Below are 115,343 nucleotides of genomic sequence, written 5' to 3' on the forward strand. Positions count from 1 at the left end.
CCCTTACCACCGGTGCCACCGGCGCCAGCGACGGCACCAACGGCGCCGGTGGCACCGGTGGTAAGGGCGGCAACGCCGGCCCGGCCGGCGCGGGTGGCCGCGGCGCCGACGGCACCTCGGTCTACCTCGATGGCGGCGCGGGCGGCGCCGGCGGTAACGGCGCCGCGGGCGGCAAGGGCGGCGCCGGCGGCGCCAACGGCAACGGTGTGGGCACCGGCACCGCCGGTGCGACCGGGACCGGCAGCAACGGCGCCAACGGCGGCGCCGGCGGCAACGGCGCGAATGGGGCGAACGGCACCAACGGCGTCAACGCCAACAACCCGCACGGCAGCGACGGCCAAGCCGGCGGCAAGGGCGGTGACGGCGGTGCCGGTGGCGCCAGCGGCGGCGCGGGCACCACCGGTGGTGCCGGCGGGGCCGGCGGTAAGGGTGGTGCCGGCGGCAAGGGCGGCAGCGGCATCGACGGCGCCAACGGCCAAGCCACCGACGGCATCGGCGGCGCCGGCGCGGCCGGTGGCAACGCCGGCAACGGCGGCGCCGGTGGCGGCGGCGGTAAGGGCGGTGCCGCAGGCGCCGCCAACGGTGGCACCGCAGGCGCAGTGGGCGCCGGCGGTGCGGGCGGCAACGGCGGCGGCGCGGGCACCGCGGGCGTCGGCGGCAGCGGCGCGGCCGGCGCGGACGGCGTCGCGAACGTCAACGGCGGCAACGGTTTCGCCGGCGGTGACGGCGGGGCCGGCGGCAAGGGCGGCAACGGCGGGGCCGGCGGCACCGGCGGAGCCAACGGGAACGGCGTCGGCACCGGCGCCCACGGCAACGGGGGCAACGCCAGCAACGGTGGCGCGGGCGGTGCGGCCGGCGCCGGCGGTGCCGGCATCACCGGCGCCAACGGCACGGCGGACCTCAACAAGTACGGCACTGGCATCGGCGGCGGCCAGGACGGCGGCAACGGCGGCAACGGCGGCAAGGGCGGCGCCGGCGGCGCCGGAGGAACCGGCGGACTCGCCGGCGGCGCCGGAGCCAGCAACGGCAGCAACGGCGCCGGCGGCGTGGGCGGCAAGGGCGGCAACGCCGGCACACCGGGTAACGGTGGCGACGGCGCGGCCGGCACCGCCAGCAACACCACCGGCGGCGCCGGCGGCAAGGGCGGCAACGCGGGTACGGCCGGCCTTGGCGGCGCGGGCGGCGCCAACGGCGGCGGCGTCAGCGCAGCAAGCGGCTCCAGCGGCAACGCGGTCACGGGCATCGCCGGCAGCGGCGGCAACGGCGGGGCCGGCTTCAACGCCACCACCCCGGGCGCCAGCGGGGGCGACGGCGGCGCAGGCGGGGCCGGCGGCAACATCGGCAACGGCGGCAACGGCGGCGCGGGCGGTAACGGCGCCGCGGGCGCGGCCGGCACCGACGGCGTCAACCCGGGTGCCAGCGGCACCGACGGCCAGGCCGGCGGTAAGGGCGGCAACGGCGGTGCCGGCGGTGCGGCCACCGGTGTGGGCACCACGTCGGGCAGCGGCGGCAAGGGCGGCGCAGGCGGTGCGGGCGGCGCCGGCGGTTCGGGCGTGAACGGCGCCAACGGCACGACGACGTCCGGTGCCGGCAACGCCGGCGGGGCAGGCGGCAACGCCGGCAACGGTGGCGCAGGCGGTGCGGGCGGCAAGGGCGGCAACGCGGGTTCCGCGGGCGCCGGTGTCACCGCGGGTAGCTCGGGCAGCGGCGGCGCCGGAGGCGCGGGCGGCGCGGCCGGCACCGCGGGCAACGGCGGCGCGGGCGCCGTCGGCGCGAACGGCGTCTCCGGTGTCAACAACGGCGCCGGGTTCAGCGGCGGAAGCGGCGGTAACGGCGGGACGGGCGGCAACGGCGGTGCCGGTGGCGGCGGTGGCGCCGCCGGCACCGGCACCGGCGGCGTCGCGGGCGCTAACGGAAACGGCGGCAAGGGCAGTGCCGGTGGCGTCGGCGGGGCCGGCGGCAACGGTGGGCTCGGCATCGCCGGGGCCGACGGGACAGCGGACTCCAACAACTACGGCACCGGCGTCGGCGGCGGCCAGCACGGCGGCAACGGCGGGGCGGGCGGCACCGGCGGCACCGGCGGGAACGGCGGCAAGGGCGGCGCGGCCGGCACCGGCGGTACCGGCGGCAGCGCGGGCTCCCACGGCAGCGGCGGGGTCGGCGGCGCCGGCGGTGCCGGGGCCGACGGCGGCGCCGGCGGCAACGGCGCGATCGGCAAGGACGGCATCATCGGCACCAACAACGGCGCCGGCCAGGCCGGTGGCGTCGGCGGCAACGGTGGCAACGGCGGCAACGGCGGCAACGGCGGTGCCGGCGGTAAGGCCACTGGCGGCACCGGCACTCAGGCCGCGAGCGGCGCCGGCGGCAACGCCGGCAATGCCGGCAACGGCGGTAACGGCGCGGCCGGCGGCAACGGCGCGGCCGGCGTGGCCGGCACCAACAACGGCGCGGGCGGCAACGCCGGCAACGGCGGCGCGGGCGGCGCCGGCGGTAACGGTGGAAACGGCGGCACCGGTTCATCGACCGGCAAGGCGGGTAACGCCGGCAGCGGCGGCAACGGCGCGGTCGGCGGCAACGGCGGACTCGGCGCCGACGGCACGGCGGACAACCCCAACGGTGGCGCCGGCGGTAACGGCGGCAACCCCGGCGACGGCGGCGCCGCAGGCAGCGTCGGCACCGGCTCGGGCAGCCCGGTCGCCGGGTCGAAGGGCAGCACGCCCACGTCCGGCGGCAACGGTGGCAACGGCGGCAAGGGCTACACCTACAGCACTCCGGGGGCCAACGGCGGCAACGGCGGAGCGGGCGGCAACGGCGGCTCGGTCGGCAACGGCGGCAACGGCGGAGCGGGCGGCAACGGTGTTGCCGGCGCGACGGGTACGGCAGGCATCCAGCCCGGTGACAGCGGCGGCGACGGCCAGGCCGGTGGCGCTGGCGGGCACGGCGGCCGCGGCGGCAACGCCGGCGCCAAGGGCGGCACCGCGGGCAACGGCGGGGCCGGTGGTTCCGGTGGCGACGGCGGCAACGGCGGCCTCGGGTTGAACGGCGCCGCCGGCCAGGTCGGCGTCGACGCGTACGGCAACGGCGTCGGTGGCGGCCAGGACGGCGGCAACGGCGGGAACGGCGGCAAGGGCGGCAACGGCGGCAACGGCGGAGCCGCCGGCACCGGCAAGGGCGGCACCGCAGGCGTCGGCGGCAAGGCCGGCAACGGCGGCGACGCGGGCACCCCGGGCGACGGCGGCGCCGGCGCTATCGGCACCGCGACCAACCCGACCGGCGGGGCCGGTGGCAACGGCGGCAACGCCGGCAAGGCTGCCGCCGGCGGCACCGGCGGCAGCGGCTCGGTGATCGGAGCCAACGGCGAGGACGGCTCCGCGCCGACCACGCCCGTCGGCAACGGCGGTAAGGGCGGCAACGGGTTCACCTCCACGGCGCCCGGCGCCAACGGTGGCGACGGCGGCGCCGGTGGCAAGGGCGGCAACTACGGCAACGGCGGCGACGGCGGCGACGGCGGAAACGGCGCGGCGGGCGCGGCGGGCGCCAACGGCGTCAGCAACGGTGAATCCGGCGGCAACGGCCAGGCCGGTGGAGCCGGCGGCAAGGGCGGCGTCGGCGGCAACGCCGGTTCGGAACTCGGTGACGGCGGCAAGGGCGGCAACGGCGGTGCCGGCGCCGACGGCGGCAAGGGCGGCGCCGGCGTGAATGGCGCCAACGGCGTGTCCGACCTCGACCTGTACGGCACCGGTGTCGGCGGCGGCCAGCACGGCGGCAACGGTGGCAACGGCGGAGTGGGTGGCAACGGCGGCGCCGGCGGCGCCGGCGGTACCGCCGGCTTGTACGGCATCTCCGGTGGCGCCGGCAACGGCGGCAACGCGGGCAACGGCGGCGCCGCGGGCACCCCGGGTAGCGGCGGCAGCGGCGCGGCGGGCACCTTCACCCACACTGCAGGCGGCGACGGCGGCAACGGCGGCAATGCCGGGACCGGCGGCGCGGGCGGCATCGGCGGCCTCGACGGACTCGGCGACCCCAGCGGCAGCAACGGCACCGCGGGGGCCGGTGTCACGGCCAACGTCGGTCACGGCGGCGCTGGCGGCGTCGGCTACAGCCAGGCACCGAACGCCACCGACGCCAACGGCAACGGCCTGGCCGGTGGCGCTGGCGGTAAGGGCGGCAACGGCGGCACAAACGGCAATGGCGGCGCCGGGGGCGCCGGCGGCAGCGGCTCCAACGGCGCGACCGGCGCCAACGGCGTGAACGCCGGCGACTCCGGTGCCAACGGCGGCAAGGGCGGCGCCGGCGGCGCAGGCGGTGCCGGTGGCGCTGGCGGCACGACCATCGGCGACGGCGGCGCCGGCGGCAAGGGCGGCCACGGCGGCAGCGGCGGAAACGGCGGCGGCGGCGTGGACGGCCACGACGGCGTCGCCAACTCCGACAAATACGGCAACGGAATCGGCGGCGGTCAGGACGGCGGCAACGGCGGGTCCGGCGGCGTCGGCGGCAACGGCGGCGCCGGCGGAGCGGGCGGCACGGCCACCAACGGCACGGCCGGCGCGGGCGCGGCCGGGGGCAACGCGGGTAACGGCGGCAACGGCGGCACCCAGGGCGACGGCGGCAACGGCGCGGCCGGCACGGCCGCCAATCCCGACGGCGGCAAGGGCGGCAAGGGCGGCAACCCGGGCACCGGCGCCAGCGGTGGCACCGGCGGCGCCGGCGGCGCGAACGGCAGCGGTTCCGGCAACGGCGGCAACGGCAGCAACGGCAGCGGCGGCAGCACCCCCACGGCCGTCGGCGGCAACGGTGGCCAGGGCGGCGACGGCTACAACGCGACCCTGCCCGGCCAAAACGGCGGCAAGGGCGGCGCCGGCGGTGACGGCGGCCTGTACGGCGACGGCGGCAAGGGCGGCAACGGCGGCAACGGCGCGGCCGGCTCGAACGGCACCAACGGTGTGAACCCCGGCGAAAGCGGCGGCACCGGCCAGACCGGCGGGCACGGCGGCGACGGCGGCGCCGGCGGCAAGAGCGGCACGCTGAACGGGCATGGCGGCGACGGGGGCCACGGTGGCAGCGGCGCCAACGGCGGTACCGGCGGCAACGGCGCGGCGGACCCGGACGGGATCGGCCCCAACGGCGGCAAGGGCGGTAACGGCGGGACCGGAGGCGCTGGCGGCAACGCCGGAGCGGGCGGCGCCGGCGGCGACGGCTTCCTCGGCGGCGGCGACGGCGGCAACGGCGGCAACTCGGGCCTCGGCGGCAGTGGCGGCACCGGAGCAGAAGGCAAGAACGGCTCGGGCAGCAACGGGGCGAGCGGCGCCGACTCCACCGCGATGACCGGCGACGGCGGCGATGGCGGCGACGCCTTCGGCACCCCAGGGGCCGGCGCGAAGGGTTACGCCGGCGGGGACGGCGGCCACGCCGGCATGTACGGCAACGGCGGCAAGGGCGGCAACGGCGGCGTCGGCGGCACCGGCGTCACGGGCACCAACGGCGGCAACGGCACCGGCGCCAACGGCGGCGTCGGCGGCGTCGGCGGCGAGGGCGGCGCGGCCGGCACCGGCGGCGACGGCGGCACCATAGCCGGCAACAGCGGCGACGGCGGCCGGGGCGGTGCTGGTGGCACCGGTGGCACCGGCGGCAACGGCGGCACCGGCGACCCGACCTTCGGCTTCAACGACGGCGCCGGCGGCAACGCGGGCAACGGCGGCACCGGCGGCAAGGGCGCCGACGGCGGCAAGGCCGGCAACGTCCTCGGCGTCGGCACCCAGGGCAACGGCGGCGCTGCCGGCAACGGCGGCAACGGCGGCGTCAGCGGCGTCGGCGGCACCGGAGCGGCGGGCACCGCCGCCCACCCGACCGGTGGTGCTGGCGGCAACGGCGCCAACCCGGGTGTCGGCGGCGAAGGCGGCAGCGGCGGCACAGGCGGCACGTCGGGCGCGAACGGCGCGAAGGGCGCCACCCCCACCACCATCGCCGGCCACGGTGGCACCGGCGGTGCGGGCTGGAACTCCAACGACCCGAGCAAGCCCGGCGGCAACGGCGGCGTCGGCGGCAACGCCGGTGACTACGGCGTCGGCGGCACCGGCGGCAAGGGCGGCAACGGCGCCAACGGCGTGACCGGCAGTGCCGGCGGCGTCGGCCAGGACGGCGGCAACGGCGGCAACGCCAGTGCCGGCGGCAACGGCGGCAACGGCGGCAAGGGCGGCAAGATCGCCGGCAACGGCGGCGACGGTGGCGCAGCAGGCCACGGCGGCGACGGCGGTACCGGCGGCAACGGCGGCGACGGCGCTCCCGCCGGCAACGGCGGCAAGGGCGGTAACGGCGGTAACGGCGCCAACGGCGGCGTCGGCGGCAACGGCGGGCAGGGCGCGCCGGGGTACGACGACGGCAACGGCGGTGCCGGCGGCAACGGCGGCAACGACGGCATCGGCGGCAACGGTGGCAACGGCGGCAACGGCACGGCGGCCAACCCCAACGGCGGCCGGGGCGGTGACGGCGGCCTGCTGGGCAGCGGCGGCAGCAAGGGCGCCGGCGGCACCGGCGTCGTCAACGGCGCCGACGGCAAGGACGGCGGCGTGCCCACCGGCAAGAGCGGCGGCAACGGTGGCAACGGCGGCAACGGCTACAGCTACAACCCCGCCACCGACCCCGGCAGGTCGGGCGGTCACGGCGGCGATGGCGGCAACGCCGGTGAGATCGGCAACGGCGGCAACGGCGGCAAGGGCGGCAACGGCACGGCCGGCACCAACGGCGTCAACGGCACCAAGACCGGCGACTCCGGAACCAGCGGCATGGCTGGTGGCTCGGGCGGCAATGGCGGCAAGGGCGGCAACAGCGGCACCATCGCCGGCAACGCCGGTAACGGCGGCGACGCCGGCAACGGTGCGGCCGGCGGCCGGGGCGGCAACGGCGTCCAGGGCAAGGCAGGCGTGGCCGGGGTCAACGGGGGCGCCGGCCACAACGGCGGTAGCGGCGGCGACGGCGGCAACGGCGGGGCCGGCGGTAACGGTGGCGCGTCCGGGTCCCTGCTCAACGGCACCGGCACCGCGGGCACCGTCGGCAAGGCCGGTAACGGCGCCGACGGCGGCAAGGCCGGCACCCCCGGTAACGGCGGGACCGGCGCGGCCGGCACCCTCGCCAACCCCGACGGCGGCAAGGGCGGCAACGGCGGCAACGCCGGAAAGGCCGGCATCGGCGGCGCGGCGGGTACCGGCTCCGGCACACCTACCTCCGGTACCAACGGCGCCTCGGTGGTCGGCCCGGCCGGTAACGGCGGTCAGGGTGGCGCGGGCTACAACCCGCTCACCCCGGGCAGGAACGGCGGCAACGGCGGTGACGGCGGCGACGGCGGCAACATCGGCAACGGCGGCAACGGCGGTGCCGGCGGCAACGGCGTGTCGGCCACGGTGGCGGGCGCCGACGGGACGAACCCCGGCGACAGCGGCGCTGCCGGCCGCGCCGGCGGCTCCGGCGGCAACGGCGGCGCCGGCGGCAAGGGCGGTGTGGACTCCGGTAACGGCGGCAACGGTGGGGCCGGCGGCAGCGGCGGCAACGGCACCAACGGCGGTAAGGGCGTGAACGGCAACGCGGGCACCGCCGACATCGACCGCTACGGCAACGGCATCGGCGGCGGCCAGAACGGCGGCAACGGCGGAGCTGGCGGCGCCGGCGGCAACGGCGGCAACGGCGGGCTCGGCGGCTCGGCCACGAACGGCACCGCGGGCGCCAACGGGGCCGGAGGCAACGGCGGCAACGGCGGCAACGCCGGGACGCCCGGCAACGGCGGCAACGGCACGGCCGGAACGGCCACCAACCCGGACGGCGGTAAGGGCGGCAACGGCGGCACCACCGCCATCGGCACGGGCGGCACCGGCGGCAGCGGCGGCGGCGTCAACGGCACCGACGGCAAGGCGTTCGCTGGTCCGGTCGGTAACGGCGGCAACGGCGGCAACGGCTACAGCCCCAGCACCGCGGGCGCCAACGGCGGCAACGGCGGAGCCGGCGGCAACGGTGGCACCTACGGCAAGGGCGGCAACGGCGGCAACGGCGGCAACGGCGCGGCCGGTACGAACGGCACCGGCGGGGTGGCCGCGGGCTCCAGCGGCACCGACGGCATGGCCGGCGGGGCCGGCGGGCATGGGGGCGCGGGCGGCGCCGGCGGCTCGATCTCCGGCGACGGCGGCAACGGCGGCACGGGCGGCAACGGCGCCAACGGCGGAGACGGCGGAGCCGGTGTGGCGGGCGCCAACGGCACCTCGAGCAGCCCCCACGGCCAGGCCGGCGGTAACGGCGGCGCCGGTGGCAACGGCGGTAACGGTGGCAACGGCGGCGCGGGTGGCACGGTGACCAACGGCGTCGCCGGCACCACCGGCAACGGCGGCAACGGCGGCAACGCCGGCAAGGCCGGAACCCCGGGCGACGGCGGGAACGGCTTCAGCAGCACCGGCACCGGCGTCAACGGTGGCAACGGCGGCAACGGCGGAAACGGCGGCAGCACGACGCTGGGCACCGGCGGAATCGGCGGCACCGGCGCCACTCCCGGCACCAACGGCGCCGACGGCGTCGCACCCGTCGGTGTCGGCAACGGCGGCACGGGCGGCAACGGCTACAGCCCGACCAACGGCACCGGCGCCAACGGCGGCAATGGCGGCACCGGCGGCAACGGCGGCAACTTCGGCAACGGCGGGGCCGGCGGCAACGGCGGCAACGGCGCTTCCGGAAAGGCCGGCACCAACGGAGTCAACCCCGGCGACAACGGCGGCAACGGCCAAGCCGGCGGCGCTGGCGGCACGGGCGGCAACGGCGGCCTGGGCGGCTCGATCTCCGGTAACGGCGGCAAGGGCGGCAACGGTGGCACCGGCGCGACCGGCGGCGCCGGCGGCAACGGCGCGGCGGGCGATGTCGACACCGCGGGCGCCGGTGGCACCGGTGGCGATGGCGGAGCCGGCGGCACCGGTGGTGCGGGCGGCAACGGCGGCAACGCCCTGGGCAAGGGCACCGGCGGCAACAGCGGCAACGGCGGTGCCGGCGGCACCGGTGGGGCACCCGGCAACGGCGGCAACGGCGCGGCGGGCGTCTCCGAGGAGACGCCGGACGGCGGCAACGGCGGCGCCGGCGGCACCGGGGGCAAGGGCGGCAACGGCGGCAACGCGGGTGCCGTCGGCACCGGGATCGACGGCAACGGCACCAGCGGCGTCGGTGGCAACGGCGGCAACGGCGGCAACGGCGCCGGCGGCAGCGGCGGCAAGGGCGGGGACGCCTTCGCCGACGCGGTCAGCGGTAACGGTGGCAACGGCGGTAACGGCCCCAACGGCGGCGACGGCGGCAACGGCGGTGCCACGGGCGGCAGCGGCGGCACCGGCGGCGGGTTCGGCGGAGGCGGTGCGGGCGGTGCCGGAGTGGGCGCCGGCAGCAACGGCACGCCCGGCGACCAGGGCAGCAAGGGCGGCAACGGCCTGGACGGCTAGGCCGCCACTGACCAGCCCCCGGCTGCAGTGAACCCCTCCGCCGCAGCCGGGGGCTGCACTGCTCAGAACTCCAGCACTGCTCAGAACTCCAGCGCGGTGAACCGCCAGTCCAGCACCTGGCGGTCGGGTTCGCCCGGGCCGCCCACCGCGTAGACCAGCGAACGCAGCCCAAGCGCACCGCCGTTGGAGGTGGCGGCGGCGGACTCCACGTGCAGTTCGCTGTAGAGCGTGTCGCCCTCGTGCACCGGTCCGGTGTGGTCGCAGGACTCCCAGCCCAGGACCGTCACCAAGTTGGGCAACAACCGGGTGGCCTGGGCGAACGCCAACGAAATGGTGTGCCCACCGTAGACCAACCGCCGCCCACCGACCCGCGAATCATGGTGCGTGGCAGCGATGTTAAGGGTCAGTCTGGCCAGTTCCGCTGCGCTGCTGACCAAGTCGGCGGTGCTGTGCAACACCGTCCCGGCGATGGATTCGGCGTGATCCGCGAAATGCGGCCCAGGTACCCGACTTCGGTAGGCCGCGGCGTCCCACTGTTCGGTCGGGTCGGTGGCCGGCGGGACGGCATCGGCACCCACGGCGGACAGGTCGTCGGCCGGCGCTGCGGCCGAATCGTCCCGCCAGTCCGGGCTCATGGGCAGCATGGCGCAGCGGTAGAAGTCGAGCACCAGCTGGTCGGCTTGATCGATGGTGGTCATCCGCAGCGCCGCCAACCCCGTCGGCGCGCGTCCGGGTTTGACCGAGTTGGCCCGCAGCCCAACCACTTCGGTCCGGGTGTAAATGGTGTCGCCGATCACCGGGAACCGGTGGAAGGTGAGGCCCCGGTAGAACAGGTTGGCCTTGACGCGCTGGGTTGCCAACGTCGACTGCCCGATGGCCACATTGCATACCAGGCTCGGATGCGCCAGCGCCGCGGGCGCACCCGTCACGGCCCCGCACAGGTCGGCGTCCAGGGCCAACCGCAGCCGGTCACCCACGATCGCCTGGTGGGCGGCCGCCAGACCGGACGACAGGGTGACCGAGGGCGCCCAGTCGAACACCTGACCGACCGAGAGGTCGTCGAAGTAGGGACCACCCTCGCGTAAGTCCGCGTACCTGTTAGCCACAAAGGCACATGCTGGCAGGCTGTCGAACTGAGGGTCAAACCGGAGGACAGCGCAAGTGAACCATGAACTGAGTGACGACGAGGCCATGTTGGTCGCGACGGTGCGGGCGTTCATCGACCGTGACGTCAAGCCGACGGTCCGCGACGTCGAGCACGCCAACACCTATCCCGAGGCGTGGATCGAGCAGATGAAGCGGATCGGCATCTACGGCCTGGCCATCCCCGAGGAATACGGCGGCTCGCCGGTGTCGATGCCGTGCTACGTGCAGGTCACCCAGGAGCTGGCCCGCGGGTGGATGAGCCTGGCCGGTGCGATGGGCGGACACACCGTGGTTGCCAAGCTGCTCACGGCCTTTGGCACCGAGGAGCAGAAGCAGCAGTATCTGCCGCCGATGGCGACCGGCGAGTTGCGGGCCACCATGGCGCTGACCGAGCCCGGCGGGGGTTCGGACCTGCAGAACATGACGACCACGGCGCTGCCGGACGATTCGGGCGGGTTGGTGATCAACGGCGCCAAAACGTGGATCAGCAACGCGCGCCGGTCCGGCTTGATTGCGTTGCTGTGCAAGACCGATCCGGCCGCGACACCGCGCCACAAGGGCATCTCGGTCGTGCTGGTCGAGCACGGACCGGGCTTGACGGTGTCGCGCGACCTGCCCAAGTTGGGTTACAAGGGCGTGGAAGCGTGCGAGCTGTCGTTCGACGACTTCCGCGCCCCAGCCTCGGCGATCCTCGGCGGCGTGCCGGGCCAAGGGTTCGCCCAGATGATGAAAGGCCTTGAGACGGGCCGTATCCAGGTGGCGGCCCGTGCCCTCGGGGTGGCAACCGCCGCCCTGGAGGACGCGCTGGCGTACGCCCAGCAACGCGAGAGTTTCGGCCAGCCGATTTGGAAACACCAAGCCGTGGGCCATTATCTGGCCGACATGGCGACCAAACTCACCGCGGCGCGCCAACTCACCCGGTATGCCGCCGAACGCTTCGACAGCGGACAGCGTTGCGACATGGAGGCCGGCATGGCCAAGCTGTTTGCGTCCGAGGTGGCGATGGAGATCGCTCTCAACGCGGTGCGGATCCACGGCGGGTACGGCTATTCCACCGAATACGACGTCGAACGCTACGTCCGCGATGCGCCACTGATGATCGTCGGCGAAGGCACCAATGAGATTCAGCGCAACGTGATCGCCGGCCAATTGGTAGCTCGCGGCGGGATTTAGCCGGGTTCAGCCGGGTTTAGTGGGGATTTGGCGGGGATCAGCCCGGCCTCGGTCAGCATTTCGGACGGCTGCCGACGAGGTCGGTGCTGTATATTTTCCGGAACTTCGGCAGCAGCGACCCAAGGGGAAGATCGCCATGAGTTATCCGTCGGATCCATATGGCGGTTCGCCGGAGTGGCAGGGGCAACCGCCCCCCCTATGGCCAACCCGCACCCTATGGCCAGCCGTCGCCCTATGGCCAGCCGTCGCCCTATGGCCAGCCGGGATACGGCCCGCAGCCGGACAACTACCTCGTCTGGGCCATCCTCGCCACCGTCCTGTGCTGCCTCCCGTTTGGCATCGTGTCGCTCGTCAAGTCCAACCAGGTTGGTTCGCTGTGGGCTCAGGGGCAATACGCCGAGGCGCAGGCCGCCTCAGCCGCCGCCAAGAAGTGGGCCATCGTCAGCGCGGTCGTGTCCGTCGTCGCCTGGATCGTCTTCATCATCGTCTACGTCGTTCTCATTGCTTGGGCGGTGAAGAATGCGCCGTCCACCGACTTCACCACGTACCGCACCTATTCGGGCTACTGAGTCGGGCCCGCCGCGACGGCATCCACCAGACCCCAGGCCAGTGCGGTTTCAGCGTCGATAGTCCTGCCGGAAAGCACGAGATACGCCGTGCGCCAACGGCCGATCCGACGGGTGACGCTGACGGTGCCGCCGGCCCCCGGGATGAGGCCCAGGCTCAGTTCCGGTAACCCGAACACCGAATTCTCGCTGGCTTCAACCCATCCGCAGAATGCGGCCATTTCCAAGCCGCTGCCCAACACCTGACCGTGCACCTCGGCGCGGCACGCCCGGCCGAGTCGTGCAGTGAGCGCGTCAAGCGACAGGGCGGGGCTGTGCCGGGTGCGGGCCAGATGAGCGCTCGCCGGGTCGGCGAGGGTGCCGAACTCGGCAAGGTCGCCCCCGCTGCAGAACGACGGCCCGTTGCCGCTCAACACGATTCCGGTGACCGACGGGTCCAATTGGGCGACGGTCAACGCTTCCAGTAGCGCCGCGCGCGCATCGGTGGAAAAAGCGTTGTGTCGCTGCGGACGGTTGAACGTGATGTGCAGTGTGTCGCCGTTGCGTTCGGCCAATACCGGGTCCGCGATGGCCGGAACCCGCGCGGGGCCACGCTCTTGGAGCCAGCGCGCGAACTCCGGTCCGGACTGCAGGGTCGAGTAGGCAAGTGATTCGGCGACCACTCCAGCCAGCGTCGCGCCGGACGGGTCGAGGGTGCGCAGCACGTCGTCGCACACCGCACTGGCGTGCGGCCAGTGCCGGCATCGCTCCTCCAACTCGGCGAGGGTCTGCGGTACCGAGTCCACGGTGACCACCCTGCGGTCGGTGCACGGCTCCTCGGTGATCGCGAAAGTCGGGTAGTCCAGCCAGGATTCATCTACCAGCGGACCGTGCGCGACCACCACCCCCGGCGGCGCCGCCGAACTCGGGTCCGGCGGCGCGTGCTGAGCCTGCGAAAGGTCGACCAGCCGCAGCATCGGTCACCCCGAATACTTCTCGATCAGCTCGTTCTTGTACAACTTGCCGGTGTCGGTGCGCGGTAGTTGGGTCTCGAACGCAATGGAGCGCGGACATTTGAAGTGCGACAGGCGGTCTCGCAGCCACGCCAGCAGCTCTTCGCCGAACGCGTCGGTGGCGTCGGCCGGGTCGACGGTCTGCACGGTGCCCATCACCCGCTGACCCATCTCGTCGTCAGGAACTCCGAATACCGCGGCGTCCAACACTTTCGGGTGGGTGACAAGCATGTTCTCGGCTTCCTGCGGGTAGATGTTCACCCCGCCGGAGATGATCATGTGGTGGCGCCGGTCGGTGAGGTAAAGATAGCCGTCCTCGTCGAGGTAGCCGACGTCACCGACGGTCACCCAGCCGCGCCGGTCACGTGACGCAGCGGTCTTGGCCGGGTCGTTGAGGTATTCGAAGGGGTATCCACCCTCGAAATAGATCTCCCCGGCCTGCCCCGGGGGAAGTTCGTTGCCGTCCTCGTCGAGGATGTGTACGGCGCCCTGCATGGGCTTGCCCACCGAGCCCGGATGCGCCAGCCAGTCCTCGGCGAAGATGAGCGTCGACCCGCTCGCTTCCGACGAGGCGTAGTACTCGTCGATGATCGGCCCCCACCAATTCATCATCTGCATCTTGATGTCCACCGGGCACGGCGCCGCCGCGTGTATCACCCGCTGCAGACTCGAGATGTCGTACGAATTGCGTACCGCTTCCGGCAGTTTGAGCATCCGCACGAACATGGCCGGCACGAATTGGCCGTGCGTCACCCGGTAGCGCTCAATGGCTTGTAGCGTCCCCTCCGGGTCGAACTTCTCCAACACCACCGTGGTGATGCCCGCGGCCTGCACGGTCATGGACCACACCGACGGCGCGGTGTGATAAAGCGGCGCAGGGCTCAGGTACACCGAGTCAGGAGTCATCCAGAATCCGACCAGGCCCGACATCATTCCCGGGGCGTCTTCCGGACGGACATGCGGCAGTTCGCGTTTGATCCCCTTGGGTCGGCCGGTGGTGCCCGACGAGTACTGCAGCAGGTCGCCCTCGAGTTCGTCCTCGATCGGGGTATCTGGCTGATCCGCAACACATTCCGGATAACGCTCCCACCCCGCCAGATCGCCGTCGGCGATCAAAAGTAGCTCCGGGAGGCCGCCGGACAACTCGTCGGCCAGCCCGGCGCACGTTTCGCGCAGCGCGGCCGACCCGATGATCCCCTTGGCGCCGCTGTTCTCGATGATGTAGGCGGCCTCGGTGGCGGTGAGATGGGTGTTGATCGGCACGTAGTACAGGCCGCTGCGGCGGGCCGCCCACATGACCGCGTGCATGTGCTCGTTGTTCTCCAACAGGATCGCAACGGCGTCGCCCTCGCGCAGGCCGTGCTGACGGAATCGGTGCGCCAGTCGATTCGCCCGCGCTTCCAGTTCGTCGAAGGTGACTACCGTGCCCGATGGGTGCAGGATGATCGCCGGCTTGCCAGCACCTACAAACTGCCGGAATTGCATGTGCCGACTGTACCTTCGGGCCGTTTTACCTCCGGCGAGACAGTGGCGCGGCGCTGTTCGCGGCGCCGCTGCGCCAGCGAGATGTAAAGATTGGCTGGTGCCTGACGTGCGCGTGGTAGTCGCCGACGACGATGTCCTGCTCCGCGAGGGTTTGTCGAGTCTGCTGCAGCGGAACGGGTTCGACGTGGTCGGGCAGGCCGGTGACGCCACCGAACTCCTCGAGCAGGTGCGGCGACTGACTCCCGATCTCGCGATCGTCGACATCCGGATGCCGCCATCGCACGACACCGAGGGGCTGGACGCGGCCCGAACCATCCGCGCCGAACGGCCCGCGACCGCCATTCTGGTGTTGTCCGCCCACGTCGACGTCGAGCATGCGATGGATCTGCTGGCCGGCGGACACTCGATCGGTTACCTGCTCAAGAGCCGAGTCACCGATGTGACTGACTTCGTCGACACCGTCGGACGCATCGCCAACGGAGCGTCGGTGATCGACCCGGCGTTGGTCCAGGAGTTGGTAACCGCGCGGCGCCGCGACGATCCGCTGGATGCGCTCAGTGCGCGGGAACGTGAGGTGTTGACGCTCATGGCCGAGGGCCTGTCCAACGCGGGCATCGGGCGCCGCCTCTGGGTCACCGAGGGCACGGTCGAGAAGCATGTGCGCAGCATCTTGACCAAGCTCAACCTGTCGGACACGGCCGACGATCACCGCCGCGTACGGGCCGTCATCATGTACCTCGACTCGCTGTAGCGGTTGGTCGCTAGACGTGGCGTACCAGCAACTCCCGGATCGCCTGGGGAGACAGTGAAATCTTTGAGACGAAGCCCAGAGCCGGACTGTCCGCGATCAAGTCCTGCAAATCCTGTTCAGAGTGCGTCGAAATAAGGATTACCGACGGCGCAGGACTGTTCGCCTGGTGCAGTGCGCGCGCCAGGTCAAAACCGCTCTCCGCACCCAGGTCGACGTCCACCAAGGTCACATCTGGCCGCAATCGTTGAAAACACTCCAACGCTTCGGCGCTGTTCGAGGCCAAGCCGACCACGTCAAAGCCCGCGCACTGCAGCATCGAGCGTGCGGCGTCGCGAAACGTCGGGCTGTCGTCCACGATCAGACAACGCAACGCGGTCGGCATGGTAACCACGCCTGCCAGATTGCCAGCTCGATCAGCTCCGGACATTCCGGCTAGCGGGAAACTTCGCCGCGCTGGCACTAATCTGCGCTCAATGAGCGAATCACTCGGGTCGGACCGCGCTGAGCAGGCGCGCCGCACCTCGTGGCGCGATCGGCTGTTGGCGACCGTGCTGCGCCCGACCGCGCGACCACTGGGTTGGGGCATTGTCGCCATGCTGGGTCTGATTGCCGGCGAAACCGCTCTGGTGTTGCTGATGAAGCGAGCGGCGCCGCAAAACTCCTACGGCGCGATATACCTGCTCGGTGTGCTGCTGGTCGCGGCCGGCTGGAACTTCGGGCTGGCCCTGGTGACCGCCCTGATCAGCACGGGGATCTACGTTTACTTCCACGTCCAGGCCGGCGACAGCGTGCTCGCCGCGACACTTTTCTTCCTGCCGCTGGCGCTGTTGGCCAGCGCGCTGGCCAGCCAGGCTCGCCTGCAAGCGGCGGAATCCGAAGAGCGTCGTCGCGAGGCTGCCGCCCTGGCCCGCCAACAGGCGGCGCTGCGCCGCGTGGCCACGCTCGTCGCTCGAGGCGCCGAGCCCGGTGACGTCTACCCCGTCGCGGTAACCGAATTGGCCCGAGGCCTGCATGTGGAGCATGTGACGCTCGTGGAATTCACCGCCGACGGCGGTGCTGTGGTGCTCGCCTCGTATGACATCGACGAGACCAAACTTCGAGTCGGCGAACACCTTTCGCTTGATGGCGACAGCGTGGCAGCGCGGGTCCGCACGACGGGCGCGCCGGCGCGAATCGCCGACTATCGAACGATGCAGGGCCCCTTGGCGGATCGGCTACGAAACTTGGGCGTCACATCGGGCGTCGGCAGTCCCGTCACCGTCGCCGGCACGACGCGTGGAGCGATGATCGTCGCTTCGGTGCGCGCCGATGCCCTGCCGCAGGAAACCGAAACGCGCATTTGTGATTTCGCCGATCTGGTGGCCACCGCCATCGGTAATGCGGAAACGCGCGCCGAGGTGCAGGCCTCCCGGGCTCGCATCGTCGCTGCGGCCGACCAGGCTCGGCGCTCGATCGAACGCGACCTGCACGACGGTGCGCAGCAGCGCGTCGTCTCGCTGGGGTTGGGGCTGCGAGCGTTGGAAGCCTCACTCTCCGACCAGGATCCCGCCGTATGCCGGCAATTGGACAACCTCATCAACGGAATGTCGGACCTGTACACCGAGCTGCAGGAGCTGTCCCGGGGCATCCACCCGGCAATCCTGTCCAAAGGGGGGTTAGGTCCGGCACTCAAGACACTGGCTCGTCGCTCGCCGGTGCCGGTACGTCTCGAACATTCCATCGACCGTCGGCTGCCCGAACCGGTAGAAGCCGCCGCGTACTACGTGGTCGCCGAGGCATTGACCAACGCCGCCAAACACGCACGCGCATCGGGCGTGACGGTGCGCGTGCTCCTCCAGGGCGCTGACCTGACGCTCGAGGTCACCGACGACGGGGTGGGTGGGGCCGTCTCCGGTGCCGGTAGCGGACTGGTCGGACTCCGGGACAGGGTCGAGGCGGTATCCGGCCGATTCGAGATTTCCAGCACCCCCGGCCAGGGCACCACCGTAGCGGCGCGCCTACCGGCGACTCCGGTCCAGTAGCCATACCACCTGGGACTCGGTCGCGGATTCCTGCTAGCCGGTAACCGCGCGTCCTGTTTTCTTCCATTCAGGTTGGCCGTTGGCAGCGATGCCGCAACGCGCGGAGCCGACGAAAGTCTCACGCAGCGGGCACATCCGCTCACCCCACCAGTGAGAAAGGTTCCAGCCGATGTCCAACACGGTCAAGACGGTGCACGATGTCACCTACGAGCTGCTGCGCACATTGGGATTGACCACGGTGTTCGGCAATCCGGGGTCAACCGAGCAGTCCTTCCTGCGGGACTTCCCGGACGATTTCACCTACGTGCTCGCGCTGCAGGAGGCGTCAGTGCTGGCCATCGCCGACGGGTTCGCCCAGGCGACCGGCAAGCCGGCTCTGGTCAATCTGCACACCGCGGCGGGCACCGGCAACGCGATGGGATCGTTGGTGGCCGCGTACAAGGCGAACACCCCGATGATCGTCACGGCAGGACAGCAGACCCGCGAAATGCTGTTGACCGACCCGTATTTGGCGAACCGGGAGGAGACAGTTCTGCCGCAACCGTGGGTCAAGTGGGCCTACCAACCGGCGCGGGCGCAGGATGTGCCGGCCGCGTTCATGCAGGCCTACGCGGTGGCCATGCAGCCGCCGCGCGGACCTGTGTTCCTGTCCATCCCGCTCGACGACTGGGACCAGCCGGCGCTGGGACCCGCGGTCGTCCGCGAGGTCACCGGCCGCGTCGCCCCCGACGCCGATCGGCTACGCGCCTTCGCCGAACGGATCAGTCGAGCCCAGCGACCCCTGCTGGTGCTTGGCCCGGAGGTCGACCGCGATGACGCCTGGGACGCCGGGATCGCGTTCGCCGAGAAGCTCAAGGCTCCGGTGTTCGGCAGCGCCCTGCCCGACCGAGTGTCGTTCCCCGAGGACCACCCGCTGTCGATGGGACCGCTTCCGATGACCATCGCCGGGGTGAATGAGACCGTCCGCGGCCATGACCTCGTCATCGTGATCGGCGCGGCGGTGTTCCGGTACTACCCCTACGTTCCCGGTGACTACCTGCCCGAGGGCACCGAGCTGCTACACATCACTTCCGATCCACACCTGTCGTCCGTGGCCCCGGTGGGCGACAGCCTGATCGGCTCCGTCCGCACCGCGCTCGAACAACTTGTCGACATGATCGAGGTGCCCGCTGATCGAAAGGCACCAGAGCCACACCCGCGGCCGGTCAACACGACCGTGGAGCCGGCGACGGCGCCCCTGACCGCCGATCAGGTGTATCACGTGATCAGTCAGGTCAAGCCCGACGATGCGGCGTTGGTCAACGAGTCCACGTCGACGCTGGCCGAGCAGCTCAAATGGCTGCCTACCACGCACCCGCGCAGCTTCTTCGCCACCGGCAGCGGCGGCATCGGGTGGGGCGTGCCGGCCGCGGTCGGCATCGCACTCGGCGACCGAGCACGCGGAGTCGATCGCCATGTGGTGGCCACCATCGGCGACGGATCCTTCCAATACTCGGTCCAAGCCATCTACACCGCTGCTCAGCACAAGCTGCCGGTCATCTTCGTGGTGCTCCGCAACGGCGAGTACGCCATCCTGAAATCGTTCGCCGAATTGGAGAACACGCCCGGCGTCCCCGGCCTGGACCTTCCCGGGCTCGACATCGCCTCGCTGGGAGCGGGTTTCGGCCTGCACTCGGTCACCGTTGACAGCACCGACGCGCTCGCGGCCGAATTCAAGACCGCACTCAACTCGGAGGGTCCCACCGTCATCGTCGTGCACACCCAGCCAGAGCAGCCCTTCCTGGGCTGATCAGCAGCAACCGGGCGACCGCAGTCGCTGCACACACGCGAAAGCCCCCATTTCCGGTGCGTGAAACCGCACGGTCAGGAATGGGGGCTTTTGCGTCTGTTCGCGGGTTACTCGGCCTCGTCCAAGCGGTGCTTCAAGGCCTCGAACTCGTCCTTGATGCCGGTCGGCAACTTCTCGCCGACGAACTCGAGCCACTCCTCGATCAGCGGCAGTTCTTGACGCCACTCCTCGACGTTGACCTCCAGCGCGGCGGCCACGTCGGCGGCGTCGACATCCAGGCCCTCGAGGTCCAGGTCCTCGGCGGAGGGAACGGTGCCGATCGGGGTGGTCCGGCCGCCGGTCCGGTTCTCGATGCGGTCGACGATCCACTTCAGTACCCGGCTGTTCTCGCCGAAGCCCGGCCACAGGAAGCGGCCGTCTTCGCCGCGGCGGAACCAGTTGACGAAGAACACCTTCGGCAGCTTGGACTCGTCGGCGTTCTTGCCCAGGTTGATCCAGTGCTGGAAGTAGTCGCCCACGTTGTAGCCGAGGAACGGCAGCATGGCCATCGGGTCGCGGCGCACGTTGCCGACCTTGCCCTCGGCCGCGGCGGTCTGCTCGCTGCCCAGGGTGGCGCCGATGAACACGCCGTGCTGCCAGTCGCGGGCCTCGGTGACCAGCGGGACCGTGGTCTTGCGGCGGCCGCCGAACAGGATGCCCGAAATCGGCACGCCCTCCGGGTCGTCCCACTCGGGCGCGAGGATCGGGCACTGCGACATCGGGGTGCAGTACCGCGAGTTGGGGTGCGCCGCAGTGGTTTCCGTCTCGCGGAAGTACCAGTCGTTGCCCTTCCAGTCGATCAGGTGCTGCGGGTCGCCTTCCAGGCCCTCCCACCACACGTCGCCGTCGTCGGTCAGCGCCACGTTGGTGAAGACGGTGTTGCCGGCGGCGATGGTCCGCATGGCGTTGGGGTTGGACTTCCAGTTGGTGCCCGGCGCCACCCCGAAGAAGCCGAACTCCGGGTTGACCGCGTACAAACGGCCGTCCTTGCCGAACCGCATCCAGGCGATGTCGTCACCGAGCGTCTCGGCGCGCCAGCCCGGGATGGTCGGCTGCAGCATCGCAAGGTTGGTCTTGCCGCACGCCGACGGGAACGCCGCGGCGAAGTAGTACGCCTTGTTCTCCGGCGAGATCAGCTTGAGGATCAGCATGTGCTCGGCCAGCCAGCCCTCGTCGTGGGCCATCGCCGACGCGATCCGCAGTGAGTAGCACTTCTTACCCAGCAGCGCGTTGCCGCCGTAGCCGGAGCCGTAGCTCCAGATCTCGCGGGTCTCCGGGAAGTGGGTGATGTACTTGGTCTCGTTGCACGGCCACGGAACGTCCTTCTGACCGGGCTCGAGGGGGGCGCCCACCGAGTGCAGCGCCTTGACGAAGAAGCCGTCGTCGCCCAACTTGTCCAGCGCGGCCTTGCCCATCCGGGTCATGGTGCGCATCGAAACGACGACGTACTCGGAGTCGGTGATCTCCACGCCGAGCTTGGGGTCCTCGGCGCCCAGCGGGCCCATGCAGAACGGCACCACGTACATGGTGCGGCCGCGCATGCTGCCGCGGTAAAGGTCGGTCAGGATGCCCCGCATCTCGTTGGGGTCCATCCAGTTGTTGGTCGGGCCGGCATCGATCTCGCGCTCGGAGCAGATGAAGGTCCGGGACTCCACCCGGGCGACGTCGGACGGGTCGGACAGGGCCAGGAAGGAGTTGTGATGTTTCTCGGGGTTCAACCGCTTGAACGTGCCCGCCTCGACCAGCTGGTCGGTCAGACGCTTGAACTCTTCGTCGGAGCCGTCGGTGAACACCACCCGGTCGGGCTGCGTGAGCTCGGCGACCTCCTGTACCCAGGACAACAGTCCCTGGTGTTTCGTCGGCGCGTTGTCCAACCCGGGGATGGTCGCTGAGGTCATCGAACTCTCCTGAAATCTGTAGCGAAGTAATGGCCAGTTATCGGTTTGTCAGTTTTCGTGCGCAGCCGCCAGCAACAGTTAGCGCTTTTATACAGGTTATCGCGCATCACTTGTCGCCGAAGCTGCGGAGGGGTATAAGACTGCTCACAAGACCGATTCAGAAGGTCCCCCGCCGGGTGATTTCTCGCCTGAACCACCCCTTGCGCCCGGTCCGGCCACTCCTTGGCCACCGGTGGGCGTATCCGGTTCTCCCAGTTCTGCGCGTACCGCGTCCAGCGCGGCCCAGATCGTCGGCATCTCCCGGTCGCGCATCGCCGCGGCCCGAGCGGCGGCGATAGCGTGCTCCCGCAATTCGGCGTCGATCACGCTCACCCGGGCCGCGACTCGGGCGTTCTCGACCTCGTCGCCGGCACTGATCTCGGTGTTGAGCAATGAGTCGGCCAACACCACCCGGGTGACGGCCAACTGGTCGGTCGCCGACCTCAGCGCGGCGATCACCTCCTCGATCCAGCGCGCCAAGACGGCACGGTCGGCCAGCAAAGCCCGGGTGCGCACCACCACGAGGGTCAGTGCCAGGCCGATCACCACGCAGGCCGCGATCCCTGCCCCCACCGCAGCGGGGGCAAAGCGAGGTGCCAGACCGGCGACGACGCGACTCAGCGTCAGCGCCACACCCAGCCCGAACCCGACACCCAGCAGCAACATCAGCCGGTTCTCCAGCCGCCGCGATTTCAGCGGCGGGGCGGCGAACTCCACGGTGGGGGGCGGCTCGGCGGGGGGTACCTGCCCCGGCGCCCCCAATGTCTCGGCGACCTCGGCCAGTTGAGCGTCGACACCCTCGGCAACCTCGGCGACCACCTGTTGGACCCGGTCGCGGGTGTACGCCTCGAATCCGGCGACCTGCTTTCGGGACAGGCCCGCGATGTCTTGCTGCAGCTCGCTGCGCAGCGAAGCGCAGCGGTTGCGGGCAAAGTGGGTCAGCTGCGCGCGGGCCCGCTGGATGTGACCCCGGAGCGCGATCGTGGTTTCCGACCGCGCCTCGCGGCGTCGCCGCAGCGCCGAGCCGCGTTCCTCACGCAGGGCGTCCACCCTTGCCTGCCGGCCCGCGCCCGCCACCTCGCGGTCGAATCGCCGCGTCACCGCCTGCAGCCGAGATTCCCACGCCCGCAACCTGTTTCGCCGCGCCAGATCCGAATCGGCGAGCTGGCCCCGAACGGTGGAAACCAACTCGTCCAGCTGCGGCTCACCCAACTCGGGGGCGGCGGCCGCCCCCACCCACGGCACCAGCCGATAACGCGGTGCATGCGCGGCCAGCCGTTCGCGATTGACCGCCAGCACCTCACGCCAGTGTTGGTGCACGTCGATCTTGGACACCACACAAACCACCGCATCGGTGTTCGCCGCGGCGGCGTCAAGCAACCTGCAGTCGGATTCGGTGATCGGCGCCGCAGCGGAAACGACGAAAATCACGGCCGTCGGCGCATCGCCGAGAGCCAAGTCCGACGACTCGACGACGCCTTGCGGCAACCGCTCGCGCAATGCGATGACCACGCCGGTCACTCCCGCCAGCCAGGGACCGGTCACCAGGACCACCCCCCGGCGGTTGATGGTGGGCACACCCAGCCGTGGACCGATCGCCGCCACCATCGCGTCGACCCGTGCAGTGGGGTCGTCGCGGGAGGGGCCGATCACCATGCCTTCCCCGACACCATCCCCCCTCCTTTTCGGGACCAAAGACGTAGAGCTCCTCTGGAGATATCGGTACCGCACGCGCGGTGCAGCTCGTTCACCGACTCCCTGCTGTAGCGCTGCCACCGCACCGCCCGCCCCAATGGTTCGTCCGGCCCGAGCTCCAACCCGCAGGCGTGCACCACGTCCGCCGCCGCAGCCATGCGGGCCAGCACGGCCTCATCCGAGCGCAGGAAGTCGCCGATCTCCGGTTGGGTGACGGCCAGCGCCTCGAGTTCCCGGACGGCTTCAAGCACCCGCCGATAACGCACCTCGGCCCCGGCGGCTCTGATCCTGGCGGTGACGCCGTCCACGCCGCTGACCCGACGCAACAAGGCGCGCACCTCGGCCTGGCCGGCACCGCGCCGCAGCGCCGCCACGACGAGCGCGATGCCGAACACGTCCAACGAGTCCAGCAATCGCTGCCGCACCTCGGTAGCGACCGGGAGATCCGCCGCCAGGAATCCGGCGAAGGATCGGTCGAGGCAGGCGCCGCCGTCGGGGTGCGCGGCCAGTGCCCGCAGCGCCGCCCAGCACGCGTCGTCCAAGTCGTCGAACGCGGCAACGGCGAGCAACCCGATCAGCGGTGCTACCGGCAACCCCGCCCGCTCGGCCAGCTGCTCGCACCGGGCCCGCGCCGCGCCAAGCGGTCCGGTTGGGCAACCGAATCCGGTCAGATCCGCCTTGTTCAACAGCACCAGCACCGGCGGACGAGCCGTCAGCGCATCGTGGTCCTCGGGCTTCAGAACTTCGGCGACGACATAGACCTCTATTTCGACCTCTATTTCGGCCCGCATTTCGGCCCGGCGACAAATGCCAGCAGGCTCCGCCTCGCCGCGCGAGACCACGACGCCGTCCAACCAACCCTGCAAGGCACGCACGGCCGTGCGGCAGCCCACACCTCGACGTCCGCGAACGGCAACACGGACAGGTTCCCCGGCCCGCTCCGCGATTGCCCGCACCCGTGGATCAGCGACTCTGGCCGATAATCGTGCCAGTTCATCGGAGAAAATCGGCTGCCCCCTTGTCCCCCGGCCTGCATTCCCCCGATGCTTCCCTGATGGTGGCATTCCCCTCGTCGATGCGCGAGCCAGGCGCCCGTCCGCTACCAGTTGAAAGCAACTGTTGGGTATCAATCTGGACCACGGGCGGCTACACCACAGGTTCATGCGCCACCATGGACAAATGCATGCGCGGCCCGGAGTGGGGGTGTGTCCCGTTCCCATGAACTCCGAGCCCACGGATTCCGAGCACAGCAACCGCGAGCACAGTGCTTGGGGCTACCTCCCGCCCACCAGTTTCCGCGCCCGTCGTTCGGCGCTGTCGAACGCGCAGCGCGAAACGTGGGATCGGCTGTGGCCACGGCTCGGGATGCAGGCCCCGTCGCACACCCAGGCCGCGGAGCCGACACCGCGCGAGCCGTTGGACACCAAAACCTGGTTCGGCCGCGAGGCACCGCTGGTCCTCGAGATCGGCTGCGGCTCGGGTACCTCAACGCTGGCGATGGCGCAGGACGAGCCGAACATCGACGTCATCGCGGTGGAGATCTATCGGCGCGGGCTGGCCCAACTGCTGTGCGCGATCGACAGTGCCGGGGTGGAAAACATCCGGCTGATCCGTGGCAACGCCCTCGACGTGCTGCAACACCTGATCGGCCCGGAGTCACTCACCGGTGTGCGGGTGTTCTTCCCCGACCCCTGGCCCAAAGCCCGCCACCACAAGCGCCGCTTGCTGCAGCCGGCGACGGTTGCCTTGATCGCTGACCGGCTACTCCCGGGTGGTGTCCTGCATGCTGCGACCGACCACCCCGGCTACGCCGAACACATCGCCACAGTCGGTGACGCCGAACCCCGACTCGTTCGCGTGGACCCCGGTTCCGAAGCGCTGCCGATCTCTGTTGTCCGCCCCACCACCAAGTACGAGTCGAAAGCCCACGAGGCGGGCAGCGCCGTCGCCGACTATGTATGGAAGAAGCGGGGGCAAGTGACACAATCCGGAGACCAGAACGCCCCATGAGCCTCACCGAAGAAGTGACCGTACAGCCGCCCGAACCACTCGTTCAGCCGGCGTTGACCCCCGAGGGTCTGGCCCCCGAAGGCCTGGCCGGCATCCCCAAGCCGGTGGGGCGCGTCCTGCTGGTCTGGGATGCCCCCAATCTCGACATGGGCTTGGGCTCGATTCTCGGGCGCCGGCCGACGGCCCTGGAGCGTCCCCGCTTCGACGCGCTGGGTCGTTGGCTGTTGGCTCGTACCGCCGAGTTCGCGTTGAGTCGCCCCGATGTCATTGTCGAACCCGAGGCGACCGTGTTCACCAACATCGCACCCGGCAGCGCCGAAGTGGTCCGGCCGTGGGTGGACGCACTGCGCAACGTCGGGTTCGCCGTCTTCGCCAAGCCGAAGATCGACGAGGACAGCGACGTTGACCGCGACATGCTTCAGCACATCGAGCGCCGCTACCGGGAGGGGCTCGCGGCGCTCATGGTGGCGTCGGCCGACGGGCAGGCGTTCCGCCAGCCGTTGGAAGAGGTCGCGCACGGCGGAACCCCTGTTCAAGTGCTCGGATTTCGTGAACACGCTAGTTGGGCGCTAGCGTCGGATAGCTTGGAGTTCGTCGACCTCGAGGACATCGCGGGTGTTTTTCGAGAACCGCTCCCGCGAATCGGCCTAGATTCGCTACCCGAGCAGGGCGCATGGCTGCAGCCGTTCCGGCCGCTGTCCTCGCTGCTGACCTCGCGTGGGTGACAAACGAACGCGTCTGACTCGACGCGACTGACAAGAACTGAAGAGCAATGCGCGGGTCGCTACAGATCCAGTAAGGAGCTTACGTGTTCGCCTGGTGGGGTCGAACTGTGTACCGGTACCGGTTCATCGTAATCGGGATCACGGTGGCACTGTGCCTCTTCGGCGGCGTCTTCGGGCTCAGTCTCGGCAAGCACGTCACGCAGAGTGGTTTCTACGACGAGGGCAGCGAGTCGGTAAAGGCGTCCATCCTGGGCGACGAAGTCTACGGCCGCGACCGGACGGGTCACATCGTCGCGATCTTCCAAGCCCCGGACGGCAAGACTGTCAACGATCCGGGGTGGTCGAAGAAGATCACCGACGAACTCAACAAGTTCGTCGAAGACCACCCCAACGAGGTCCTCGGCTGGGCCGGCTACCTGCGCGCGCCCGACAGCACCAGCCCAATCATCAAGGGCATGGCCACGGACGACAAGCACTACACGTTCGTGTCCATACCGCTGAAGGGTGACGACGACGACACCATTCTCACCAACTACAAGAAGATCGAACCGGCCCTGCAGAAGCTGGACGGCGGCACGGTTCAGTTGGCCGGCCTGCAACCGATCGCCAGCGCACTGACCGGCACGATCGCCACGGACCAGCGGCGCATGGAGGTCCTGGCGCTGCCGATGGTCGCGGTGGTGCTGTTCCTCGTGTTCGGAGGCGCGGTCGCGGCCTGCCTACCGGTCATGGTCGGCGGCTTGAGTATCGCGGGCGCTCTGGGCATCCTGCGTCTGATCGCGGTGTTCGGGCCGGTGCACTTCTTTGCCCAGCCCGTGGTGTCGCTCATCGGACTGGGTATCGCGGTGGACTATGGCCTGTTCGTGGTGAGCAGATTCCGAGAAGAGATCGCCGAGGGTTACGACACCGAGGCCGCAGTGCGCCGCACGGTGATGACGGCCGGCCGGACAGTGGTGTTCTCGGCGGTGCTGATCATGGCCTCGGGCGCGAGCCTGCTGTTGCTGCCGCAAGGCTTTGTGAAGTCGCTGACCTACGCGCTGCTCGCCGCGGTCGGCCTGGCCGCCATCCTGTCGATCACCCTGCTGCCGGCGGTGCTGGCCGTGCTGGGTCGACACGTCGACGCGCTCGGCGTCCGGACCGCGTTCCGGGTGCCCTTCCTCCGGGACTGGAAGGTTTCGCGCGCCTACCTGAACTGGCTGGCCGATCGGCTACAGAAGACCAAGACCCGCGAAGAGGTCGAGGCCGGCTTCTGGGGCAAGCTGACCAACTTCGTTATGAAGCGTCCGCTGGCGTTCGCCATCCCGATCTCCGTCGGAATGATCCTGTTGTGGATCCCGCTGGGCAACATGTCGCTGGGTGGCATGAGCGAGAAGTATCTGCCACCCAACAACGCGGCGCGGCTATCGCAGGAACACTTCGACACGCTCTTCCCCGGCTACCGGACCAATCCCCTGACGCTGGTCATCCAGACGACCGACGGCAAGCCCGTCAGCGACCAGCAGATCGCCGATGTGAGAAGCAAGGCGATGACGATCAGCGGGTTCATTGCGCCAAACAACAACCACGACGACATGTGGCAAGAACGGGCGCAGGCGCCGGGCGGCTCGAAGGATCCGACAGTACGCGTCTTGCAGAACGCGTTGGTCGACCCGGATGACGCCGCTGACAAGCTCCAAGAGCTACGTGCAATGACGCCTCCGAAGGGCATCAATGTCTATGTCGGCGGTACGCCCGCCCTGGAACAGGACTCAATTCACAGCCTGGTGGACAGGGCGCCGCTGATGGTGATCGTGCTGATCACCACCACCATGCTGCTGATGTTCCTGGCCTTTGGCTCGGTGGTGCTGCCGATCAAGGCGGCGGTGATGAGCGTACTGACACTCGGGTCCACCATGGGCATTTTGACCTGGATATTCATCGATGGGCACGGCTCCGGGCTGCTGAATTTCACGCCTACGCCCTTGATGGTGGTGATCATCGCTCTGGTAGTGGCGGTCGGCTACGGCCTCGCCACCGACTACGAGGTGTTCCTGGTCTCCCGCATGGTCGAAGCGCGAGAAAACGGCATGTCGACCCAGGAGTCCATCCGAATAGGTACGGCGACGACGGGTCGCCTGATCACCGCAGCCGCGCTGGTCCTTGCCGTGGTCGCCGGTTCGTTCGTGTTCTCCGACCTGGTGATGATGAAATACCTGGCGTTCGGGCTGATGGCCGCGCTGTTGCTGGACGCGACCGTGGTGCGGATGTTCCTGGTGCCGTCGGTGATGAAGCTGCTCGGTGACGACTGCTGGTGGGCGCCGCGCTGGATGCGCCGCGTGCAGAACCGCATCGGCCTGGGCGAGATCCAATTGCCCGACGAGCGCAAGTCCCCCGCCGGTGGCACCGGACGCGGCCCGCGCCCACCAGTCACCGCGGCGCTGGTCGCAGCGGGTGCCCACCCGCGGGCGCCGCACGACCCGACCCACCCCGGCGCCCTCGAGGCGCCGCAGCGGGCGCGCCCGAGCGCACTTCCGCAAGGCAGGACGACCCAGAACAGCCCGTCGGCCGCGCCCACCAACAAGCTGCCGGCTCCCCCCACCGGTCAGTCGCAAACCACTGAGCCACCGACGGCACGTCTGTCCGCGCCCGGCGGCGCGCAGCCCACCCGCGGTCCGCTCAACGCCGCCCCGCCGCCACCGCAGCCTCCATCGAGGCCCGCGCCGCCGCCGGCACCGCCGTCGGCCAGCGAGACCGGGAAGATGGCAAGTCCAGCCTCCAGCCCCGCCCGGACAGAGGCGGCCGACCGGACCGCAGCGATCCCGGCTCAACGGGCCGAGGGTGACGAGACCGAGGCGGCCACCGAGAAGTTCAACGCCCAGGCAGGCGGGGAGAACGGCACCGACAGCACCCGGCAGCGCCGTCGCGCGGGCGGCGGGTTGTCTGCCCAGGACCTGTTGCGTCGCGAGGGTCGGCTCTAGCCGCCCGGACTAGTCGTCATCGGGGCCGGCGCTGTCGGCCGGGCCGCCCTCGGGGTCGTCGGGTTTGGCCGCGACTATGGCCGTGTCGTTCTCGGCGTTACTGTCCACCTGCTCGGCGGCTTCCTCTTCGGGATCCTTGGCCAGCAACACCTGCATCGCGTTGTTCAGGAACGCGACCGTCGGGACCGCGAGCAGGGCACCCACAATGCCGGCGAGCACGCCGCCCGCGGCGATGGCCAGAACCACCGCCAACGGGTGAATCGACACCGCGCGGCCCATCACCAGTGGCTGCAGGATGTGGGCCTCGAGCTGGTTGACGATGATCAGCAGGGCGAGGGTCAGCAACGCATACAGCAGGCCCTTGGCCAGCAGCGCCACCACCACGGCCAGCAGACCCGATATGAGGGCACCGATGAGCGGCACGAAGGCGCCGAGGAACACGATGGAGGCCAGCGGCAACGCGAGCGGCACACCCATGATCGCCAGACCGGCGCCCACCCCGACCGCGTCGGTGAGCGCGACCAGGAACGTCGCCCGCACATATCCGGTCAGCGCCCCATATCCCGCGATCCCGGCTTCATGGACGCGGTCGCGGACATGAGCGGGGACCAATTTCTGCACGTACTGCCAGATATTGCGGCCGCCGTAGAGGAAGAAAATCAGGGTGAACAGGACCAGCACCGCGGCGGTCAGCAGTTCGGTGATGGTGGCCGCGGTGGACAGCGCGCCGCTGGTCAGCTTCGCCTGGTTGTCGCGCAGCGCATCGATGGCGGCGTTGCCCGCGTGTTCGATCTGTTCGCTGCGCACGTGCGCGGGGCCTTCCATCAACCACCTGCGACTGGTGTCGATGCTGCGCTCGACGTGTTTGACCAGATCGGGCAGACCCACGATGAATTCGGTGACGACGAACGTCAGGATGCCGCCCAGCACCGCGAAGCCGCCAAGGATGACCACTGTCACCGCCGCGCCACGTGGCAGCCCCTGCTTGTCGAGCCAGTCCACCGCGGGCACCAGCAACGCGCTGACCATCAGTGCCAGCAGCACCGGCACCACGATCACTTCCAGCTTGTCGATCACCCACAGCAACGCCAACGCGGCGGCCAGGATGACCAGCAGCCGCCACGACCACGCGGCGGCCTTACGGACCAGGGGGGATACCGATTCGTCGTCCAGCCTTGCCGACACTGGGCAAGCGTATCTGGCAAGGGGAATATCACCTGCGAGGGATGATGTGGGCCATGCCGGGTACTCACTGGCGTATGAGCGCGGCAATGGCACGAAGCGAAGAGTTCGGCGTAATCCGGCGCAACTGCGGTGAGACCGTGGTGCTGCAGGTCAGAGGTGCCCTGGACCAGATGACCGCGCCGTCGCTGGCAACCCATTTCGACTTGGCTCTGACGAATGCCCCGGCCGTCCTGGTCGTGGACCTGACCGACGTCGACTTCATGTCCTCGGCCGGCATCACCTTGCTCGTGGAGGCCAACCGTCTGACGGCGAAGATCCCCACCGCGTTGCGCGTGGCGGCCGACGGGCCGGCCACGGCTCGGCCGCTCAACATCGTCGGCATCGATCAGGTCATCGACGTGTACCCCACGTTGACGGACGCGATGCGCGGACGTTAGCCGCCCCTGGGCATCCGCATCGGCCGGCCCAGCACACCCCCGGCACGATCCGATCACGGCCCTGGAACGACCCTGACACGTCCGCGACGTGCAGGTATGGCCTCGCAACCTGCGCGGTTACCCTAAGTCGGTGTCGTATGACGCACCCATCCGAAAGCTCCGCCCCCGCCTGGGATTCCCGGCGGCTCGCGGCGGCGACGCCCCGCGCGGCAGGTACTGGTGGTTGCGGTGGGTGGTCCTCGGCATTGTGTCGATCACCCTGGCCGTCGAGGTGGCCCTGGGCTGGGACCAACTGGCCAAGGCGTGGCGCAGCATGTTCGAGGCCGATTGGTGGTGGCTGCTCGCGTCGATGGCGGCCGCGGCCGCCTCGATGCACAGTTTCGCCCAGATCCAACGCACGTTGCTGGCGTCGGCCGGCGTGCACGTCAAGCAACTGCGGTCCGAAGCGGCGTTCTATGCCGCCAACTCGTTGAGCACCACGCTGCCGGGCGGACCGGTGATCTCGGCGACGTTCCTGCTCCGCCAGCAACGCATCTGGGGCGCGTCGACGGTGGTGGCGTCGTGGCAGCTGGTGATGTCGGGTGTGCTGCAGGCGGTGGGATTGGCGCTGCTCGGTCTGGGCGGCGCACTTTTTCTGGGCGCCAAGAACAACCCGTTCTCGCTGCTGTTCACTTTGGGTGGCTTCGTCACGTTCCTGCTGCTGGCCCAGGCGGTCGCTTCGCGGCCGGAGCTGATCGAGGGAATCGGCGTCCGAATCTTGGTGCGGTTGAACTCGATTCGCGGCAAACCGGCCGACACCGGGCTGGCGAAGTGGCGCGAACTGCTGATGCAGCTCGAGTCGGTGAGCCTGAGCCGACGCGACCTGAGCGTTGCGTTCGGCTGGTCGCTGTTCAACTGGGTCGCCGACGTGGCCTGTCTGGGCTTCGCCGCCTACGCCGCGGGGGGTCATGCCTCGGTGGCCGGGCTGACGGTGTCCTATGCGGCGGCCCGCGCGGTCGGCACCATTCCGCTGATGCCGGGTGGCCTGCTGGTGGTCGAGGCGGTGCTGGTGCCCGGCCTGGTCTCGGCGGGCATGAGCCTGCCCAATGCCATCTCGGCGATGCTGATCTACCGGCTGATCAGCTGGCTGTTCATCGCCGCGATCGGTTGGGTGGTGTTCTTCTTCATGTTCCGCACGGAGAAGGCCGCCGACACGGATTCCGAAGACCCGCCCACCGATCCGGAACTACGGGTGCCCATCCAACGGGGCGCCGAGGATCCGGCCGAAAGCGCCCTGCAGGGTCCGTTACCGCCACTCGACCGGGAGCCGGAACCTTGACCGCGCGCGAGCGTGCGGGTCAGCGGGGATTGGTCCGCGCCGGTCCCGGCAGCGGACCGGTTGGCTGCCCAGCCGCCGGCGCGGTTGCCGGCGTGCCACCCGCCGCGGTTCCGCCGGCAGCGGTTCCGCCCAACGGCGACGTGCCCGGCGCGCCCTGCGGCAGGTTGGGCAAGCCGCCCGCGCCTTGGGCGGCCTGGGCCAGGCTGAGTGCCTGCGGCAGGGTGATCGGCAGCTTGCATTGCACCGACAGAACAGTCAGGGGCTGCGCGATCCCCTGCAGGTCGCCAGCGACTTTCGGGTTGGCCTCGAAGTAGCTTTTCACCGGCCCGAGCGATTGCGGACCGGCCTGCTGCTGCAGGGCCGACGTCATCACCTGGTTGGCGTCCGGATGCTCGTCCAGGTAGTCACCGGTCTTCTTGGCGACCGAGCCGACGGTCCGGGCGACTTCGCTGGCCTGGCACGGGTCCGGGGCGCCCGTCGCCGCGGGGGCGGCGAAAAGTGCGCTCCCGGCAGGGACTGCGGCTGCGGCGACAACGGCGAACAAGCCGCGGCGCATGGTCACAGTGCTTGGCTTCATGAATCACTCCTCAAGGGGTCGGCGCATGATCTCCCCCCACGCGCGGCCAAAGCTCATCCTGCCATCCCAAACGGTGTCGCCGCCAAGCCAAGCGAGTGCGGTGCCGGCCCGCCAACGGGCCGGCAACGGCCTGACAACGGCTCCGTAACGAACCCCCTGGTTCCGGACAAAAATCACGTCGTCGCAGCTCAGATACCGCAAACCCGGATAAATACATAGGTTGCTGGGGTAGGCTCGTCGCACGCGTTGAGCGAGCAATACGGGGAGTGCAGAAATCCAGCAGTTCATGATGCGGCTGAGCCGCAACCTGCGCAGATTTCGCTGGTTTGTCTTTACCGGCTGGTTGCTAGCACTGGTGCCGGCGATCTACCTCGCGCTGACGCAGTCGGGGAATCTCACCGGTGGTGGCTTCGAGGTCGCCGGGTCTCAGTCGCTGGCCGTGCATGACGAACTCGTCGCCCAATACCCAGACCTGGGCGCATCGTCGTTGGCTCTGGTGGCGGCACCCCGCCCAGACGCCAGTTACCAGGACATCAACGACGCGGTCGCGGAGCTCCGACGGATCGCCGGCGAAATCCCCGGCGTCACCGAGGCACCCAATCCCACTCAGCGGCCACCCCAGCCCGACCGGCCCTACGTGGTGTCACTGCGCCTGGACGCCCGCAACCCCGGCACCAGCGACGTCGCCAAGAAGCTGCGGCAAAAGGTGGGCATCACCGGTGACCGGGCCGGTGAAACCGCCAACGGTCGGGTGCGCCTGTACGTCATCGGTCAAGGCGCGTTGTCGGCCGCCGCGGCGGCGAACACCAAGCACGACATCGCCGCGGCCGAGAAGTGGAACCTGCCGATCATCCTGATCGTCCTGCTCGCGGTGTTCGGTTCGCTGGCGGCCGCGGCGATCCCGCTGGCCCTGGGCATCTGCACGGTCGTGGTGACCATGGGACTGGTCTATCTGCTGTCCATGCACACCACCATGTCGGTGTTCGTGACATCGACGGTGTCCATGTTCGGCATCGCGCTGGCCGTCGACTATTCGCTGTTCATCCTGATGCGTTTCCGCGAGGAGTTGCGCACCGGGCGGCAACCGCAGGACGCCGTCGACGCGGCGATGGCTACTTCCGGCCTGGCGGTGGTGCTGTCCGGGATGACGGTCGTCGCGTCGCTGACCGGCATCTACCTGATCAACACCCCGGCCCTGCGGTCGATGGCCACCGGCGCGATCCTCGCGGTCGCGGTCGCGATGCTGACGTCGGCGACGCTGACACCGGCGATCCTGGCCACGTTCGGCCGGGCCGCGGCCAAGAGGTCGTCGCTGCTGCACTGGTCGCGGCGCCCGGAAACCACCGTCTCGAGGTTCTGGACCCGCTGGGTCACCTGGGTCATGCGCCGGCCCTGGATGTCGGCGCTCGCCGCGTCGAGCGTCCTCCTCGTCATGGCGGCACCGGCGACGCAGATGGTGTTGGGCAACAGCTTGCTGCGTCAGTTCGACTCGGCGCACGAGATCCGGTCCGGTGTGGCGGCCGCATCCCACGCGCTGGGCCCCGGCGCGATGGGCCCGGTGCAGGTTCTGGTCACTTTCCCGGACGGCAACGCGTCGTCGCCCGAGCACGCCCAGATCCTCGCCGGGATTCGGCAGCACATGACGCAGGCACCCAACGTCGCCACGGTGGCGCCGCCGGAATTCGGCGACGACAACCGCAGCGCGCTACTGAACGCCGTCTTGACCGTCGACCCCGAAGACCTGGCGGCGCGGCAGACAGTCGATTGGATGCGCACTCACCTGCATGCGGTGTCTGGCATCGGAACCGCGCGCGTGGAGGTCGGCGGCCCCACCGCGCTGATCAAGGATTTCGATGAGCGCGTGTCGACGACGGAGCCGCTGGTATTGCTCTTCGTGGCGCTGATCGCCTTCTTGATGCTGCTGATTTCCATCCACTCGGTTCTGCTGGCGCTCAAAGGCGTGCTGATGACACTGCTCTCGGTGGCGGCGGCCTACGGGAGCCTGGTGATGATCTTCCAGTGGGGCTGGGCCGAGCGACTGGGCTTCCCCGCGCTCAATTCGATCGACAGCACTGTGCCGCCGCTGGTGCTGGCGATGACGTTCGGCTTGTCGATGGACTACGAGATCTTTTTGCTCGCCCGGATCCGGGAACGCTTCCTGCGCACCGGCCACACCCGCGACGCGGTCGCCTACGGCGTGAGCACCAGCGCTCGCACGATCACCAGTGCCGCCCTGATCATGATCGCCGTCTTCTGCGGGTTCGCCTTCGCCGGCATGCCCTTGGTCGCCGAGATCGGCGTCGCGTGCGCGGTGGCGATCGCCGTCGACGCCACCATTGTTCGTCTGGTGCTGGTCCCGGCCCTGATGGCGGTGTTCGCCAAGTGGAATTGGTGGCTGCCCGGCTGGTTGGGCCGGATTTTGCCATCGGTCGACTTCGACCGTCCGCTGCCCGACGTCGACCTCGGTGACGTCGTGGTCATTCCGGAGGACATCACCGCGACCGTCCCGCCCAGCGCCGACGTACGGATGGTGATCAAGTCCGCAGCGAGGCTGAAAACCCTTGCGCCCGACGCCATTTGCGTGTCGGATCCGCTGGCCTTCACCGGCTGCGGACGCACCCGGCCGGAGGCCGAGGAAGCGGCGAGCGACGAGCTGGTCCTCGCCTCCGCCGACAGAACCGAGGCACGCAGGAGCGTCGGCCAGGCGTATCGCACTGGCATCGGGCGGGCGAAGTCGTGGAGCGAGCGCCCGGTCCATCCGGTGACGGTGTGGCGCGGACGGCTGTCGGTGGCCCTGGACGCCTTACAAACAAGCGCAGCAACCCGCTCCACCTTCGCGCGGAGCAGTCCCGTCGAAACCACCAACGTTCAGCTCCCCACCGGCGACCGGCTCTCGATCCCGACCTGCGCCGAAGCACTGCGTCTCAAGGGCTACTTGATCATGTCCCGTAACAGCAGACGCGATTACGCCGAACTTGCAGACATGGTCGACGCTGTCGAGCCCGAGACCGCCGCGGCGGTGCTCGGTCACATGGACAGGTATTACTGTTGTCAACCACCCGGCTCCCGTGCGACGCGGCAATGGATGGCGACTCAGCTGGTTCGCCGACTGGCGGATCCTTGCCCGTCCGACCTGGACGCGGGGGAAGCCGAGCCGGAAGACAGGGCAAACTGGGAATTGGTCAGGCGACGCTGCCTGGCGGTGGCCGTAGCGATGCTGGAGGAGGCGAGGTGACGTTGGCAGCCGACCGCTGGAAGGGTGCATCCGCACCGCCGCCGCGCCGCCGCGGACCTCACGGAGAGCACAACGGTGACCGCCTCGAAGACCAGCCGGTGGAGTTCTGGTCCACCGCCGCGATCCGCGAGGCGTTGGAGAGCGGCGACATCGCCACGTGGAAGCGCATCGCCACCGCACTCAAGCGCGACCCGTACGGTCGGACGGCACGACAGGTGGAGGAAGTCCTGGCGGGTGCCCGCTACGGCATCTCCAAGGCGCTGTGGGAGGTGCTGGAACGCGCCCGCGCCCACCTGGCGGCCAACGAACGCGCCGAGGTGGCCCGGCACGTGAAGCTGCTCGTGGACCGGTCGGGCCTGAGCCAGCCGGAATTTGCGTCCCGCATCGGCGTCAGCCCCGACGACCTGACCGCCTACCTGGACGGCGCCGTCAGCCCGTCGGCGTCCCTGATGATTCGGATGCGACGGCTGTCGGACCGGTTCGTCCGGGTGAAGTCGACGACCGCCGAAGCCAACTGAGCCGGTCCGGTCAGCCGGTCCGGTCGCCCGGCTAGCGCGAGTTCAGCGGCGTCACATCCTCGACCAGCCAGTCATCGCCGCGCTTGGTCAACGTCACCCGCACCGCCGGAGCCGCCCGGCTGGTCTGCTCGCCGGGCGCGTTCTGCGTCACCCGCAGGATCACCGCCACGCTGGCCGCCGTCGGGCCGATCGCCTCAACCCCGGCCGACAGCGTCGTCGCCTGGGCGGTGACCTTGCGCTGGATCATCTCCTGGCTGGACTTGGCGTACTGCTGCTTGAACTCGTTGGCCCGCTCGGGCACCATCATCGCCGCCGCGCGATCCATCGAAGCCCCCGGCGCGCCCGGTGAGAACGACGCCACCGCCTCGGCTACTCCGCTGGCGATGCGGACCACCGTTCGGCTGTTCTCCTTGAACTCGCGGTCCGGCTTCGTCCAGTGGGTGTATCCGGTCACCACCGCCGCAGACAGCGCGGCGGCGGACAAGAAGGCGATCGCCAAGCGCAGTCCGGGGGCGTCGTCGTCGGTACCGACCGTCACCGCGTCACGGCGGAACAGAAAGAAGTTGACCGCCACTCCCTCGATGATCAGTAGCACCAAGGCCGTGCACGCCGATATCCACCACCACGGCCACACCAGCACATTGCCGATCGCCAGCAGCCCGGCGACCGCCGCCAACGGAGCCAGGATGTCGAAGGCCAGGAGCCGGAACGCGTTTCTCATTTGATCGACTCCAGCTTGGAGATCATCAGTTTGCCCTCGATGTCGGACACTTCGAGCCGCAGGTTCCAGTGCACGGTCTGCGGTTTTGCGCCGGCGTTCTCGGCGACGGACGTCGCCACCACCATCACCGAGTCCGCCCGACTGGCGAAGGCGGGCAGTTTGGTGGTCACCACCTGACGGGCCACGCCGGGTTGGGTGTCCAGGTCATGATGAACCGATTCGATGGCAACCGCTTCGATTCGGCCGACGCTTTGTGTCTGCAGCTTTTCCACCACCTGGCGGTAGGGCTGGACCGCCGCGTCGAAGTCGGTGTTGAGCTGTCCAACCGTGCCATCGCGCAGCTTCTGCAGGCTGGGGTTGACGTTGCCGGCGTTCATGTTGATCAGGACGTTCGTCCACTCGGCGGCGGCCTGCATGACCTTGGTCAGATAAATCCGCTCGCCGGAGTCTTCGCGGCGCGCCTGGTAAATCAGCACACCCAGCACAATCGCGACGATCGATACCACGCCGAGCACCGCCGAGGCGATGCCGTAGACGGTGAACGTCGGACCGGACTGTTCTTCGTCGGTGTCGTCGTCGTCCGCTTCCGGGTCCTCAGCACGGGCCACCTTGGTGGCTTCCTCCTGGTCAGGCATGGCCCGATCGTTGCACTCGAAAATAGGTGGAAGTATGGCGGGGTGACGTATGCCGCCATTCGCTCCGGTATCGACCTGAGCCATGTTGACCCCGACGCCCGCCCGCAAGACGACCTCTTCGGCCATGTCAACGGCCGCTGGTTAACCGAGTACGAGATTCCCGCGGACCGTGCCACCGACGGCGCCTTCCGTCAGCTTTACGACCGGGCCGAAGAGCAAGTGCGCGACCTGATCGTGGAGGCCAGCCGGTCCGGCGCCGCCGCGGGCACCGACGAGCAGCGCATCGGCGACCTCTACGCCAGCTTCCTCGACGAGGAAGCCGTCGAGCGCCGCGGCGTGCAACCCCTGCTCGACGAACTCGCCGGGCTCCAGGCCGCCACCGACCGCAGCGAGCTCGCCGGCGTGATCGGCGCGTTGCAGCGCACCGGGGTCGGCGGCGGCATCGGACTCTACGTGGACACCGATTCCAAGGACTCGACGCGCTACCTGGTGCACTTCTCGCAGTCCGGCATCGGACTGCCCGACGAGTCCTACTTCCGCGACGAGCAGCACGCCGCGGTGCTGGCCGCCTACCCGGGACATATCGCGCGCATGTTCGCCCTGGTCTTCGGTGGTGACGCCGCCGACCATGCGGAGACGGCGGCGCGCATCGTGGCGCTGGAGACGAAGCTGGCCGCCGCCCACTGGGACGTGGTCAAGCGCCGCGATGCCGACCTCACCTACAACCTGCGAACCTTTGCCGAGTTGCAGGACGAAGGGGCGGGCTTCGACTGGACCCGCTGGGTGCAAGGACTGGGTACCACGCCCGAAGCGGTTGCGGAACTGGTTGTGCGCCAGCCCGATTACCTCACCACCTTCGCCGAGCTGTGGACGAGCGAGGATCTCGAAGACTGGAAGCGTTGGGCGAGTTGGCGTTTGATCCGCTCACGGGCGCCCTGGCTGACCCGCGCCCTGGTCGAGGAGGACTTCGACTTCTACGGCCGCACGCTGACCGGCACCGAGCAGATCCGGGACCGCTGGAAGCGTGCGGTGTCACTGGTGGAGAGCCTGATGGGCGACGCCGTCGGAAAGCTCTACGTGGCAAAGCATTTCCCGCCGGACGCCAAGGCCCGCATCGACACCCTGGTGGACAACCTGCGCGAGGCGTATCGGATCAGCATCAGCGATCTGGACTGGATGACCCCCCAGACCCGCGAACGTGCCCTGGCCAAGCTGAGCAAGTTCACCGCGAAGGTGGGGTATCCGGCCAAGTGGCGGGATTACTCCAACCTGGTGATCGACCGCGACGACCTCTACGGCAACTACCAGCGTGGCTACGCCGTCAACCACGACCGGGAACTGGCCAAACTCGGCGGTCCGGTGGACCGGGACGAGTGGTTCATGACCCCGCAGACGGTGAACGCCTACTACAACCCGGGAATGAACGAAATCGTCTTTCCCGCAGCGATTCTGCAGCCCCCGTTTTTCGATCCGGACGCCGACGACGCGGCGAATTACGGCGGCATTGGCGCGGTGATCGGGCACGAGATCGGGCACGGTTTCGACGACCAGGGCGCCAAGTACGACGGCGACGGAAATCTGGTCGACTGGTGGACCGATGACGACCGCACCGAGTTCGCCGCCCGCACCAAGGCGTTGATCGAGCAGTACGAGGCGTACACGCCGCGCGGACTCAACAGCGGCCACCACGTGAACGGCGCGTTCACCGTCGGCGAGAACATCGGTGACCTCGGCGGACTGTCGATCGCGCTGTTGGCGTACCAGTTGTCACTGGGCGGCGAACCCGCACCGGTCGTCGACGGCCTCACCGGGGTGCAGCGGGTGTTTTTCGGCTGGGCCCAGGTGTGGCGGACGAAATCGCGGGACGCCGAAGCGATTCGGCGCCTGGCAGTGGATCCGCACTCGCCGCCGGAGTTCCGCTGCAACGGCGTGGTCCGTAACATCGACGCTTACTACGAGGCGTTCGATGTCGCCGAGACCGACGCGTTGTACCTGGAACCCGCCCGCCGCGTCCGCATCTGGAACTAACCATCTAACCGCGAGCAGACGCAAACTTGTACGAAAACGCCCTCAGGCGTACGAGTTTGCGTCTGCTCGGCATGGCTCGATGCGCGCCGGAACGTGCTTGTGCCACGGCGTGCCGGCGTAGGCGTCTCGCCAGGTCGTCGACGTCAACGAATTGGGAGCGACGCCCGGTATGACGGTGCGACCGTCATCGTCGATGTAGTCGAGCCCAAATCCGTTGGGCAGAGACGCATGTCCGGCCAGCATCGTCTCATTGACCTCGACCGTCGCCTCCGCAGTGCCCGCCGCGGTGGTGATCCGCGCCCGCCCGCCGTCGACGAGCCCCAGTTGCTGCGCGTCTTCGACGCTGACGCGCAGCGCCCCGTCGGCGTCACGCTTGCGCCACGATGGATCGCGGAAAATGTCATTGGCGGTAAAGGCACGCCGCTCCCCCACTGAGAGCACGATCGGCATGTCCGGCGTGGTCAGCTTCGCCGGCGTGGCGGCGAGACCCCTCAGGTCGTCCAGCATTTCAGGGATTTCCAGCGCGATCTTGTGATCGGAGTGGCTGATCAACGCGAAGTCGTCCGCGTAGTTGTGCGCGGTGAACGTGACACCCGACGGGTTGTCCATGATCGCGTCGAACAGCGCATTTCCGTCGGCGTGGCCGGCCCGCCGGACGGCTTCGGGGTAGGTCATGAAGACCTTTTGCGCCAGCCCCCACAGCGCGGCCGCACCGGCCATCCCGTCAGGCAGGGTCGGCCCCAGCGTCTCATACAGCACGTACGGAAGGAGCTTGGCCACGGTCGGATTGCTCGCTACCGCACCGAGAAACGCTTCGGTGTAGGCCTGACGACCCTGCTGAGCCGCCTCACGCAGCGGCCGCAGATCCTCGTCCTGTACCACTGCGAGCGCCCGCACCAACCGCGCCCAGATCTCCGGCTCCGGCAGCGTTCCCGGCAACGGGTCCAGCAGGGGCCGACGCAACTGAAAACCGTTGTGCGGGAATTCGAAGTTGAAGAAGGTCGCTTCCGGCTTCTCGAACTGCGAGGCCGCGGGCAGCACGTAGTGCGCCAATCGCGCGGTCTCGGTCATCGCCACGTCGACGACCACCATCAGCTCCAATGACCGGAAGGCTTCGCGGCAGGCGGTCGAGTCAGCCAGCGAGTGGGCGGGGTTGCCGCTCTCCACGATCATCGCCCGGAACCGGTCGGGGTGATCCGTCAAGATCTCTTCGGGTATCACGTTGGCGGGCACCAGTCCGGCGATGATCGGCGCACCGGTGACGGGGGTGCGGCCGGTGGCTGTGCCCAGCAGCGGGGCCAGCGACGAATGCAGGTGCTGGGTACCCTTTCTCGCGAAATTGCCGGTAAGGATCCAGAGCAGCTTGTTGAGGTACGAGCACAGCGTGCTGTTCGGCGCCTGCTGCACACCGAGGTCTTCGAACACCGAGACGCTGTCAGCGGTACCGATGCGCCGCGCGGCCGCCCGGATCAACTCCTCGTCCACCCCGCAGTGCTGCGCGTACTCGGCCACCGGGACGTCCCGCAGCGCATCGCGGACCGTGTCGGCGCCGTGCACGTGCTCGGCGAGAAACGCGTCGTCGCAAAGGTTTTCCTGTACCAGCACGGCGGCCAGCGCCGCCAGGCACCACGCGTCGGTGCCGGGTTGGACCCGGAGGTGGAAGTCGGCCATCTTCGCGGTGTCGGTGAGTACCGGATCCAGAACGATCATCGATCGGTTCGGGTCTTTGGCAATCTCGTTGAGTATCACCCGCGCTCGCGGAAAGCTCTGCGACATCCACGGGTTCTTCCCGATGAACACCGAGACTTCGGCGTGCTCGAACTCGCCCCGCGTGTGGCCGCCATACAGACGGGCGTCCACCCAGGCCTCACCGGTCTTTTCCTGCGCCAGCGCATTGGACCGATAGCGCGAACCAAGCGCCTTCAGGAATGCGCTGCTGTAGGCCCCACCCAGGTGGTTGCCCTGCCCGCCGCCGCCGTAGTAGAAGATCTTGTCCCCGCCGTACGTGTCGCGGATGCGCTTGAAGCCCTCGGCGATCTCGACAATCGCGGTGTCCCAGTCGATTTCCTCGTAGCTACCGTCGGGCCGGCGGCGCATCGGAGAGGTCAGGCGGGCACGGTTGTTCTGGTAGTGGTCCAACCGCAATGCCTTGTTGCACGTGTAACCCTGCGACGCCGGATGGGCCTTGTCGCCGCGGATCCGGGCGATTTTACGGCCTTCGAGCTGCACCACGATGCCGCAATTGCATTCGCAGAGAATGCATGCGGTCGGCTGCCAGTCGGTGGTGGTCATCGTCAGTTCCTCTCCGGCAGCTGGGCCGCCAACAGGTTGCGCAATTGGCGGTGCACGGCGTCGATGGGCGCCAGGTCGTGCCGCACCCGGGCCAGCAGGATCGCGCCTTCGAGGGCCGACGTCGCCAACGCCGCCAACTCGTGCGCCGACGCCGCCGCAATTCCGTCGGCGACGAACCGCTGCGCCATCAGCTCGGACCATCGGTCGAATGCCGCCGCCGCGCGTTCGACGACGGGAGCCATCCGCTCCTGGTCCCCGCCCTCACCCGCTTCGACCGCGACCGCCACGACGGGGCAGCCGGCCCGGAAATCGCTGTCCAACAGCTGCTGGCGGTAGGTGTCCATCAGGGTGTCCAGCAGGTGCATGCTGTCGGGCGCCGCGGTGATCAGATTGGCGACGTACTCGGCGGCGAAGTCGACCGCCTCGCAGAGCAGCTGCGTGCGCCCGCCGGGGAAATAGTGATAGGCCGACCCGCGCGGGGCGCCGCTGTGTTCCAGGACGTCGGAGATCGCGGTGGCATGCGCGCCGCGCTCCCGGATCAACAACGCAGCCGAAACCACCATCCGTTCGCGCGGGCTTCGCATATGTATGATGCTATACATAATCCTGAGCGCCGACCAAGCGCCGAACAGACGCAAATCGCCCTCCTCCCGGCCGGAGAAGGGCGATTTTGCGTCTGGCCCGGCTAGTTGAAGACGCGCATCCAGTCGTTGGAGCCGTCGTTCCTGGTGTAGCTGCCGGTGGAGTTCTTCACGATGATGGGGTCACCGGGACCGAAGTTGGCGAAGAACCACTTGGCGTTGGCAGGGCTGATGTTGATACAACCGTGGCTTACGTCGCGTCGGCCCTGGTCGTCCACCGACCACGGCGCACTGTGCACGAAGTTGCCGCTGTTGTCGAACCGGACGGCGTCCGTCACCGTCACCCGGTAGCCGTTCGCCGAATTGACCGGAACCCCGTACGTCGAGGAGTCCATCACCACCGTCGCCATCTTCTCTTGGACGTAGTACGTGCCGTTCGCGGTCTGGTGCCCGCCTGACGCCATACCCATCGACATCGGGAACGTCTTCTCAACGACGCCGTTGCGAGCAACGGTCAACTGGTGGGTGGCGTCGTCGGCGGTCGCCACCAGCTCGTCCCCCGTTCGGAAGCTCGACACGGTGCCTCCCGCGTCGACGGTTACCTCCGTGTGGGCGGGCCAGAAGCTGTACGGGCGCCAACGCAGCTGCGTGGGGGTCTGCCAGTAGAAAACGCCCGGAACCGACGGGACCGAGGAAACATGAATCGCGCCTTCGGCGGCGCCGGCGTCATCCACCCGAGCTGGGAAGTCGATGATGATCGGCTGGGCCACACCGACTGTCGCGCCGTTGGCGGGATTGATCCTCGGCGGCCCGAACGGCGCCACGCCGCTGAAGGGCGGGGGCGGCGGGGGCCCGTCACCGACTACGGGAGCGCCTGGATCGCCCGGAGCGGGATCGGGGTCTGCGACGGCAGGCCCCGCGCTCAGCACGAGTGCCCAGCCCAGTGCCGAAGCCACCAGGGTTGCCTTCAGAGCACTGAAGAAGCGCCCCCTCTTCCCTCCCGACATACGCATCCCCTCCCGGTGTCGCGCCCGCATTCGGCGTCCACAGGGATCCTTCTGCGTCTGCTCGCGGCGCGTTACATTTGCCAGTCTGAAGCGCCGTCGGGCTTGTTGTAAATCCCGACGGAGTTCTTCACGACGACCGGATCCCCGGACCCGAAGTTGTCGAAGAACCACTTCGCGTTGGCCGGGCTCAGGTTGATGCAGCCGTGGCTGACGTTCCGTCTGCCCTGGTCGGCCACCGACCACGGCGCGCTGTGCACGAAGTTTCCGCTGTTGTCGATCCGGACGGCGTCCTGCACCGTCACCTTGTAGCCGTTGGCCGAGTTCACCGGCACCCCGTAGGTCGACGAGTCCATGACCACTGTCGGCATCTTCTCGAGCACGTAGTACGTGCCGTTGGGCGTCTGGTGGCCACCGGACGCCATCCCCATGGACATCGGGAACGTCTTGACGACGGTTCCGTTGCGGGTGATGGTCATCTGGTGGGTCGCGTCGTCGGCGGTAGCCACCAACGCGTCCCCGGTCCGGAAGCTGGACTTGGTACCGGCCGCATCGATGTTCACCGCGGTGTTGGGCGGCCAGAACTGCAGCGGACGCCAACGCAGCTGGGACGGCGTCATCCAGTAGAACTTGCCCGGCACCGGCGGAATCGACGAGATGTGGACGGCCTGTTCGGCCAGAGCCCGGTCGGCGATGGGCACCGCGAAGTTGATGATGATCGGCTTGGCCACCCCAACCAGCGCGCCGTTGACCGGGTTGAAGGTCGGCGGACGGAACGGCGGCTCGCCGACGAACGGCGTCGGGTCTTGGCCGGCGACGGGTCCAGCGGCCACCGGCACCGCAAACGGGTCGCCAGGCGGCGGCACCGCGAACGGGTCAGCAGGCGGCGGCACTGCGAACGGGTCCGGCGGCAAAGCGATGGGCGGGGGCGGGCCCGGCTCGGCCGGCTCGACTACCCCGGGTGCGGGCGGCGCGTCTTCAGGGTCGGCCAGGGCGAAGCCCGAGCCCAGTATCAGCACCGCAACCGCTCCGGCTGCGTTCAGTGCGGCGAAGAGGCGCGCCCTTTTCAGGGTCCTCATCGTGCGCGACATAATGCATCCCTTCAGTCACATTGCGACCCAGTGTGGCATAGCGAGGTGGTCGATTTCCGCTTCGTTAACGGCCGTACGCCCCGCCAAAGTCAACTTTCGCGCCGTTGACCTGCCGCGTTACTGATCATGTGAACTTGCTGCCGCATCATCCAATGGCTGCCGGGTAGTGGCCATCCCGATCAGTGCGATAGCCATCAAGACCGCCGAGGCGGTGAGCATCAACGCCACGCTGCGCTCGTACAGCAAGCCACCCAGCAACGATCCGGCCATGATCCCCACCTGAAATGCCGTCACATACAGCCCCGAGGCGCCGTCCGGATCGTCGGCGCCGCTGCGCATCGCCGCCGACTGCAGCATCGGCGAGACCGCGGTGGCCATCGCGCCCCACAACACGATTGCCCCGGTGCCGATGCACAACGCCGTCAGCGGGGCACGATGAGCCCCGAAAGCCAGCGCCGCCAACAGCACGAACGGGATCGTCAACCCGGCGATGCACATGACGATGGCGCCCTTGGGCCGGCGGTCCAGTGGCCGCGCCACCAGGGCCACCGCGATCACCCCGGCGGCGCCGTAGGCGGCCAGCATCCACGCCTGGTTGGGCCCCCGGATACCGACGACCTCACGGATGATCACCACGATGTAGGTGTAGGAGACGAAGTGACCGGTGACGCCGACCATGGTGATCAGGCTGACCTTGATCAGCTGCGAGTTGCGGTGATGCCGCGACCGCGGACCCACGTGCTGCAACTGGTCCTCGCTGAGCGGCATTTCGGGCAACACCAGCCGGGCCGCGACGGTGATGACGGCGGCGGCGACCGTGACGCACACCGCCGCGAGCCGCCAACCCCACATCAAGCTCAGCACGGCGGTCAGCGGGCTGCCCACCACCAGCGCCAGGCTGGTGCCGATGTAGATCGACATGGTGGCGCGACCGGCGTGACTGGGCGGCACCAACCGAGTGGCGATCGGCGCGATAACCGACCAGAGCAGGCCGTGCGTGACCGCGCAGAGCACCCGACCACCGGCCAGCACCGCGAAGTTGGGCGCCAGCGCCGAGATGACCTGAGAAGCGGTCAAACAGACCAGGCTGAGTAGCAGCGCGCGGCGCCGCGGCCAGTGCGCGGTCCAGCGCACCAACGGCACCGTGGTCAGCGCCGCGACCCCGGCGTACCAGGTCAGCAACGTGCCCACCCACACGACACTGACGTGCAGGTTTCGCGCTATCGCCGACAGCGCACCGACCGGCAGGATTTCGGCGGTGACATAAATGAAGGCCGCCGCGGCGAGCACCGATAGCTGCGCGGCGATCCGTGGCGTCCACGTGCGCGCAGCGGCAGGCGTCTTGATTTCGGCAGTCATGGCTCGTTCGGCGGTTAGGGAGGCGGGCTTGGCCACCGCACTTACCGTACGCACCGCACCGCAGGCTTTACACCTCCTGGCGCCTCAACACGCCCGCGTGCTCAAGCCCCGTGTGATCAAGCGAAGATCAGGAACGCACCAGACGCGCAATGGCGGCAGAAGCTTCGGCGATTTTACTGTCCGCCTCGGACCCGCCTTCCGCGACGGCGCGCGAAACGCAGTGGTTCAGGTGTTCATCGAGCAGGTTCAACGCCACCGACCGCAAGGCGCTGTTGACGGCGCTGATCTGCGTGAGGACGTCGATGCAGTACTTGTCCTCGTCGATCATGCGCGCGATGCCCCGCACCTGGCCCTCGATGCGCCGCAGCCGCTTCGCGTAATTGTCTTTCTGCTGCGTATAGCCGTGCGATTCGACTGCTTTTGTCATCGCCTCGTCATCACTCCCAAACCCGGTGGCCATTCCGTCACGATTGTATACCCCAGCGGGGTATTAGCCCGGATTTTGGCTCAGCCGAGCGGCACGCGCATACTTGCAGAATGCCCTCAGCCCCAGATCAAGCCACAGATCGAGCCGATATCAAACCCCGCAGCCGCGACGTCACCGACGGCCTGGAGAAGGCCGCCGCCCGGGGGATGTTGCGCGCGGTAGGCATGGGCGACGACGACTTCGCCAAGCCGCAGATCGGGGTCGCGTCGTCGTGGAACGAGATCACACCGTGCAACCTGTCCCTGGACCGGCTGGCCAAGGCGGTCAAGGACGGCGTGTTCCAGGCCGGCGGCTATCCGCTCGAGTTCGGGACGATTTCCGTTTCCGACGGCATCTCGATGGGCCACGAGGGGATGCATTTCTCCCTGGTCTCCCGCGAGGTCATCGCCGACAGCGTCGAAACCGTGATGCAGGCCGAGCGGCTCGACGGCTCGGTGTTGCTGGCCGGCTGTGACAAGTCGCTCCCCGGCATGCTGATGGCCGCCGCACGCCTCGACCTGGCGTCGGTGTTCCTCTACGCGGGCTCCATCCTGCCCGGGGTGGCCAAGTTTTCCGACGGCAGCGAGCGCGAGGTCACCATCATCGACGCCTTCGAGGCCGTGGGCGCCTGCGCGCGCGGCCTGATGAGCCGCGAGGACGTCGACGCCATCGAGCGGGCGATCTGCCCGGGCGAGGGTGCGTGCGGCGGCATGTACACGGCCAACACCATGGCCAGCGCCGCCGAAGCACTCGGCATGTCGTTGCCCGGCAGCGCGGCGCCGCCGGCGACCGACCGCCGCCGCGACGGGTTCGCCCGCCGCAGCGGCCAGGCCGTGGTGGAGTTGTTGCGCCGCGGCATCACCGCCCGCGACATCCTCACCAAGGAGGCGTTCGAGAACGCCATCTCGGTGGTGATGGCGTTCGGCGGTTCAACCAACGCCGTGCTGCACTTGCTGGCCATCGCCCGCGAAGCCGACGTCGACCTCACCCTGGACGACTTCAGCCGGATCGGTTCCAAGGTTCCGCACCTGGCCGACGTCAAACCGTTCGGCCGCCATGTGATGACGGACGTCGACCACATCGGCGGGGTGCCGGTGATAATGAAAGCCCTGTTGGACGCTGGCCTTTTACACGGTGATTGCCTGACGGTGACGGGCCAGACGCTGGCGCAGAACCTGGCCACGATCGCCCCGCCCGACCCGGACGGCAAGGTGCTGCGCGCCCTGGCCAATCCGATCCACCCCACTGGGGGCATCACCATCCTGCACGGGTCGCTGGCCCCCGAGGGCGCCGTGGTCAAGTCGGCCGGCTTCGAGTCCGACGTGTTCGAAGGCACCGCGAGGGTCTTCGACGGCGAACGCGCCGCGCTGGACGCCCTCGAGGACGGCACCATCACCCACGGCGACGCCGTGGTGATTCGCTACGAAGGGCCCAAGGGTGGTCCCGGTATGCGGGAGATGCTGGCCATCACGGGCGCCATCAAGGGCGCCGGCCTGGGCAAGGACGTGCTGCTGCTCACCGACGGCCGGTTCTCCGGCGGGACAACGGGCTTGTGCGTCGGGCACATCGCCCCCGAAGCCGTGGACGGCGGTCCCATCGCATTCCTGCGCAACGGCGACAAGATTCGCCTCAACGTCGCCGAGCAGACGCTGGACGTCGTGCTGGACGACCCGGCGGAATTCGAAGCCCGGAAACGTGACTTCACTCCCCCACCGCCGCGCTACAAGACCGGCGTGCTGGCCAAGTACGTCAAGTTGGTCAATTCCGCCGCAGTCGGCGCTGTCTGCGGGTAGTCGAGCAGCTCACTCCGGCCTGACCGCCGCAATGGCGAACCCGTCCCACGTCTTGGCGCCCACGGTCTGCAACGCGGCGGCATCCAGGCGTGGATGCACGCCCATCATTTGCAGCGCCAGACGCGTGGCGGCCAGCCTGGGGTCGTCGGACTCCACCAGCACCCTGCCGTCGCGAACGACGTTGTCCAGCAAGATGATTGCGCCGGGCCGGGAGAGCCATATCGCCCAGTCCAGGTAGGGGAGGTTGTTCTCTTTGTCGGCGTCGATGAACACCAGGTCGAAGGGCTCGCCGGTGATCGTCGGCAGAGTGTCCAGCGCGGCGCCGACCACGACCTCCACCCGGTCGGCCACACCGGCTCGCTGAAAGTTCGCACGAGCCACCTCCGCGTATTTGGCTTCGTATTCCAGGGTGACCACCTGACCGTCCCGACCCACGCCCCGCGCGAGCCAGACGGCGCTGTAACCGCCCAGCGTGCCGATTTCGAGGACGCGTCGCGCCCGCATGGCGCCGGCCAGCAGGCTGAGGAACTTGCCCTGCTGGGCCGAAACAGATATGGCCGGTAGGCCGGCCGCACGACTGGACTCCAACACCGCGGCCAAGTCCGGATCTTCGCCGATCAGCGTGCGATCCAGGAATGCGTCGACATCGCGCGGGGTCACTGGGTTAGTCATGCCACCACGACTAGCCAGAATTCGGACGCTCAAAACAATTTACGGGATACCCGTATGGGGTATATAGTGGTGCGAGGCAACAACAGGGACCCTGGTCCCCAGTACAGAGAAGGTGAAATCAGATGACTCACTACGCAGCAGGAACCGTGCTGACCTGCGGCCACGAAGGCTGCGGCTGTCGCGTTCGCATCGAGCACGAATGCCACTGTTCCAACAGCGACCAGGCCTACCGCTGCACCTGCGGCGAAGAGTTGGTTCCCGTCAAGTAACCCGTTGGCCGGCCGTGCATTCGGGTGAGCCCCTTACCGCCCGAACGTACGGCTGGCCAGTTTGACCTCGGCCGTCAACGCCAACGCTGCCGCCGATGCACCGACCGCGACCGTGTAGTTGCCCGGCGCGATCCGCCAGGCACCGTCGACATAGCCGGCAAGCAGGCGAGGATCGGCTTCGATGCTCACCCGGTGCGACTGCCCGGGTTCGAGGTCTACCCGCTCAAATCCCAGTAACCGCAGCCGCGGCCCCCCGGGGGCGCCGGTCAAGTACAGTTGCGGAACATCCGCCCCGGCCCGGTCACCGACGTTGCGGACGTCGACGCTCGCAACCACGGTCTCACCACCCGTCACCACCAGGTCGCGGTACTCGAAGCGGGTGTAGGACAGGCCGTGGCCGAACGCGAACATCGGCGTCTGTCCCGTCCGCGCGAACCAGCGGTAGCCGACGTCGGCGCCTTCGGAGTAGTCGATGGTGCCGGCGGTACCCACCGGTTCACCCAGGCCGGGCAGCTCCGGCCGGGGTGTCTGACTGAGATCTACCGGGAACGTGACCGGCAGCCGCCCCGATGGATTCACCTTTCCGGCAATGATTTCCGTGATGGCACGGCCACCCGCCTGCCCGGGATACCAGGCCGACACGATGGCATTCACCGCGTCTCGCCAGGGCATCGCGGCCGGGTTGCCCGTCTCGAGAACCACCACGGTGTTCGGGTTGACGGCGGCGACGGCGCCGATCACCTCGTCCTGCCCCCAGGGCAGCGACAGGTCGGCGCTGTCGAAGCCCTCCCCTTCGACGCGAATCGCGAAAACGATCGCCACGTCGGCCCGCCGCGCCACCAGCACCGCCTCGGCGGGGGTAAGGCCAGGGTCGAATTCGATTTGGGCACTGGGGAATTGCTTGCGCAATTCCGTCAACGGGCTGGACGGCAGTAGGTACAGGTTGCGGGTGCCGCCGGTCAGGCCCTGACCGCCGATCGGGATCACGCCGGCATACCCGCCGGGCGGGACGACCGCGCTCGACCCGCAGCCGATCGGCACACCGAGCTGCGCGTAGCCGCCGATGACGGCGATGCGCTGGACCGATGCCAGTGGCAGCGCGCCGTCGTTCTTCAACAGCACGGTTCCCTGGCGGGCGATCTGCAACGCAACGTCGTTGTGGGCGTCCATGTCTGGTTCCGGCGGGGCTCCCCATCGGTCTATCCCGACGGCGAACATCGACCGCAAGATCCGGCGGACCATGTCCGACAGGCGCTCCTTGGGCAGCTTGCCCTCGGCGTAGGCCGCTCGTAATCGGTCGCTGAATTGTTCGGCCCCCCACAGGATGGCGTCGATCTGCGCGCCGCACTCCTGGTCGAGCCCCGCCAGCGCACACTGCCAGCTCGGCGTCCCGCCCCAGTCGGACATCACCCAACCGCGGTATCCCCAAGCGGTTTTCAGTACGTCGTTGAGCAGCACGGAGTTCTGGGCCGCATAACATCCGTTGACCTTGTTGTAGGCGGCCATCACTGCGCCGGGCTGCGCCCGCTCGATGGCGATCTCGAACGCCAGCAAGTCGGATTCGCGGTGGGCGTCGGGGTCGATGACCGCGTCCAGCCAGTGCCGGTTCGTTTCGTTGCAGTTCAACGAGAAGTGCTTGACGGTAGAGATGACGCCCTGTTGCTGGATGCCGATGACCGACTCGGCGGCCAGCAGGCCACTCAACAGCGGGTCCTCCGAAAGGTATTCGAAGTTGCGGCCGTTGCGGGGGTCGCGAGCCAGGTTCATCGAGCCCGCCAGCTGGACGTTGATCCCGCGGCTGCGCGCCTCGCGGCCGATCACCGCACCGGCGGCGCGGGCGAGCGCCGGGTTGAAGCTGGACGCCAGCGCCAGCCCGGCCGGCAGAGCGGTTGCGGTGTCGCCCGGACGGTAGCCGGGGTTGGTGACCCCGAGGCCGGCATCACTCATCCGCAGCGCCGGCACGCCTAACCGCGGGATCGCGGGGACATAGCCGGCGCTCATCGGCGCGTCCGGAGGGATGCGCTCGTCGCGCAGCGGCCACAAGTCGCCGGCCCCCATCACGCCGATCAGCAAGGAAAAGCGCTCGGCGTCGGTCATCTGCATCTCGACTTCGCGTGCGCGGGCGTCGGGATCCTCGGGTGGGCGTTCGTTCATCGAACCCCCTCCTTCGCGTACACCACGCGCAACACGTGCCCCACCTCCGGCCCCATGACCACCTCACTGAGCGTGCACATCGTCGCCACGAACTCCGGGCCGTGCGGCGGCGGCACCTGACACAGATGGTGCGCGATTTCGTGCAGCACCACCAGTTCGCGCATCGCCCAGTCCGCCGTGGTGCGGTCGGGTACGGCGATAACCCCTACGCCGTCGCGGTTTTCGTAGTGGGCCGCGGTGGCAGCGCGCCGCGCTCGCACACGCAGCGGCGACACCTCGGGCCAGTGTTGCCGAACCGCCGGCAACGCGAGGACGTCATCGACATACCGCTGTACGGAGTCCACCGAGCCGAACCGCGCCTCCGGCGGCAAGGTCAACTGCGTCCCGAAGAACTCCACGCTGGGTAGGCCGTGTTCGGCCGCGCGGTCGAACAACGTCCGGACGAAGTCCTCGGCCGCGTAAACCTTCGCGCGCTGCGAATCCTTCTCAGCCAGCCCGAGTCACCGGCCCACTGCGGTGCGCGCCCCCGGCAGTTCGGGGCTGGTGCCCAGTCGCGCTCGCCGTCCAGCCCGGTCCCCGGCGCGGCGTGCAGCCGACGAATACCCGGCCGAGGCCCTGGTCGCCCGCCAGGTGCCGCGGGCCTTGGACGCTCTCCGATAGTAGTCATGCAGTTCGAGTTCCTTGTCCCGCAAGGCGATAGCCGTGCCGGGCGCGCGACTGCGGTCCTTTTCCACCTCCCGGCGCGCCTCCTCGCGGGCTTCGGCCAGGCGCTGGCCGACGCGAGCCCCGAATGCCAGCTGGAAGTTGAGCCGGGCGGTGATCGTCGGGGTGGGCCGGTGTGCGCCGGTGGCGAGGTAGGCGTCCGACGCCCGGACCATCTGCACCACCAGGCTGGCGTAGAGGGCGTGGGTCGTGTCGATGTCCTGGGGGAACCCGTAGGCATAGACGAACGTCGAATTCGTGGCGATGTCGCAGCGCACGTCATTCGCCGCCGCGATGAGCACGAACAGCTGCACATAGGTGCGCAGCCCGCGGGTGCCCGCCTCCCCGATGGTGATGGTGCGTTGCGTGGGACCCTGGGCGGCCGACCGGGTGGCCGCATGGGACCGTGCCACCGCCAGGTCGATGGATGTCGCGGTCGCCAATCGTTGCGCGGCGGCCATGAACGCATCGGCTTCGTGGGGATTGTCGGTGCCCTCAGCCTGGCGGAGCAGCGCCGCGATGCGGGACAACATTTTGTCGTCGGTCATGGCGCCAAACTACTTCAGCCGTCCGACATTTCCGGTTCGCGCGCTCACAGCCGCTTACAGCCGCCCGCTGATCCATGCGACCACGTCGTCGAGCACCTGGTTGCGCTCGGGCTCGTTGAAGACCTCGTGATAGAGCCCGGCGTATTCCTTCAGCTGCACGTCGGCCGCTCCAACGCATTCGACCAGGCGACGGCTGCCTTCGATGGGAATCAATCCGTCGTCGGTACCGTGGATCACCAGCAGCGGGGCGGTCAGGGCCGGCGCCCGTCGCGGCATAGTTTCGCCGACCTGCATAAATGCCCGGCCGATGCCCGCCGGCACCCGCCCGTGGTAGACCATCGGGTCCTCGTTGTAGACGCGCACGACCTCGGGATCACGCGAGATCAGGTTGAAGTCCAGGCCCTGCACCGGTAGACCGGGCGCCACCACGCCAAGGATCTTCGCGGCCAGCACCACGACGGGCGACACAAGGTCCTGTGCCGCCACCGCCGGCGCCGACAGCACGACCATGTCGTAGTCATCCGGGCGTTCGACGGCGTAGGCGAACACGATGGCGCCACCCATGCTGTGCCCCAGCACGACGCACTTGAGGGTGGGGTTATCCCGCTTGGCGATATCAACGAGGGTGCCGACGTCGGCGGTTAACTCCCTGATGTCGCGCACCAGCATCCGCTTGCCGCCCGAGCGTCCGTGTCCGCGGTGATCGAGGGCATACGTGATGAATCCGGCTTCGCCGAACCGCTCGGCGACATGGTCGTAACGGCGGGCATGCTCGCCGAAACCGTGCGCCAGCACGACCACCGCACGCGGCGTGGTGTCAGGAGTCCAGACGTCGTACACGATGTCCACACCACCGTCACCGACGAAACTGCGTTCAGTTCGGGTCGTAGTCATTACCGGCAGCGTAATAGCTCCGCGATTAGGGCTGTCAGTGACTCTGCGTAGGCTCAATTGGGTGAGTCTGCTCGCGAAAGAAGACAACGATTTCTCCGCGCTGGCCGAGCCCTACCGGCGCGAACTGCTCGCACACTGCTATCGAATGGCCGGATCGCTGCACGACGCGGAAGACCTGGTCCAGGAGACGTTGCTGCGAGCCTGGAAGTCCTACGACCGCTTCGAAGGCAAGTCGTCACTGCGGACCTGGCTGCACCGGATTGCCACCAACACCTGCCTGAGCGCGCTGGAAGGTCGGCAGCGCCGGCCGCTGCCGACGGGGCTCGGGGCGCCCAGCTCGGACCCGACCGCCGAACTCGAGCAGCGGGGCGAGGTGCCCTGGTTGGAGCCCCTGCCGGACTGGGTCGACGACGAGTCGGACCCGTCGGTGATCGCGGGACACCGGGAGTCCGTCCGGTTGGCGTTCGTCGCCGCGCTGCAACACCTGTCTCCCCGGCAACGGGCCGTCCTGTTGCTGCGCGATGTGCTGCAGTGGAAGTCAGCCGAAGTGGCCGACGCGATCGGCACCACCACCGTCGCCGTCAACAGCCTGCTGCAGCGGGCCCGCGCCCAGCTTGATGAAGTCCGCCCCAGCGCCGATGACCGCCTGGAGGAGCCAGAATCGTCGGAAACGCAGGATCTGCTGGCCCGCTACATCGCCGCGTTCGAGTCCTATGACATCGACCGCCTGGTGGAACTGTTCACCGCCGAAGCCATCTGGGAGATGCCGCCGTTCACCGGTTGGTACCAGGGAGCGCACAACATCGTCACCCTGATCCACCAGCAGTGCCCGGCCGAATTGCCCGGCGATATGCGGATGATCCCGTTGACCGCCAACGGCCAGCCCGCAGCCGCCATGTACATGAGGCAAGGGGACGTGCATGTGCCCTTTCAGCTGCACGTGCTGGACGTGCAGGGTGGCCGGGTCTCCCACGTCGTCGCCTTCCTCGACGACTCGCTGTTCCCGAAATTCGGCCTACCGAGTTGCCTCTAGACGCATGGCCATCGAATCCGTACCGGGGAAGCCGTTATTGCTGTTGGGCGCCTTCGAGATTGGCGACGTCGGCTATCTGGCCGAAGAATTTTTCATCTCGGGGACGGCGTCCTCGTGCGCCCCCGAGTCGCAGTCCGCTGACTACACCACCCGGATGGTGGTGCTGACCCCGGCCGACCGGACGCAGTTCAACGGAACAGTGCTCGTGGAGTGGCTCAACGTGAGCGGCGGCATCGATGCCCCGGCCGTGTGGATGATGGCCCACCGCGAGATCATCCGGTCCGGCTACGCCTACGTCGCGGTTTCGGCCCAGAAGGTGGGCGTGGACGGGGGCATGAACCTGCTCGGGATGGACATGTCGCTGAAGAGCCAGCACCCGAAGCGGTACGGCGGCTTGCGCCATCCCGGCGACGCGTTTTCCTACGACATCTTTTCGCAGACCGGCAGATTGGTCCGAGAAGTTCTCGCCGACCTGCGTCCGGAACATGTGGTCGCCCTCGGCGAGTCCCAGTCCGCGATGTTCTTGACGACCTACGTCAACGAAGTCGATCCGCTGGCACAAAGTTACGACGGATTCCTGGTGCACTCCCGATTCGGCGGCGCGGCACCGCTGGACGGCACCTCGATCTTCGAGGAATCGGAAAACCCGCAGGCGGTGCCGTTCCGGACCGATCTGCGCGTTCCGCTGCTCACCATCATCACCGAGACCGATCTCTTCGGCGGGGTGCGGCAGGGCTACTACTTCGCCCGGCAACCCGACGGGGAACTGCTGCGAGTATGGGAGATTCCCGGCGCGGCGCATGCCGACAACTACACGATCCAGGTCGCGCCGATCGACAGCGGCTCCGCCCCGCTCGATGCCCTGGTCGCCGCGTACCAGCCGACCAACAACCTGATGGGCCAACAACTTAGCCACTACATCAACTTCGCCCCGCAGCACCACTACGTGGTGCAGGCCGCGATAGCCGCGCTGAACGACTGGGTCCGCACGGGGGTGCCGGCGCCGGCCGCCGCGCCCATCGAGGTACGCGAGGCCACCCGACCCGAACCCGTCCTCGACGCCAACGGCCTCGCGCGCGGCGGCGTCCGGACCCCGTGGGTCGACGTACCGCTCGCCCGTACGTCCGGACTCGGCGCCGACGAGAGCGTGATGGCCATGATCTTCGGTTCCGGGGAACCCTTCGACGCCGACACCGTGCAGCGCCTGTATCCGGGCGGTGTCGAGCAGTACCTGTCTCGGTTCACCGCGGCGTTGGACAGTGCGATTCAATCCGGGTTCATCCTGGCTGCGGACCGCGCGGAGATCCTCGAACTCGCGGCGGCGACGTATCCGAGCGGGTAGGAGAGCACCAACTACCCTGACAGTCATGGCTGCCACCGTGGAGATCAGGCGCGCCGCCGACCGCGCCGTAACCAACACCTCGTGGCTGCACTCGCGGCATTCCTTCTCCTTCGGCGACCACTACGATCCCGACAACACCCACCACGGCCTGCTGCTGGTGAACAATGACGACCGCGTGGCGCCCGCCGCCGGTTTCGACACGCATCCGCACCGGGACATGGAGATCGTGACCTGGGTGCTCAGTGGCGCACTGGCGCACCAGGATTCCATGGGCAACCGCGGCGTGATCTATCCCGGTCTGGCCCAACGCATGTCGGCCGGGACCGGCATCCTGCACTCGGAGAAGAACGATTCGGCAACGGAACCAGTGCATTTCGTGCAGATGTGGGTCATTCCCGATGAGCCTGGTATCGCCCCGGACTACCAGCAACAACCGATTGACGACCAACTCCTCAGCGACGGCCTGGTCACCGTCGCTTCCGGAATCTCCCGCCATGACGCCGCCATCACCCTGCACAATCGCGGCGCTGCCCTGCACGCGGCGCGCTTGACGCCCGGCGCCTCCGTCGAGCTACCGGCGGCGCCATACTTACATCTGTTCGTTGCGCGCGGCCGAGTCGCGCTGGAAGACGCCGGTTCCCTTCACGAGGGTGACGCGGTGCGCTGCACCGACGCCGACGGCCGGCGAGTTACTGCCGACGACACGTCGGAAGTCCTGCTCTGGGAGATGCACGCCAATTTGGGTGGCTAGACAACATAGAGTGACGTCGACGAGGGGAGCCTAGATGTCTCAGACGCGAGCGCGGCACGCAGCGCCCAACCCCAACCGAAACATAAAGGCGCTTAGGACCGTGCGGTTCTGGTTGGCGCCGGTCATCATCACGTTGGCACTCATGTCGGCGCTCGCCGCGTTGTATCTGGGCGGCATCCTGAATCCGACGTCCAATCTGCGTCACTTCCCCATCGCGATCGTGAATCAGGACGCCGGACCCACGGGCAAGCAGATCGTCGACGGTCTGGTGGCGAATTTAGACAAGAACAAGTACGACATTCGGGTGGTGTCCAAGGACGAAGCCAAAAAGCTGCTCGACAGGGCACAGGTGTATGGCCAGGCGGTGATTCCCCCCGGCTTCTCAACAAGCCTGCGGGAGTTCGCGACTGGCGCGGTGGAGCCGAAACGCGCAGAGCGACCGACGATCACGATCTCCACCAACCCGCGGGCGGGCACGCTGGGCTCCAGTATCGCCGGGCAGACCCTGACCCAGGCGCTGGCTGTCGCCAATGCCAAAGTCGGTGAACGTCTTTCGGCAGACGTGGCGACGCAGACCCAGGGTGCACCGCTGACCGGCGTAGCGACGCTGGCCCTTGCCAACCCGATCGACGTCAAGTCGACGGTGTACAACCCGTTGCCCAACGGCACCGGAAATGGGCTGTCCGCCTTCTACTATTCGTTGCTGTTGCTGCTGGCGGGCTTCACCGGCAGCATCGTGGTCAGCACCCTGGTGGATTCGATGCTTGGTTACGTACCAGCAGAATTCGGTCCGGTGTATCGCTTTTCCGAACAGGTGCGCATCTCGCGATTCCGCACACTGTTGGTCAAGTGGACGCTGATGGTGATCGTGGCGCTGCTTACCTCGGCCGTCTACCTGGCGATCTCGCATCAGCTCGGCATGCCCAATCCGGCCGGCTGGAAACTGTGGCTCTACGGGGTGTTTGCGATCAGCGCGGTCGGCATCACGTCGAGTTCCCTGATCGCCGTGTTGGGCTCGATGGGCATGCTGGTCAGCATGTTGATCTTCGTGATCCTCGGATTGCCGTCGGCGGGCGCCACGGTCCCACTCGAGGCGGTCCCGGAGTTCTTCCGCTGGCTGGCCAAATTCGAACCGATGCACCAGGTGTTCCTCGGCGCGCGGTCGTTGCTCTATCTCAATGGGCTGGCGGATGCCGGGCTGTCCCATGCCGTGTTCATGACCACCATCGGCCTGATCATCGGCTTGTTGTTGGGCGGCATCATCACCCGCCTCTACGACCGCAAGGGCTTTCACCGCGTTCCCGGTGCGGTCGAGTTTGCCATCGCCGCCGAACACCAGGCGCAGCACCAAGCGCGGGAGAAAGCACGGAAGGCGGGCGAAGCCAAATCGGAGACCGAGCCGGAACCGGAACCCGACGGTGAAGCAGCAGTCGGCACCGCCGCACCCGCCCTCGAATACCCTGACGAAACCCCAAGCGACAAAACGTAATTCCCGCGCGGCCGAACTGTCACGCTGTCGTGACTTTAGTTGACAGTGTTGCTTGTGTGGTTAATGTTATTCATGTTGCATGCGGACGTCCGAAAGGGCTATTGTGCTGTCCCCTCCTGCCGGCCTCATCAGACTGATGAGGCGACTGATGGCGTGCTGCGCCGTCGTCGCGGCATCGGCCACGCTCGGGGCCACCACGGGGCAACCCCTGGCGCGCGCCGCTGACGCGCTGGAGATGCTGCAAAGCGCGATCGCCAATACCAAGGGCTCCTACCTGGTCTACAACTTCGGCGCCGGCCATCCGATGCCGCTGCTCAACGGCGGTGGCGGACGCTACGAGATGAACAACGGCGGCCACCTGATGATCATCAAGAATGCGGCGTCACGGCTGCAGCCGCACCTGCTTGTTGATACCCACCGAGGTGACCAGGCCCGGTGCGAGAACAACCCGGGTGCCCGCACCAGCGAAGGCCTCATACAGGCGTCGGAGATCTACCCACCGCTGCAGGCCTGGGAACGCATGGGACGTCCCACCATTGCGATCAACGCCAACTTCTTCGATGTGCGTGGGCAGAAGGGCGGATCCTGGCGGTCGACCGGGTGCAGCTCTCCCCTGGGGGCTTTCGTCGACAACACCCACGGCCTGGGCCGCGCCAATGAGGCCGTCACCGGTGCCGTCGCCTACCCCGGCAAGCAGGGCCTGTCCGGCGGCAACGAGTCGTGGACTTCCCTGACGACGATGATTCTCCCGGTCGGTGGTGCTCCGTACGTCTTGCGGCCGAAGGGAAGAGAGGACTACGACCTCGCCACTCCGGTGGTTCAGGATTTGCTCAACAAGAATGAGCGGTTCGTGGCGGTGGCCGGCATCGGGCTGTTGTCGCCCGGCAACACCGGTCAGCTGCACGACGGTGGCCCCAGCGCGGCACGCACCGCCATCGCCTATTCCAGGACCAAAGACGAGATGTACATCTTCGAGGGCGGCAGCTACACACCGGACAACATGCAGGACCTGTTCCGCGGTTTGGGCAGCGACACGGCCATCCTGCTGGATGGCGGCGGTTCGTCGGCGATCGTGCTGCGCCGCGACACCGGCGGCATGTGGGCGGGGGCCGGGTCGCCGAAGGGCTCGTGCGACACCCGCCAGGTGCTGTGCGACTCACACGAGCGAGCGTTGCCCAGCTGGCTGGCCTTCAACTGACTTTCCGCCCTCGCACCCTCGCCGAACGTGGGGCTAATGCACCGGCGCCCAACGTCTCTGGTGCACAGCACCCACACTCGGCGACCGCGGCCGCCCCCCGCCCGCGCCGAGCGTGGGGCTAATGCACCGGCGCCCAACTTTTCTGGTGCACAGCACCCACACTCGGCGACCGCGGCCGCCCCGCACCCTCGCCGAACGTGGGGCTAATGCACCGGCGCCCAACGTCTCTGGTGCACAGCACCCACACTCGGCGACCGCGGCCGCCCCGCACCCTCGCCGAGCGTGGGGCTAATGCACCGGCGCCCAACGTTTCTGGTGCACAGCACCCACACTCGGCGACCGCGGCGACCTCGGCGTCGGCGGCCTCGGCCTCGGCGGCCGCGGCGACCTCGGCGTCGGCGACCTCGGCGTCGGCCAGCCCGCCGTCAGCTGGTAAATGCCTCGGGCGATTCGCTGTCGCCGGCGCCGAACCGGAAGATCACCAAGCTCGCCGCGATCACCAAGGCGGCAAGCGCGAAGACGGGTGCGACGGCGACCCGCGTCAGGGTCGCGCCAAGCACCGCACCAGCGCACATCGTGGCAACGACGCCGTAGCGCAGCAGTTCGTTCTCGCCGGTTCCGCCGGCCAATCGGCTCTCGAAGCCGAGTGCGACGATCGTCGATGTCAGCACGGTGGTGCTCAGTTCCTGTATCCCGAATTGGCGTGCCGTCGCATTCTGCAGGCCGAAGGTCATCGCGAGCCCGCCGATCAGGAACAGCTTCGTGTTGTCGTGGTAGTGGAGCACCCCGGTGCCGCCCAGGATGGACAGCGTCAGCAGTACGGCCACCTCGATGCCAAGCGTGATGGTGAGCCAGCGCCTCGGCCGATGACTCAGCCCACGTGTCAATCGGCCACCCACGATGGTGCCCGCGACGAAGGAGCCGAAGGCTACGACCGCGGCGGTCATGTCCACTGCCGACTGCACGAACCAGAAGCCGAGAAAGATGACGTTCCCCGTCATGTTGGCGACGAACACATGTCCCAGCGCCAATACGCTCACGGAATCCGCCAGGCCGGTGGCGAACGTCAACAGGAGCAACGCCGCAATCGTCAGCCGATGAAAGACCGGCGAGCTTACGGCCATGGACTTACAGCCGCGGCGTGAGGTCCAGCGAGGTGATGGTCGTCATCCGGGTGACCAGCCAGCGATCGTGGTCCCGCCGCATGATCAACCTGTAGGACAGGTACTTCAGGCTAGGAATGTTCTTGGTCAGCGGGCTTGTGGTGGTGGTGTTGGTGTAGACGATGGCCACCGCGTCGTCGCGGTTCAGGGACTCGACGGCGACGCCGGTGACCTCGGTGCTGTTGGTCACCTTGGCTTGTTTGTTGGGCGCCACGATCGAGTCCACGAATTTGCGGTACTGCGCGCCGAAATCGCCGCTGAGGTAGTTCGCGGCACGGTCGGCGAGGCTGTCCATGTTCTCTGGCGTGTAGGTCCACAGCGTCGTGATCGCATTGGCCGCGGTGCGGGCCACTTTCAGCTTGATCGCGACGGTGGCCTTGTCGGCCAGATACGGCTGCACCGACGCACCCGCGAAGGCGGCGGAACCGACGAACAGTAGCGACATCACAATGGCCGCCGCCACCGCGAGCCGCTTGCCGCCCAGCCTCCTGCGGCGAACCTGCTTTTCCGACGTCGTGGCCTCACTTGCCTCGGCGGCCTCACCGACCTCACCGGCCTCTGCGGCGTCGGTGTCGGTGTCGGTTTCGGTTTCGGCCGTCTCGGTCTCCCCTTCGCCGGCCTCGGCGGGGTCGTCGGCGCCGGTTTCGACGGTGTCAGTCTCCTCGGCCGTAACACCCTCAGCCGCTTCGACTTCCGCCGCGTCCCCCGGGGCCGTAACAGCCTCAGTGGAGTCAGTGCCCGCATCCGCGGTTGGCGACTCCTCCGATTCGACCTTGCCGTCGCTCGCATCCTCCTGGGCCGCCCCGGCGCTGCGTCGCTTTCCGAACAACCGTCGGCGGGCGGGCTTGGCAGGCTTGGCGGGTTGTGCGGCCGCAACGGTGTCGGTGTCGGTGTCGCCTGAACTGTCCTCGACCTTCTCGGCCGTGTCGGTCAAACCACCTGATCCAGCTTGCTGATCTTCCACTGGTTCCCTTCCTGCTTGGCCGTGGTAGCCCAACGATTGGTGTTCTTGAAGACCTGTTTCCCGTCCGGAGATTTGGACGTGAACTCGGTCACCACCAAGACGTTGACGCTGCCATCGTCGTTCCAGCGCTCCACGCCCACTTCAATCACCGTGCCAGTGGCCGGCTCGGCCTGGGCGACCTGGAGGAGGATCTGGTTCGCTTTGTCGTGATACTCCTTGGCGAAGTCACCGGTCGCGTGCGCCAGCACCCGTTCGACGTACTCGTTCGCGTGGTACGGATCCACCGAGGTGAACTGCTCCATGAAAAATTTCACGAAGTCGACTACCTCGTGGTCCTTTTGGACCGCACGCTCATGGGACTCATGCGAAGCAAACAACAGACTCGACAGCGTTATCGCCGTCACCATGACCATGCCCGTGACGATGCCGACGACAAGTAGCCGCCATGATCGCCGCGGCAGCGAGCCGAGCGCGGCAAGGAGCGTCGCCTCGCCCGGCTGAAACTTGCGTCGAGGACTCACTTCTGCTCCCCCGGCGGTGCGGGCGGCGGCTTCTCTTCCGGCGGCGCGGGCGGCGGCTTCGGTTTGGCCAGGACGGTCAGGTCGTCGACGAGCCAGTGATCGTCGCGGCCTCGGACGAAATTCGCTCGCACGGTTGCGGTGATGTACCGGACCTCCTGGCCTGTGCCACGCCGGCCCTGCATGAACAGCAGCATGGTGATGCGATCCGGCGTCGCGGACTGGATCGCGCCGGCCGTCACCCAGTACTCGTTGACGACGGGATGCCCCTTGGCGACCTTGTCCTGCTCGGCGGCCAGCTTGGGCCGATACGCATCCGTCGTCAGCGCCAACGCGCGATCGAAATCCTCGCGCAGTGTGCTCGGGTCGTAGGTCAGCATCCGCGAGACCAGCCGAGGACCCTCGACGGCGATCACCGACCGGGCATGATCGGTCGCCCGTTGTCGGGAGTACACCGTCGCGTAGCTGATGCCCACACCACTGAGGCTGACGCCCGCTGCGACGAGCAGCATGATCGCGATCCATCGACGGATCTGCGGGAGCCGCTCGTCGCGTTCGACGCACCGCACCTCGGTGTGGGTCAGCATGTCGGCGAAGGTGCGGCGGCTGGAATCCCACAGCGGCCACAGCCATCCGATGAACACCGGCAGGGTATCGAGCAGGTGGGCCAGGTCGCGTAGCAACAGCCACCACGGGCCGGGCCGCGTCCCGTCGCTTTCCGTCACCGCGATGCCGGTCAGCGCGCGTCCCAGACTCCAGCCGGTGATGCTCGGCAACAGCAACCGGTTGACCAGTATCAACAGGATTGTCAGAGCCCAGGTGCCGACGGACACCCACAACCACACGCCGGTCGGCACGGTCAGGGAGACCAGGAACATCGTCGCGACCACGGCGAGCCCGGGCAGGACGTCGATGGCCAATGCGCCGGCGCGCAACCGCCAGGGCGCCAAGACTTTCTCGGGTAAGACTTGGATGGTTTCCGTGGTCTCGATGTCCTCGACCACCAGCGTCACTTCGTCACCTGGTCGAGCTTGGAGATCCGATACTGCCCCTCCGCCATCGCCATGCGTACGCGCAGGCGGTAACCCGTTTCCTGGTTCTCTTGCTGGTTGTTGGACACACGGACCCGCATCGCCACCAGCACGTCGATGGTTCCGTCGGGATTGTTGTGTTCGACAGCTGCCCGCAGGTCAGACACCTGTACGTGCACGTTCGCACTCTGGTAAGCCTGGACGAGCATGCTGCTGTACATGACGGCCTGGGTTCGGTAGGCGTCGGTGCCGCAGTCGATGATCTTCTGCTCGCTGGCCGCCATCGCATCTGTGTCCGGCGCCTGGGTGACGGCGACGCAGTCTTTGGCGGCCTGCAGCGCTGCCTCGTTGTTGCGCGCGATCGCCTGGCTGTCGAGGTGATACCGCAGCGCCAGGTAGCCGCCCGCACTGATGCCGCCGGCAAGCAGGAAGAGCACGATGCAGACGGTGACCACCCAGCCCCGGCCCAGTCGCGACGGCGGGCGCTGCACGCCGTCGTCAGAAGCTAGGTCAGTTGCGGGGGTTTCAGGGTCGGGACTTTCCGATTCCTCGGTCGCTGCCTCGGACTCGTCGGCAGCAACCGCATCGCCCTCAGACTCGGTGGAGTCTGAGGCCGTCGTGGCCTCTGCCTCAGTGCTGATCTGCTCGGTTTGCGCCTCGGATTCGGTCGAATCCTCAGCGTTCACCTGGTCGCGCAACGAATCATCGGCGATGGGGTTCAGCCGGCCGGTGCCAGCATCTCCTTCCATCCATCGTCTCCTGTTTTGGTCGAGTTTTCGACGGAGTACTTGATTCCGTCGGGCCCTACCAGTTCACCGCTTTGGGGACTGTAGACGGCCGTGGGCGGTCCCGGAGTGTAGACACACGGGTTGGGCTGTTGGCCGTTGCACTGCACGCTACCTGACCCGGGTCGTTGCAGTGGGTCACTGATGGGCGGTGGCGTCGTTCCGCCGGGCGGCAGTTTGTCTGCCGGCAGCGGGTTCAGGCCGTTGTTGACCGACGGCGCCGGAATCACCTCGCCCGGACGCACCGACTGGTCACACCGCGCCGCGGGTGCGGGGCAGGTCAGGATCTGGTTGGGGTCGCCGAACCAGGGGTTGGTGCCGGCAGGCACGTACGGGTTGGGGTCACGGCACTCCCGCCGCGGCGTCGCAGCACGCTTGCCCGGCACATCGACGCACGGGATGTTGCGCGAACCACGCACGCTGTTGGCCGGTGTGTCCATCGGGATCTTGCAGTACGTGCCCTTGGGTAGTGGCTGCAGAGTGGTGTCGGCAAACGATCGCCACTGCTCTGCCGGGATGAAACCCGTCAGGCACGGGGGCGGTTGGTTGATCGCCAGCGCCATGTCGAGAGCGGCCATATTCGGGAACGGCGCGGCCACCGTCTGCGCGATCGCGGCGCCCTGCGGGAGGAACACCAGCACCTGCTCGAGACCAGCGCTGTACTTCTTGAGCAGGTCGATCACGGCGGTCAGGTTCGCCAGCGTCTGGGGCAGCGAGTCCCGCACGTCGTTGAAGACCTCGTTGACCTGGTCGGCGGTCGGCGCGGCCTGCTGCAGAACGCTCCGCAGGTTCTGGTCGCGCTCCGCGGTCTGGGCGGCCAGCACGTTCAGGTTGTGCGCCCATCGCGAGATGGCGTCACCCGAGTCGACCTGGCTCTGCAGAACCGGTCCGGAGTGCTGGATGATGTCGTTGATGTCGTTGATCTGGTTGTGGAAGTCGCCCACGATCGCCTGAGTGGCGTCCGTCAGCCGTTGCAGGGCCGGGCCCAATCCGCCGACGGCTTGAGCCGTCTCGTCGAGCAGCTGGGGGATCTTCTCCTTGGGGAGTACTTGCAGGCCTCGGTTGGCCGTGTCCAGCGCGGGACCGATCTCACTCGGCACGGTGTTCCGGCACGCGGTGCCTTCGCCGCAGCCGATGTTTGAACCCGCCTTGTAGTACTGCTTGGGGTTTCCGCGTGACACGAGGTCCAGGTACTGCTCACCGACCGCGGATACGGAATGCACGTTTGCCGTGGCGTCGATCGGGATCTTGTAGCGGCTGTCGATACTCAGCGTCGCCCGGGCACCCTGCCGGGTGGGCTCCACAGTGGTGACCTTGCCGATCGTCACACCGCGGTAGGTCACGTTGGCCGTCGGGTACAACCCGCCCGAGGCGGGCAGGTCAGCGGTGAGTTCGTACCGGCCAATGGTCAACGGCTCGGGCAACAGGGTCGGGATCTGCAGGTAGTAGACGCCCAACACCAGCAGCGAGATCACGGTCAGGCCGCCGAACATCAGCAGCTGCCGTTTGATAAAGGGAGTTAGCAATTCCTGTCGCCCCTCTCGACAAACGGCCCGCCTGGTGCGTTCGCCGGGCTAGACGTGTACCGGACGTCCGGGATCATCGTCTCGGGGTCGCGGCCGAACGATTGCTCGATCGCACGCAGGGCGCCCTGGAAGCCAGTGCCGGTCAGCACCGCGTTGTCCATGGCACTGAGCGTGACGTCAAGCGTTGCCGACACGTTCTGGTAGTCGCCGCGGAAGATCTTCGGAACCGCGTCGATGTCGAACGGCTGGGTCAGGATCAGCTTCAGCGCACCGATCAGGTACGGCGAACCCTTGCTGAGCTCCTTCAGCGGGCACTGCAGGGCCGCCAGGGAGCTGTGCAGCCCGGCCTGCGCCTCGCCCAGGTACTGGGCGGTGACCTGGCTCAGGTCGCCCACCGCGTCGACGGCGTTGACCAGCAGATTCTGCGTGTCGGCGAAGTGCTTGAGCAACGGCGGGAAGTCGGTCAGGACCCGGTCCAGCACGTCCGCCCGCTGGCCGACGTAGACCAGCAGTCGGTTGGTGGAGTCAATCGCGTGGGTGATGTCGTCGCGTTGCTGGTTGAGCTGGTCGGTGAAGGTGTCCAGCCTGTTGAGGAAGCCGCGGATCTGATCGCCCCGCTTGTAGAAGATGTTGAAGACCTCGTTCTGCAGCACCTCCAAGTTGGGGATGCCGCCACCACGCAGAATGAGCGCGATGCTCGCCAACGTCTGCTCGGTGTTGGGGTACGCGGTGTTCTCGCCACCCGCCGAGTTCTTCAGCGGGAGCGTGTCACCGTTCTTGAGCGCCGGGCCCTCGGCCGGCGAAATCAGCTCCACGTGCTGCGAACCCAGCAAACTGGTCTGCCCGATCTTGGCGATGGTGTTCTTCTTCAACACCACGCCCTTGTCGATGCCCAGCGTCAGGGTCGCAATCCAGTTCTTCAGCTCGATGCGGCGAATGGAGCCGACCGGGACGTCGGCGACCATCACCTTGCTGTTGCCGTTGATCGCGAGGGTGTCGGGCACCTGCACATACAGGACGTAGGAACCCTCGCCGCTACCCGGACCGCCCGGAATGGTCACGTTCGAGATGCCGCGCCACCCACACGAGCTGGACAGGATCGCGACCATCAGCAGTACCAGCGCCTGCCAACTGCGGCGGCGTAGGGCACCGGCTATCACGTTCAGCACGCGCATCACTGGCCTCCTGCCTCAGCGGGCAACGGGGCGCCGACCGCCGCGGCCGGCGGCGGACCCGGTGCCGCGGGCACCGGCGGGACGGGACCCGGGACCACGCCCGGTCCGGGCGGCGGTGGCGGGATCGGAACCTGCGGAGCGTTCAGACCAATCGGCGGCAACACCGGGTATTGGTCGTAGGCGTTCGGCGGCCCGGGAGGCGTCTGCAGCGTGGACTGCACGGGCTCGATGTCGGGCCCGCCCATCAACTCGTCCAACGACTCGGGAGTCAGCAGACCCCTGGTGATCGGACCGACCTGCACGCCCTGCATACCCGGGGCCACGATCCAGCCGGTCTGGGTGTTCTTGTGCGACAACGGAGTGTCCGGTACCCAGATACCCGGCACGGTCGTGTCCTTGTATCCGGGCGGGGGCTGCAACCGCGGCTCGGAGTACGCGACGTCCTTCGGCAACACCGACGCCAGGTTGAAGGTGTTCAAACCGAACGGGAAGTAGTTGAACTTGATCGCGTCCAGGATCGGCGCCAGGTATTGCGCGCAGAGTTCGGCGGATTCTTGGTACCCCAGCCGGCTCGCGGCCTGAATCGAGCTGCAGACGAACTGCATCGGGTTCGCGAACGCGGTGATCTCTGGAACGGCGACCACCGATCCGTGCGCCGGGTGGTAGATCTGGTTCACGTTGGCCGCGGCGGTCGGAAGAACGTGCAGGGCGGTCTCGATGCCGTTCAGCGGCTCGGACTGCAATATCGTGTTGGTGACGTCCGCCAGGTTGTTCACGTCGTGCGCGAGCACCTCGCGGTTCTTGTCGAGGAACGGCCGCACGGTCGTCAGCAGGCTGTCGATTTGCTGCAGTGCGTTGGACAGATCGCGGTCGTTGCTCGCGAGGCGGCCGGTGAGCTCGGCCAGGTTCTGATTCAGCGACACGAACTGCTGGTCGTCCTGGTGCAGCGCGTTGACGAACAGCGCCAGGCTCTTCACCACCGCAAAGAAGTCACCGCGTCCTTGGTTCAGCGCGGTCAACGCGTCCGACAAAGACTCCAACGTCGCGTTGAGCTGCTTCCCCTTGCCCTGCAGGCCGTTCGCGAAGGACTCGATGACCTCCCCGAAGGGCCCCTTGGGCTGCTCCTTGGTTGGACCGAGCTTGTCGATGATGTCGGTGATGCTGTTGCGCAGCTCGTCCCACTCCACCGGAACCCGGGTGCGGCTGATGTCGATCACCGCGCCGTCCTGCAGAGTCGGGCCACCTTTATACGGAGGCTCAAGCTGCAGAGTGCGGGATGCGACCAGGGTCGGGTTCAGAATCCACGCCTCGGCGTTTGCCGGCACCTTGTACTTGTTCTCGTAGTGGAAGGTGACCTTCATCTTGTCGCCGGCGGGCTCGATCTTGTCGACCCGGCCCACCTGCAACCCCATGATCAGGACCTTGTCACCCGGGTACAGGGCGTTCGCGGCCGAGAAATACGCCGTCACGGTGTTGTTGGTCAGCTTCTTGTACAGCGTGAAGCCGGCCCACGCAGCGACGAGCCCGACGATCACCAGCAGGATGCCGATAACAATGGTTGCGCGTGACAACCTCGGCAGGCGGATGTTGCGAACGTCAAAGATGGTGCTCAATTCTGGCTACCTCCCGCCGCACCACTGCCGCCCGTTCCGCCGGGCGTGATGAACGGTGCCGGTAACTGATTGCCAGGCCCAGGAGGCGCCGGCGGTCCCGGCGGCAGGCCCGGTGCGAACGTTGACGGTGGCGGAACCGGACCCGCCGGTCCCAAGGGCTCGGTGCGGGCACCCGGAGGTGCGTCCGGTGGGATCGGCACGGGCGTACCCGGGACGTCCGGAACCGGTTCGCCCGGTCGCCCGGCGATCGGGAGGCCCGGCGTCGGCGGCAGGCCGTTCGGGTTCGGTGGCGACACCTCCAAGTTGTCCAGCGGCGCTGGGAAGAACGGCCCACCGAACGGGCCTTGCAGCGCCCCGGCGCAGGGCAGCGGGTCGCCGGGCCGTGGCAGCGCACCGGCCGCTGGGGTGTAGGAGCACGGCGATCCGGGCGGGATGGCCGGTCCCGGGTGGTCCGGGGTGCCTTCCAGCACGCGCGGCGCAGGCGGCGGCGCGCCATTGGGGAACCGGGTCCCGTTGGGGTCGGGGAAGCGGTATTCCGGCAGCCCGGCGCTACGCCAGAACTGCTCTGGGTCCAGGCCGCGCTTCTTGAACGCCGCGTCGATGAACGGCTGCATGACCTGCCCCGGCGCCAGGTTGTGGATAACAACCTTGAAGAACGGCCCCGAGCTGATGGCCTCGTTCAACGACGGGAGGAACCCGCCGACCATGATCAGCCCGTTGGCAAGGTCGTCCTTGCGCTCGACCAGCAGGTCACTGACCGTGCGCAGCTGTTCAAGCACGTGGTTGAGGTTCGGGTTGTCGTTGATCAGCCCCTGCACCTGCTGTGAGAACGAGGCGATGTTGCCCAGCAGTGCGTTGATCGCCTGTCCGCGTTCGTTGAACGCGGCGATCAGTGTTTTCGCGTTGACCAACAGCCTGTCCACCTGGCTGGCACGGTCGCCGAGGACGCTGGCCACCTGGTTGGCCTGGGCCAGCAGGTGCTTGATCTCCTCGTCGCGCTTGCCGATGGTGTCGGAGAACCTCTCGACACCCCGCAGCGCATCGCTCAAGTGCGGGTAGGTCTGATCGATCGTCTCGGACAGCACGTGCAGCGACTGCTTCACGGCGTCGATGTCCCAGCCGGTGGCCGCCTTGGTGACGTCGAAGAAGGCGTCGTAGATCTGGTACGGAGTGGTGCTCTGCCCCAGCGGCAAAATGCCGTTCGGCCGCAGCGGTTGGTTGCCGCGAGTGTCGATCTCAAGCACCTTCTTGCCCAGGATCGTGTCGGTGCGGATCGCCAAACGGCTTTCGGTGCCGATGGTGTTGCCACCGATCGAGAACTTGACCACGATGTGGTCGCCTTCGATCGACATTGCCTCGACCTTGCCGACCTCGAAGCCGGCGATCCGGACCTTGTCGCCCTTGTTGAGGCCGCCGGTGTCTTTGAACTGCCCGTAGTAGTACGGCTTGGCGAACAGCATCGGAACACTGGTGAAGCTCTGACCCACCCCGACGACCAACAGGGTCACCAGGATGCCCATCAGGCCGATGTGGAGCCGATTTGGGGGTTCTAGCGTTCTCATTGCGGTGCGCACCTACCCGTGGGCTGAGAGAAGAGCCTGACCGTTCGCACCGGACCGCCGGGCTGCAACCCGTTGATCCTGAGGCTGATGTCGCATGAGTAGAAGTTGACGAAGTCTCCGTAGGAGCCGATCGCCCGCCCGATCATGTTCAACGCGGTCGGCACCTTGTGCAGGAAGTCGTTCAGTTGTTCACTCTGGTCGATCAGCGGCTGCTGGATGGGGTCCAGGTAGTTGATCGTCTTGTGCAGCAGCGCACGGTCCTCGGCCAGCAGATCCGCCACCGTTCCCGCAGCGTTGCTGATGTGTGCGGTCCCGCCCGCCAGCTCGTTGTCGTGGTTCTTCAATCCGGTGATCAGCACCTCGAGGTTGTTGACGGTCTGGTCGAATTCCTTGCGGTGCCGCACGGTGGTGTCCAGGACGTTGTTCAGGTTCTTGACCACATCGCCGATCGCGGCATCCCGCTCGGCAAGCTGTGAGGTCAATTGCGCGGTCTGGTCGAGGATGTCGTTGATGGTGCCGCCCTGCCCCTGGAACACGGTGATGATGGCCGAGGCGATCGTGTTGACCTTGTCCGGGTCCAACGCCTTGAACACCGGCTTGAAACCACCGATCAAAGCGTCCAGGTCCAACGCCGGGGAGGTCCGCGCGAGCGGAATCAGTCCGCCGGCCGGCAGGATCTTGTCGTATCCGTCGCCCGAGCCCCGCTTGAGTTCCACGTAGCGGTTGCCGATCAGGTCCAGGTACCGGATCTGAGCGGTCGTGGACTGGTACACGGGGATCGAGCGGTCGACGTCGAACTCCACACGGACCCGCTTGCCACCGTCGATCAGCTGAATGTCGCTGACCTTGCCGATTTCCACGCCCGAGGCGCGAACGAACTGGCCCTTGCGCAGGCCACTCACATTGCTGAACTCAGCGGCGTAGGTGTTCGTGCGGTCGAAGCGGATCTGCCCGAACACGACGATGATCATCACGCTGAACAGCAGCAGCACCACTGCGAAGATGCTGAGTTTGATTAAAGTTCCGGTGATTTTCATGGGTTGATCGTGTTATCCCCTACTTGACGGCCCCAGACGTACTCGATGACGTAGGGCGAACCGACCTCCAAGTGGTTGTACGGGGCGAGGCTGTTCCCGGTGTCCATGACGAGTTCGGGCGCCGGCCAGAAGTCCCGGGTGATCGGCTGCCAGCAACCGGGTGCACCACCGGGTCCACCGTGCGCGTTGACGCGGGGCAGGTTCTCCGGCCACACGTACGGGTTCGGTGCGCCGCCGACCAGGCCGGCCGCCAAGCCACCAACCTGCGAAAGCAGCAGGGGCACCAGCGATATCGGGTTGAGCATCATGCCCAGGGCCGACAGCGGCACGGTGTGGCTGTTCAGCGAATAGCCGTTGCCGCCGAGGAATTGGTAGGCCTTGGGTTCGATGTCGTGGTAGTTGCGCAGCGTGCAGAACAGCTCGGGGCTGTAGGTGTCCAACAATTGTGCGACAGGCACCAGGTCGTTGGCGCCGCGCGCCAGGTATGGCCCGCCGCGCCGGAATACATCCGCGCCGGTGTTACCGAAGCCCGCGGCCGCCAACAGCGCCTGGTCCAAGTCGTGTTGGTGCTCGTTGAAGGTGCGCGCCGTGGGCACCGAGTTGTTGAGGAACTCGAACAGGTCCGGCGCGGCGTCGGCGTATACGTCGCCGAGAGCGGCCAGCTGTTGGATGTCGCGACGCGCCTGCGGCATCTGCGGGTTTATGTCGTCCAGGATCTTGTTGCCGTTGACGATCGATTCCCCGAACCGGTCACCGAGGCCGGACAGCGCTTGCGCTGCCGCACTCAGGGTCAGGTTCAGCTTGATCGGGTCGACCTTTTCCGAGATCTCGGTGAGGGTCTGGAACAGCGTGTTGATCTCGGTGGTAATGCCTGTGGCGTTGATCGTGCTGTGCGGCTTGAGGTGCCCGCGGGAGATGTCCTCGCCATTTTTGTTTCTGGGCGTGGTCAGCGACACGTACTTGCCGCCGAACACCGTGGTCGCCTTGATCTGAGCGTCCACATTCTCCGGGATTATGTCGAGGTATCGCGGATACACGTCGAGGCTGAATTTGGCGGCCGGCTTGCCGTCGGGTCCGGGCACCTCGCTGATGGTGTCGACGCGGCCGATTTGCACCCCGTTGTAGGTGACCTTAGATCCGGGATCCATCACCAAGCCGGCCCGCGGAGACAGCATCGTCAGCTTGGTCTTCGGGGTGAAATCCCCTTTGAACTGGAAATACACCAGCGTCAGGATGAGGAGCAGGATCAGGATTGCCGCGACGCCCGCCGTCTTGTATGGCGGGTTCTTGACCTTGTTGACCTTTCCAACCGGCGATGTCATAGCGCTACACCGTCAATGCGAAGTTGGGGTTGACGCCGTACAGCGCCAACGCGGCGGACAGGACGACAACTTGCACCGAGACCAGGGATAACCGCATCGATCTACCCACCGCCTCGCCCACGCCCACGGGCCCACCGCCGGCGTTGTATCCGTAGTAGCAATGGGTGACCATCACGATCAGCGCGATGAGGATCGCCTCGAGGAAAGACCAGAACACGTCGTCGGGACGCAGGAAGGTCCGGAAGTAGTGCTGGTAGGTACCGGGTGACTGTCCGTACAGCGCCGTCGTGACGATCTGCGGCGACAGGAACGACATGATCATGGCCAACGCGTAGAGCGGGATGATCACCACCAACCCGGCGACGATCCGGGTGGACGCCAGGTAGGAGACGGACTTGATGCCCATCACCTCCAAGGCGTCGATCTCCTCGCTGATTCTCATTGCGCCCAGTTCGGCAGTGGCACCGGCGCCCACCGTCGCCGCCAGCGCGATGCCGGTGACCACCGGGCCGGCGATACGGACGTTGATGAGCGCGGAGAAAAAGCCAGTGAACGCTTCGACGCCGATGTTGCCCAGGGACGCGAAGCCCTGGATGGCCACCAGGGAGCTACCGGAGAGGGTGACGAAGCCGACGATTGCGGCGGTGCCGCCGACGACGGCCATGGCGCCGGTTCCCATCCCGATCTGCGCGATCAGCCGCAACGTTTCCTTGCGGTAGTAGCGCAGCGCGTGCGGGATCTGCCCGATGGCGACCAACACGAACCAGGCGATCTGGCCCGTCTCGTCCAGTCCGCGCGCGGCAGCGCCGGCGTAGCGGTTGACGTTGGCCACCGCCCGCGGGAAGCGGGCGCGAACTACGGCGCTGGTCGACATGTCAGTGCCCCGTCCCGAATCGAACACCGATGGTGGTCAAGATGACGTTGACGGCATACAGGGCAACCACGCACAGCACGACCGTTTCGTTCACCGCGGTGCCCAAGCCCTTGGAACCGCCACGGACGGTCAGGCCGCGGTAGCAGCCGACCAGGCCGGCGATCAGGCCGAAGGTCGCGGCCTTGATCATGGCGATGATCACCTCGGGCAGCCCGGTGATGGTGGTGAGGGTGGCCAGGTAAGCCCCACCCGACACGTTCTGCAGATAGACGCCGAACAGGTAGCCGCCGACCAGGCCGACGGTGATCACCAGAGCGTTGAGCAGGGTGGCGACGACGGTCGCGGCGATGACCCTGGGCACCACCAATCGGTGGATGGGGTCAATCCCGAGGACCTCCATGGCGTCGATCTCTTCGCGGATGGTGCGGGCACCGAGGTCGGCGCAGATCGCCGTCGAGCCGGCGCCCGCCACCACGAGCACAGTGGTCAAGGGCCCGAGCTGGGTAACGGCACCGATCGCAGCACCGGCACCGGAAAGGTCAGCGGCGCCGAACTGGGCCAGCAACACGTTCAGCGTGAAGATCAGCAGCACAGTCAGCGGAATCGACACCATGATCGTCGGCAAGATGGCGACCCGCATGATGAACCAGCACTGCAGGATGAGCTCGCGCCACTGGAATGGCCTGCGGAACAACGCCCTACCGGTCAACACACACATGCGGAAAAAGCCGCCGATCATTGTCAGCGGCGTCTCGAGCTGGTCCCTGAGGTAGCCGACCAAGTGCGGCCGTGAGGATGTCGTCACCACTGCCCCCTCATGGCGACTTCGCATGCATCGCGTCGTGTGTGGCGTACCGGCCGATCATGTCGCACGCCTCCTCCTTGCCCCATTCCGGTGTGTGACCATCGGCTCTTTACTCGCAGGTAGTAACGCAGACCACAGGAATGTACCTGATGGCCCGCCACCTGTGAACCGCTGCCTCACAATTAACCTTTCGTCAACACCGAGCAAACGACGCAGTGCTCCTATCCATCCTTCTCTTCTGCCAAATCACTTGAAGCAGAACGTGTTTTAGAAAAATTTGATTGTCCGTAGCGAAGGCGCAACTCAGTCTTGAGCACCTTCCCGGCGGGGTTGCGGGGCAGTGCCTCCACGACCTCGAGCGCCTTGGGGTGCTTGTACCGCGCGAGCCGCTCGGTCAGGTACTCATCTAGCTCTTCGATCCGAAGGTCTGGTTTCGTTACAGCAGCGATTGCGACCGGAATTTCGCCCCATTTTTCATCAGACCTACCGATCACCGCGACTTCAACGATGTCCGGGTGACTCGCCAGTACGTTCTCGACCTCGGCGCAGTAGATGTTCTCACCGCCGGAGATGATCATGTCCTTCTTGCGGTCGACCACCCAGACGTAGCCGTCCTCGTCCATCCGGACCAGGTCCCCCGAATGGAACCAGCCGCCCGCGAACGCCTCCGCGGTGGCTTCCGGGTTGTTCCAGTAGCCGCTCATCAATGTCGGTGCCCGGTAGACAATTTCGCCGACTTCGCCGACGGGTACGTCATTCATGTCGTCATCCACGACGCGGGCCCAGACGGTGGGAATCACCTTGCCGACGGATCCGCGCTTTCGGATCGCGTCTTCGCCCAGCAGCATGCAGGTCACCGGCGACATCTCGGTTTGGCCGAACGCGGCCAGGATCTGGGCGCCGGCAAAGACCTCCGACATCTGTCGCAGCAAGGCGTCCGAGGCGGGCGCGGCCCCCCACGAGATAACCCGCAAGCGCAAGTCGCGGGGACGGGCCAGCTGTTCGGCGCACACCGCCTGCCACTGGGCGGGAACCAGGAAAATGCTGGTGACCCGTTCTGCCTCAAGTACATCGAGCAGCTGCGCGGGATCGAATGCGCCGAGTGGATAGATCACCGTGGGAGTGCCCAGCAGCGAACCGACCAACAGATTGCCGATTCCCGCGATGTGGAACAGGGGGACACCGATGAAGCCGACATCGGAGTTGATGTCGGCGCCGCTGGTGTAGAGCATGGTCATGGTTTGACCGGTCAGGTTGGCGTGGGTGAGGACGGCCCCCTTGGGACGGCCGGTTGTCCCCGAGGTGTACATGATCAGGGCGGGCGAGTCGTTCGGGATGTCGACGGGTTCGGGGGCGTCACCCACCTCGTCGATGAGCTCCTCATAACCGAGCACGCTGGATGAGTCGCCGGGTGAGTCACTGGAAGAGCCGCCGGCCACCACGATCGTGTCCAACAGCGGCTGTATGTCGCGAACGCCGGCCGCCACGGGAGCCAGCGCCGGTTCGGTGATCACCACCCGGCACCCGCAATCCTCGACCAGAAACGCGATCTCGGTGGGCGTCAAGCGGAAGTTCAGCGGCACCGCGATGCCGCCGAGCATGTTGACCGCCAGCACCGATTCGACGAACTCCGGGCGGTTGAGCATCAGGACCATGACCCGGTCGCCGAAGCCGATTCCTCGCCGACTCAACGCACCGGCCAACGCGCTGACGCGGCGTTCCAGGTCCGCCCAGGTGATCGTGCCGCCCAGAAACCTCAGTGCGGTGGCCTGAGGCTGCATCATGGCGTGCCGCTCGAGCTGGTTGACCCAGTTCTGCCGCCGAGCGAGCTGCAGCTGCGTCTCGGCGGCCACTCGGGTGTGCGCCAGTTGCGCCGTCAACCGTCTCTTCCCTTCACTCACGCACCGCTTGCGTCAGATTGATATTTGATAAAACATGGTGTTGCCTGGGTCACATTAGTGGTCTGGGCGGCCGATATACAAGACCTCGCCAATACCAGCCAAGCTACGAAAGCCCTGGCAGAGCATGTGAACGCACCGCTATCCGCCAAGCCGCGCGGTCGGCGTCGGCTGCGTCGTGCGCAGCTGTCCGACGAGGTCGCGGGCCACCTCCGGGCGGCGATCATGACCGGGACATTGCGGCCAGGGACGTTCATTCGGCTGGACGAAACCGCCGCCGCACTAGGCGTGAGCATCACCCCGGTCCGGGAGGCCCTGCTGAAGCTGCGCGGCGAAGGCATGGTGCAGCTGGAACCGCACCGCGGCCACGTCGTGCTGCCGTTGACCCGGCAGGACATCGACGACATCTTCTGGCTGCAGGCAACCATCGCCCGAGAGTTGGCCGTCGCAGCCACCGAGCGCATCTCCGAGACCGAAATCGGCGAATTGGAGCGCCTGAACGAAAGCCTGGCCCTTGCGGTCGGTTCTGGCGACATCGAAACCACCGCCGCGTTGGAGTTCGCGTTCCACCGCGTCTTCAACCAGGCAGGCGGGCGAATCAAGCTGGCGTGGTTCCTTTTCAACGCTGCGCGCTATATGCCGGCGCAGATGTTCGCGGCCGATCCGCAGTGGGGTGCGGCCGCGGTCGACAACCATCGGCAGTTGATCGCCGCGCTACGTCGTCGCGACACCGCCGCGGTTACCGAGTTGACCGTTTGGCAGTTCACCGACGGGGCCCGTCGGTTGACGGAGATGCTGGAAAAGACGGGAATCTTCGCCGAGTCCGCGAACGGCCGGCTACGCCACGCCTAGTTCCTCGGCGCGCTTCTTGAGGTTCTCGGCAAGCTGGTCCAGCACATTGCCCATCAACATCTTCACCATCGGAGGGGGCACCGGCATGGTGACCTCCACGTCGATGTCCACCGTCAGCAACGTCGTGGGGCCGGTTTCCACCCAGCTGAACAGCTGATTCTGTTTGGAGAAGAACTCGCCCTGCTGCATGACCGTCTGGATCTGGGTCGGCGCGGGGTAGTACACGGCCTGGATGTAGGTGCCTTCGAAACCTTGGATGGACATGTCCAGCCGCAGTTGGCTGGCGCGCCCGTCTTCGTAGCGCGCAAGCACCCAGCAGCCCTTGACCCCCTCGTTCCATTCCGGGTAGCGCTCGAAATCCGAAACGATCGACAAGAGGGCGGCGGCGGGCGCAGCGACCTCGACAGTCTTACTCAAAACTGGCATTGGCGAAGCATACCCAGGGCCGATTTCGGGGAGTTCAGCTCACGCAGGCCGTCTCGAGCAGTGTCCGGATCGCGGCGGGGATCGGCACCGATTTGCGCGTGGTCCGATCCACGTAGACATGCACCCAGTGCCCGAGGGCGGTGGTTGGCCGCGGTCCGGTGTCGGCGTCGCCCTTGAAGATGCCCAGCCGGTAGGTGACGCTGCTGCGGCCCAGCCTGGTCACCGCCAGGCCGACCGTCAGGCTTTGCGGAAAGTGCAGCTCCGAGAAGTAACGACAACCCGATTCGGCGACGATGCCCAGCGCCGGTGTGCTCATTGGATCGACACCGGCCCTGGTGTTGATCCACGCATTGATCGCCGTGTCGAACAGTTGGTAGTACACCGCATTGTTGAGGTGGCCGAACATGTCGTTGTCGGCCCAGCGGGTGAGCACCGGCCACAACACCGGGAAGTCGCTGCTCGTCAGGTTGTCCGGGCCGGACGGAACGGTCGGCGGTACGGAGCTCATGGTTGTATTCCAACATGATTCAGATTCAGGGCGCGGTGCTCGAGCGGATCGGCGCGCCTCGCCCGTATTCCGAATCACGGCCGATCAGCGTCGTCGATGTGGAGCTGGACGACCCGCGCGACGACGAGTTGCTGGTTCGCATCGAGACCGCCGGCGTATGCCACTCCGACCTGTCAGTTGTCGACGGCAACAGGGTGCGGCCGGTGCCGATGCTGCTGGGGCACGAGGCCGCGGGAATCGTCGAACGATTCGGCGACGGCAGCACGGCCGAGCGGGACGGGGTCCGCGTCGGCGACCGCGTCGTGCTGGTGTTTCTGCCTCGATGCGGTCACTGCACGGCCTGCGCGACGGAGGGGCTCACGCCGTGCGAACCCGGCAGTGCGGCCAACAACGCGGGAACTCTGCTGGGCGGCGGGATCCGGTTGCACCGGCACCGGGACCCGATCTACCACCACCTGGGCGTCTCGGGGTTTGCGACGCACGCCGTGGTCAACCGAGCCAGTGCGGTGCCGGTTCCGCGCGACGTCCCGCCGCACGTTGCCGCGCTGCTTGGTTGTGCGGTGTTGACCGGCGGCGGCGCGGTGCTCAACGTGGGTGATCCGCGGCCAGGCCAATCGGTTGCCGTCGTCGGACTCGGCGGTGTCGGCATGGCGGCGGTGATCACCGCACTGACCTACCGCGACGTTCGCGTGATCGGCGTGGATCAGCTTCCGGAAAAGCTGGCAGCGGCGCAGGCTTTGGGTGCCCACGAAACCTACACCCCTGCGCAGGTCGCCGCCGCCGGAATCAAGGCCCCGGTGGTCATCGAGGCGGTGGGGCATCCCGCCGCACTGGAGACCGCCGTGGCCCTGACCGCGCCGGGTGGTCGCACCATCACCGTCGGCCTGCCACCACCGACGGCCCGGATTAGCCTGTCGCCGTTGGGTTTTGTCGCCGAAGGACGATCACTCATCGGCAGCTATCTGGGTTCGGCGGTCCCCAGCCGCGACATCCCCCGGTTTGTCGCCCTGTGGCGGGAGGGCCGTCTTCCGGTGGAAGCGCTGGTGTCGTCGTCGGTTCGCCTAGGCGACATAAACGAGGCGATGGATCATCTGGCCGACGGCACCGCGGTGCGTCAGTTGGTCGACCTGGCGTAGAAGGCCGCGCTGAGCGCATCGCCCTGCAGCGCGAAAAGCCGCTGCGACACCGACCATTCCGGAAGCAGCGAGTCGAACCCGTGACAGACCCGCGGAAAGACGTGCAACTCGGTGGACACCCCGGCGCGCAGTAGCCGCATCGCGTAATCGATCGCTTCGTCGCGAAACGGATCGATCTCCGCGCAGGTGATCAACGCCGGGGGCAGCGCCTCGAGTCGGCTTCGTCGGGCCGGGACCGCGTCGGGTGAGCCGGGTCGGCCGGCCAGGTAATGGCTCCACATCAGATCCGCTCCCGCACCGTCAAAGGCGGGGGTCGACCGAAATTCGAGTCTCGATGCCGTGGGCCGGTCATCCAGTACGGGCTGGTGCAGCAACTGGAAAGCTATGGGCGGCAACCTGCCATCCGCGGCACGGTGTGCCAATCCCGCCGCTAACGCCGCGCCCGCGCTGCTGCCCGCGACGGCCAGGCGCGTCGAATCGACTCCCAGCGATGCCGCGTTTGCTGCTGTCCACCGCAGCGCCGCGGCGGCATCGTCGGGCGCGGCGGGATAGGGGTTCTCCGGTGCCAGCCGGTATTCCACCGAGACCACCGTGCACCTCGCGCGACGGGCGAGTTCCAGGCATTGCCGGTGATCGGTGTCGAGATTGCCCAACGCGAATCCGCCGGCGTGGCAATAGATGACCACCGGTGCCGGCGTCGGGCCGCCTCGATAGATGCGAACCGGCACGGATTCGGCTGTGGCATCTTCGACAGTGACGTCGGCGATGGCGTTCTGTTGCTCGACGGCGTTCCGTCGCCGCCCATCCATCGACGCACGGATCAGCGGAATCGCTTCCAGTGAAAAGTCGGTTCGGGTGATCGCGACCGGGCGCAGTGCGGGGTCGAGTCGTTCGGCGGCTTCGGGGGCGTCCGTGCTCATCGGATCTGCAAGCACTGGCCGCCGTCGACGACGAGCTCCGAGCCGGTGATGAACGACGCCTCCTCGGACACCAAAAATGCGACCGCATCCGCGATTTCGGCCGGACGGCCGAGGCGGCCGAACATCGCGGTCGCGGCGAGCCGGGCCTGGGTGCCGTCGTCGAGCATGGGGGTCGCGACGGGACCGGGGAACACCGCGTTCACCCGGATCCCGGACGGACCGAGTTCGGCCGCGGCGGTTTGGGTCAAACCTCGCAGCGCCCACTTCGCCGACCCGTAGCCGCAGTGCTGCGGGAACGGGCGGATCGCCCCGGTGCTGCAGATGTTGACGATGGCGGCGTTGTCGGCTTCGCGCAACAAGTCCAGCGCGGCGCGGATGCCGAGAAATGCGCCCAGACAGTTGACCCGCCAGAGCTTTTCGAAACCCTCGACCGTTTCGTCCTGCAGCGCCGCCCGATGCAGGACTCCGGCGTTGTTGACGAGTGTGGTCAGGCCACCGAATCGGCTCGTCACCTGGTCAACCGCTGTCGTCCACTGGTCCGGGTCGGTGACGTCCAGCGGGACCGAGATCACCTGGTCGTCGTCGAAATCGCCGGAGCTCGTCCGCACGTCGCAGGCGGCTACCGAATAGCCTTCAGTCCGAAGCCTTTTCACGATGGCGCTGCCTTGTCCGCCGGCGGCACCGGTGACCAGGGCGACACGTCGTGCGTTCATGACTGCCCCGCCTCGGGACTGTCACTGAGCCCGTGGGTGGTGATGAACCGGCAGTGCCGCCGCCGGAAAAGCCAACGACCGCCGTCCTGCACCAGTTCGTCGTCATACAGCGCGGGCCGCAGTTGCTGGTCGCCCGCCCGGACGAACAGCACCTGCGATCGCGACGTCGCCGTGTTGCCCTGCACGTCGATGCGAGACACTCCGGTTAGATGCAACCCGTGCGGAGCCATGCGGAACATCCGGCCAATGCCCTCATGTCCGGTGAAAGTCCGGCCGTACACGCGGAACTCCGCGTCCGCGGTAAAGAGCTGCACGCAGGCGTCGTCGTCGCCGGCGTCCAGTGCGAGGGCGTAATCGGCCAATAGTCCGCGGATCACTGCAGTGGCGTCGCTCATGGCGCGGCGGCTTCCCGTAGATGCTCCGCCGCTCCCCGCCGCAGCGACTGAGCTTCCGACGCGAGGGTGATCATCCGATAGCCGATGTCTGCCATTGCTTTGCCCGCCTTGCCCTGTCCCGCATGAATTCCGGTGACCAACCCGGCGTCGGTGGCGGTCTGGTGAATGCGGACGACGGCGTCGAGCACGTCGGGATGATTCAGGGCGCCGGGCACGTCGACCCCTATCGAGATCGCGAGATCGGCTGGGCCGACGTAGATTCCGGTCAACCCGTCGACGGCGCAGATTTCACCAAGGTTGGTGAGGGCCGCGGCGGTCTCGATCATCGCGAATACGCTTGCGCGGGATTGGATGGCGACCGGGTCGCGACCCAGGCTGGCCCGCAGCGGTCCGTAGCTGCGGACACCCTGCGGCGGGTAGCGGGTGGCCGCCACCGCCGCGGCCGCTTGGTCGGCGGACTCGATCATGGCGATGACGACGGCGTCGGCTCCGGCGTCGAGCACCCGCCCGATCGGGGCCGGGTCGGCATTGGGCAGCCGCACCGCGGTCGCGATCGGCACGTGCTCGAGACGCCGCAGCATTCCGGCGACGTCGGCGTCGTCGAGGTAGCCGTGCTGGGTGTCGAAACCCACGTAGTCGTAGCCCGCCCGGGCGAATTCCTCCGGCCCCAGCAGGGTATGGCCGGTGATCCAGCCGCCCCAGATCGGCGCCTGCGGTTCGCTCGCAAAGATACTCATCCGGCGATCGCGATCTTGATTCGCTCGGGGGCCGGACGGCAGGCCAGTTCGAAGGCCGCCTGCACGTCGTCGACGGCGAACGTGTGGGTGAGATAAGCGCCAAGCAGTTCGGGATGTTCGGCGGCGAACTTGCCGGCCAGTTCCAGCATGCGCCGGCGGTCCAGCGTCACACCGGATTTCAGGGTCAAGTTGTTACGCAGCATGGTGCGCATGCTGATCGGGTACACATCGTCGTCGGCGACGCCGAAGTACAAGACGGTCCCGCCGAAGGCGGCCGCGTCGATGGCATGACCCAGGGTGGCCACCTGGTGGCCGACGGCCTCGATGACCACGTCCGCTCGGTCGGCCGCCGGCAGCTGGCTCACCCAACGGTCGCTGGTGGCACGCACGGCCTCGTCAACTCCGAACGACCGCGAAACACTCTGCCGGTCAACGGGATCCACGCCGATGACCCAGCGGGCCCCCAATGCCTTGGTAACGTAGGAGAACAACAGCCCGATCGAGCCTTGCCCGATGATCGCCACCCGCCGACCCGCCAGATCGGGCAATTGCTCGCACGCGTAGAGCACACAGGCCAGTGGTTGCAGGCCCACCGCCTCCGCGGGTGTCAGCGCCGGATCGTATGGCGCCAGCCCGTCGCCGTCGCTGACCACCAGGCCCATCAGTCCGTCGAATCCGGACGCCCAACCGACCACCAAGTCGCCCGCGCGGTGGTCGGGGTGACGGCTGGCGATGACCTCCCCCGCCACCTCGTGAATCGGGTATCCGTCCTTCTCCGCCGCGCTGCGGCCGTCGTCACCCGGAAGTCGCCCCTTGGCGCCACGAAACGCCGGCAGGTCGCTGCCGCACACACCGGCGGCGCTGAACCGCAGCAGCACTTGACCTTCCGCGAGGTCCTCGGACGAGCGGTCGGCGATCGACGTCCGCTCGAATTGGTAAGGCGCGACGATCCGGTAGGACCACACCTCACACCTCCACCGGGACGTTGTTCCAACCCCACTGGAAGCTGGACGGCAGCCGGGTGGCTTGCTCACCGCGGATCGCGAAGTCCGGTACCCGCCGCAGCCATTCCTCGAGCAGCACAGCAACTTCCAGGCGCGCCAGGTGATATCCGATGCAGAAGTGCTGACCGCGGCCGAACGCCAGGGATCGGCGGATCGGCCGGTCCCAGATGAACTCGTCCGGGTTCGGATACTCCCGCTCGTCACGGTTGGCCGAAGCAAGCAGCGTGATGATGCGCTGCCCCGGCTGGATGGTCTGACCGTGAATGGTGAAGGGCTTCCGTGCCGTTCGGGCAAACCACTGGGCCGGTGCGCAGTAGCGGATCATCTCTTCCCGGGCGACCATCACGTTGGCGGCCAGGTCGGCGCGCACCGCGGCCAACTGGTCGGGTCGTCGGCTCAGCTCCCAGAGGCCGTGAGCCACGATCTTGGGCACCGTTTCGGTGCCGCCGATGAAGATGCAGAGCATCTGGGTGGCCACCTCGACGTCGTCGAGCGCACTGCCATCGGGCAGTCGGTAGCCCAGCAGGCCGTCGACCACCGGAAGATCGCCACTCGGGTTGGATCTGCGACTGGCCACTACCGGCACCAGGAACTGCAGATAGTTCGGGCGAGCTTCGGCGGTGTCCACTCCTTCGCCCGGTTCGGCCAGGCTGCCGGCGTTGACGGCGGCGAGCACCTGCGGCGCTAAATCAGTTGATAAACCCAGTAATTCGCACACGATGGTGGCGACCACGATGCCACCGTATTCCTGCGTCAGGTCGAACGTGCCGTGCGCCAGCAGTAGGTCGAGTCGCTCGTTGGCCAGCGTGCGAATCCGCGACTCCAGCACCGCGACCGACCGCGGACGCAACGGCGCAGAGTGGGCGCGACGAATCTCGCTGTAGAGATCGGTGTCGAACACCGCGTGAAATGGCAACGGATGCAAGGGCGGGTCATCAACCGGCCCGTCGTTGTGCCGAGCCAGCACCGATGCCGGTGGCAAAGTTCCTTCGGAGGCAACGAATGTCCCGTCATTGACTTCGAGCACCTGCCAGATGTCCTCGAAGCGGGACAGCGCGAAGGTGTCCCATTGGGGCATGTAGTACACCGGATGCTCGTCCCGCAGAACGCGGTAGTAGGGCAGCGGATTGGCCATGACCGCCGGGTCGAAGGGGTCGTAGCGGAAGTCGGTCGGAGTGGCCGTGCCGGCGTTCACTGCAGCGGTGACGGCGGTAGGGCCTGCAGAATCGAGTCCTCCCACCCGTCGCGCAGTGCCGGGGCCACACTCATCCAGGTGACGATCTCCGCGGGCGGGCTGTCCTTCCAGGACGGGTAGTGGTTGGCGAAGCACTCCCAACCGCCGTCCAGCGCCCAGTAATGGATGACCTCGTTGAAGCGGAAGGTGGTGGTGAAGGACCCCAGCCAGCGTTTGCCGGTGCGCTCCGACCACGGGACGTAGAGGCGTTCCAGTTCGCGGATGTAGTCGTCCTGGCGACCGGGCTTGGTCTGCATGATCTCCTGGATCACCAGCGGCGCAGTGAAATTGGCCTCTTGCAGCTGGGCCAAGGTCTTGTTGCTGGGTCCGGCGTACATGATGCGGCCCTCACCCGAGGCGCCGATGTCGGCCAGAAACGCGGCCCATTTCTCGGCCGCCGCCTGATGACTGCCACCGCGCGCCTGGGCCGCGCCGATCCGCGCGTAGTCGGCGAAACCATCGATTTCCCAGATGATGGTCACTTGCGGCCAATGGCCGTTGTAGGGGGTCGTCTCCCAGATGGCGAAGAGGCGGGCGCCGAGTTCGCCCATCATCGGCTGGTAGGTATCGACGAACACCTCGGTGAAGCGATCACTGCGGCCAGACCCAAGCGCGATGGTCTCGTGCAGATAGAGCAGTGTGTGCCCGTAGTACTTCTTCATGCGGTCAGCATGGCCTCGCAGGGATCGATTGCGCGGTAAGGGATTCCGGCTGCGATCAGGGCCTGGCCCTTGAACGCCCGCGCGGCGGCGCTGAGCACGTGTTCCACCCGGCGCATTCCGCGGTTCACGCCGAGCGGCCAACCCTCACCCCATAGGGCGACCTCGACCATGCGCCGGTCCAGCGCCTCGCGCACCAGGTCTCGAACGCAGTCATTCGCGATGAAGGCCTGGGCACTGACCGCCAGGTTGTGGCTCCCGGCTTCCGGGTAGGTGTCGAGGGCCGCGGCGTGCACACCCAGGATTTGCAGGGGCCGACTGCCGCCGAGGTCGGGCAGCAGCACGGTGACCTCCCAGCCGGCCATGACCCGGTCGCACAGCCACCCCCCGGCGGCCTGCACCACGTCGGACGCGCTAGCGGCAATCACGTCGAGTCGGTAGCGCAACGATTCGCCGTCCGACTGGGGTCGGCGGGTCGTGCTGCCTTCCCGCTGATTGCTGATGTCGAAAGTCGGAGTGGCCATACATATCCCCCGGCAGATCGGCGCTGGTCATGGGCGGTACCCCGACAGCGTGACACTTTCGCGCGAATTTGTAAAGCTCTCCAGGTGGCTACGCGCGGCGTCGTTCGGCTAGTTCGGCCAGAATTTCCTCGGTGTGCTGACCGAGTTCCGGTGCGGCGGAACGCGGCGCCCAGGGGGTTCCGTGGAAATCCGCCGGGGTGGCGACCATCGGCACGCTCGACTGCTCGTCCGGCACGTCGACGATCCCGCCTGCGGCATGAAACTGCTCGTCGGCGACCACATCCTCGAGGCTGTTGATCGGCGACCAGAAGAAGTCCGGCTCCTCGGCGAAGATGTCCGCCCATTCCGCGAGCGACTTGGTGGCGAAGATTTCGTCGAGTTGGGCGATGAGTTGTACGGCATTGGCGGCGCGGCTGCGCCCGTCACGGTATTGGGGGTCGTCCAGCCACTCCGGTCGGCCGACGGCGCGGCACAGCGCGGGCCAGTGCCGATCGACCTCGAGCCCGACGATCCAGAACCTGCGTCCGTCACCGGCGGTGTAGTTGTTCATGCAGGGATTGCCCATCGACTCCCGCTGCCCGATCGCTATCGGTTGGCCGGTGAGCAGGTAGGTGTTGAGGTCGAAGCTGACGGTGTAGGCGCCCTGCCGGTACAGCGAGGTCGTCACCAGCTGACCGGTCCCGGTTCGCTCACGCGCAAGCAGCGCCGCGCACACGGCCGCGGCCAGCGTCATCCCGGCCGAGTGATCGCCCATGCCGCCGCGCTGAAACGGCGGGGTGGCGCCGGGCCGGGTGAGCAGATGGGCGAGCCCGGCGCGGGACCAGAAGGCGGCGACGTCGTACGCCGCCCGATCCGCGTCGGGGCCGGTTTCGCCGTAGCCGGTGATCAGACCATAAACCAGGCGCGGGTTGTGCTCGGCCACCGATTCGTAGTCCAGTCCCAGCCGTCGCAATGCGCTGGGCCGGACATTTGTCACGAAAACGTCTGCGTCGGCCAGCAATTCGAGCGCGGTTTCGCGGCCGGTTTCGTTAGTCAGGTCCAGGACGATACTGCGCTTGGACCGGTTGTCCATTTCGAAGGGTGGGTTGACACCGAGGTCGCAACCCAGCATTCGCCCGAACAACCGTCCCGGATCGCCGCTCGGCGGTTCGATCTTGATGACGTCGGCGCCCCAGTCGGCCAGGATGCCGCCCGTCGCCGGTCCCGCCACCCAGACCCCGAGTTCGACGACCCTGATGCCCTCTACTGGTCCGGCCATCAGCCGAGGTCTATCCAGATCGTCATGGCCGCCACCGCGACGGCCAGCACGGTCAGCAGGATGGTGTCCAGCGTGGGCAGCCGGGGCTCCTCTGATGCGCCCATCCGCAGTTCGCGGGCGATCAGGAACAGCGGAAACGTGACGCTGATCGCGATGGCGAAGCCGCCCGCGACATAGAGCCATACGAACTTGACGCCGTGTTTTCTTGCTTCGATCACCATCAGGATGACCGCGGCGAGCAAGAACAAAAGGATGTCGGCCGTCACTGAGCGAGAGGCCGGGGTGACCTTGGAATCGTCGAGAAAGGCGCTCATGAAACTCGCGGACTGGTCGAGGTACGCCACGTTTTGGCTCCACGTCGCGATGAGCGCGGCGAGGGCGATAGCGCCGTACACGGCGCAGAGGATTTTGCGGGAGGTGGGGAGGGATGTCACCCGACTCACCTTAGAAGCCGGATTCGCATCGAGATTGCCGCCATGGTCGTGCTTCGCCGCCAGCGCACAGCCCTCACGGCAATCTCGGCGAGGCTGAAAAGTGATTCAATCAAATCCATGAGTCTGGTTACCGGGCGCGGTCCACTCAGCAGCAATCCCGCGGGCCGTTTCCATCCCCCGATCCCGGCCGGCGTTGTGTATGTCGAACCGCATCCGCGTCGCATCCAAGCGTCCAAAGACGGCGCCCCGGTAATCGACACCGAACGCGCGCTCCTGGTACACCGGCCGGACCGACCACTCACCTACGCCTTCCCCGCCGAAACGATCACAGACCTGCCCAGCGAACCGGTGGCCGAAGCGCCCGGATACGTTCAAGTCCCCTGGGACGCCGTCGACACCTGGCTCGAGGAAGGTCGCGAACTCGTCCACTACCCGCCCAACCCGTACCACCGCGTCGACTGCCGCCCCACCAGGCGTCGGCTGCGGGTCACCGACGGCGACACCACGCTGGTCGACACCGACGACACGGTGATCGTCTTCGAGACCGCCCTGAAACCAAGGCTTTACGTCAGCCCAATACACGTTCGACAAGAACTGCTGACCCGATCGGACACCTCGAGCTACTGCAACTACAAGGGTGTCGCGACGTACCGGTCCAGCCCCAACACGAAGGACGTTGCCTGGAGCTACGAAGACCCCTACCCCGAAAGCCTGCCCATCAAAGGCTTTTTCAGCTTCGACGACACCAAAGTTCAGGTGGAGGCAGAGCTTCCGTAGGCGGGCCGGCCGAGTCTCAGTTCGTGCTGGGCGATCATGTTCCGGAACACTTCCAGGGTTCCGCCGTAGATTCCGGTGGGCACCGCCAGCCGGAACACGTACTCCGCCGCGCCATCCCCCGCCGAGCCGGCGACGTCGACCGGCAATGCCGACGCCGAACCCGCCACATCCATCAGGTCGGCGGAGATATCCCGCATAGTCTGCGCGATCGCGACGCGCCCGTACATTCCGGGCGTGGACAACGCGGCCTCCAGTCGAGCGATGCTGCGGCCCAGCCGATGCACTACGGATTCGTCATCACGGTCCACGATCGAGGCCACCGTGTCCAACGCCTCGGCCGCGATCGAGCCGTGCTCGGACATCGCCGAAAGATTCTGCAGCCCATGATCTTCCCGCGCGACCAACCCATGCTCGGAATCCAGCGCGGCCCGCATGACCGTCCACCCGGCATTCACCTCGCCGATGCGGTAGAGGTCATCTACCCGCACATCGCTGTAGTAGACGATGTTGGTGCGGTCACCGTCGACGGTACGCAGGGGTTGGATCTCGATGCCCGGCGAATCCAGCGGCACCAGAAACATGGTCAGGTTCTTGTGCTTAGGCCCCTGGGGATCGGTATTGGTCAGCAGGAAGACATACCTGGCGTTCTGTGCGTTGGAGGTGAACATCTTGGAGCCGTTGACAATCCACGCGGAGCCGTCGCGCACTGCCCTGGTTTTGCAGGTGGCGACATCCGATCCGCCCTCGGGCTCGGTGTAACCGAGGCACAGCCGGATCTCCCCGGACAGCACCCCGGGCAGCACCAACTCGGTCAGCTCCGGCGCACCGAATTGCTGCACCAGCCGCGCGACGACCGACGTCGTTTCCCAGTGGTACCAAGGCGTGTGAGCGCGGCCGATCTCGAGGTGGAATATCCGCCGCTGAACGGCGGTGAATCCGCCGTCGGACTCCAGCGTCCAGTCCCCGGCCAGGTAGCCGGCGGCACCCAACGCCAAATGCACGCCCTCGTCGAAGTTCTCGCCCGTTGCCCGATCGCGACGACGCACCTCGTCGGTCACGTGCTCGGTCAGAAACGCGCGCACCCGTTCCTGAAATTCCTTGTCCTCTTCGGAAAGTGCGACCCGTGCGAAATCCATCTAGATCACGTCGATAACTTGGGTACGGAATTGTTCGATGCTGTCCAGCACATGAGCCATGCTGTCACCGGGCAGATGGACCTGCACCCAGGTGACGCCGAGCGCGGCCAGCTTGTCCAGACCGCCTAGGTAGGCGTCGGCGTTGAAGCCGTCGCCGCCGGGAAACCCGCCCTCGAAGTTGCTGAAGGTGATGTCGATCGACGACGGGTCCCTGCCGGCCGCGTCCAGGCGACGGCGCAGATCATCGATGCCCGAGGCGAGCTTTTCCAACGAGTCGATGGAAGCGGTGCCGGCCGTGCGGGCCAGGCCCGCGGGCGCGGGAAACGGACACCATCCGTCCCCGTGGTCGACGACGCGCTGCCGGGCGGCGCCGGTGTTGCCGCCGATCCAGATCGGTGGGTGCGGCCGACTGACCGGCCGTGGGTGCGCCGTGATGCCGCGGGCGGTGAAATGCTTTCCCTGGTAGGAGATGTCGTCGGCGGTCCAGATCGTCCGGACAACCTGCAGCGCTTCCTCGAACAGCTCGGCGCGCTCGTCGTAGGAGACACCCAACGCGGAGAATTCCCGCTTGAGATAGCCGACACCGACCGCCAACGTGAACCGGCCGCCCGAAAGCAGGTCCAGCGTCGCACCGGATTTGGCCACCACGAACGGATTTCGATAGGGCAACACCACTATGTTGGGGATCAGCCGCAGCGTTGAAGTCCGCGCCGCGGCGAAACCCAAAGCCACGAACGGGTCTAACGCGTCGTGCCCACCGGCTTCCAACCACCGCTGCGACGGGGCCGGGTGATCGGTGAAGCCGAACCCGGCGAATCCGGCAGCCTCGGCCGCCGCCGCCACCGTCGCGATGCCGTCCCCGCTTGCCAGCTCGGGGTTGTAGGGATGGCTGTGCATCGGGTGGGTGATGGTGAAACGCATAGCATTTAGAACCGCGAACGCGCGTCGATGGACGTGTCGGTGGTGCGTAGTGGTCGAATCAACGCTTCCTGGGCAAAGGACGCCAGCAGCTCACCGGCTTCGGTGTGCACGGTGCCGCGAACATAGGACATCCCCGCGCCGACTTGGGTGCTCTCGTGGGTGTAGAGCAGCCATCCGTCCCAGCGCACCGGTTCGTGGAAGGACACAAAGATCGTCATCGGCGCGGTGGACACGGTGAGGTGGGCCTGACTGGTGCCGATGCCCGGATGCGCGCGCATCGTGGTGGAGATCCCGAGGTGGCCGGTGAAATATGCGACGAGCGCCTTGGCCAGGTCATCACGGGTCGGCACGGGGTCGTAGTGCAGCCACGCGTACAGCTCGGGCGGCCCGACCTCATCGGGGCTGTTGACGTCGACCACATCGACGAGTCGCAATTCCCGCCCGATCATCGGCATGTCCGAGACGTTGGCCTCAGCGGGACCCTTAACGTCGGGAAGCGGCAGCTGATGCCGGATCACGTCCTCGGTCGGGACGTCGGCGAGGATCGTCACACTCACGCAGCGGCGGCCGTTCTGCACCGCGGCGACGACGGCCGTCGCCGTGGACCTGCCCTCGTTAACCACATCAAGGACCAGTTCGACAGGCGGGCCGACGGCCACGGCCCGGGAGAACACCGCGTGCGCCGAGCGCACCGACTTGCCCTGAAACCGTTGCGCCGCAGCGATAATCGCCTGCGCCACAACCTGGGTGCCCTCGACTACCTGGCGGCCGTCCTGACCCGGGAGCCCGGTGTCGGCGACGAATCGGTCGGGTCCGTCGGGCCGCACTTCGAATAGGTCCAGCAGCGCTTCAACCGTCCATTGCACCTGTTCGGAATCTGTCGTCACAGCGCCCAGCGTGACATTTTGAGCATTATTTGTAAAGGTCACCACCCCGTGGCCCGCCTGTCCCGTCCGGGACATCTCGTTGACAGCGGTACCCGAAGTACGTGACACTTTGGCCGTGATTTGTAAAGGGCTGACCGGACTGATCCCGACGCCCCTGACCAGTGGGTTCTGCTTCGGTGAGGGACCGCGCTGGTTCGAGGGACTGCTCTGGTTTTCGGACCTGCTGGGCGAGGCGGTGCACACCTCGGATATGCGCGGTTCGCTGACCACCCTGCCGCTGCCCGGCCACTCGCCGTCGGGCCTGGGATTCCGGCCCGACGGGACGCTGCTGATCACCTCAGCCGAGGACCGGCTGGTGCTGGGCTACGACGGTGACACCGTCGACATCGTCGCTGACCTGACAGAACTGGCTCCGGCCAACCTGGGCGACATGGTGGTCGATGGCCTGGGGCGTGCCTACATCGGCGCACAGGCCTTCACCGGTGGCGTCATCATCCGCCTCGATCCCGACAACAGCGCCACGGTCGTCGCGACCGACCTCGACTTTCCCAATGGAATGGTCATCACCCCCGATCACCGCAGCCTGATCGTCGCCGAATCGATTGCCCGGCGCCTGACCGAGTTCACCATTGACGGCGACGGCGCGCTGCACGATCGCCGGGTGTTCGCCGACGGTTTGGACGGGCCACCGGACGGCATTGCCCTGGACGCCGAGGGCGGAGTGTGGACGGCAATGACGCTGGCGCACCAGTTCGAACGGATCGCCGCCGGCGGGGAGGTGACCGACCGCATCGACATGGGCGACCGGGTCGCCATAGCCTGTGCACTCGGTGGGCCAGAGCGACGCACATTGTTCCTGCTGTCGAGCACGGATGCCTACCCCAAGCGGCTGGTCGGCACCCGGCTATCCCGCTTGGACGCGGTGACGGTGGATAATCCCGGCGCCGGGCTGCCCTGACCCACGACCAAAGAGGGAACGATGACCGACTCCTACTACGAGCTGATCGACGACGCCGATCCGCTGGGCGAAAAGTTCCGCGCGACGGACCTGGCCCGAGGCACCTGGTCGGCCTCGATACAGCACGGCGCGCCGGTGTCGGCGTTGCTGGTCCGAGCGCTGGAACGGGTGGCTCGACGCGACGACACCAGGCTCAGCCGCGTGGTCATCGATTTGTTGGGAGCGGTGCCCGCGGAAGGAGACCTGTGGGTTCGGTCGCAGCTCGACCGGGGCGGCAAGCAGATTGAACTGGTGAGCGCCGAAATGCTGGCGCTCGGCCCCAACGGGGAGCCGCGCCCGGTCGCTCGCGCCAGCGGTTGGCGATTGCAGCATCAAGACACCCACGCCGTGGCGCATGCCGCGGCGCCCCCGCCCCGGCCGAGATCCGAGGCGCACGACCGCAACCTCGCCGCCATGAATTGGGACCGCAACTACGTGCACAGTTTGGAGTGGCTCTGGCTGACCGAACCGATGCGGCCCGGCCCTGGCGAATCCTGGATCAAGCCGATCGCCGACCTGGTCACCGGCGAGACGATGACGCCACTGGAGCGGCTGTTCGCGGTCGCCGACTGCGCCAACGGGATCGGCAGCAAGCTGGACATCAGAAAGTGGACGTTCCTCAACACCGACCTGGCCGTGCATGTGTTCCGGGTCCCCGAGGGCGATTGGATCGGTATTCGGGCCGAGACCAGCTACGGTCCCGACGGAATCGGGACGACGATAGGAACACTGTTCGACGAGCAAGGTGCAGTCGGGGCGATTCAGGAGTCCGTCTTGGTCCGCAAGCGTCCGGAGAGGCAGTCATGAACCAGGCAACCCCAATTCCGGATGTCAACGGCGACGACACCCCAACTCGCCAACGCATCCTGGCGGCCACCGCCGAGGTGCTCGGTCGCAACGGGCAGACCAAGCTCAGCCTGTCGGATGTCGCCGCTCAGGCCGGGGTATCGCGCCCCACGCTTTACCGCTGGTTCGGCTCCAAACAGGAGTTGCTGTCCGCCTTTTCCAATTACGAGCGCCAGGCTTTCGAAACCGGGCTGGCCGAGGTGACCGCGGGACTCAAGGGTGTGGAGCGGCTCGAAGCGGCGTTGCAGTTCATCGTCGATTTTCAGCATTCCTACTCTGGAGTGCGCATGGTCGACGTCGAGCCCGAGCACGTCATCGCACAAGTGTCCCGCGTCATTCCGGAAATGCGGGCAGGTCTGGAACGACTACTCCCGGGACCCAACGCGGCCGTCAAGGCGGCCACAGTGATCCGAATTGCCATCTCCCACTACATTGTTCGTAGTGACGACGCCGATCAGTTCCTGGCGCAGCTGCGGCACGCGGTCGGGCTGAAGAACTCCAGCTGAGCCCCATGAGCCACCTCAGTCGAACAACACCGCCGCGTTGAGGTAGCCGGTCGGGTCCAGCGCGGCTTTCACCGCCCGCATCGCGGCGATGTCGGCGGCCTCCCGCGACATTCCGAGATACGCGCGCTTGCGGCTGCCGACGCCATGCTCGGAGCTGACATTGCCACCACACCCGGCAATGAGGTCCATCATGGCCGCGTACAAGCTCGACTCCTGCTCGGGCGCACAACGCAGCACGTTGAGGTGCAGGTTGCCTTCGCCGATGTGGCCGAACAGCACCGGCAGCGCGTCCGGAACCACAGCCGCCACCAAAGAGACTGCATCCCTTGCGAATTGGCTGATGGCCGACAACGGCAATGAGACGTCGAACTTCAATGGCGGCCCATATGTTCCCAGCACGTCAACCAGCGATTCCCGAACCCGCCATAACCGTTGCTGCGCAGCGCTATCCACCCCCACCGCCGGTTCCGCGCACACCCGAACTTCGGACAGCAATGCCGCAAGTCGTTCGGTCTGGTCATGATCGGCTGCCAGTTCCACCAACAGCAACCAGTCACCTTCGACGGGGCGTTCCCCGCTTAGCTCCGCGGCCCGGCCGTCCACCAATTCCAGCGCGGCAATGCTCGGGACGTCGCGGAACACCCGCCCGGCGTCGACGAGTGCATCCAGGTCTGCGAAGCCGCACACGGCCGTCGCCCGGTGCGACGGCTTCGGATGCAGCCGCAGGTCCAGGGTGGTGATGACACCGAGCGTGCCTTCGGCGCCGACGAACAACGCGGGGAGGTCGTAGCCGGTGTTGTCGCGGCGAACCCGGCTGTGCCGGCGCAGCACCGACCCGTCGGGCAGCGCAACGTCCAGTCCGACCACCTGCTCGGCCATGTTCCCGTAGCGCACCGTGCGCAGTCCTCCGGCGTTGGTCGACGCCATGCCACCCACGGTCGCGGTGTCGCGCGCGGAGAGGTCCACACCGAACACGAACCCGGCGGCGCTGGCGGCCCGCTGCACCGCGGCCAACGTGGCGCCTGCGCCGACCGTCACCCGGCGCTCGATGGAATCAACTTCGCCTACGGCGCTTAGCCTTTCGGTGGACAGCAGCACGTCGTCATGCTCGGGCACGGTGCCCGCCACCAAGGAGGTGCGGCCGCCCTGGACGGTGACGTACGCCCCCGCATCCCGGCACACCCGCAAGACCTCTGCCAACTGTTCGGCCGTCGCCGGCCGCACCAGGGCGCTAGCTCGGCCGCGGTACCGGCCCGTGTAGTCGACGCTGCGACCGGCGAGCACGTCGGGATCGGTGACGACGTGTTTCGAGCCCACCACGTCGGCCAGGCTCGCGAGCATGCGCTAAGCCCTCATCTCGCGGAACTATCCGGCGCTGAAGTCTTTGTGGTTCACGTCGGTCACCAGGCCACCGTCCACGATGAACTCACTGCCCGTGGCGTACGACGCCTCGTCACTGGCGAGAAACACGACGAAGGTCGCGACTTCGCGTGCGTCTGCGGCGCGCCCGAGCGGGATGGTGACCATGTCCTCCGGCAGATGGGCGGTCATCGGCGTGCGGATGAACCCGGGGTGCAGCGAGTTCACCCGGATGTTCAACGGCGCTAGTTCCAGGGCGGCCGACTTGGTGATGCCACGCACCCCCCACTTGGACGCGACATAGGGATGCACGAGCGGCGCGCCGCGGATCCCCTCGATCGATGACACGTTGATGATCGACCCGCCACCGGCCTCCGTCATCGGGTCGACGGCCGCCCGCATGCCCAGGAAGGTGCCGGTCAGGTTGACATCAATCACCTGCTGCCACTTGTCCATTCGGAACTCGCGCAACGGGCCCGCCGCGACGATCCCGGCGTTGTTGACCAGCACATTGAGCTTGCCGAATTCCCCGACGGCAGTCGCGACCGCTGCTTCCCACTGCTCTAGCTGGGTGACGTCGAGGTGGACGTAGCGCGCGGCGTCGCCTAGCTCTGCGGCCAGGGCGTTGCCCTCGTCGTCACGCACGTCGCCGATCACCACCTTGGCGCCCTCCTGCACCAGCAGCCGCGCGTCTTCGGCGCCCATGCCGCGCGCACCGCCGCTGATGAGCGCAACCTTGCCGTCTACCCGTCCCATGCAGTCGGGCTCCTTCCCGTTAGTCCGTTAGTCCTTAGGTGGTTACCAAACCGGTTGGCGCGAACAACCCTTTGCCCGGTATCAGGGGCAGGTCGAGGGTCGTCCGGATGCCCGGCGGCGCGGCGACCACCGCGGGAACGGCGTTGACGATACGTCCGGCGGCGGCCAGGATCGCCGCGTAGTTGTGGTCACCATTGCGGCTGCTTGGAACGATATCGACGGCATACGAGGGCTCGCCGGTGATCTCCACGCGGTACGAACCCCCACCGGCCGCCGGCTGCGGCCAGTCGGGGCGCAAGTCGGGCCGCAGCCGGGTGATGTGTTCGATGACGATCGCTGGATATCCGTTGACCATGCCACGGATTTCGAACTGCAGGCCGGCCAGCGTGCCCTTGGGCACCCGGCCGACCGCAATGTCGAAGTCTTCCGGCGCCGGTTCACGTTGGATCGACTGGGTGATCTCGTCGATCTCGACGCCGAGGCCGGCGGCCAGTTGTCGGATCGCCGTCCCCCAGGCGAACGTCAACACGCCGGGCTGCAGCAGCATGGGCGCCTCGCCTGGCGGCAGATCCAGCGGCCGGCCGAATCCCATGTAGTGCATGACCTCGGCGCCGTCGTACGACGCGTAGTCGGCGATTTCCATGCAGCGCACCTGCTCGATGCGCTGACAGGTTCCGGCGAGCGCGAAGGGAATCAGGTCGTTGATGAATCCAGGGTCCACACCGGTGATGAATACGCTCGAATTCCCTTTCTGGGCAGCATCTTCCACGCGTGCGATGTATTTGTCGGGCATTACGCCCCACGGGTACTGCAGCAATCCGGGCGACGAGCCCACGACATTGATGCCGGCGGCCAAGATGCGCATGATGTCAGACATCGCGTCGGGTATGCGGGTGTCACCCATGGCGCAATAGACGACGCATTCCGGCCGCGTGGCCAATACAGCATCAAGGTCGTCGACGGCCGCAATGCCGGTCCGCGCGCCTACTCCGGCCAGTTCTCCGGCGTCGCGGCCCACTTTTTCCGGGGTCGACACACAAAGGCCCGTCAATTCGAATAGCGGGTTGGTGACGAGTTCAATCAGGGCCAGCCGGCCGACATTTCCAGTGCCAACGTGGGCGACCCGAACCGCCATCACAGCCCTCCGTCCGACGTGCAGCTCTGCAACTTTCTAGACGGTAGTCCATGATTTTTCGACCGATCGAGCCGCACTATGGTTGGCCCATGGCCGTGCGTGAGGACGTCACCTTCACCGCTGGCGCCTCCGGCACAGACCGGAGCAGCGCGTGGTACTACCGGCCCGATGAGCGATGACAACGTTCCGGTACTGGTGATGGCACACGGCCTGGGCGCCGTCAAAACCATGCGGTTGGACGCTTACGCCGAGAGGTTCAGCGCGGCCGGCGATGCGTGTCTGGTGTTCGACTACCGCAACTCCGGCGACAGCCAAGGACAGCCGCGCCAGCTGCTCGACATCAAGATGCAGCTCGAAGACCGGTCCGCGGCCGTGGTCATGCGCACACCCTGCCCGGCGTCGACCAGAAACGAATCGCTTTGTGGGGCAGGTCTTTTTGCGGAGGCCATGTCATCGTCAGGGCGGCGCGCGACCTGATCGGGGCTCGGACCGGCAGGCCACCCCAATTCGGCTTCCTCGACAAGCACGTCGGAACCGTTACCTAAGAAGATTGTTGAAATGCCGGACGTACCGGCGGGACCGTTTTAGTCTCACGGCAATACCTATTACCCGCGGTAGCGGATTAGCCGATCAGCGGGGTTGGGGAGGACGGGGAGATGTCGTATTTAATTGCTGCCCCTGAGCTGCTGGCTTCCGCAGCCACCGACGTACAAGGCATCGCGGCGGCCGTCAACGCGGCCAATGCCGCGGCGGCAACCCGGACATCCGGCCTGGCGGCAGCGGCCGCAGACGAGGTGTCCGGCCTGGCGGCGGCGTTTTTCAACGCCTATGCGCAGGAATACCAGGCAGTGGTCAAACAGGCCGGCCTTTTCGAGAGTCAGTTCACCCAGGCGTTGGCCAACGCGAGCAACGCCTACGCGCAGGCCGAAGCTGCCAACGCGGCCCGGGTATCGACCGCGCTCAACTCGATCAACGCACCCATCCAAGCGTTCTTGAACGGCGCGGCGGCCCCCGCGGCGGTCCCCGGTGGCGGTGGCGCCGTCGCCCTCGGCGCCCCGCCGCAGAGCCTGAGCCTGGTGGGCGACATCACCGCGCTGATCATGGGCGGCACCAACAACCCGAAGCCATCAAGCGGGTACATCAACGACATCAACACCCGGTTCATCCAGACCCTTTTCCCGGGCGCCATACCGAAGGGCCTGTTCACACCCGAGCAGTTCTGGCCGGTCACACCGGATCTCGGCAACATGACGTACAACCAGTCCGTCGCCAAGGGCGTGCAACTGCTCAGTCAAGCCGTCACCGCCGAACTCGCCCTCGATCACAGCGTGGCCGTCTTCGGCTACTCGCAAAGCGCCTCGATCATCAACAACTACATCAACAGTCTTGCGGCGGCGGGCTTTCCCAATCCGAACGACCTCGCCTTCGTGATGGTGGCCGCCGGCAACAATCCCGTCGGCGGCCTGCTGGCGCGCTTCCCGGGCTTCTACATCCCGTTCCTCGACGTGTCGTTCAACGGCGGGACGTTGGCGAACACGCCGTACGAGACGCACATCTACACGCTGCAGTACGACGGCATCGGCCACACGCCGCAATATCCGCTCAACGTCCTGGCCGACATCAATGCCATCATGGGCTACTTCTTCGTGCATGGTGGCGTGCCGGACCTCACCGCGGCCGACCTGGCCAACGCGGTTCCGCTACCCACGTCGCCGGGCTACGCCGGCAACACGTCGTACTACATGTTGCTGACGCAGGACCTGCCACTGTTGCAGCCGATCCGCAACATCCCGTTCGCCGGCCCGGTGATCGCCGACGTCTTCCAGCCGGTATTGCGGGTGATGGTCGACCTGGGTTACTCCGACTACGGACCCACCGGCATGTACGCGGACATCTCGACCCCAGCGGCGCTGCTCAACATCCCGAACCCGCTCACGGTGGGTTATTACCTGCTCACCGGCAGCTTGCTGGGGCCGTACGGCGCCGCGGTGGAAGTCGGCGTACAGGCCGGATTGTGGGGGCCAGAGCACTTCCCCGACGTCTATCCGTGGGTCCCCTCGACCAACCCGGGCCTTAACATCAACCTCGGCCAGCAGCAGGTGACATTGCTGTCGTTGCTCAGCGGCGGCCTGGGCAACGCGTTGCACATCATCCCGTCCATCGACTGGTAACCCGCCGCGGGTTCAGGAACCCAGCGGCGACGTCGTTCGGATCGTCTGGTCGCGGATCAACCCGCGCAGCAGCGCCGTGCTGAACTCGGCGGCGATCTCCTGGGCGGAGCGCCGTCCGTGCGGGCGCAGCCATCGGTAGCTGCCTAGTGTCATCCCGATGTAGCCCAGCGCCACCACGTGGGAGTCGCACTCGTAGAACTCGCCAGTGGCGATCCCGCGGTCGATCACCCCGTGCACGTGCTCGTAGACCTGGGCTTCCTTCTCGCGGACCTCGGCCACCTGTTCGGGAGTGAACCACTCGGTGATGTAGGGCTGCTCCTGGAAGTACACGGCCGCCCGCTCCGGATTGTCCGCGATACCCACCAATAGGCGCGCCGTGTATTGGTACAGCGCCTCGCGCGCCGTCCAGGACGGGTCGTCGTGCAGCGCCGCCAGTGTGCCCTCGGCGGCCTGGCGGTAGATGTCGAAGAGGATCAGCGATTTGCTGGCGTAGTAGTGGTAGACCGTCGCCTTGTTCAAGCCGATCACGTCGGCAACGTCGTCCATCCGCGTCCCGTGATATCCACGTGCCGCGAACAGCTTGGTCGCGACGGCCAGCAACTCCTCACGGCGGGAGAGCCCGGTTTCAGATGCCATCCATTACTCGCTAACTGCGTCTACCAATCAACTGGTTGTTCAGTTTATGCAAGGCGGTTGGCGCCTGTTGCACCGACGCGGATGTGATTAGACTCGGTAACGGACGCGAATCGATCACGAGCGCAAAGGTGGGAACCTATGGACCCGAGCCCTGACTACGACGGGAGCGACGAGATCGAGTTCTTCTTCGGGTACCTCACCTGGGGTCTGCGGGGCGTCGAGTCCGGCAACGGCTACCCGCCGCCGTCCTACCCGCCCGTCTAAACCGTCTCCGATTGCGCAGACCCGCTAGCTAGAGAGCCTTCAACTCCTCGGCGACCTCGGTCACCGACTTCTTCGCGTCGCCGAACAGCATCGTGGTGCCCTCGCCGTAGAACAGCGGGTTGTCGATGCCCGCGAATCCCGAGTTCATCGACCGCTTGAGCACGATCACGGATTTGGCCTTGTCCACGTTGAGGATCGGCATGCCATAGATCGGGCTGGACGCATCGTTGCGGGCCGCCGGGTTGGTGACGTCGTTGGCGCCGATGACGATCGCGACGTCGGTGCGCGCGAACTCGTCGTTGATGTCGTCCATGTCCTTCATGGCGTCGTAGTCGACCTCGGCCTCGGCCAGCAGCACGTTCATGTGCCCGGGCATCCGGCCGGCCACCGGGTGGATGGCGTATTTCACCGTCACACCCTTGTCCTCGAGCAGCGACGCCATGTCTTTCACCGCGTGCTGCGCCTGCGCGACGGCCAGGCCGTAGCCGGGTACCACGATCACCTGGTTGGCGTAGGCCATCTGAATCGCGGCGTCAGCCGCCGAGGTGGACTTGACGTGCTTGTCGCCCGCGTCACCGCCGCTGGGCGCCACGCCGCCACCGCCGAAACCGCCCGCGACGATCGCGGGAATGGAGCGGTTCATCGCCTTGGCCATCAGGTTGGTCAGGATCGAACCGGACGCGCCGACGATCATGCCGGCCACGATCATGGCGGTGTTGTTCAACGCCAGACCTGCGGCCGCGGCCGACAGGCCGGTCATCGCGTTCAGCAGGGAGATGACGACGGGCATGTCCGCGCCGCCGATCGGCAGCACCACCATCAGGCCCAGCACGCCCGCCGCAGCCAGTAGGCCGATCATCCACCACAGTGGCGCCCCGCCGCTGCCGGGATGCGCGTTCAGGCCGATGTACACCGCGGCCGCCACGGCCCCGACCAGCAGCAGCAGGTTGATCGGTTGCTGCCCTTTGCCGAAGCCGATCGGCGCCCCGGAGATGATCTCCTGCAACTTGCCGAACGCGATGATCGAGCCCCAGAACGAGATCGAACCGATGATCGCGGCGAACAGCGAGGCGACCACGATGTGCACGGTCGGCGACTCACCGTGCTGGAAGTCGGAAAAGCCGGAAGTCTGAATGAACTCCGACAGCGCGATGAGCGCGACGGTGCCACCACCGACGCCGTTGAAGAACGCCACCAGCTGCGGCATCGCGGTCATCTTGGTCAGTCGCGCGGGTGGCACACCGAGCACGACACCCACCACCAGGCCCGCGATGATCAGCGACCACTGGGTGGTGTGCCTGATCATGACCAGCGTGGCCCCGACCGCGATGGCCATGCCGACCGCGGCGATCAGGTTTCCGCGCACCGCGGTCTTGGGTCCCGTCAGGCCCATCAAGCCGTAGATGAACAGCGAGAAGGCGAGGATGTAGAGGCTGATCACCAGGTAGTTCATTTGGCAATCGCTTCCTTCTCGTCGGCCTTCCCTGCGGGCAGGGCCTTCTTCTTGCCCTTGAACATGCCCAACATGCGGTCGGTGACGATGAAGCCGCCAATAACGTTCAGGGTGCCGAACACCACGGCCACGAACAGGATGATCTGCACTGCCAGCGACGGGTGCTCGACCCGGCCGAACACCACCAGCGCGCCGAGCACCACGATGCCGTGGATGGCGTTGGTACCCGACATCAGCGGGGTGTGCAGCGTGTTGGGGACCTTGGAGATCACCGCGAATCCGACGAAGCCGGACAGGATGAGAATCGCCAGGTTGGCTAGAAGTTCGTCGTACATCTCTAGGAGTCCTCTTCCGACTTTTGACGTGTCACACACGACTCCGCGACGACTTCGTCGTCAAAGTCCGGGGCCAGCTTGCCGTCCTTGATCAGCAGGTCCAGCAGCGCGGTGATGTTCTTGCTGTAGAGCTCGCTGGCGTGCTCTGGCATCGTCGCCGGCAGGTTCAGCGGGGAGGCGATGGTGACGTCGTGCTTCACCACGGTCTTGCCCGGTTCGGTCAGTTCGCAGTTGCCGCCGGTCTCGCCGGCCAGGTCGACCACCACGCTGCCCGGCTTCATGGCCTCCACCGCCGCCGCGGTCACCAGCCTCGGCGCCGGTCGGCCCGGCACCAGCGCGGTGGTGATCACCACGTCGAAGCCGCTGATCGCCTTTTCCAGCGCCTGCTGCTGCTGAGCGCGTTCCTCTTCGGTGAGCTCTCGGGCGTAGCCGCCCTCACCGGCGGCATCGATGCCGAGATCGAGCCACTGCGCGCCCACCGAGCGCACCTGATCGGCCACCTCGGGCCGCACGTCGTAGCCGGTGGTCCGGGCACCCAGCCGCTTGGCCGTCGCCAACGCCTGCAGCCCCGCCACGCCCACGCCCAGCACCAGCACGGTGGCCGGCTTCACCGTGCCCGCCGCCGTCGTCAACATCGGGAAGAACCGGGTCAGCTCCGACGCCGCCAGTAGGACCGCCTTGTAGCCGGACACGTTGGCCTGTGACGACAACGCGTCCATCACCTGGGCCCGCGAGATACGCGGAATGGCCTCCAAGGCGAAGGCCTGCACGCCGGCCTGCTTCAGTGCGCCGATGGAGTTCTCGGCGTTGCGCGGCGCGAGGAAGCCGATCAGCGTCTGCCCGCTGCGCAACCGGCCGACTTCTTCGGCGTTGGGCGGTGCGACCTTGACGACGATGTCGGCGCTCCATGCGTCCCCGATGGTGGCACCCGCGTCGGTGTAGAGCTCGTCGGGAAGCAGCGCCCCCTCACCTGCACCGGCCTCGACAACGACTGCGACACCACTGCTGACCAGCGACGAGACCGCCTTCGGTACCAGCGCTACGCGCCGCTCGTCCGGTCCGGATTCGGCCACCACCCCGACCCGCAAGGCGTTGGATTGCGCATCTGTCATAGCGCGTATGTCTACTTTCTGTACTTTTCTGCACTACCAAAGAGGTATTTCCCGGCCGTGCTCCGTCGCAGGTCGAGGTCCGAAGTATCGCCGCTCGGTCTCGGCGATCCGCACATCGTTGATACATGCTTCGCGGCGTGACATTAACCCGCTTGGAGAAAATTCCCAAAGTTCGTTGCCGTAGCTGCGGTACCACTGGCCGTTCTGGTCGTGGCTTTCGTACTGAAATCGCACGGCGATGCGGTTGTCGTGGAAGCTCCACAAGCTCTTGCGCAGCGAATAGTCGAGCTCGCGCTGCCACTTGCGAGTCAGGAACGCCACTATTTCTTCTCTGCCGACGAAGTGCTCGTCGCGGTTTCGCCATTCCGAGTCGACCGTGTAGGCCAGGCTGACGCGCTCGGGATCGCAGGTGTTCCACGCGTCCTCCGCGGCCTGGACCTTCTGCAGCGCGCTCTCCAGGGTGAACGGAGGAAATGGGGGGCGGGATTCGGTCATGACCCAGAACCTACGGCGAGCAGACACAAAATCGTACAAATCGGCCCCCACGCATACGAGTTTGTGTCTCAGTGTCTGCTGGTGCGCGCTCGCCCGCAGGCCGCCGACGCGGGTGTCATATCGTGGCGGAATGGACTTTGCGATGTCGCCCAAGGCCATCGACTACCACAAGCGGTTGACCGACTTCATGACGGAATACGTCTTCCCGGCCGAAGCCGAGTACGACAAGTACCGCCACGAGGCCGGCGCAGGCGATCACACCGTCCCGCCGATCGTCGAGGAGCTGAAGGTCAAAGCCAAGGCCGCCGGGCTGTGGAACCTGTTCCTGCCCGCGGTGTCGGGGTTGACCAACCTGGAATACGCCCCGTTGGCCGAGCTGACCGGCTGGAGTCTCGAAATCGCGCCTGAGGCGATCAACTGCGCGGCCCCGGACACCGGCAACATGGAAACGCTGCACCTGTTCGCCACCGAGGAGCAGCGCAAGCAGTGGCTGGAGCCGCTGCTCAACGGCGAGATCCGCAGCGCCTTCTCCATGACCGAACCGGCCGTCGCCAGCAGCGACGCCCGCAACATCGAGACGTCGATCGTGCGAGACGGCGGCGACTACGTCATCAACGGCCGCAAGTGGTGGACATCCGGCGCGGCCGACCCACGCTGCAAGATCCTCATCGTCATGGGCCGCACCAATCCCGATGCGGCGAGTCACCAGCAGCAGTCGATGGTCCTGGTTCCCATCGACACCCCCGGGGTGACGGTCGTGCGTTCGACAACCGTGTTCGGCTGGCAAGACCAGCACGGGCACTGCGAGATCATCTATGACAACGTCCGCGTGCCGGTCACCAACCTGCTCGGCGAAGAGGGCAGTGGCTTCGCGATTGCCCAGGCCCGGCTGGGCCCGGGCCGTATCCACCACTGCATGCGCGCCCTCGGTGGCGCCGAACGCGCGCTGGCGATGATGGTGGACCGGGCGCAGAACCGGGTGGCGTTTGGCCGGCCGCTGGCCGAGCAGGGTGTGGTGCGTGAGGCGATCGCCAAGAGCCGCAACGAGATTGACCAGGCGAGACTCCTGTGCGAGAAGGCCGCCTGGACGATCGACCAGCACGGTAACAAGGCGGCGCACCTGCTCGTGTCTCAGATCAAGGCGGTCGCACCGAAGGTGGCCTGCGACGTCATCGACCGCGCCATCCAGGTGCACGGCGCCGCCGGCGTCAGCGACGACACCGTGCTGGCCCGGCTGTACGGCTGGCATCGAGCCATGCGGATCTTCGACGGCCCCGACGAGGTGCACATGCGAACCATCGCCCGCGCCGAGCTCGGCCGCGAGAAGTCCGCGTTCGCCGCGGCGGTCACCTGAAATGGCGACCCGAAACCTGGCCGGGGCGTGGAACTTTCGTGATGTTGCCGACGGCACCGGCGCGTTACGTCCCGGGCGGCTGTTCCGCTCCAGCGAGCTGAGCGCCCTGGATGACGACGGTCGCGAGACCCTGCGTCGGCTGGGCATCACCGATGTCGCCGACCTGCGCGCGGCCCGCGAGGTTGCCCGGCGCGGACCGGGACTGGTGCCCGACGGCGTCCAAATCCATCGGTTGCCGTTTCCCGATCTCGGCGAGAGTGACAGCGGCACCGACGATGAGGCACCGCACGAATCGGCGTTCAAGAAACTGATGATGGAGGGCGCCAACGGCGAAGCCGACCAGTCGGAAGAGGGCATCAACGCGACCGCGGTGCGCTATATGACCGACGAATATCGCGAATTCCCCACGCGCAACGGCGCGCAACGCGCGGTGCACCGAGTGTTCACGCTGTTGGCCGCCGGGCGCCCGGTGCTGACCCACTGCTTCGCGGGCAAGGACCGCACCGGCTTCGTGGTCGCGACGGTACTGGAAGCCGTTGGGGTGGACCGCGACCTCATCATCGCCGACTACCTGCGCAGCAATGATGCCGTGCCGCAGCTGCGCGCCCGGCTCACCGAAATGATTCGGCAGCGTGCCGATGTGGAATTGACCGAAGAGGTGCAGACCTTCACCAAGGCTCGGCTGTCGGACGGTGTACTCGGCGTCCGTGCGGAATACCTCCAAGCCTCTTGGCAGACCATCGATGAGCGCTACGGGTCGCTCGACGGTTACCTGCGCGACGCGGGTGTCACCGCGTCTGACGTCGATAGGCTCCGCGGCACGCTGCTGGCTTGACAAATCGGGGACTTTGTTCAGATAACGCATCTTGTGGCGGGTTTACCGAGACAGCAGGGCGAGACCGATTTACGCTTGCGCAAAATGTCAAGACGGGGTCGTTCCCCAGCGGCCCGAGAGGATTGTGTCGATGTCGTTTTTGATCGCTGAGCCGCAAGCGCTTGTCGGTGTCGCCACCAACATCGAAGCGATTGGCTCGTCACTCGCCACCGCTAACTCCGCTGCGGCAAGCGAGATATCGGGTATCGCTTCAGCGGCCGCCGACGAGGTGTCCACCGCCATCGCGGAAGTGTTCGGTCGCTACGGCCAAGAGTTTCAGTCCGCCTTCGCCCAGGTGCAGGCGTACCACAGCCAATTCCAGCAGTCGCTCACCAGTGCGGCGAACGCCTACGCGAGCGCCGAGGCCAGTATCGCCACCAGCCTGCAACAGTTGCTGGGCCTGACGCCCTACACCCCGCCGAACTTGCAACCCGGCGTCGTGCCGCCCTTCGCCGCGAACGATGTTTCGATCTTCATCGGCGGCACAGGAGTCCCCATACCGTCGCAATCGTTCGTCACCAAGGCGAACAACCTCTATGTCCGTTCCGCGCTGACGCTGCAGTCGCTGGTGACGCCCGAGCAGTTGTACCCGATCACCGGTGTGCGCAGCATGCCGCTGGACACCTCGGTGCAAGAGGGCATAACGATTCTGGAGAACACCCTCTACGACCAGATCGTCACCCAGGGCAATTCGGTGACAGTCTTCGGCATTTCGCAGAGTGCCATCATCTCGTCGCTGTTGATGCGCAACATCGCCGCCGGCACCTCGATCTTCGGTGCGACGCCACCCGATCCCAGCATGCTCAACTTTGTGCTCACCGGCAACGAGATGAACCCCAACGGTGGCATGCTCTCCCGCTTCCCCGGTTTGAATCTGGCGAGCCTGGGGCTGACGTTCTACGGTGCGACGCCTGCAGACACGATCTACCCGGTAGCCAACTACACGCTGGAGTACGACGGCTTCGCCGACTTCCCGCGCTACCCGATCAACCTGCTCGCCGATCTCAACGCGATCATGGGCATCGTTTACGTCCACACCACCTACCTGGACCTGACCCCCGCCCAAATCGATGGCGCACTGCAGCTACCCACCTCTCCGGGCTACACCGGCAACACCACCTACTACATGATTCGCACCGAGAACCTGCCGCTGCTGGAGCCGCTGCGGGCCATACCGGTGATCGGCAACCCGCTGGCCAACCTGTTCCAGCCGACCGCCAAAGTTCTCGTCAACCTGGGTTACGGTGACCCCAACTACGGCTTCTCAACCAGCTACGCCGACGTGCCGACGCCGTTCGGTTTCCTTCCGGACATCCCCCCACAGGTCATCGGCGATGCCTTGGTCGCCGCCGGCCAGCAGGGGGTCGCGGACTTCACCCGCGACATACAGGCGCTGGCCTCCCAACCGGTCACCCTGCCGACGTTTGCCCTGCCGTCGCAGACCGGCTTTGCCAACACTGCGGTGCAGCTCCCCACTCCGGAAAAGATCGTGAACACGACGGCGTCGATCATCTCGACCGACTACGGCGTGCTCCTGCCCACCGCGGACATCCTGCTCTCGCTGGTGACCGCGCTGCCGTTGTACAACACGCAGCTCTTCCTGACTCAACTCGCCGCGGGCAACCTGGTCAACGCCTTCGCATATCCGCTGGTGGCCGACCTGGGACTGGCCTCGATCGCGGGCGGAGTCGAGTTCCTCGTGCTCGTCGAGGCCTTGGCGAACAACGTCCAAGACCTTCAGGCGCTCTTTGCGTAACCGCTGAGCAGCGCAAATTGTCGGCATCACCCGGCTACGGCGCAGAGCGGGACAGGGCAGGCCGCTTCCCGGCGTGGTCTGCGCCGGGCCACAGGTGGGTTATTCATCGGATTTTCACATGCTGGGCGTGACAGAGTTCTAGGCTGACTAGTGGTCGCGCTCACACGGGCGCGATCGCCCCACCGAAAACGAAATACCCTGCCCGTGAAGGGGTTAGCCGATGTAGTTCCTAGCAACCCAACCGCAGCTGATCACCCTCGCCGCCGAGAACCTGGCCGGGATCCAAACGGCGATCGAAGAAGCCAGCGCGACGGCCGCGGGTCCGACCACCGGATTGGCGGCCGCCGCCGCCGACGAGGTATCAGCCGCCATTTCGAACCTGTTCGGCACATTCGGCCAGGAGTACCAGGGCCTCGTCAAGCAGGCAGAGGCGTACCACAGCGCGTTCGTCCAAGCGCTCACCTCCGGGGCCAACGCCTACACGCAGGCCGAGGCGGCCAGTCAGCAGCTGCTGGCCGGCTTGACCGGCGCGGCGGCGCCGGCGCAAACCGCTCTTACTCCAGGGACGGTCGGTTGGATCATCGGCGGTAGCGGCACCCCAATACCGTCGCAAACCTATGTCGAGCAGGTGCTGCGCTATGTCAACCAGGCCTTCAACGTACTGCCGGTAAACGCACACGCCCTTTTCACCCCCGAGGGGTTACAGCCGATCTACACCGGCATCAAGAGCCTGCCGCTGAATACCTCGGTGAGTCAGGGTCTCCAGATCCTCGACCTCACGATCAAGAACACGCTGGCCAACCCGCCGGCCAACATCTCCAGCGTCGCCGTACTGGGCTACTCCCAGAGCGCGATCATCGCCTCGCTGGAAATGCGCAACCTGATGAACCCGCTGCTCAACCCAATGCCACCAGCACCAGACCAGCTGGGCTTCACGCTGCTCGGCAATCCGATGAATCCCAACGGCGGCCTGCTGGCGCGCTTCCCGGGGCTGAGTCTGCCAAGCCTGGGGCTGGACTTCTATGGCGCGACCCCGCCCGACACTCCGTACCCGACCAACATCTACACGCTGCAGTACGACGGATTCGCCAGCTTCCCGCGGTACCCACTCAACTTTATTTCGGACCTCAACGCGTTCCTGGGTATCCAAACCATTCACGGCAAGTATCCGAGCCTCGACATCAACAACCTTCCCCCCGGCTACAACGTCGTCACCTTGCCGGGTTCCGAATCACTTACCGGCGTGGGGGAGACCAACTACTACATGATCACTCACCCGGACCTGCCGATCATGGCGCCGATCAAGGCGATTCCGATCATCGGCGGTCCGCTGAACAGCCTCCTCGAGCCCAACATGCGAATCCTGGTCAACTTGGGCTACGGCGACCCGAACGTCGGTTATTCGACCGGACCGGCCAACGTACCGACGCCGTTCGGGGTGTTCCCGGACGTGGATTACCTTCAGGTCGGCGGCATGCTGGTCAACGGAGCTCAGCAGGGCTTTACCAACATGATGGCCGACATCACCGGGATGGCTCCGTCTGCCGAAAGCATCCCCGCCGCGCTCACGTCGTTCGTCGGGTCGGGCAGCACTGCCGCAACCAGCGTGCTGTCCGCGGCGCCAACCTCGGGCACCGACATTATTCATGCCATTCAGTCGGCGAACACGAGCATTACCAATACGTTTACGAGTGCGACGTCGAACGCCTACGCGCTGTTCCTTCCGACGCTGGACATCGGAAACGCGCTGGTGACGACCATGCCCTCGTACGACATCAACCTGTTCCTCGATGGCGTCGCACAGATGATCAACGGGGACATCGCCGGCGGGCTCGCCTACGCGCTCATCGCGCCCGTGGCTGCCGACACGGCGATCGTCACCCTCGCGGCCGGCTTCCAATTCATCGTCATCCTCAACACGATCGAGGCGATCCTCGGAATCGGCTAACGGCAAACGAACCGGGGCTCGCTCGCTCAGGGCTCCAGCACGAGCTTGCCCAGCACACCGCCATCGTCCAGGCATTGCAACGCTTCCCGCGCTTCGGACAACGGATAGCGTTGCGGCGGAGGCGGTCTGAGCCCGAGATACACCAATTGGTTTAGCCGCGAAGAGAATATGGCGGCCGAACCCGGGATCTTGTTGAGGTATTCACCCCAAGCGACACCCACGACGCTGATGTTGCGCAACAGCAACCGGTTGACGCTCAGGGTGGGGATGCTTCCGGCGGCGAAACCGATCACCAACAACTTGCCGTCGATGGCCAGCACCCGGACGGCGTCGTCGAAACTGGGTCCACCGATCGGGTCGACGACGATGTCCACCCCCCAACCGTCGGTGTGCTTGAGCACCTGGTCGGCCCAGCCCTCGGTCAGGGACAGCACGACGTCCGCACCGAGGGACGAGACGTAGTCGACCGCGCCCTCTCGATGCACCACCGCGATCACCTTGGCGGCGCCCATCGCCTTGGCGATCTGAATGGCCGCCGTGCCGACCCCGCCGGCGGCGCCCAACACCAGTACCTTGTCACCCGTCTGAATCTTCGCCCGGTGGGCCAGGGCGAAGTACATGGTGTTGTAGTTGACCAGCAGCGACACCGCTTCGGCGTCGTCGAGTTCCGGTGGGCTGCGGACCACATTGGAAGCGGGGACGGCCACCTGCTCGGCATAGCAGCCGAGCACCCCGAAGGCCGAAACCCGTTCTCCCACCCGAAAACCCGAATCCGGCGGCGCCGACCGGACGACCCCGGCGCATTCCATGCCGGGGACGAACGGCGGGGGCAACTTCAGCTGATATTCGCCCTTGCTCAGCAGCAAGTCCGGGAAGCACACCCCTGCCGCACGCACGTTGATGACGACGTGCTCATCGCCATCGGGGACATCGTCGATCTCGGCGTAGACGATGCCGGACGGGCCGGAAAGCTCTTGTACAACAGAAGCTTTCATTGACGCACAAGAGCTTTCTGCCGAGAACTACAGTTTGAATCCGGCTTTGGTCGCGGCCGACAGGTCGGTGATCTCGCCCCAGTGTTCCGCGACATCCTGCACCGACGGTGGGTTGTCGAAGTTGACGCCCTCGTTCTGGAACAGCGCGGTGCGCTGAACCTTGCCGCCACCGACGATGAACACCGACCCATTGTCCGGGTTTTCCTCGGTGCACAGGTAGGCGACCACCGGTGCGACGAACTCCGGCGTCAGCTTCTCCAGCACCTCCTTGGGCATGATGTCCTCGGTCATCCGGGTGGCGGCGATCGGGGCTACGGCGTTGGAGTGGATGTTGTACTTGGCCCCCTCCAGCGCCAGCGTGTTGATCAGGCCGACCAGGCCGAGCTTGGCGGCCCCGTAGTTGGTTTGGCCGAAGTTGCCGAACAGCCCGCTGGTCGAGGTGGCGACGACGACGCGGCCGTAGCTCTGCTCCCGGAAGTGCGGCCAGGCGGCGCGCACCACGTTGTACCCGCCGTACAGGTGCACTTTCAGCACGGCGTCCCAGTTCTCCGACGTCATCTTGTGGAAGGTGCCGTCGCGCAGGATGCCGGCGTTGCTGACCACACCGTGGATGGCGCCGAACTCGTCCAACGCCGTCTTGATGATGTTGGCCCCGCCCTCCTCAGTAGCCACGTTGTCGTAGTTGGGAACGGCGCGACCACCGGCTTCGCGGATCTCGGCGACCACCTGATCGGCCATCGCGGATCCGGCGCCGGTACCGTCGCGGGCGCCACCGAGGTCGTTGACCACGACGCTGGCGCCCTCTTTGGCGAGGGTGAGGGCGTATTCGCGGCCCAACCCTCCGCCGGCTCCGGTAACTACGATGACGCGATCCTGCACTCCGGGCATCAGGTTCCTCTCTGCTTGCCGTCTGTTGACGCTGGTTTGACTTACACGGTGCGGACGGCCCGGTGCTGGCCGGGCCGATGAGACATGGCCGTCAGGCTAGAACAGCCGACGGGCCAGGTTGAAGGCGCGCTCGGTGTAGGGCGGGTAGATCATCTTGGAGAAGTCCGGCCGGGTCGGCTTGGTCAGCACCGACTTGCGGTGACTGAACTCCTCGAATCCCCATTTGCCGTGGTAGGCACCTATGCCGGAGTCGCCGACGCCGCCGAACGGCAGCTTGGCCGTCGACACCTGGAAGGCCAGGTGGTTGACCAGCATGCCGCCCGCCGGTACCTCCTTGATCACCCGCTCGCGAGTGTCCTTCGACTTGGTGAACACGTAAGCCGACAACGGCTTGGGCCGCGAGTTGATGAAGTTGATCGCCTCATCGAGCGACTTGACGGTGAGCACGGGCAGGATCGGCCCGAAGATCTCGTTCTGCATCAGCGGACCGTTCACGTCAGGGTCGACGACTACGGTCGGCTGTATGCGCAAGGTCTCCGGGTCAGACTGGCCGCCCACGGCAATCTTGCCTTTGCCGCCGTTCGCGGCCTCGGCTTCGACCTCCTTGAGGTAGCTGGACAACCGGTCGAACTGGCGCTGGTTGACGATGCGCAGTCCCTTCGGGTTTTCTCCGGACCGGAACTTGGCCAGAGCCTCGCCCATCTTGCTCACCAGTTCGCCGCGGATCGACTCGTGCGCAAGCACGTAGTCGGGCGCGACGCAGGTCTGTCCGGCATTCATGATCTTGATCCAGGCGATCCGCTTGGCGGCGACGTCGATGTCGGCGTCGGCCGCCACGATCACCGGGCTCTTGCCGCCGAGTTCCAGCGTGACCGGAGTCAGGTGCGGGGCCGCACCCTCGTAGACCTTGCGGCCGATCTCGGTGCCACCGGTGAACATGACCCGGTCCAGACCTTGGGCAATCAGCTCCTGGCTCACCGCGCCGTCGCCCTCGATCACCGCGACCGCATCCTTGTCGAGGTACTGCGGCACCAGTTCGGCCATCAGGTGCGCCGAGGCGGGCGCCATTTCGGACGGCTTCAGAATGACGGCGTTCCCGGCGGCAAGCGCGCCCACGGCCGGCCCGAGGGTGAGGTAGAACGGGTAGTTCCAGGCGCCGATGATCAGTACCGTGCCGTAGGGCTCGTACTCCACCCAGCCACGGCCGGGCAGCTGCGGGGCCTCAAGCAGCAGATACTTGCGCCGCGTCCACCGCTTCACCCGCTTGGCCGCGTACTTGGCTTCGCCGGCCGTGGTGGCGATATCGGCGATGAAAGCCTCCACCCGGTTGCGGTCCAGGTCCTCGGCGAGCGCCTTGGTGATCGCGTCCTCGTTCTCCTCCATCAACCGCGCCAGCGCGAGGAGTTGCTGTTTGCGCCACTCGATGCTGCGGGTACGTCCCGACGCGAAGGTCTTACGCAGGCGCGCGACCGTCGCCGGGATGTCGCTCGACGGAGCCTCACCGTTCGTTGGTGCGGCTTTGGGTAGGGAATCGGTGGTCATCGTTGTCCTTCCTTCCCGAGGTGCCCATCGCAGTTCGCGTGCGGCCGCTCGTCGGTGTTACCGCGATCCTAGTCACGTCTAGGAATCAGCAGTAGGACGGCAACCGGAAAGATTAGGACGTCAGGCTTTGTTCGCCGTCACGAAGCTGTTCGCAAACGGCCGGTCATCGGCCTGCGGTGGTCGGCCGAGCCGCACCGCCTCGTCTCGCGCGCTCACCGAACGGGTGTCCCAACCGTGCGCAGCAAACCAGTCGACCGGGTCCGGGCGGCCCTCGTCGTCAAACCAGAGTTCGAACGGGTTGAACGAGGTGTCTTCGCCTCGCGCTTCGCGCTTGGCTCGCAGGCGGGCCCACGTCGCTTCGGCCTCTTTGCGCCGCTCCGCGTCCACCCCGAACATTTCCACGGCCACCCGACTGCCCGGAGCACTGAGACGGTCGATGGAGGCGAACATGGCTTCCTGCGCCGGTCCGGGCAGAAACGGCAGTAACCCTTCGGCCAGCCACGCCGTGCGCCCGGCGACGTCAAAGCCGTTGTCCCGCAACGCTTGCGGCCAATCGTGACGCAGATCGACGGCCACCGCCCGCCGGTCGGCCTTCGGCGTGGCGCCGTGCGCGGCAAGCGTGTCCGACTTGTACTCAAGCACTTTGGGTAGGTCGATCTCATACACCGTGGTGCCGGCCGGCCAGTGCAGCCGGTACGCACGCGAGTCCAGGCCCGCGGCCAGGATGACCACCTGTCGCACCCCGGCCGCGGCGGCCTCGGTGAAGAAGGCGTCGAAGAAGTGGGTGCGCACGGCCTGGTAGTTGATCATCTGCTGGGACTCGACGTGCACATCCACGTCGCCACCCTCGGTGTCGGGTTCGGGCGCCCACCAAGCGGCGACCTGGTCCCGGACTCCGGCCAGCTCCGGCGTGGAGACCAGCGGCTCGGCGAACTCATCCCGGATCAGCGGGTCTGCGCTGGCCGTTTCGGCGGCGCGGGCCAAGGCAACCATCACCGCGGTCGCTCCGACGCTGGTTGCGATGTCCCAGGAGTCGTCCGCGGTGCGTGCCACTACAGCCGCTCCGCCGTCACGAATTCGGAGAACGCGTCCTTGTCGTCGGCCATCGGGACTTCTTCGACCCAGCGGCCCAGCCGCTGCATCTCGTCTGCGGAGGTTTGGGCTGCCGCGCGCCACCCGTGGTCGTTGAGCCAGTCGGACAGCCGGGCCCGGTTTTCGTCGCGGTACATCAGCTCGCCCACGTCGATCGTTTCTTCATAGCCAAGGTGCTCGGCGATCTGCCGAAACCGCTCGCGCACCTGCTGCCGTCGATCGTCGGCCTGGTTGGCAGCGGTTTCGGCGGCGACGCGGCTGCCCGGCGCGCTCAGTTCGCCGATCTGGGTGAACAGCTTGTCTTGCGCCTCAGCGGGCAGGTACATCAGCAGCCCTTCGGCCAGCCACGCCGTCGGCACCGTCGGGTCGAAGCCCGCATCGCGCAGGGCGGCCGGCCAGTCCTGACGCAGGTCGATGGCGACCTCGCGCCGATCCGCGGACGGTGTCACACCGTGCTCGGCGAGGGTCCTGGACTTGTAGTCGAGCACCTGAGGCTGATCGATTTCGTACACGGTGGTACCCGCGGGCCAGTCCAGCCGATAGGCGCGCGAATCCAAACCCGACGCCAGGATCACGATCTGCCGGATTCCCGCGTCGGCGGCGTTCCGGAAGAAAGTGTCGAAGAAGTTGGTCCGCACGGCCTGGTAGCCGCGCATGTGCCGGATCATGGCGGCGGCCTCGGCGTCCAATTCATCGACCTTGGCCACCATTTCCGGATCGAGCATGGCCTCCCAAATGACGCCGGCATTGGCATTGGTGACGAGCAATTTGGCGTAGGGATCCCGGATCAGTGGGTCGGGCTGCTCGGTTTCGACGGCGCGAGCGGCCGCCACCATGACCGCGGTGGTGCCGACGCTGGTCCGGATGTCCCAGGTGTCGTCGTGGGTGCGCAATGTGCTCATCGCGTGCTCCCCCTTCTTAGGAATCGCTGTGAATCGGTGCTAGATATCGCTGCCAAACGAGAAGTTGGATCCGCCCAGGCCGGCTTGCACCAGCGTTGTGGTGACGGCCTCCTCGATGAGGTCTTCTGGAATGGGCCGACCCAGTTCGGCCATCAGGTCCGAGTTGCTGACGCTGCTCACCTGCCAGCCGTGCTCGGCCAGCCATTGCGCTGGGTCCGTGCGGTCCGGCTCGTGGTAGGTCAACGCCTCGATATTGATATCAAGGCCAAGACGTCGCATCCGGTTCCAGCGCTGCTTGTTGCCGTTCAACTTCATCAAGAACACCTCGGTCGCCAGTTGGCTGCCGGGGGCGCTGAGCAAGGTGCACATTTCCAAGAGCCGGTCTTGTGCGTCGCTGGGCAGGTAGCCGAGCAGGCCTTCGGCCAGCCACGCCGTGGGTTGATCACGGTCGAAACCGGCTTGCGTCAGGGCGGCGGGCCAGTCGTCGCGCAGGTCGACCGCAACGGCATGCCGCTGCGCGGCGGGAAGCGCGCCGTGCGACTCGAGCACACGGGCTTTGTACTCCAGCACTTTCGGCTGGTCGAGCTCGTAAACGACCGTGCCCGTCGGCCAGTTCAGGCGGTAGGCCCGGGTGTCCAGCCCGGACGCGAGGATCACCACCTGCCGGATGTCGGCGGTGGTGGCGGCAGCGAAGTACTCGTCGAAAAAGTGCGTCCGCACCGCCTGGTAATCGCAGCCCGCGCGGTGCAGGCGCTGCGCCCGCTCATCGTCGTCGAGCCAGGAGATGCTGGGGTCGGCCAGTCGGACCCAGGCGGGACCCGCTTCGGATACCAGGATCCGGGCGAATTCGTCGCGAATGAGCGGATCGGGTCCGCTCGTTTCGACCGCTCGGGAGGCGGCGACGGTCAGCGCGGTGGCCCCTACGCTTTCCGTGATGGACCAACTGTCACCGTCGGAGCGCAGCGAGAATTCCGGAGAAACTGGCGGCGAAATGGGCTGGTCGAACTCAGTCATTTGGCGCCATGTTACCTAATAACTTAGGCAATCTATGCTATCTGTGGGCCACGTCACTCAGTCGTTGGGACGGGCCAGAATCAGGCGTCGGTATGCCAAAGCGCGCCGGCCATCAGCTGCCGCAACACGCCGGTCAGGGCCCCCATCTTTGCGGCGCCTTCGAGATAGCCGGCGTAGAACCCGACGCCGCACAGCACCACTAGCAGCGCCTCCACCAACGCCTCGACATCGATGTCGGATCTGACCTCGCCGTTCTTGATGCCGTCGGTGACCACCCACGCCAAAAACTCACGGGCGCGCACGACGGCTTCATCTTCGTCGGCGCTCAGTTCCGGGTGCCGCTGCGATTCTAGGACGTGGGTCACCACGAACGCCGACGCCGCCGGATGTTCGGAGTTGGCGCTCATCGCGTGCTCGATGAAGACCGTAAACCGCCCCATCAAGGTCGCCTCGCGCTGGGCCCGTTCGATGGACTCCATCATCAGGATTCCGTTGGTCTGATCGGCCACCTCGCGGTACAGCAGCCGCTTACTGGAGAAGTAGTGATTGATCGCCGGCCGGGTCAGATCGGCGCGCAACGCGATAGCTTGGAAGGTCGCCCCGTCATAGCCGCGTTCGCTGAAGACTTGACGCGCAGCGCCTATGATGCGCTTACGCGTTTCGTCTGCTTTTGCCGCCGGGGGACGCCCCGGCCCCCGGCTTGCAGGTAACGCCATCAATAAAGTGTGCCACCCCCACGGGCAGGCACTAGCGCATCCGGCGGCAGAGTGCCAAATTTTCCGTTGTGATAATCCTCTAGCGCCTGAACAACTTCCGCCCGGCTGTTCATCACGAACGGTCCGTAGTGGAAGACCGGCTCCCGAATTGGTTGGCCGCCGAGCAGCAACACGTCGAGAGTCGAGTCACCAGCAACGACATTGATCCGGTCACCGGCCCCGAGAACGGCCAGCTGACCCTGCCCTACCGGATGGCCGACCGGGCCGACCGAACCCGCGCCGGACAACACGTAAACCAGTGCGTTGAAGTCTCGGCGCCACGGAATATTAAGGCGTGCACCGCGTTCCAGCGTGGCGTGCGCCATGA

The 115,343-nt window shown here is 67.2% G+C and carries 99 protein-coding genes and 2 pseudogenes (1 of these 101 running past the window's edge); 34 read left to right on the top strand and 67 right to left on the bottom strand.

Features of this window, described 5'->3' with window-relative positions; all coding sequences use genetic code 11:
- The coding region (locus BST27_RS34420) for a hypothetical protein (protein ID WP_170062265.1) at positions 1–9,458 on the top strand (9,458 nt) is incomplete at its 5' end.
- 80 nt (positions 9,459–9,538) lie between these two features.
- Here the strand turns inward: BST27_RS34420 and BST27_RS03455 are convergent.
- On the bottom strand, positions 9,539–10,564 hold the full coding sequence (locus BST27_RS03455; protein WP_069421466.1) for a MaoC family dehydratase: 1,026 nt from the start codon (positions 10,562–10,564) through the stop codon (positions 9,539–9,541).
- A 67-nt stretch (positions 10,565–10,631) separates the two neighbouring features.
- Between BST27_RS03455 and BST27_RS03460 the strand changes: the two genes are divergently transcribed.
- Positions 10,632–11,777 carry an acyl-CoA dehydrogenase family protein gene (locus BST27_RS03460; RefSeq protein WP_069421473.1) on the top strand — a complete coding sequence of 382 codons (1,146 nt, stop codon included), beginning with the start codon at positions 10,632–10,634 and terminating at the stop codon, positions 11,775–11,777.
- A 158-nt stretch (positions 11,778–11,935) separates the two neighbouring features.
- The gene (locus BST27_RS03465) at positions 11,936–12,346 is read left to right on the top strand and encodes a CD225/dispanin family protein (protein ID WP_232007403.1); all 411 of its coding nucleotides are present in this window, start codon (positions 11,936–11,938) and stop codon (positions 12,344–12,346) included.
- On the opposite strand, the gene BST27_RS03470 is transcribed toward BST27_RS03465, so the two are convergent.
- Together BST27_RS03470 and fadD4 are read right to left on the bottom strand one after the other, a co-directional pair.
- Positions 12,340–13,299, bottom strand: a complete 960-nt coding sequence (locus BST27_RS03470) for an enoyl-CoA hydratase/isomerase family protein (protein WP_069421465.1) — start codon at positions 13,297–13,299, stop codon at positions 12,340–12,342. The two genes, BST27_RS03465 and BST27_RS03470, sit on opposite strands and share 7 nt — an antisense overlap.
- Positions 13,300–13,302: 3 nt before the next feature.
- A complete protein-coding gene (gene fadD4, locus BST27_RS03475; RefSeq protein WP_069421464.1) occupies positions 13,303–14,820 on the bottom strand; it encodes a fatty-acid--CoA ligase FadD4 in 1,518 nt (505 codons plus the stop codon).
- Positions 14,821–14,917: 97 nt separating this feature from the next.
- Here fadD4 and BST27_RS03480 point away from each other — a divergent pair, with 97 nt between their 5' ends.
- The gene (locus tag BST27_RS03480) at positions 14,918–15,571 is read left to right on the top strand and encodes a response regulator (protein WP_069421463.1); all 654 of its coding nucleotides are present in this window, start codon (positions 14,918–14,920) and stop codon (positions 15,569–15,571) included.
- A gap of 10 nt (positions 15,572–15,581) precedes the next feature.
- On the opposite strand, the gene BST27_RS03485 is transcribed toward BST27_RS03480, so the two are convergent.
- The gene (locus BST27_RS03485; protein WP_139805003.1) at positions 15,582–15,953 is read right to left on the bottom strand and encodes a response regulator transcription factor; all 372 of its coding nucleotides are present in this window, start codon (positions 15,951–15,953) and stop codon (positions 15,582–15,584) included.
- A 91-nt stretch (positions 15,954–16,044) separates the two neighbouring features.
- On the opposite strand from BST27_RS03485, the gene BST27_RS03490 reads away from it, so the two are divergent.
- Both BST27_RS03490 and mdlC read left to right on the top strand, forming a co-directional pair.
- A complete protein-coding gene (locus BST27_RS03490) occupies positions 16,045–17,592 on the top strand; it encodes a sensor histidine kinase (RefSeq protein WP_069421462.1) in 1,548 nt (515 codons plus the stop codon).
- Between the two features lie 169 nt (positions 17,593–17,761).
- The gene (mdlC, locus tag BST27_RS03495; protein WP_069421461.1) at positions 17,762–19,381 is read left to right on the top strand and encodes a benzoylformate decarboxylase; all 1,620 of its coding nucleotides are present in this window, start codon (positions 17,762–17,764) and stop codon (positions 19,379–19,381) included.
- A gap of 107 nt (positions 19,382–19,488) precedes the next feature.
- Here the strand turns inward: mdlC and BST27_RS03500 are convergent, their stop codons facing one another.
- From BST27_RS03500 to BST27_RS03510, 3 genes are all read right to left on the bottom strand, one after another.
- Positions 19,489–21,318, bottom strand: a complete 1,830-nt coding sequence (locus tag BST27_RS03500) for a phosphoenolpyruvate carboxykinase (GTP) (RefSeq protein WP_069421460.1) — start codon at positions 21,316–21,318, stop codon at positions 19,489–19,491.
- 144 nt (positions 21,319–21,462) lie between these two features.
- A complete protein-coding gene (locus BST27_RS03505; RefSeq protein ID WP_232007404.1) occupies positions 21,463–23,010 on the bottom strand; it encodes a hypothetical protein in 1,548 nt (515 codons plus the stop codon).
- Positions 23,007–24,116: a hypothetical protein gene (locus tag BST27_RS03510; protein ID WP_069421458.1), complete on the bottom strand. Its 1,110-nt coding sequence runs from the start codon at positions 24,114–24,116 to the stop codon at positions 23,007–23,009. The genes BST27_RS03505 and BST27_RS03510 overlap by 4 nt, the downstream gene beginning before the upstream one ends.
- Positions 24,117–24,213: 97 nt before the next feature.
- Here BST27_RS03510 and trmB point away from each other — a divergent pair, with 97 nt between their 5' ends.
- The 3 genes from trmB to mmpL3 all read left to right on the top strand — a co-directional run bounded on the left by trmB (position 24,214) and on the right by mmpL3 (position 28,744).
- Entirely contained in the window at positions 24,214–25,062 is an 849-nt protein-coding gene (trmB, locus tag BST27_RS03515) for a tRNA (guanosine(46)-N7)-methyltransferase TrmB (RefSeq protein WP_069421457.1), read from the top strand.
- Entirely contained in the window at positions 25,059–25,787 is a 729-nt protein-coding gene (locus BST27_RS03520) for an NYN domain-containing protein (RefSeq protein ID WP_069421456.1), read from the top strand. Before trmB ends, BST27_RS03520 begins: the two co-directional genes overlap by 4 nt.
- A gap of 83 nt (positions 25,788–25,870) precedes the next feature.
- Positions 25,871–28,744 carry a trehalose monomycolate exporter MmpL3 gene (gene mmpL3, locus BST27_RS03525; RefSeq protein ID WP_069421455.1) on the top strand — a complete coding sequence of 958 codons (2,874 nt, stop codon included), beginning with the start codon at positions 25,871–25,873 and terminating at the stop codon, positions 28,742–28,744.
- A gap of 9 nt (positions 28,745–28,753) precedes the next feature.
- Here mmpL3 and BST27_RS03530 read toward each other — a convergent pair whose 3' ends face one another.
- Complete coding sequence (locus tag BST27_RS03530) at positions 28,754–29,929, bottom strand: AI-2E family transporter (protein ID WP_069421454.1); 1,176 nt, start codon at positions 29,927–29,929, stop codon at positions 28,754–28,756.
- An 86-nt stretch (positions 29,930–30,015) separates the two neighbouring features.
- Between BST27_RS03530 and BST27_RS03535 the strand changes: the two genes are divergently transcribed.
- Positions 30,016–30,366 carry an STAS domain-containing protein gene (locus BST27_RS03535; RefSeq protein WP_232007402.1) on the top strand — a complete coding sequence of 117 codons (351 nt, stop codon included), beginning with the start codon at positions 30,016–30,018 and terminating at the stop codon, positions 30,364–30,366.
- 130 nt (positions 30,367–30,496) lie between these two features.
- Positions 30,497–31,684, top strand: coding sequence for a lysylphosphatidylglycerol synthase transmembrane domain-containing protein (locus BST27_RS03540; protein ID WP_069421471.1), 1,188 nt, complete (start codon positions 30,497–30,499; stop codon positions 31,682–31,684).
- Positions 31,685–31,703: 19 nt separating this feature from the next.
- Here the strand turns inward: BST27_RS03540 and BST27_RS03545 are convergent, their stop codons facing one another.
- A complete protein-coding gene (locus BST27_RS03545; protein WP_069421452.1) occupies positions 31,704–32,261 on the bottom strand; it encodes a hemophore in 558 nt (185 codons plus the stop codon).
- A gap of 286 nt (positions 32,262–32,547) precedes the next feature.
- On the opposite strand from BST27_RS03545, the gene BST27_RS03550 reads away from it, so the two are divergent.
- The gene (locus BST27_RS03550; RefSeq protein ID WP_069421451.1) at positions 32,548–35,496 is read left to right on the top strand and encodes an MMPL family transporter; all 2,949 of its coding nucleotides are present in this window, start codon (positions 32,548–32,550) and stop codon (positions 35,494–35,496) included.
- Positions 35,493–36,014: a helix-turn-helix domain-containing protein gene (locus BST27_RS03555; RefSeq protein WP_069421450.1), complete on the top strand. Its 522-nt coding sequence runs from the start codon at positions 35,493–35,495 to the stop codon at positions 36,012–36,014. Before BST27_RS03550 ends, BST27_RS03555 begins: the two co-directional genes overlap by 4 nt.
- Positions 36,015–36,045: 31 nt before the next feature.
- On the opposite strand, the gene BST27_RS03560 is transcribed toward BST27_RS03555, so the two are convergent.
- Together BST27_RS03560 and BST27_RS03565 are read right to left on the bottom strand one after the other, a co-directional pair.
- Positions 36,046–36,735 carry a hypothetical protein gene (locus BST27_RS03560; RefSeq protein WP_069421449.1) on the bottom strand — a complete coding sequence of 230 codons (690 nt, stop codon included), beginning with the start codon at positions 36,733–36,735 and terminating at the stop codon, positions 36,046–36,048.
- Positions 36,732–37,370: a hypothetical protein gene (locus BST27_RS03565; protein WP_069421470.1), complete on the bottom strand. Its 639-nt coding sequence runs from the start codon at positions 37,368–37,370 to the stop codon at positions 36,732–36,734. Before BST27_RS03565 ends, BST27_RS03560 begins: the two co-directional genes overlap by 4 nt.
- Before the next feature lie 42 nt (positions 37,371–37,412).
- Between BST27_RS03565 and BST27_RS03570 the strand changes: the two genes are divergently transcribed.
- Positions 37,413–39,398, top strand: a complete 1,986-nt coding sequence (locus BST27_RS03570; RefSeq protein WP_069421448.1) for a M13 family metallopeptidase — start codon at positions 37,413–37,415, stop codon at positions 39,396–39,398.
- A 42-nt stretch (positions 39,399–39,440) separates the two neighbouring features.
- Here BST27_RS03570 and BST27_RS03575 read toward each other — a convergent pair whose 3' ends face one another.
- From BST27_RS03575 to ricR, 6 genes are all read right to left on the bottom strand, one after another.
- Positions 39,441–41,690, bottom strand: coding sequence for a molybdopterin-dependent oxidoreductase (locus BST27_RS03575; RefSeq protein ID WP_069421447.1), 2,250 nt, complete (start codon positions 41,688–41,690; stop codon positions 39,441–39,443).
- A 2-nt stretch (positions 41,691–41,692) separates the two neighbouring features.
- Positions 41,693–42,274: a TetR/AcrR family transcriptional regulator gene (locus BST27_RS03580; RefSeq protein WP_069421446.1), complete on the bottom strand. Its 582-nt coding sequence runs from the start codon at positions 42,272–42,274 to the stop codon at positions 41,693–41,695.
- Positions 42,275–42,375: 101 nt separating this feature from the next.
- Positions 42,376–43,278 carry a L,D-transpeptidase gene (locus BST27_RS03585; protein WP_069421445.1) on the bottom strand — a complete coding sequence of 301 codons (903 nt, stop codon included), beginning with the start codon at positions 43,276–43,278 and terminating at the stop codon, positions 42,376–42,378.
- A 71-nt stretch (positions 43,279–43,349) separates the two neighbouring features.
- The gene (locus BST27_RS03590; protein WP_069421444.1) at positions 43,350–44,366 is read right to left on the bottom strand and encodes a L,D-transpeptidase; all 1,017 of its coding nucleotides are present in this window, start codon (positions 44,364–44,366) and stop codon (positions 43,350–43,352) included.
- A 117-nt stretch (positions 44,367–44,483) separates the two neighbouring features.
- Positions 44,484–45,725 carry an MFS transporter gene (locus BST27_RS03595; RefSeq protein WP_069421443.1) on the bottom strand — a complete coding sequence of 414 codons (1,242 nt, stop codon included), beginning with the start codon at positions 45,723–45,725 and terminating at the stop codon, positions 44,484–44,486.
- 127 nt (positions 45,726–45,852) lie between these two features.
- Positions 45,853–46,152 (bottom strand): copper-sensing transcriptional repressor RicR, encoded by a 300-nt coding sequence (ricR, locus tag BST27_RS03600; RefSeq protein WP_069421469.1) that lies wholly within the window; start codon positions 46,150–46,152, stop codon positions 45,853–45,855.
- A 110-nt stretch (positions 46,153–46,262) separates the two neighbouring features.
- Here ricR and ilvD point away from each other — a divergent pair, with 110 nt between their 5' ends.
- On the top strand, positions 46,263–47,984 hold the full coding sequence (gene ilvD / locus BST27_RS03605; protein WP_069421442.1) for a dihydroxy-acid dehydratase: 1,722 nt from the start codon (positions 46,263–46,265) through the stop codon (positions 47,982–47,984).
- A gap of 9 nt (positions 47,985–47,993) precedes the next feature.
- Here the strand turns inward: ilvD and BST27_RS03610 are convergent, their stop codons facing one another.
- Positions 47,994–48,656 (bottom strand): O-methyltransferase, encoded by a 663-nt coding sequence (locus BST27_RS03610; protein ID WP_069421441.1) that lies wholly within the window; start codon positions 48,654–48,656, stop codon positions 47,994–47,996.
- Positions 48,657–48,778: 122 nt separating this feature from the next.
- Here BST27_RS03610 and mymT point away from each other — a divergent pair, with 122 nt between their 5' ends.
- Positions 48,779–48,925 carry a copper-binding metallothionein MymT gene (gene mymT, locus BST27_RS03615; protein ID WP_079219736.1) on the top strand — a complete coding sequence of 49 codons (147 nt, stop codon included), beginning with the start codon at positions 48,779–48,781 and terminating at the stop codon, positions 48,923–48,925.
- A 33-nt stretch (positions 48,926–48,958) separates the two neighbouring features.
- Here the strand turns inward: mymT and BST27_RS03620 are convergent, their stop codons facing one another.
- Genes BST27_RS03620 through BST27_RS03635 form a run of 4 tightly spaced genes read right to left on the bottom strand, consistent with a single transcriptional unit; the run spans position 48,959 to position 53,223 of the window.
- Entirely contained in the window at positions 48,959–51,079 is a 2,121-nt protein-coding gene (locus tag BST27_RS03620) for a beta-glucosidase (RefSeq protein WP_197518182.1), read from the bottom strand.
- Complete coding sequence (locus BST27_RS03625) at positions 51,076–51,573, bottom strand: TIGR04338 family metallohydrolase (protein WP_069421440.1); 498 nt, start codon at positions 51,571–51,573, stop codon at positions 51,076–51,078. Before BST27_RS03625 ends, BST27_RS03620 begins: the two co-directional genes overlap by 4 nt.
- Before the next feature lie 6 nt (positions 51,574–51,579).
- Positions 51,580–52,329 (bottom strand): DUF2786 domain-containing protein, encoded by a 750-nt coding sequence (locus BST27_RS03630; RefSeq protein ID WP_069421439.1) that lies wholly within the window; start codon positions 52,327–52,329, stop codon positions 51,580–51,582.
- Between the two features lie 54 nt (positions 52,330–52,383).
- Positions 52,384–53,223, bottom strand: a complete 840-nt coding sequence (locus tag BST27_RS03635; protein ID WP_069421438.1) for an alpha/beta hydrolase — start codon at positions 53,221–53,223, stop codon at positions 52,384–52,386.
- Between BST27_RS03635 and BST27_RS03640 the strand changes: the two genes are divergently transcribed.
- The 5 genes from BST27_RS03640 (at position 53,171) to BST27_RS03660 (ending at position 59,036) form a co-directional block, all read left to right on the top strand.
- Entirely contained in the window at positions 53,171–54,256 is a 1,086-nt protein-coding gene (locus tag BST27_RS03640) for a sigma-70 family RNA polymerase sigma factor (protein ID WP_079219738.1), read from the top strand. The genes BST27_RS03635 and BST27_RS03640 overlap by 53 nt on opposite strands.
- Positions 54,257–54,260: 4 nt before the next feature.
- Positions 54,261–55,598, top strand: coding sequence for an alpha/beta hydrolase domain-containing protein (locus BST27_RS03645; protein WP_069421436.1), 1,338 nt, complete (start codon positions 54,261–54,263; stop codon positions 55,596–55,598).
- Between the two features lie 25 nt (positions 55,599–55,623).
- Positions 55,624–56,349 (top strand): pirin family protein, encoded by a 726-nt coding sequence (locus BST27_RS03650; protein ID WP_069421435.1) that lies wholly within the window; start codon positions 55,624–55,626, stop codon positions 56,347–56,349.
- 34 nt (positions 56,350–56,383) lie between these two features.
- Entirely contained in the window at positions 56,384–57,838 is a 1,455-nt protein-coding gene (locus BST27_RS03655; RefSeq protein ID WP_079219737.1) for a YhgE/Pip domain-containing protein, read from the top strand.
- A 79-nt stretch (positions 57,839–57,917) separates the two neighbouring features.
- The gene (locus tag BST27_RS03660) at positions 57,918–59,036 is read left to right on the top strand and encodes a phosphodiester glycosidase family protein (protein ID WP_139805001.1); all 1,119 of its coding nucleotides are present in this window, start codon (positions 57,918–57,920) and stop codon (positions 59,034–59,036) included.
- Positions 59,037–59,461: 425 nt separating this feature from the next.
- On the opposite strand, the gene BST27_RS03665 is transcribed toward BST27_RS03660, so the two are convergent.
- The 14 genes from BST27_RS03665 to fadD5 form a co-directional block, all read right to left on the bottom strand.
- The gene (locus BST27_RS03665) at positions 59,462–60,160 is read right to left on the bottom strand and encodes a YoaK family protein (protein ID WP_069417660.1); all 699 of its coding nucleotides are present in this window, start codon (positions 60,158–60,160) and stop codon (positions 59,462–59,464) included.
- Between the two features lie 4 nt (positions 60,161–60,164).
- Positions 60,165–61,028, bottom strand: a complete 864-nt coding sequence (locus BST27_RS32290) for a mammalian cell entry protein (protein ID WP_069417830.1) — start codon at positions 61,026–61,028, stop codon at positions 60,165–60,167.
- A 101-nt stretch (positions 61,029–61,129) separates the two neighbouring features.
- On the bottom strand, positions 61,130–61,684 hold the full coding sequence (locus BST27_RS03675; protein WP_069417661.1) for a mammalian cell entry protein: 555 nt from the start codon (positions 61,682–61,684) through the stop codon (positions 61,130–61,132).
- Positions 61,681–62,694, bottom strand: a complete 1,014-nt coding sequence (locus tag BST27_RS03680) for an RDD family protein (RefSeq protein WP_069417662.1) — start codon at positions 62,692–62,694, stop codon at positions 61,681–61,683. The genes BST27_RS03675 and BST27_RS03680 overlap by 4 nt, the downstream gene beginning before the upstream one ends.
- Positions 62,691–63,461, bottom strand: coding sequence for an Mce protein (locus BST27_RS03685; protein WP_069417663.1), 771 nt, complete (start codon positions 63,459–63,461; stop codon positions 62,691–62,693). Before BST27_RS03685 ends, BST27_RS03680 begins: the two co-directional genes overlap by 4 nt.
- On the bottom strand, positions 63,431–65,023 hold the full coding sequence (locus BST27_RS03690; protein WP_083148378.1) for a virulence factor Mce family protein: 1,593 nt from the start codon (positions 65,021–65,023) through the stop codon (positions 63,431–63,433). The genes BST27_RS03685 and BST27_RS03690 overlap by 31 nt, the downstream gene beginning before the upstream one ends.
- Positions 65,017–66,198: a virulence factor Mce family protein gene (locus BST27_RS03695; RefSeq protein WP_069417665.1), complete on the bottom strand. Its 1,182-nt coding sequence runs from the start codon at positions 66,196–66,198 to the stop codon at positions 65,017–65,019. The genes BST27_RS03690 and BST27_RS03695 overlap by 7 nt, the downstream gene beginning before the upstream one ends.
- Positions 66,198–67,811 carry a virulence factor Mce family protein gene (locus tag BST27_RS03700; RefSeq protein ID WP_069417666.1) on the bottom strand — a complete coding sequence of 538 codons (1,614 nt, stop codon included), beginning with the start codon at positions 67,809–67,811 and terminating at the stop codon, positions 66,198–66,200. Before BST27_RS03700 ends, BST27_RS03695 begins: the two co-directional genes overlap by 1 nt.
- On the bottom strand, positions 67,808–69,373 hold the full coding sequence (locus BST27_RS03705; RefSeq protein WP_083148384.1) for a virulence factor Mce family protein: 1,566 nt from the start codon (positions 69,371–69,373) through the stop codon (positions 67,808–67,810). Before BST27_RS03705 ends, BST27_RS03700 begins: the two co-directional genes overlap by 4 nt.
- Complete coding sequence (locus tag BST27_RS03710; RefSeq protein ID WP_069417667.1) at positions 69,370–70,410, bottom strand: virulence factor Mce family protein; 1,041 nt, start codon at positions 70,408–70,410, stop codon at positions 69,370–69,372. The genes BST27_RS03705 and BST27_RS03710 overlap by 4 nt, the downstream gene beginning before the upstream one ends.
- Positions 70,407–71,732, bottom strand: coding sequence for an MCE family protein (locus tag BST27_RS03715; protein WP_069417668.1), 1,326 nt, complete (start codon positions 71,730–71,732; stop codon positions 70,407–70,409). The genes BST27_RS03710 and BST27_RS03715 overlap by 4 nt, the downstream gene beginning before the upstream one ends.
- A gap of 4 nt (positions 71,733–71,736) precedes the next feature.
- Positions 71,737–72,606, bottom strand: coding sequence for an MlaE family ABC transporter permease (locus BST27_RS03720; RefSeq protein ID WP_069417669.1), 870 nt, complete (start codon positions 72,604–72,606; stop codon positions 71,737–71,739).
- A 1-nt stretch (position 72,607) separates the two neighbouring features.
- Complete coding sequence (locus BST27_RS03725; RefSeq protein WP_276014398.1) at positions 72,608–73,345, bottom strand: MlaE family ABC transporter permease; 738 nt, start codon at positions 73,343–73,345, stop codon at positions 72,608–72,610.
- Between the two features lie 287 nt (positions 73,346–73,632).
- Positions 73,633–75,291: a fatty-acid--CoA ligase FadD5 gene (gene fadD5 / locus BST27_RS03730; RefSeq protein WP_069417670.1), complete on the bottom strand. Its 1,659-nt coding sequence runs from the start codon at positions 75,289–75,291 to the stop codon at positions 73,633–73,635.
- A 147-nt stretch (positions 75,292–75,438) separates the two neighbouring features.
- Between fadD5 and BST27_RS03735 the strand changes: the two genes are divergently transcribed.
- Positions 75,439–76,161: a GntR family transcriptional regulator gene (locus tag BST27_RS03735; RefSeq protein ID WP_069417832.1), complete on the top strand. Its 723-nt coding sequence runs from the start codon at positions 75,439–75,441 to the stop codon at positions 76,159–76,161.
- Here BST27_RS03735 and BST27_RS03740 read toward each other — a convergent pair.
- Both BST27_RS03740 and BST27_RS03745 read right to left on the bottom strand, forming a co-directional pair.
- Positions 76,147–76,587 carry an SRPBCC family protein gene (locus BST27_RS03740; RefSeq protein WP_069417671.1) on the bottom strand — a complete coding sequence of 147 codons (441 nt, stop codon included), beginning with the start codon at positions 76,585–76,587 and terminating at the stop codon, positions 76,147–76,149. The two genes, BST27_RS03735 and BST27_RS03740, sit on opposite strands and share 15 nt — an antisense overlap.
- Positions 76,588–76,621: 34 nt before the next feature.
- Entirely contained in the window at positions 76,622–77,095 is a 474-nt protein-coding gene (locus BST27_RS03745) for an acyl-CoA thioesterase (protein WP_069417672.1), read from the bottom strand.
- A 14-nt stretch (positions 77,096–77,109) separates the two neighbouring features.
- Between BST27_RS03745 and BST27_RS03750 the strand changes: the two genes are divergently transcribed.
- A complete protein-coding gene (locus BST27_RS03750) occupies positions 77,110–78,231 on the top strand; it encodes an alcohol dehydrogenase catalytic domain-containing protein (RefSeq protein WP_069417833.1) in 1,122 nt (373 codons plus the stop codon).
- Here BST27_RS03750 and BST27_RS03755 read toward each other — a convergent pair.
- The 10 genes from BST27_RS03755 to BST27_RS03800 form a co-directional block, all read right to left on the bottom strand.
- Positions 78,210–79,151 (bottom strand): alpha/beta hydrolase fold domain-containing protein, encoded by a 942-nt coding sequence (locus BST27_RS03755; protein WP_069417673.1) that lies wholly within the window; start codon positions 79,149–79,151, stop codon positions 78,210–78,212. The two genes, BST27_RS03750 and BST27_RS03755, sit on opposite strands and share 22 nt — an antisense overlap.
- Positions 79,148–79,864, bottom strand: a complete 717-nt coding sequence (locus BST27_RS03760; RefSeq protein WP_069417674.1) for an SDR family NAD(P)-dependent oxidoreductase — start codon at positions 79,862–79,864, stop codon at positions 79,148–79,150. The genes BST27_RS03755 and BST27_RS03760 overlap by 4 nt, the downstream gene beginning before the upstream one ends.
- Positions 79,861–80,259 (bottom strand): nuclear transport factor 2 family protein, encoded by a 399-nt coding sequence (locus tag BST27_RS03765; RefSeq protein ID WP_069417675.1) that lies wholly within the window; start codon positions 80,257–80,259, stop codon positions 79,861–79,863. Before BST27_RS03765 ends, BST27_RS03760 begins: the two co-directional genes overlap by 4 nt.
- Positions 80,256–80,996, bottom strand: coding sequence for an HpcH/HpaI aldolase family protein (locus tag BST27_RS03770; protein WP_069417676.1), 741 nt, complete (start codon positions 80,994–80,996; stop codon positions 80,256–80,258). The genes BST27_RS03765 and BST27_RS03770 overlap by 4 nt, the downstream gene beginning before the upstream one ends.
- Positions 80,993–81,961 carry a zinc-binding dehydrogenase gene (locus BST27_RS03775; RefSeq protein WP_069417677.1) on the bottom strand — a complete coding sequence of 323 codons (969 nt, stop codon included), beginning with the start codon at positions 81,959–81,961 and terminating at the stop codon, positions 80,993–80,995. The genes BST27_RS03770 and BST27_RS03775 overlap by 4 nt, the downstream gene beginning before the upstream one ends.
- 1 nt (position 81,962) lies before the next feature.
- Positions 81,963–83,135 carry a cytochrome P450 gene (locus tag BST27_RS03780; protein WP_069417834.1) on the bottom strand — a complete coding sequence of 391 codons (1,173 nt, stop codon included), beginning with the start codon at positions 83,133–83,135 and terminating at the stop codon, positions 81,963–81,965.
- A 56-nt stretch (positions 83,136–83,191) separates the two neighbouring features.
- Entirely contained in the window at positions 83,192–83,896 is a 705-nt protein-coding gene (locus BST27_RS03785) for an NIPSNAP family protein (protein ID WP_069417678.1), read from the bottom strand.
- Positions 83,893–84,417, bottom strand: a complete 525-nt coding sequence (locus BST27_RS03790) for a hypothetical protein (RefSeq protein WP_069417679.1) — start codon at positions 84,415–84,417, stop codon at positions 83,893–83,895. Before BST27_RS03790 ends, BST27_RS03785 begins: the two co-directional genes overlap by 4 nt.
- A gap of 88 nt (positions 84,418–84,505) precedes the next feature.
- Entirely contained in the window at positions 84,506–85,675 is a 1,170-nt protein-coding gene (locus BST27_RS03795; RefSeq protein ID WP_069417680.1) for a CaiB/BaiF CoA transferase family protein, read from the bottom strand.
- A complete protein-coding gene (locus BST27_RS03800) occupies positions 85,675–86,109 on the bottom strand; it encodes a DUF2834 domain-containing protein (protein WP_232007176.1) in 435 nt (144 codons plus the stop codon). The genes BST27_RS03795 and BST27_RS03800 overlap by 1 nt, the downstream gene beginning before the upstream one ends.
- Before the next feature lie 117 nt (positions 86,110–86,226).
- Between BST27_RS03800 and BST27_RS03805 the strand changes: the two genes are divergently transcribed.
- A complete protein-coding gene (locus BST27_RS03805) occupies positions 86,227–86,886 on the top strand; it encodes a DUF427 domain-containing protein (protein WP_069417835.1) in 660 nt (219 codons plus the stop codon).
- On the opposite strand, the gene BST27_RS03810 is transcribed toward BST27_RS03805, so the two are convergent.
- The 3 genes from BST27_RS03810 to BST27_RS03820 are packed head-to-tail and all read right to left on the bottom strand — an operon-like array spanning position 86,862 to position 89,839.
- A complete protein-coding gene (locus BST27_RS03810) occupies positions 86,862–88,022 on the bottom strand; it encodes an acyl-CoA dehydrogenase family protein (protein WP_069417682.1) in 1,161 nt (386 codons plus the stop codon). The genes BST27_RS03805 and BST27_RS03810 overlap by 25 nt on opposite strands.
- Complete coding sequence (locus BST27_RS03815) at positions 88,023–88,943, bottom strand: LLM class F420-dependent oxidoreductase (RefSeq protein ID WP_069417683.1); 921 nt, start codon at positions 88,941–88,943, stop codon at positions 88,023–88,025. It lies immediately after the preceding gene.
- 5 nt (positions 88,944–88,948) lie between these two features.
- The gene (locus BST27_RS03820; protein ID WP_170062266.1) at positions 88,949–89,839 is read right to left on the bottom strand and encodes an acyl-CoA thioesterase; all 891 of its coding nucleotides are present in this window, start codon (positions 89,837–89,839) and stop codon (positions 88,949–88,951) included.
- 130 nt (positions 89,840–89,969) lie between these two features.
- Here BST27_RS03820 and BST27_RS03825 point away from each other — a divergent pair, with 130 nt between their 5' ends.
- Genes BST27_RS03825 through BST27_RS03835 form a run of 3 tightly spaced genes read left to right on the top strand, consistent with a single transcriptional unit; the run spans position 89,970 to position 92,179 of the window.
- Positions 89,970–90,788, top strand: a complete 819-nt coding sequence (locus tag BST27_RS03825; protein ID WP_069417836.1) for an SMP-30/gluconolactonase/LRE family protein — start codon at positions 89,970–89,972, stop codon at positions 90,786–90,788.
- 21 nt (positions 90,789–90,809) lie between these two features.
- A complete protein-coding gene (locus BST27_RS03830) occupies positions 90,810–91,634 on the top strand; it encodes a thioesterase family protein (RefSeq protein WP_069417685.1) in 825 nt (274 codons plus the stop codon).
- Positions 91,631–92,179, top strand: a complete 549-nt coding sequence (locus BST27_RS03835) for a TetR/AcrR family transcriptional regulator (protein WP_069417686.1) — start codon at positions 91,631–91,633, stop codon at positions 92,177–92,179. The genes BST27_RS03830 and BST27_RS03835 overlap by 4 nt, the downstream gene beginning before the upstream one ends.
- A 15-nt stretch (positions 92,180–92,194) precedes the next feature.
- Here BST27_RS03835 and BST27_RS03840 read toward each other — a convergent pair whose 3' ends face one another.
- Genes BST27_RS03840 through BST27_RS03850 form a run of 3 tightly spaced genes read right to left on the bottom strand, consistent with a single transcriptional unit; the run spans position 92,195 to position 95,429 of the window.
- The gene (locus BST27_RS03840) at positions 92,195–93,520 is read right to left on the bottom strand and encodes an FAD-binding oxidoreductase (RefSeq protein WP_069417687.1); all 1,326 of its coding nucleotides are present in this window, start codon (positions 93,518–93,520) and stop codon (positions 92,195–92,197) included.
- Between the two features lie 24 nt (positions 93,521–93,544).
- The gene (locus BST27_RS03845) at positions 93,545–94,294 is read right to left on the bottom strand and encodes a glucose 1-dehydrogenase (RefSeq protein WP_069417688.1); all 750 of its coding nucleotides are present in this window, start codon (positions 94,292–94,294) and stop codon (positions 93,545–93,547) included.
- Positions 94,295–94,328: 34 nt separating this feature from the next.
- Complete coding sequence (locus BST27_RS03850) at positions 94,329–95,429, bottom strand: NAD(P)H-dependent amine dehydrogenase family protein (protein WP_069417689.1); 1,101 nt, start codon at positions 95,427–95,429, stop codon at positions 94,329–94,331.
- Positions 95,430–95,518: 89 nt separating this feature from the next.
- Between BST27_RS03850 and BST27_RS03855 the strand changes: the two are divergent.
- A pseudogene (locus BST27_RS03855) lies at positions 95,519–95,899 on the top strand (alpha/beta hydrolase); the annotation flags it as partial.
- A 186-nt stretch (positions 95,900–96,085) separates the two neighbouring features.
- Positions 96,086–97,600, top strand: a complete 1,515-nt coding sequence (locus tag BST27_RS03860; protein ID WP_069417691.1) for a PE family protein — start codon at positions 96,086–96,088, stop codon at positions 97,598–97,600.
- A gap of 12 nt (positions 97,601–97,612) precedes the next feature.
- Here BST27_RS03860 and BST27_RS03865 read toward each other — a convergent pair whose 3' ends face one another.
- The gene (locus BST27_RS03865; protein WP_069417692.1) at positions 97,613–98,236 is read right to left on the bottom strand and encodes a TetR/AcrR family transcriptional regulator; all 624 of its coding nucleotides are present in this window, start codon (positions 98,234–98,236) and stop codon (positions 97,613–97,615) included.
- Positions 98,237–98,374: 138 nt separating this feature from the next.
- On the opposite strand from BST27_RS03865, the gene BST27_RS31205 reads away from it, so the two are divergent.
- Positions 98,375–98,500: a hypothetical protein gene (locus BST27_RS31205; RefSeq protein ID WP_139805002.1), complete on the top strand. Its 126-nt coding sequence runs from the start codon at positions 98,375–98,377 to the stop codon at positions 98,498–98,500.
- Between the two features lie 28 nt (positions 98,501–98,528).
- Here the strand turns inward: BST27_RS31205 and BST27_RS03870 are convergent, their stop codons facing one another.
- Genes BST27_RS03870 through BST27_RS03885 form a run of 4 tightly spaced genes read right to left on the bottom strand, consistent with a single transcriptional unit; the run spans position 98,529 to position 101,895 of the window.
- On the bottom strand, positions 98,529–99,953 hold the full coding sequence (locus BST27_RS03870) for an NAD(P)(+) transhydrogenase (Re/Si-specific) subunit beta (RefSeq protein ID WP_069417693.1): 1,425 nt from the start codon (positions 99,951–99,953) through the stop codon (positions 98,529–98,531).
- Entirely contained in the window at positions 99,950–100,288 is a 339-nt protein-coding gene (locus BST27_RS03875; protein ID WP_069417694.1) for an NAD(P) transhydrogenase subunit alpha part 2, read from the bottom strand. Before BST27_RS03875 ends, BST27_RS03870 begins: the two co-directional genes overlap by 4 nt.
- A gap of 2 nt (positions 100,289–100,290) precedes the next feature.
- On the bottom strand, positions 100,291–101,400 hold the full coding sequence (locus BST27_RS03880; protein ID WP_069417695.1) for a Re/Si-specific NAD(P)(+) transhydrogenase subunit alpha: 1,110 nt from the start codon (positions 101,398–101,400) through the stop codon (positions 100,291–100,293).
- A gap of 33 nt (positions 101,401–101,433) precedes the next feature.
- Complete coding sequence (locus BST27_RS03885) at positions 101,434–101,895, bottom strand: nuclear transport factor 2 family protein (RefSeq protein ID WP_069417696.1); 462 nt, start codon at positions 101,893–101,895, stop codon at positions 101,434–101,436.
- Positions 101,896–102,037: 142 nt separating this feature from the next.
- Here BST27_RS03885 and BST27_RS03890 point away from each other — a divergent pair, with 142 nt between their 5' ends.
- The 4 genes and pseudogenes from BST27_RS03890 to BST27_RS03905 all read left to right on the top strand — a co-directional run.
- Positions 102,038–103,249: an acyl-CoA dehydrogenase family protein gene (locus BST27_RS03890; RefSeq protein ID WP_069417837.1), complete on the top strand. Its 1,212-nt coding sequence runs from the start codon at positions 102,038–102,040 to the stop codon at positions 103,247–103,249.
- A gap of 1 nt (position 103,250) precedes the next feature.
- Entirely contained in the window at positions 103,251–104,084 is an 834-nt protein-coding gene (locus BST27_RS03895; RefSeq protein WP_069417697.1) for a tyrosine-protein phosphatase, read from the top strand.
- A gap of 130 nt (positions 104,085–104,214) precedes the next feature.
- A complete protein-coding gene (locus BST27_RS03900) occupies positions 104,215–105,879 on the top strand; it encodes a PE family protein (RefSeq protein ID WP_069417698.1) in 1,665 nt (554 codons plus the stop codon).
- Positions 105,880–106,105: 226 nt separating this feature from the next.
- Positions 106,106–107,827 (top strand): annotated as a pseudogene (locus BST27_RS03905) (PE-PPE domain-containing protein); the annotation flags it as partial.
- Between the two features lie 26 nt (positions 107,828–107,853).
- Here the strand turns inward: BST27_RS03905 and BST27_RS03910 are convergent.
- From BST27_RS03910 to BST27_RS03945, 8 genes are all read right to left on the bottom strand, one after another.
- Complete coding sequence (locus BST27_RS03910) at positions 107,854–108,822, bottom strand: NADPH:quinone oxidoreductase family protein (RefSeq protein ID WP_069417699.1); 969 nt, start codon at positions 108,820–108,822, stop codon at positions 107,854–107,856.
- Positions 108,823–108,849: 27 nt separating this feature from the next.
- Positions 108,850–109,710, bottom strand: a complete 861-nt coding sequence (locus tag BST27_RS03915) for an SDR family oxidoreductase (RefSeq protein WP_069417700.1) — start codon at positions 109,708–109,710, stop codon at positions 108,850–108,852.
- Positions 109,711–109,806: 96 nt separating this feature from the next.
- The gene (locus BST27_RS03920) at positions 109,807–111,252 is read right to left on the bottom strand and encodes an aldehyde dehydrogenase family protein (protein ID WP_069417701.1); all 1,446 of its coding nucleotides are present in this window, start codon (positions 111,250–111,252) and stop codon (positions 109,807–109,809) included.
- A gap of 120 nt (positions 111,253–111,372) precedes the next feature.
- Positions 111,373–112,245, bottom strand: coding sequence for an SAM-dependent methyltransferase (locus BST27_RS03925; RefSeq protein ID WP_232007183.1), 873 nt, complete (start codon positions 112,243–112,245; stop codon positions 111,373–111,375).
- Positions 112,246–112,304: 59 nt separating this feature from the next.
- Positions 112,305–113,246, bottom strand: coding sequence for a class I SAM-dependent methyltransferase (locus BST27_RS03930; RefSeq protein WP_069417703.1), 942 nt, complete (start codon positions 113,244–113,246; stop codon positions 112,305–112,307).
- A 39-nt stretch (positions 113,247–113,285) separates the two neighbouring features.
- Positions 113,286–114,260: a class I SAM-dependent methyltransferase gene (locus BST27_RS03935; RefSeq protein ID WP_069417704.1), complete on the bottom strand. Its 975-nt coding sequence runs from the start codon at positions 114,258–114,260 to the stop codon at positions 113,286–113,288.
- Between the two features lie 80 nt (positions 114,261–114,340).
- Positions 114,341–114,976, bottom strand: a complete 636-nt coding sequence (locus BST27_RS03940; RefSeq protein ID WP_069417705.1) for a TetR/AcrR family transcriptional regulator — start codon at positions 114,974–114,976, stop codon at positions 114,341–114,343.
- Positions 114,976–115,343, bottom strand: the final stretch of a protein-coding gene (locus tag BST27_RS03945; RefSeq protein WP_069417838.1) for a pirin family protein. 598 nt of this gene lie beyond the right edge of the window; 368 of the gene's 966 nt are visible here — the last part of the coding sequence; its start codon lies beyond the right edge, outside the window — the gene reads right to left on this strand; the stop codon is at positions 114,976–114,978. Before BST27_RS03945 ends, BST27_RS03940 begins: the two co-directional genes overlap by 1 nt.

Source organism: Mycobacterium intermedium (assembly GCF_002086275.1).
Taxonomy (GTDB): domain Bacteria; phylum Actinomycetota; class Actinomycetes; order Mycobacteriales; family Mycobacteriaceae; genus Mycobacterium; species Mycobacterium intermedium.

Bases quoted from the DNA above. Each gene is read 5' to 3' on its own strand.
- BST27_RS03470 (WP_069421465.1), bottom strand. From the start codon at position 13,299: ATGCTGCGGCTGGTCGACCTTTCGCAGGCTCAGCACGCGCCGCCGGAC.
- BST27_RS03915 (WP_069417700.1), bottom strand. From the start codon at position 109,710: ATGCCCGGAGTGCAGGATCGCGTCATCGTAGTTACCGGAGCCGGCGGA.
- BST27_RS03585 (WP_069421445.1), bottom strand. From the start codon at position 43,278: ATGTCGGGAGGGAAGAGGGGGCGCTTCTTCAGTGCTCTGAAGGCAACC.
- BST27_RS03720 (WP_069417669.1), bottom strand. From the start codon at position 72,606: ATGTCGACCAGCGCCGTAGTTCGCGCCCGCTTCCCGCGGGCGGTGGCC.
- BST27_RS03930 (WP_069417703.1), bottom strand. From the start codon at position 113,246: ATGAGCACATTGCGCACCCACGACGACACCTGGGACATCCGGACCAGC.
- BST27_RS03770 (WP_069417676.1), bottom strand. From the start codon at position 80,996: ATGAGTATCTTTGCGAGCGAACCGCAGGCGCCGATCTGGGGCGGCTGG.
- BST27_RS03900 (WP_069417698.1), top strand. From the start codon at position 104,215: ATGTCGTTTTTGATCGCTGAGCCGCAAGCGCTTGTCGGTGTCGCCACC.
- BST27_RS03595 (WP_069421443.1), bottom strand. From the start codon at position 45,725: ATGACTGCCGAAATCAAGACGCCTGCCGCTGCGCGCACGTGGACGCCA.
- BST27_RS03875 (WP_069417694.1), bottom strand. From the start codon at position 100,288: ATGTACGACGAACTTCTAGCCAACCTGGCGATTCTCATCCTGTCCGGC.
- BST27_RS03830 (WP_069417685.1), top strand. From the start codon at position 90,810: ATGACCGACTCCTACTACGAGCTGATCGACGACGCCGATCCGCTGGGC.
- BST27_RS03500 (WP_069421460.1), bottom strand. From the start codon at position 21,318: ATGACCTCAGCGACCATCCCCGGGTTGGACAACGCGCCGACGAAACAC.
- BST27_RS03635 (WP_069421438.1), bottom strand. From the start codon at position 53,223: ATGACTACGACCCGAACTGAACGCAGTTTCGTCGGTGACGGTGGTGTG.
- BST27_RS03760 (WP_069417674.1), bottom strand. From the start codon at position 79,864: ATGAACGCACGACGTGTCGCCCTGGTCACCGGTGCCGCCGGCGGACAA.
- BST27_RS03940 (WP_069417705.1), bottom strand. From the start codon at position 114,976: ATGGCGTTACCTGCAAGCCGGGGGCCGGGGCGTCCCCCGGCGGCAAAA.
- BST27_RS03755 (WP_069417673.1), bottom strand. From the start codon at position 79,151: ATGAGCACGGACGCCCCCGAAGCCGCCGAACGACTCGACCCCGCACTG.
- BST27_RS03520 (WP_069421456.1), top strand. From the start codon at position 25,059: ATGAGCCTCACCGAAGAAGTGACCGTACAGCCGCCCGAACCACTCGTT.
- BST27_RS03810 (WP_069417682.1), bottom strand. From the start codon at position 88,022: ATGGATTTCGCACGGGTCGCACTTTCCGAAGAGGACAAGGAATTTCAG.
- BST27_RS03695 (WP_069417665.1), bottom strand. From the start codon at position 66,198: ATGCGCGTGCTGAACGTGATAGCCGGTGCCCTACGCCGCCGCAGTTGG.
- BST27_RS03910 (WP_069417699.1), bottom strand. From the start codon at position 108,822: ATGAAAGCTTCTGTTGTACAAGAGCTTTCCGGCCCGTCCGGCATCGTC.
- BST27_RS03655 (WP_079219737.1), top strand. From the start codon at position 56,384: ATGTCTCAGACGCGAGCGCGGCACGCAGCGCCCAACCCCAACCGAAAC.
- BST27_RS03580 (WP_069421446.1), bottom strand. From the start codon at position 42,274: ATGCGAAGCCCGCGCGAACGGATGGTGGTTTCGGCTGCGTTGTTGATC.
- BST27_RS03665 (WP_069417660.1), bottom strand. From the start codon at position 60,160: ATGGCCGTAAGCTCGCCGGTCTTTCATCGGCTGACGATTGCGGCGTTG.
- BST27_RS03860 (WP_069417691.1), top strand. From the start codon at position 96,086: ATGTCGTATTTAATTGCTGCCCCTGAGCTGCTGGCTTCCGCAGCCACC.
- BST27_RS03885 (WP_069417696.1), bottom strand. From the start codon at position 101,895: ATGACCGAATCCCGCCCCCCATTTCCTCCGTTCACCCTGGAGAGCGCG.
- ricR (WP_069421469.1), bottom strand. From the start codon at position 46,152: ATGACAAAAGCAGTCGAATCGCACGGCTATACGCAGCAGAAAGACAAT.
- BST27_RS03920 (WP_069417701.1), bottom strand. From the start codon at position 111,252: ATGACCACCGATTCCCTACCCAAAGCCGCACCAACGAACGGTGAGGCT.
- BST27_RS03785 (WP_069417678.1), bottom strand. From the start codon at position 83,896: ATGAAGAAGTACTACGGGCACACACTGCTCTATCTGCACGAGACCATC.
- BST27_RS03815 (WP_069417683.1), bottom strand. From the start codon at position 88,943: ATGCGTTTCACCATCACCCACCCGATGCACAGCCATCCCTACAACCCC.
- BST27_RS03880 (WP_069417695.1), bottom strand. From the start codon at position 101,400: ATGACAGATGCGCAATCCAACGCCTTGCGGGTCGGGGTGGTGGCCGAA.
- mymT (WP_079219736.1), top strand. From the start codon at position 48,779: ATGACTCACTACGCAGCAGGAACCGTGCTGACCTGCGGCCACGAAGGC.
- BST27_RS03890 (WP_069417837.1), top strand. From the start codon at position 102,038: ATGTCGCCCAAGGCCATCGACTACCACAAGCGGTTGACCGACTTCATG.
- BST27_RS03865 (WP_069417692.1), bottom strand. From the start codon at position 98,236: ATGGCATCTGAAACCGGGCTCTCCCGCCGTGAGGAGTTGCTGGCCGTC.
- BST27_RS03715 (WP_069417668.1), bottom strand. From the start codon at position 71,732: ATGACATCGCCGGTTGGAAAGGTCAACAAGGTCAAGAACCCGCCATAC.
- BST27_RS03795 (WP_069417680.1), bottom strand. From the start codon at position 85,675: ATGGCCGGACCAGTAGAGGGCATCAGGGTCGTCGAACTCGGGGTCTGG.
- BST27_RS03465 (WP_232007403.1), top strand. From the start codon at position 11,936: ATGGCGGTTCGCCGGAGTGGCAGGGGCAACCGCCCCCCCTATGGCCAA.
- BST27_RS03780 (WP_069417834.1), bottom strand. From the start codon at position 83,135: ATGGCCAATCCGCTGCCCTACTACCGCGTTCTGCGGGACGAGCATCCG.
- BST27_RS03935 (WP_069417704.1), bottom strand. From the start codon at position 114,260: ATGACTGAGTTCGACCAGCCCATTTCGCCGCCAGTTTCTCCGGAATTC.
- BST27_RS03650 (WP_069421435.1), top strand. From the start codon at position 55,624: ATGGCTGCCACCGTGGAGATCAGGCGCGCCGCCGACCGCGCCGTAACC.
- BST27_RS03645 (WP_069421436.1), top strand. From the start codon at position 54,261: ATGGCCATCGAATCCGTACCGGGGAAGCCGTTATTGCTGTTGGGCGCC.
- BST27_RS03550 (WP_069421451.1), top strand. From the start codon at position 32,548: ATGATGCGGCTGAGCCGCAACCTGCGCAGATTTCGCTGGTTTGTCTTT.
- BST27_RS03895 (WP_069417697.1), top strand. From the start codon at position 103,251: ATGGCGACCCGAAACCTGGCCGGGGCGTGGAACTTTCGTGATGTTGCC.
- fadD4 (WP_069421464.1), bottom strand. From the start codon at position 14,820: ATGCAATTCCGGCAGTTTGTAGGTGCTGGCAAGCCGGCGATCATCCTG.
- BST27_RS03765 (WP_069417675.1), bottom strand. From the start codon at position 80,259: ATGAGCGACGCCACTGCAGTGATCCGCGGACTATTGGCCGATTACGCC.
- BST27_RS03640 (WP_079219738.1), top strand. From the start codon at position 53,171: ATGTCCACACCACCGTCACCGACGAAACTGCGTTCAGTTCGGGTCGTA.
- BST27_RS03565 (WP_069421470.1), bottom strand. From the start codon at position 37,370: ATGCCTGACCAGGAGGAAGCCACCAAGGTGGCCCGTGCTGAGGACCCG.
- BST27_RS03510 (WP_069421458.1), bottom strand. From the start codon at position 24,116: ATGCCACCATCAGGGAAGCATCGGGGGAATGCAGGCCGGGGGACAAGG.
- BST27_RS03870 (WP_069417693.1), bottom strand. From the start codon at position 99,953: ATGAACTACCTGGTGATCAGCCTCTACATCCTCGCCTTCTCGCTGTTC.
- BST27_RS03610 (WP_069421441.1), bottom strand. From the start codon at position 48,656: ATGACTAACCCAGTGACCCCGCGCGATGTCGACGCATTCCTGGATCGC.
- BST27_RS03705 (WP_083148384.1), bottom strand. From the start codon at position 69,373: ATGAGAACGCTAGAACCCCCAAATCGGCTCCACATCGGCCTGATGGGC.
- BST27_RS03925 (WP_232007183.1), bottom strand. From the start codon at position 112,245: ATGGTTGCCTTGGCCCGCGCCGCCGAAACGGCCAGCGCAGACCCGCTG.
- BST27_RS03840 (WP_069417687.1), bottom strand. From the start codon at position 93,520: ATGCTCGCGAGCCTGGCCGACGTGGTGGGCTCGAAACACGTCGTCACC.
- BST27_RS31205 (WP_139805002.1), top strand. From the start codon at position 98,375: ATGGACCCGAGCCCTGACTACGACGGGAGCGACGAGATCGAGTTCTTC.
- BST27_RS03725 (WP_276014398.1), bottom strand. From the start codon at position 73,345: ATGATCGGCGGCTTTTTCCGCATGTGTGTGTTGACCGGTAGGGCGTTG.
- BST27_RS03485 (WP_139805003.1), bottom strand. From the start codon at position 15,953: ATGCCGACCGCGTTGCGTTGTCTGATCGTGGACGACAGCCCGACGTTT.
- BST27_RS03710 (WP_069417667.1), bottom strand. From the start codon at position 70,410: ATGAAAATCACCGGAACTTTAATCAAACTCAGCATCTTCGCAGTGGTG.
- BST27_RS03590 (WP_069421444.1), bottom strand. From the start codon at position 44,366: ATGTCGCGCACGATGAGGACCCTGAAAAGGGCGCGCCTCTTCGCCGCA.
- ilvD (WP_069421442.1), top strand. From the start codon at position 46,263: ATGCCCTCAGCCCCAGATCAAGCCACAGATCGAGCCGATATCAAACCC.
- BST27_RS03560 (WP_069421449.1), bottom strand. From the start codon at position 36,735: ATGAGAAACGCGTTCCGGCTCCTGGCCTTCGACATCCTGGCTCCGTTG.
- BST27_RS03535 (WP_232007402.1), top strand. From the start codon at position 30,016: ATGGCACGAAGCGAAGAGTTCGGCGTAATCCGGCGCAACTGCGGTGAG.
- BST27_RS03660 (WP_139805001.1), top strand. From the start codon at position 57,918: ATGCGGACGTCCGAAAGGGCTATTGTGCTGTCCCCTCCTGCCGGCCTC.
- BST27_RS03740 (WP_069417671.1), bottom strand. From the start codon at position 76,587: ATGCCAGTTTTGAGTAAGACTGTCGAGGTCGCTGCGCCCGCCGCCGCC.
- BST27_RS03545 (WP_069421452.1), bottom strand. From the start codon at position 32,261: ATGAAGCCAAGCACTGTGACCATGCGCCGCGGCTTGTTCGCCGTTGTC.
- BST27_RS03745 (WP_069417672.1), bottom strand. From the start codon at position 77,095: ATGAGCTCCGTACCGCCGACCGTTCCGTCCGGCCCGGACAACCTGACG.
- mdlC (WP_069421461.1), top strand. From the start codon at position 17,762: ATGTCCAACACGGTCAAGACGGTGCACGATGTCACCTACGAGCTGCTG.
- BST27_RS03630 (WP_069421439.1), bottom strand. From the start codon at position 52,329: ATGACCGACGACAAAATGTTGTCCCGCATCGCGGCGCTGCTCCGCCAG.
- BST27_RS03805 (WP_069417835.1), top strand. From the start codon at position 86,227: ATGAGTCTGGTTACCGGGCGCGGTCCACTCAGCAGCAATCCCGCGGGC.
- BST27_RS03685 (WP_069417663.1), bottom strand. From the start codon at position 63,461: ATGGAAGGAGATGCTGGCACCGGCCGGCTGAACCCCATCGCCGATGAT.
- BST27_RS03620 (WP_197518182.1), bottom strand. From the start codon at position 51,079: ATGAACGAACGCCCACCCGAGGATCCCGACGCCCGCGCACGCGAAGTC.
- BST27_RS03835 (WP_069417686.1), top strand. From the start codon at position 91,631: ATGAACCAGGCAACCCCAATTCCGGATGTCAACGGCGACGACACCCCA.
- BST27_RS03790 (WP_069417679.1), bottom strand. From the start codon at position 84,417: ATGGCCACTCCGACTTTCGACATCAGCAATCAGCGGGAAGGCAGCACG.
- trmB (WP_069421457.1), top strand. From the start codon at position 24,214: ATGCGCCACCATGGACAAATGCATGCGCGGCCCGGAGTGGGGGTGTGT.
- BST27_RS03850 (WP_069417689.1), bottom strand. From the start codon at position 95,429: ATGGCGGTTCGGGTCGCCCACGTTGGCACTGGAAATGTCGGCCGGCTG.
- BST27_RS03750 (WP_069417833.1), top strand. From the start codon at position 77,110: ATGATTCAGATTCAGGGCGCGGTGCTCGAGCGGATCGGCGCGCCTCGC.
- BST27_RS03575 (WP_069421447.1), bottom strand. From the start codon at position 41,690: ATGACCACCACCGACTGGCAGCCGACCGCATGCATTCTCTGCGAATGC.
- BST27_RS03845 (WP_069417688.1), bottom strand. From the start codon at position 94,294: ATGGGACGGGTAGACGGCAAGGTTGCGCTCATCAGCGGCGGTGCGCGC.
- BST27_RS03490 (WP_069421462.1), top strand. From the start codon at position 16,045: ATGAGCGAATCACTCGGGTCGGACCGCGCTGAGCAGGCGCGCCGCACC.